Source organism: Tolumonas osonensis (assembly GCF_014202415.1).
GTDB classification, from domain to species: Bacteria; Pseudomonadota; Gammaproteobacteria; order Enterobacterales; family Aeromonadaceae; genus Tolumonas; species Tolumonas osonensis.
On record NZ_JACHGR010000008.1, the window covers coordinates 1 to 115,343 of the forward strand.

Here is a 115,343-nt window from a genome sequence, read left to right on the forward strand (position 1 = left end):
TGACGTAACTCGCTGATTCCTCAGTTCGTTGCGGCGTCTGCCGTGTCAGTGAGGGCGCATTATAGGGAGCAAAGTTTTTTAGGCAAGCGCTTTTTGTGATTTTTTTCACATTTCTTTTTACCAACAAGATGTACGCATCTACCCACAAACTTATCCACAAAAATAGGGTTCACCGCTGTTTTTATTCTTCTTTTATTGCATTACACCGATGGTAATTACCAGAAAATGTTAACTGGCTAGCGTTAAAGCAGCGTCTGCATGGCGGGGATTGTCATAAGCATCTACCATGGGGGATGACATCATCTCTATAACAACAATTTTAGTGAGTGCTATTCAATGAACATTCCACCACGTTATATATATTGTGTACTGGTTACTGCTGTACTGGCAGTGGCCGGTTATTTTATTTCTTCGGCTATTGCGATTGGTATTCTGATTGGCGGCCTGATTTCTCCTTTATTTGCTCTTTGCGGCAATGCGCCTCAACACTCTGTTTCGCCTGTATCGACTCCAACACCCGTGGCTTTTGCCAAATCATCCTCTGCCGCATCTGCAGCGGCTGCAATCTCCGAGCCTGATGAATCAGTTGTTATCAGCCGGGCAGAGTATGCAGGTGAGGTGAAAACAATTTATGTTGGCAACCTCCCCTACCGGGCTAATGAAGCTGCAATCCGGAAATTGTTTTCTGAACACGGCCTGGTGCTTTCTGTTCGTCTGGTGAAGGATCGGGATACGGGTAAACGCCGTGGTTATGGCTTTGTCGAAATGCCGGCAGCAGCAGCCGATGCGGCTATCGCTGCATTAAATGAGGCTGAATACCTGCAACGTACATTGAAAGTACGCGAAGCAAACGAGAAAAAAGAGGCTCTGAAACCGGAAGACGAAAGCGCGAATTCAGCAGAGCTCTAAGATTTGTAAAGATTGAAAGCCGTATTCGGTAAGGATGCGGCTTTTTTTATTGGCGTCCTGATCCAGCACCGTACAGAATGCCTTGCCCGCCGGATAGGTAACACTTTGGGCATCCTTACCTTTCAACAGCGTCGCTACGCGTTTAGCAATGGCAGCTCCAGAGTCCACCAGTTGTACGCCGGGCATCAACCGGTAAATTTCTTCTTTTAACAGCGGAAAATGAGTACATCCGAGCACCAGAGTATCAGGTGGTGTGGGATGAACCAGCAATGGCTGTAATGCCAGATGAATGGCTTGTTCATCCACCTCATATCCCGCCATTTTTCTTTCAGCCTGAACCACCAGCTCGGTTACTCCCAGCTTTAGTACCTGACAATGAGTCGCAAACTGGGCAATCAACTGAGAAGTATACGGACGTTGCACAGTACCCGGAGTCGCCAATAAACCAATACTGCCGTTTCTGGTTAGTGCTGCTGCAGGTTTGATGGCCGGGACCACACCCACGACAGGGATAGAAAGCTGTTCACGCAATGCGGGTAACGCAATCGTACTGGCGGTATTGCAGGCAATCACCACCAGATCGATTTGCCGTTCTGAGACCAGATGTCCAATCAGCAAACAACACCGTGCAGTAATGATGTGCTCCGGCTGCTCACCATAAGGAAAGAAGGCATTATCAAAGAGATAATCATAGCGATGACCGGGCAGAGCACTGCGGACTTCCTGGTATACAGACAGCCCCCCCATACCTGAATCAAAAAACAGTATGTTCACATTGATTCTCACCTGATAACGACGCGTGGATCATACTCCCTTCCATTGCAGACGTCATCGGGATAAAACGTTAACAGTTATAGTTGATTACTGCCTTTGGCTGTTCTAATAACTGGGCCTGTTCGGTCAGCATGCGGAATTGGTTTTGCCAGTAATCATGCTGATTAAACCAGGGGAAAGCCTGCGGAAAGGCAGGATCCTGCCAGCGCCGGTGCAGCCAGACCAGGTAGTTCAGCATGCGCAGGGTCCGTAATGGCTCAATAAAACCCAACTGCCGTTCATCGAACTCACAGTAAGTCTCGTAACCATCCAGAATCGTATAAAGCTGCTGCCGCTGTTCATTTTCATCACCGGACAGCAGCATCCAGATATCCTGCATGGCTGGCCCCATGACGCAATCATCCAGATCCAGGATTACTGGTTCATCTCGCCAGAGAATATTGCCGGCATGACAGTCGCCATGCAAAGCCAGCTGCGAGGCTGAAAAAAGCGCATGCGTCTGTAATTGCTGCTGCAGTTGTGCCAGCAGGGCATCCCAGGGTAATGCCGATGTTCCCCATGGCTGATGTTGCAACAGATAATTGATCGGGGTAGTAACGCGATTAATCGCATTAAATTCAGGACGGTGCTGCAGCGTATAATTAGAAGCGCGGGCATGCCAGCGTCCCAGCGCCTGTCCTACCATCTCCAGTTGAGCCATATTATCCAGCTCCAGCCCCCGCCCGGGACGGTACGGCCAAACCGCATAATAAAAGCCATCAACCTGATGTAACGCGTACCCGTTCTGTACCACAGGCGCGATAACCGGCACATCATGCGCCAGCAAAAACTGTGTCAGTTCGTGCTCTTCCTGCAACTGCTGCAAATTCCAGCGCTGCGAGCGGTAGAACTTCACAACATATCGCTGACGATCTTCCGCCTGAAACAGATAAACCCGGTTTTCATAGCTATTGAGCGGCGTCAGACCGGATTCGGGATATAAATTCAGGGCCGCCAGAGCCGATACAATCAACTCCGGGGTTAAGAACTGGAACTGAAATGATGCGTCTTGCATGTAAACCTTATTTGATGATGCCGCGGGCGCGCAGAATCGCCTCTTTGAAATCAGGAACTGCATCCTTCGCCAAGCCCGGGATCATTTCCGCTTCGCCACGGCTGCGCATTTTCAGTTGATAAATCAGGGTATCATCACTGATAGCATGCAAAGGCTCAGTGAATCCGGCCTCTGAGGCAACTTTCTGCAGGAATTGCAGCAGGCTCATATCCTGATCCTTCAGCCATTCATCCTGCAATAATTCCAGCAGTTCTTCGATACGGTGACATTGCATGGTACTTCTCCTGATGCAGAAAAATAGTATTTACAAGCTATGTTTGTAGCTTACCAACAACTCACCGTCCGGTATAGCTGCCGGTAACAACGACGCTGACAACCCAATCCGCGCGACCACCAGGCAAACAACCATTGCAGGCCATGATTAAATCGTCCGGTTACCCGGCACCACACAATAACCCGGCGGACATCGTTACGGCTGATTTTGACATTATCGCCATTCAGATAATCTTCCGAATTCTGGATTTTCTGCAAAGTCAGTACCGCCATGCCAAGTGCCCAGAGACAGAATTGACGCAGCCCCTGCTCTTCTGCCGGTAAGGCCAGTGTGTAATCCAGCGCATCACGCAGATGGCCTGTGGCAATGGCGACCAACTCTTTTCTGCTGCGGATGAGCGTTTGTTTATCTGCAGGCGGCCAGTGAATGCCATTTTGGGTGAGTGTTTGCGGCCACCAGCAGACGCCTCGGCGGGCATCGTCCCAGACATCTTTCAATATATTGGTCAGCTGTAAACCAAGTCCAAAGGAGACAGATAACGCACGTAACTCTTCTTTATTTGCCGACAGGGAAGGACGATAAGCAATAAATAATGCTGTCAGCATTTCGCCGACCACCCCGGCAACCGCATAACAGTAATGGTCCAGTGCCATTTGATCGGCCAGTCCTTGCGGTGAGGCCTGATGCTGATAGCGGGCCATACCCTGGCTCATGATCACGATAGCCCGCTGCAGGATCTGACGAACTTCATCAGGGAATTGCTGATAGTGCCGGATTACACTGGCTGTCTGACGGATGAGTTCTTGTTCCGCTGACGAGGTGCCGTCAGAAAGACGTGGGGATAGCTGTTCGTACAGAGCACTCGCAGGCTCCTCGCCGGAAAGGATATCGAGAAAAAGCTGAATAAATACCGCTTTCTCTTCACAGGCTAGTACCGGTTCATCTTCGATCGTATCGGCGATCCGGCATAACAAATAGGCATTGCCAACCCAGTCCGCCAGCGGAGCAGGCAGTTGTGGAATGGTCAGTGCAAAGGTACGGGAAACTTTAGCCAGTAATTCGGCTTGTAGGAGTTCGGTCATCGGATCGATTCTGAATATTTGCCGGCAGACGAAAGTTTATCACTGATTGGCGTCGTCCGCAGCAAGCCAAATCGATGAACTCTTCGTATAATCAAAACAGTTTTATTGACCGGTAACCCCTATGAAATACCGAGACTTACGTGATTTTATCGACTTGCTGGAACAACGCGGCCAGCTAAAGCGTATCCGTCAGGAAATCGATCCTTATCTGGAAATGACGGAAATTGCCGATCGGACTCTGCGTGCCCAGGGCCCGGCATTGCTGTTTGAAAATCCGAAAGGCTCTCGCCATCCTGTACTGGCGAACCTGTTTGGTACACCGCAACGGGTAGCCTGGGGAATGGGGCAGGACGATGTCAGCGCCTTGCGTGATGTCGGTGAATGGATGGCGATGCTGAAAGAGCCGGAGCCGCCGAAAGGATTGCGCGATCTGTTTGATAAACTGCCGCTGTTCAAGCAGATCCTGAATATGCCGGTGAAACGGCTGAGCAAAGCGCCCTGTCAGGAAATTATCCTGACGGGTGATGACGTGGACCTGAGTCAGCTGCCGATTCAGCATTGCTGGCCGGGCGATGTGGCGCCGTTAGTCACCTGGGGTCTGACCATCACCAAAGGTCCGTATAAAAACCGGCAAAATCTTGGCATCTACCGCCAGCAATTGCTGGCGAAGAATAAGCTGATCATGCGCTGGCTGGATCACCGTGGTGGCGCTATCGATTTTCGTGAGTGGCAGGAAGCTCATCCCGGTGAGCCATTCCCGGTCGTTGTCGCGATTGGCGCAGATCCGGCCACCATTCTGGGCGCGGTGACGCCGGTGCCGGATACCTTGTCGGAATATGCGTTTGCCGGCTTGTTACGTCAGAGCCGGACTGAAGTCGTCAAGGCACTGAGCTGTGACCTCGATGTGCCGGCCAGTGCAGAAATCGTACTGGAGGGCTATCTGATGCCTGGCGAAACAGCGCCGGAAGGCCCGTACGGTGATCACACGGGTTATTACAATGAAGTCGAGGATTTCTCCGTCTTTACCATTACCCATATGACCATGCGTAAAGATGCCATCTACCACAGCACCTATACCGGCCGTCCGCCGGATGAACCGGCCATGCTGGGTGTGGCGCTGAACGAAGTGTTTGTACCGCTGCTGCGTAAACAATTCCCGGAGATTGTCGATTTTTATCTGCCACCGGAAGGCTGTTCTTACCGGCTGGCGGTGGTCACGATTAAAAAGCGTTATCCCGGCCATGCCAAGCGGGTCATGATGGGGGTATGGAGCTTCCTGCGCCAGTTTATGTATACCAAGTTTGTGATCGTTTGTGATGAAGATGTTAACGCGCGCGACTGGAATGACGTAATATGGGCCATCACTACACGCATGGATCCGGCCAGAGATACTACGCTTATAGAGCATACACCGATTGATTATCTGGACTTTGCCTCACCCGTTGCGGGTTTGGGTTCTAAGATGGGTCTGGATGCAACCAATAAATGGCCGGGTGAAACACAGCGCGAATGGGGTACTCCCATTCATATGGATGAGGCGGTAAAACGCCGTGTTGATGAACTCTGGGATTCGCTGGGCATTCTCGACTGAATACCTGCCTATCCGCAAGAACCGTTATAACGAGGAATGTTATGCCACGCACTGTCTGTCATCTGGAAACCCTGCATGAATGCGCGGAACATATCTGGCATGTCCGTCTGATCCCGGAACAGCAGATTGCCTATAAACCGGGGCAATATCTGCAGGTAATCATGGGCGAGAAAGATAAACGTTCATTTTCAATTGCCAGCTCGCCGACCCGGGGCAATGTACTGGAACTGCAGATCGGCGCCACCCCGGGCAACCCGTATCCGGGAGAAGTGCTGGAAGCATTACGTACCAACGGCCAGATAGAGATAGAAATGCCGTTAGGAAACGCTTATCTGCGTGAACACAGTGAGCGGCCGATCCTGCTGATTGCCGGCGGCACAGGTTATAGTTATGCCCGTTCTATTCTGCAGTATCTGGTTGATCACCAAATGCCGCGCCGTACTTATCTGTATTGGGGCGTACGGAAAGCCGATCAACTGTACGAAGGTGAAGAAGTTTTAAACTGGGCCAGTGAGTTTAAAGACCTGACTTTTGTGCCGGTGGTGCAGTTCCCGGATGATGACTGGCTCGGTCGCAGCGGCTTTGTGCATGAAGCGGTGCTGAGTGATTTTCACTCGTTCGGCCAGTTTGATATTTATGTAGCCGGGCGCTTTGAAATGGCAGCAGTAGTTCGTGAGGCGTTACGTCATCGTGGCGTGGAAGATGCGCAGCTCTTCGGAGATGCATTTAATTTCATCTGATACAGAAACGGCACCGGATATATCAGGTGCCGTCTGCTCATTCCTGCACTAACGGCTGCTGATTAGTCACGTTCAGCCAGTTGCTTTTCCAGTTGCTGCAGTTTTTCTTCCAGCGCCTGCAGCTTTTCGCGGGTGCGCAACAAAACCTTGGTCTGGACATCAAATTCTTCGCGGCTGACCAGATCCAGCTTCATCAGTTGTGCCTGAATCACCTGCTTAACTTTTTTATCGACCTCTTCACCGACACTTTTCAGTCCCGGTGGCAGTGCGGCCTGAATAGTGCGCGCCATCTCTTCAATTTTGTTCGGATTAATCATGCTGTTCTCCTCATACACTGCGCGATTTTGCCGCAGGATGCGGTAACTTACCAGCTACAGGTCGGCATGTTCACGGATACATTCCAGAAATGCTTCGCCAAACCGTTCCAGCTTGCGATACCCGACGCCGTTGATCATCAACATCTCTGCATCGGTGGTTGGTTTGAACTGTGCCAGCTCCAGCAAGGTGGCGTCGTTAAACACCACATACGGCGGGATGCCCTCTTCTTCGGCCAGTTGCTTCCGCAGTTTACGCAATTCCCGGAACAAAGCGGCATCTTCGCCCTGCGCCAGTTCCAACTCGCGACGACGCAGCTTCTTCGCCGAAAGCAATTCGGTCCGCGGCACCGCCAGCTCGAGGGGCTGTTCTCCCCGTAAAACGGGGCGTGCCGCTTCGGTCAGTTGCAGTACCAGATGCCGGGTAATGTTCTGTACCAGTAATCCCTTATGGATCAGCTGGCGCAGCACCGACAACCAGTATTCATGTGATTGATCCTTGCCGAGACCATAGGTCGACAGCTTGTCGTGTCCGAGTTCGCGGATACGCTGACTTTGGGCACCGCGTAATACCTCGATCACATGTCCCATGCCGAAGCGCTGGCCGACCCGGTACACACAGGACAAGGCTTTCTGCGCATCTTCGGTGCCGTCATAGGTTTTCGGCGGATCAAGACAGATATCGCAGTTACCACAAGGCTTGGCGTGATATTCGCCGAAATAATTCAGCAACACCTGACGCCGGCAGGTCTGCGCCTCAGCAAAGGCCGACATCAGATTGAGCTTGAAGATCTCAACCTGGCGCTGTTCCGCGTTTTCGTTGTTTTCCAGCAGCCCGCGCACCCGTTCAATGTCCGCCGGATCAAACAGCAGTAAGGCTTCGGCCGGCAAGCCATCCCGCCCAGCACGGCCGGTTTCCTGATAGTAGGATTCGATATTTTTCGGGATATCGTAGTGCACCACAAAGCGCACATTGGGTTTATCGATTCCCATACCAAAGGCCACGGTCGCCACCACAATATCCAGATCATCGCGGATGAAGGCGTCCTGTACGCGGGCGCGTTCCTCGGTGGGTAATCCGGCGTGATAGCAGGCGGCGCGATAGTTCCGCACTTTCAGCAGGTCCGCGACCTCTTCGGTACGTTTACGGCTGGTGCAATAAACAATGCCGCACTGCCCGGCCTGTTTTTGCACGTAATGTAATAACTGCTCGGAAGGCTTAAATTTTTCTACCAAGGTATAGCGGATGTTCGGACGGTCAAAACTCGCCAGATGAAAAAAAGGATCAGACAGTCCCAGCCGGTTGAGAATGTCCTGCCTGGTCGCATCGTCTGCGGTAGCCGTCAGTGCGGCGATGGGAACATGCGGGAACAGCTGTTTCAGCTTGCCCAGTTCGGCATATTCCGGACGGAAATCGTGTCCCCATTGCGAAATACAATGCGCCTCATCAATCGCGATCAGCGACAGCGGGATATCTTGTAGGCGGGCAAGAAAATCCGGTAACAGAATGCGCTCCGGCGCGATATACAGCAGCTTCAGATCACCACGCCAGAGCTGGTTGTATACCTCCGGCAGTTCATCCCGCGACAGGCCGGAATGCAGACCGGCCGCAGCAACACCGTTGGCGCGCAATGCATCCACCTGATCCTTGATCAGCGCAATCAGCGGTGACACCACGATCGCCAGACCAGGGCGCACTAGTGCCGGCACCTGATAACACAGCGATTTACCGCCACCAGTCGGCATGATCGCCAGCACATCGCGTCCGGCGACCAACTGTGCAATAACGGTGTCCTGCCCCGGGCGGAATGACTGATAACCAAATACCTCCCGCAGCACGTCTAACGGCTGAGGATACGGATGTGACTGCACGGAAAAGACTTCCTGCATGGCGGACTCTGAAATCATGGTGACATTCTAATTAACAACCGCGCCCGGCGATACATCCGTGTAAACAGAATGAATAATCAGACAGTTATTCTGCATATAATTTTTGAGCCCAGGCTGCTCATTTTTTATTCAAATTTGTAACTATACGTAAAGATTTTATTTCATATAGAATTGACATGAGTCAATTTCTTGCCCGGCATTGATTGCAACCTCGTTCCATACTATGAGCAGGGAGGAGTGACCTATGAGCCAGACTACAGCGATTCGCAGTGACGAGTTACTGCGTCAGTTAGAAAACTTGCGGCATACCGCGCAGGATCCAAGCCTGTTGCTCTGGTTGCAACGGGAGCTGGAAGGTTATGGCATCAGTGATGAACTCCCCTGGTACCGGATCATGGAATGCCGCCAGCGGGGTTTGTTCATGCAACAGGGCACCGCGCATCAGCATACTTATCAGATCAATGAAAAATGCCTGTGTCAGCGGGATATGGAACAGGTACGGTTTTTACTGATTCGCGGACCACTGTCCAGTTATCTGGATAGCCATACGCCCACTCTGGAACGCTGGCCGGATAGCCTGTTACTGGAATACAGCAAGTACCTGATTCCGGAACATATTTGTTTATATGCCTGGAAAGAACCGGTTGCCTCAATACGGGAACATTTGCTGCAGGGTATCTGTAGTTTGCTGAAACAGTATGTGCCATCGATGCCTCGCGAGCTGGAAAGTCCGAACCGCTCCCTTCGCGGTTTACAACACCGTCACTGGTCGGTCTGAGTCGTCAAACCAGCAAAATGCATAATAAGTAATTAGTGAATACCTGAATTGCAGTGGCTTATTCCATGATGGAATTGCCTGTGGTATATGCTTGTTCCTCCTCTTCTTTTTCTATTATTTACTATGAAGTCGTCGACCCAAGGGATGTTGTATGCCCTGACTGCGTTTTTTATCTGGGGGGTGGCCCCGCTTTATTTCAAACATATCGGTTTTGTCCCTGCCGGTGAAATTGTGACCCACCGGATCATCTGGTCCTGTGTATTCCTCATCCTGCTGGTATGGTGGACCAAATCCGGCCGGGCCGTGCTGGCGGTGTTCCGGCATCCGCGGTATCTGGCGCTGCTGACCCTCACCGCGGTGCTGATTGCCGCCAACTGGTTACTGTTCATCTGGGCGATCAACCACGATCATATGCTGGAATCCAGTCTCGGTTATTTCATCAATCCGCTGCTGAATATTCTGCTGGGTATGCTGTTTCTGGGGGAACGGTTGCGCCAGTGGCAGTGGTTTGCGGTCGCGCTGGCGGTTTCCGGCGTGGTGCTGCAAATCGTCACCCTGGGTGTCTTCCCCTGGATTGCGTTAGCGCTGGCCGGAAGTTTTGCCGTTTATGGCCTGCTCCGGAAGAAAATGGCGGTGGATTCGCTGACCGGGCTGTTGGTTGAAACTCTCGTGCTGACCCCGGTCGCGGCCTGGTATCTGTTTCTGTATGCCGACAGCGCCACCAGCCAGCTGTCGCAGAACACCCTCGCCCTGAACCTCTGGTTAATTGCGGCCGGTATTATTACCACGGTGCCGCTGCTCTGTTTTACCGCCGGCGCCAAGCGTCTGCGCCTCTCCACAATCGGCTTTTTTCAGTATATCGGCCCCAGCCTGATGTTTATTTTTGCCATCACGCTCTACCACGAACCGATCGTCTGGCAGAAGTGGCTGACCTTCGCCCTGATCTGGTCAGCACTGGTAGTTTTCAGCTGGGATGCCCTGCGCCACACTCAGCAAAATTAAGCCCTGATCACGATCCTGATCAGGAAGTAATCAGATTTTGCGAAGCCCATCATACATTCTGTAACCGGTTGCTGTAACCGGTTACACATCTTCCTATACTCTCTTCCGACACACACCATAAGGGAACGTTGGGGAGTTTAACCATGAAGAAAATATTTCTCTGCTGTGCTGCCGGTATGTCTACCAGCATGGTTGTAAACAAAATGAAGCAAGCTGCTACTCAGAAAGGTGTAGAAGCGGAAATCATCGCTGTTGCAATGGAAGAATTCGACAGCACGCTGCCAAAATATGACTGCTGTCTGTTAGGACCGCAAATCAAATACAAGTTCGACGAATTCAAGAAAAAAGCCGAAGCAGTAGGCAAGCCGATTGCTGTGATCAACAGCATGGATTACGGCATGATGCGTGGCGACAAGATCCTCGCCGACGCACTGGCGATGATGGCTTAAAAAATAAGACGGCGTAATAAGTTGTAGCCCCTTTTTAACAACACACTGTCTCCGGGAGACAAATTATGTCCCACGCATTTTTTGATTTTATTGAAAACACCATCAGCCCAATCGCCGCGCGTGCGGGTACTCAACGTCACATTATGGCGGTTCGTGACGGTTTTATCGGTGCGATGCCATTCATGATTGTAGGTTCATTCCTGCTGGTGTTTGCATTCCCACCGTTTTCACCAGAGACCACATTTGGCTTCGGTCAGTGGTGGCTGGCGATGTCGAAAAACTATTTCAACGAGATCATGACACCATTCAACATGTCGATGGGGATCATGGCCTGTTATATCAGTGCAGGGATTGCGTATAACCTGGCACAAAGCTACAAAATTGACGCCTTCCCATGCGCCATGCTGTCGCTGATGACTTTCCTGCTGATTGCCGCGCCAATGAAAGACGGGACGCTGCCAGCGAACTTCCTGGGTGGTACCGGTATTTTCACCACCATCATCGTCGGTATCTATGTCACCGAGCTGATGCGTTTCCTGAAAGTACGCAATATCGGCATCAAACTGCCGGAACAGGTACCAGAGAAAATCCGTCAGTCTTTCAACCTGCTGATCCCGGCGTTGATCGTGATCCTGACCATCTACCCACTGAACCTGTTTATGCAACATCAGTTCGGTATGATCCTGCCTGACGCTATCATGGCGGTGTTCAAACCACTGGTTTCTGCAGCGGATTCTCTGCCTGCCATCCTGTTTGCGGTATTCCTGGCGCACATCTTGTGGTTTGCCGGTATCCACGGTGCCGCGATCGTCGGTGGTATTCTGCAACCTTTCTTCCTGGTAAACCTGGGTCTGAACCAGGCTGCGCTGGCGGCTGGCCAACCTCTGCCTCACACCTTCGTTGAACCGTTCTGGTCATTCTTCATCGTGCTGGGTGGTTCTGGTGCAACCTTAGGTCTGGTCCTGCTCTACATGCGCAGTAAATCAGCTCACCTGCGTTCCATCGGTAAACTGGGTATCGTGCCTGCCTGCTTTAACATCAACGAACCGGTGATTTTCGGTAGCCCGATCGTGATGAACCCGGTGCTGTTCTTCCCATTCGTGGTAGCTCCGATGGTGAACGCCACTATCGCCTGGTTTGCCGCTGGTTCTGGTCTGATTGGCAAGGTGATCTCACTGGTACCGTGGACTGCGCCAGCGCCAATCGGTGCAGCATGGGGTGCCGGCTGGGTAGTGAGTAACGGTTTGCTGGTTGTCGCACTGATTGTGATTGACCTGCTGATCTACCTGCCATTCTTCAAAGTGTATGAAAAACAACTGCTGGCTCAGGAAGCCGAGAACGAAGCAGAAATGCATGCACAGACCGCTTGATTAACGAATAAGAATAGGAAATTTGGCAATGAACGAAGAAGCTGAATTCAATCTGGAATCCACCGTCATGGAACTCATCATCAATGCAGGCGAAGCGCGCAGCTTCGCCATGCAGGCCCTGCGAGCTGCCAAGCAGCACAACTGGGCACAGGTTGATGTGTTACTGACGCAGGCATCACAAGCATCCAAACGCGCCCATGACGTACAGACCATGCTGATTGGGCTCGACGAAGGCACAGGTAAAATCCCGGTGAATCTGATCATGGTGCATGCTCAGGACCATATCATGACCTCCATGCTGGCGCGGGAAATGATCGAGGAACTGATCGAAATCCACAAACAGTTAAGCAAGGGAGCAAACGCATGAGCGTGTTCCCGCAAGATTTCCTGTGGGGTGCGGCTACGGCGGCCTATCAGGTAGAAGGCGCGCATGATGCGGATGGGAAAGGACTTTCCAACTGGGACGTCTATTCCCATCTGCCCGGAACCACTTACATGGGTACCAACGGTGATGTCGCCGCCGACCATTACAACCGCTTCAAGGAAGACGTGGCACTGATGGCCGAACTCGGCATGAAGAGCTACCGCTTCTCCGTTTCATGGCCTCGCATCTTCCCGACAGGGCGAGGTGAGGTGAATGAGGCTGGCGTGAAATTCTACAGCGACCTGATTGATGAGCTGCTGAAACATGGTATCGAGCCGATGCTGACCATGTATCACTGGGATCTGCCGCAAGCGCTGCAGGATGAAATCGGTGGCTGGGAATCCCGCGAAATCGTGGATGCCTTTGAAGGCTATGCCCGTTTGCTGTATGAGCGTTTCAGTGATCGCGTCAAACTGTGGGCCACCTTTAACGAAACCATCGTCTTTACCGCGTTTGGTTATCTGACCGGCATGCATCCGCCGGGAGTCAAAGATCCGAAACGCGCCATTCAGGCCTGTCACCATGTGTTTATTTCTCATGCCCGAGCGGTGGAAACCTTCCGCAAGATGGGTGTGCAGGGTCAGATCGGCTTCGTCAACGTGATGCAGCCTAACGACCCGATCAGCGATAAGCCAGAAGATGTCAAAGCCTGTGAATTTGCTGAAGGCTGCTTTACCCACTGGTTCTTTGATCCGGTGCTGAAAGGCGAATACCCAGCTGAATTGCTGGCGATGTCGCAGGCGGCATTTGGCGTACCGGCATTTGCGCCGGGCGATGCTGAACTGCTGAAGAACAACATCTGTGATTTCATTGGCCTGAACTATTACAAACGCGAAATGATTGCCGCGAACCTGGATGTTGATGGTTTCGCCATGAATACCTCCGGTCAGAAAGGCTCCGGTCAGGAACTGGGCTTTAAAGGTCTGTTCAAGATGGTGCGTAACCCGAATGGCCGTTATACCGATTGGGATTGGGAAATCTATCCGGAAGGCTTAACCGACGCCATCATGCGTATCAACAAGCGTTATGGCAAGGTACCGATCTACATCACCGAAAACGGGCTGGGTGCGAAAGACCCGATCGTGAATGGTGAAGTACTGGATCAGCCGCGTATCGATTACCTGCGCGACCATATTCAGGCAACGGCAGAAGCAATCAAGCTGGGCGCGGATGTACGGGGTTATTACCCGTGGTCATTCATTGACCTGCTGTCCTGGCTGAATGGCTACCAGAAACAGTACGGTTTTGTTTACGTGGACCATGAAAACAATCTGGCGCGTAAGAAAAAACTGAGCTTTGGCTGGTATCAGGACGTCATCCGTACCAATGGCGAAAAACTGTAACTAAACCTGCCCCTGCTGCTGCGGGGGCTTTTCCGGAGAGAACATCATGGACATGTCGACAACCGAACTGGTGGGCCTGGTGGCAGGATGTCTGACCACCGGTTCCTTTGTCCCGCAGGTGATCAAAACCCTGCAAACGAAAGATGTGTCAGGGATTTCACTGGTCATGTACATCGCCTTGTGTACCGGCATTACCCTGTGGTTGATTTATGGCATGATCAATCAGCAGGTCTCGATCATTGTCGCAAATGGCATCACTCTCATTCTGGCACTCATCGTGCTATACCTGAAAATCCGTTACCGGAATCAGCGACTCTGACCTTCTGTCGATGAGGAGCTTGCGGTAACCCGTGACGATCTTGGATAATTCCCGTTTTGGCGAATTGATCAGCGGTTCATTCAGGTAGGGTAAAACATGGCAACAATAACAGATGTCTGTCGGCTTGCAGGCGTATCCAAAGCGACAGTATCCCGCGTACTGAACAATACCGGACAGGTGAAAGAAGCTACCCGCGAACAGGTCTATAAAGCCATTCAGGAACTGAATTATCGCCCCAACAGTCTGGCACAGGCGCTGGCAACCCAGCGTTCCAATACGATTGGACTGATCCTCTCTGATTTTAACGGTAACTTCTTCGGCGATTTACTGCGTCAGGCGGCACAAAGCGTGGAACTGGCCGGGAAGCATCTGATCGTTACCGATGGTCACGATAATCCCGAACGCGAAATTGCCGCTATCAACATGCTGGTCGATCGCCGCTGCGATGCCATCGTGCTTTACAGCCGCTTCATTCCGGAAGAAAAACTGATGGAAATGATTGATGAGTTGCCCGTGCCGCTGGTCGTCATGAACCGTCAACTGCCGAAAGCGCCGGATCGCTGCATTGTATTTGCCCAGCAGGAAGCAGCCCATGCCGCTGTCACGCATCTACTGGAACTGGGGCACCGCGATATCGCCTGTATCACGGCACGGATGCGAACGCCTACCGCCAAAGCCCGTTTGCAGGGTTACCGCGATGCACTGGCCGATTACGGTATCCAATATAATCCGAACCTGGTCGCGCACGGTGAGAACCTGATCCCGAGTGGTTACACCGCTTGTCAGGAGTTGCTGCGCAATGGTTGTCATTTCAGCGCGCTGTTCTGCTGTACCGATAATATGGCGGAAGGGGCTTACCGCGCATTAAGCGAAGCCGGTTTGAAAATTCCGGATGATATTTCTGTATTCGGTTTCGATAATGAACAGATGACCGCGTTCATGACCCCGTCACTCTCCACGGTCAACATTCCGGTTGTCGACATGACCAAAATGGCCATTGAACAGGTCATCAAACTGATTAACGGCGAGAACACCTTTGCCATTCCGCTATTCCACGGTGAGCTGGTATTACGCGAATCTATCCGTCAGTACCAACCGAAAAGCAATACCCAAACTAATTGAAATTACAGCTAGGCGACAAGTGAACGCCGTCAACAACGCTGCAACTTCAAGTACGACAGGTAAAAGAGCCTCCGCAGAGGCTCTTTTGTTATCAGCGCAGCTTGTGCTGCCACTGTTTCACCAGCGCATAGATAGCCGGGATCACCAGTAACGTCAGGATCGTGGACGAGACCATGCCGCCCACCATCGGCGCGGCGATCCGGCGCATCACTTCCGAACCGGTGCCGGTGCCCCACATGATCGGCAATAAGCCACACATGATGGTGACCACGGTCATCATCTTCGGCCGTACGCGCTCCGCGGCGCCCACCACAATCGCCGTGTAGAGATCGGCGACGGTCGGCGTCTGGTTTCCGGTAAGCTGTGACAGTTTTTCCTTCCAGGCATGTTCCAGATAGATCAGCATGATCACCCCGGTTTCTGCCGCGACCCCCGCCAGCGCAATGAATCCGACTACCACGGCGACTGACCAGGCGTAATTCAGCCACCACATCAGCCAGATCCCGCCCACCAGCGCAAACGGCACGGAGAGCAGCACAATCAGGCTGTCGGTCAGATTGCGGAAGTTGAGATAGAGCAGCAGGAAGATGATCAGCAGCGTAAACGGCACCACGATCGCCAGACGTGCTTTGGCGCGTTCCATATACTCAAACTGACCGCTCCAGCTTAAGTGATAACCCGGCTCCAGTTTAACCTGCTGCGCAACCGCCGCTTTGGCATCGGCGACATAGGAACCAATATCACGGTCGCCGAGATCAACATACACATAGGCGGAGAGTTCCGCATTTTCGGTACGGATACTCGGTGGTCCCTGCTCCAGCCGCAGACTGGCCAGTTGCCCCAGCGGGATCAGCCCGCTATTGGTCGGCACCAGTACTTCACTGGCAATCGCTTGCGGCGTATCGCGCAGTTCACGCGGATAACGCAGGATCACACTATACCGTTCCCGTCCTTCCACCGTATTGGTGATGGTTTCTCCGCCCAGCGCGGTGGCAATCACGTTTTGCACCGTACTGATCGACAGACCATAGCGCGCCAGTGCATCCCGATCCGGTATCAGCGTCAGATAATAGCCGCCGGTGATGCGCTCTGCATAGGCACTGCGGGTGCCCGGCACCGACTTCACCGCCTGTTCCACCTGACGGGCAGTGCGCTCGATCCCGGCCAGATCCGGGCCGAATACCTTGACCCCGATCGGGGTACGGATCCCGGTCGAAAGCATGTCGATACGCGCCCGGATCGGCATGGTCCAGGAGTTGGCGATCCCCGGCATCTTCACGGCCTTATCCATCTCATCCACCAACTTTTCCGGTGTCATGCCCGGCCGCCATTCCGATTCCGGTTTCAGATTGACCACTGTCTCGAACATCTCCAGCGGCGCCGGATCGGTCGCGGTATTGGCCCGTCCGGCTTTACCGAACACCGATTCTACTTCCGGGAACGATTTGATGATGCGATCCTGCTGCTGCATGACTTCCGCCGCTTTGGTCACGCTCATCCCCGGCAGCGCGGCCGGCATAAACAGCAACGTACCTTCATGCAGCGTCGGCATAAACTCGCTGCCGATCTGCTTCAGCGGGATCCAGGTTACCCCCAGCATAATCAACGACAGCACAATCGTCGTTTTCTTAAAGCGCAGTACCCAGCCGATAAACGGTTTGTAGCCGGCAATCAGCACCCGGTTGATCGGGTTTTTCTGCTCCGCAATGATGTGGCCGCGGATAAACAGCAGCATCAGCACCGGCACCAGCGTGACCGACAGCAACGCTGCGGCCGCCATCGAGAAGGTTTTGGTGAATGCCAGCGGGCTGAACATGCGCCCTTCCTGCGATTCCAGAGTAAACACTGGCAGGAAGGAGACCGTAATGATCAGCAGCGAGAAAAACAGCGCCGGACCGACCTCTTTACAGGCCTCATAGATGATGTCACGCCTTGGTGTGCCGGGTTTCGCCCGCTCCAGATGCTTGTGCGCATTTTCCACCATGACTATCGCGGCATCGATCATCGCCCCGATGGCAATCGCGATACCGCCAAGACTCATGATATTCGAATTGAGCCCCAGCAGATGCATGCCGATAAAGGCCGCCAGAATACCGACCGGCAACATCAGGATCGCCACCAGCGCGCTGCGCACATGCAGCAGGAACACGATGCAGACCAGCGCCACGATGGCGCTTTCCTCCAGCAAGGTCTTCTTCAGGGTATCAATCGCGCGGTAAATCAGATCCGAGCGGTCATACACCGGCACCACTTCCGCTCCCGCAGGCAGACTGGCTTTCAGGCTTTGCAGCTTGGCTTTGACCTGTTCGATGACATTCAGCGCATTTTCACCGCTGCGCGCCACCACAATGCCGGCCGCCACCTCCCCTTCACCGTTCAGCTCCGCCAGGCCGCGTCGTTCATTCGGCGCCAGCTCGACCTGTGCCAGATCGCCGACCCGGACCGGGGTGCCGTTCACCGCTTTCACCACCAGTTGACGGATATCATCGAGATTGCGCAAATAGCCCTTAGCCCGCACCATGAACTCGGTTTCCGCCATTTCAATCACGCGGCCACCGACATCCTGATTGTTATTGCGGATAACATCCATCACCTCAAGCGGAGAAATGTTGTACGCCTGCAGTTTGCGCGGATCGAGCACCACCTGATACTGCTTCACGAAACCGCCGACACTGGCCACTTCTGCCACACCAGGCGTTGCCGAGAGCGGATAGCGCAGCGTCCAATCCTGCAGCGAACGCAGTGCCGCCAGTGACTGGTTTTTCGCCACCAGCGCATACTGGTAGACCCAACCCACGCCGGTGGCATCCGGTCCCAGGGTCGGGGTGATACCTGCCGGCAGCTTACCGGAAACACCATTGAGGTATTCCAGCACCCGCGAGCGCGCCCAGTAGAGATCGGTATGGTCTTCAAAAATCACATACACGAAAGACGAACCGAAAAAGGAGTAACCCCGCACCACTTTGGCTTTCGGCACCGACAGCAAGGCCGAAGTCAGCGGATAGGTGACCTGATCTTCCACCACCTGCGGCGCCTGGCCGGGATAGTCGGTATACACGATCACCTGCACATCCGAGAGATCCGGAATGGCATCCAGCGGGGTTTTCATCACCGCATAGATACCGCCAGCAATGGTAAGCAAGGTCAAAAGCAGCACCAGAAACAGGTTATGCAGCGACCAGCGGATCAGACCCTGTAACATGGTTACTGTCCTCCCATACTGGAGAAGGCGGCCTGCAGATTACTTTCCGAATCGATCAGGAAGTTCGCCTGCGTCACAACCTTTTCGCCCGCGCTGACACCGGCAACCGCAATCTGCCGTTCGCCTTGTCGCACTTCACCCCGCGCCAGCACCTGCACGTTACGTGGCACATATTGGCCTTCGCCTTTATCGATCAGCACCACCTGCCGCTGGCCACTGTCGATCAACGCCGATTCCGGGATCACCAGTTGCTTATCGCTTCCCACCGGTACTTGTAACCGGGCTTCCGCATACATGCCGGGTTTCAGCTTGCCCTGCTGGTTATCCAGTTCAATCCGCACCTGTACCGTCCGCGTTTCGGCATTCATGGTCGGATAGACAAAAGTGATCTTGCCCGTGAAGGTTTCTGCCGGATAGGCATTCACCTTGACCTGCACGTCCTGCTCCACTTTGACGGCCGCCAGATCCTGCTCGAACACTTCCACCAGCAGCCAGATCCGGGATAAATCCACGATCTGATACAGCGCCTCACCGGCACCGAATCTCATCCCCTGGGTAATATTCTTGCTCAGTACGATGCCATTGGTGGGCGCCGTTAACGGCAGCGTGCGTTTCACGTCACCGCCCTCCGCCAGACGACGGATCGCGCCTTCCGGAATGTCCCAGTAACGCAGTCGCGTCAGCGCCGCCGATCCCAACCCGGCATCAGCGCTGCCATTCGGTTTGAATTGACGGGCAATGCGGTATTCCTGCTGGGCCACGATCAGTTCCGGACTATACAACTCGAACAGCGGCTGTCCGGCTTTGACCATCTGCCCGGTGGCATTGACGTAGAGTTTTTCCACCCAGCCATCCAGCTTGCTGGTGACGGTGTACTGCCGGCGTTCATCCACCGCAAACATGCCGACCGCCTTGATCTGCCTGGCCAGTTGCGCCGTTTGTACCGCCACGGATGTCACGCCCAGATTCTGCCGGCGAACTGCATCAATCTTCACCAGCCCTTTCTCGGCAGGCGCATCATCGGCATACACCGGAATATAATCCATGCCCATGCTGTCCTTTTTCGGCACAGGCGAGGTGTCCGGTTGTCCCATCGGATTGCGGTAATAGAGGATTTTGCGCTCTTTCGGTTGCGCATTCACTTCATCGGCATACACCGGAATGTAATCCATGCCCATGCTGTCTTTTTTCGGCACCGGCGAGGTGTCCGGCTGCCCCATCGGGTTCCGGTAATAGAGAATTTTACGTTCTGCCGGCTGGCTTTCCGTCGTGGTGCTGGCCGACTGATGCGCAAACCAGCCATAACTGGTCGCGCCGCCCGCCAGCACACCCGCCAGCAGCAGTAAAACTGATGATATTTTCATGCCCGACTCCACACCCGGCGGTTCGCCGGGCGTTATTCAAACCCTGTCCAGTAACCCATCACGGTTACTGACTCATCGCATTACATCGTGTGCAGCGAGACGATTGTCGGTGCTTCACCTTCGTTGGTGGTGAACATCGCCATGATGGTTTGACCCGGTTGCAGCCCCTCGAGCAATGTTGCATCCGCCACTTTGAACGGCATGGTCATCGCAGGCCAGCTCAGCTCCGTCACGGCATCATGTTCCAGCGTGACTTGCTGATTTGCCGCATCTACAGCCACGATCCGGCCATTTAACGGATAACTCTGCTGTTGCTGCTGGCTCATATTCATCGCCGGCATCTGACTCATGTCATGCGACATTGTCGCTTCTGCCTGTGAGCCGGCAGCAAACAGTGCGCTCAGGGTGAACAAGGCAATACGGGCAAATGTAGTAGTAGTGGAAGTCATTCTCTTATCTCCGAAAATCAATGCATAACCAGCCAGAATGCTGGAATAAAGCTATAAGCAAATGCTGACGATAGCGTCAGTGAAACAGAGCGGTCAGCCCTGAAAGATTCAGATGATAAGAGTGAGCGGAGGCGGCGAGAGAACACCGGGAATGAAGTCACGATAGAGCGAATCTACCGTCGGAAAATGCAGTTGCGTTTGTACTGCCAGCTCCCGCACCGGAACAATCGCGGGAGGAATGCCGGTACACAGCGGCAGACAGCTGGCACATTGTGAACCATGCTGCTGCATATCATGTGGGGCGGATGTATCGTGATGCGGCTTCATGGCCACATCCGTCAGCGCCATGTCCATGTCATCATGACAGGAGACCTCCATCGCCGGTTCAGCATACCCGGTCTGTACCACGTTCAGTTCCGTTCTGGTCATCGACTGCCACGCCGCGACCGACTGGAATGGAATCCAGCCTGTCAGCACCAGCATGAGCAGTAACCCGAAACGTCGCAGCACGTCGTAAATCCTGTAAAAAATCCGGTTATTTCGCCATGAGCATAAACAACCTTACCAAGAGTCTCAAGATTGCCACTGTGGGAAGGTGATAAATATTTACACCAACTGCCGCAGCCAGCGGATCTCGTCCGGCCAGATATCCGGGTTGACCGTTTCCAGAATCAACGGAATACGGTCGAAACGCGGGTCGCGCATAATGAATTCAAATACCGCCGTCCCCAGATTACCTTCCTGCAGGCTGTGGTGACGATCCACCCGGCTGCCAAAGGTGCATTTCGCGCCGTTGAGGTGCATACCTTTCAGATAGTTAAAGCCGACGATTCGCTCAAACTCGGCAAAGGTCACACGGCAATCGGCTTCCGTACGCATATCGTAACCGGCGGCAAACGCATGGCAGGTGTCATAACAGACACCAACGCGGGATTTGTCCTCCACCTGGTCGATAATCGCCGCCAGATGTTCAAACTGCCAGCCCAGATTGGTACCTTGCCCGGCAGTATTTTCAATCACCGCCGTCACCCCCTGTGTCTGATCGAGCGCGATATTGATCGACTCGGCAACACGGCGCAGGCTCTCGGCTTCAGGGATGGCATTGAGATGACTGCCGGGATGAAAGTTCAGATAACACAAACCAAGCTGCTGGCAGCGCTGCATTTCATCAATAAAGGCCACCCGCGATTTTTCCAGCGCTTCCGGCTCCGGATGCCCCAGATTAATCAGATAGGAGTCGTGCGGCAGGATCTGTTCCGGCAGAAAACCGGCCCGTTCACAGGCCTGGCGAAAGGCAACGATGGTCTTGTCGGTCAGCGCCGGGGCATGCCACTGCCGCTGATTTTTGGTAAACAGCGCAAAGGCATTGGCACCGATTTCCACGGCCCGCTCCACCGCCAGTTCAAGTCCGCCAGCCGCGCTGACATGAGCCCCAATGTATTTCATTAATCGTTTCTGCCTTGTTTATCTTGTTATAAATCCGCCAGCAATCGCAGCAATCTCACGTATTTACGTAAAATATCGCTTACTGGATCAAACGCCGGAACCCACTGGCTGGTTATTCATCGTGACACCATATCTTATTTTGCGAAACAGTTCACAGACCATGATGCAGCCTCATGCCACAGTGTAAAAACAATGACTGATCATTTCGTTTGAGACCAGATACAGGAGCCTTCTTTCCATGAAAAAGATTTTTCTCTGCTGTGCCGCCGGCATGTCCACCAGCATGGTCGTCAATAAAATGCGCCAAGCCGCGACACAAAAAGGGATCGAGGTAGAAATCAATGCGGTTGGCATGGAAGAGTTTGAGGCCACCCTGCCTCATTATGACTGCTGTCTGCTCGGGCCTCAGATCCGCTACAAATTTGATGAATTCAAGAAAAAAGCCAGCGAACTGAACAAACCGATCGCCATCATCAACAGCATGGACTACGGCATGATGCGCGGCGACAAGATCCTGGCCGATGCCCTGGCGCTGATGGAGTAAAGAGCAGTCCTTTTTTACCACTGTTTAATCATCATCGATACCTGAGGGCGCAAGCCCTCTTTTTTGTGTGCGCATGACATCACCGACCGTCAGCAAACAAACTGATTTCTCTCAATTTTGTTCTATCATTCCCCGAATTCACACTCCGAGTACTGAAAATAAGAAGCCGGTACGGTGCATGCACTACTATTGTAAAACTTATGTTGGTATCCTCTGCACACAAGCCAGGATGCTAAATTAGTTCATGTCAACGGATCCATCACTTACTGATATCTGCCAATCGGAACACTCCGTTTGCAGGTGAGTAAGTCGTTCTGGTTTTCTCTGTCCATCAACTGGGAAAGACAATGATCACGATAAAAAAAGGATTAGATATTCCTATCAGTGGTGCGCCGGAACAAGTCATCCATGAAGCACCGGCAGTACATCATGTCGCATTGCTCGGTGAAGAGTTTCCGGGGCTGAAACCCACCATGCTGGTGAAAGTGGGCGACCTGGTGAAAAAGGGACAACCCCTTTTTGAAAACAAGAAAAATCCCGGCGTGATCTTCACCGCTCCGGCCGCTGGCCGGGTAACAGAAATCCACCGCGGCCATCAGCGCGTTTTTCAGGCACTGGTCATTGCCCAGAATCCGGAAATCGGGAGCGTCAGTTTTCCGCATTATCCGCAAGATCAGCTGGCACAGCTATCCCGGGAACAGGTACAACAGCAATTACTGGACTCCGGTCTGTGGACGGCATTGCGCACCCGTCCGTACAGCAAATCACCGGTCCCCGGTTCAGAGCCGAAAGCCATTTTTGTCACCGCCATGGATACCAACCCGCTGGCGGCCAGTGCCGAGCTGATCATCGAACAGCAAGCGGCTGCTTTCCTCAATGGTCTGACTGTCTTATCCCGTCTGACCGACGGCAAAGTTTATGTGTGCAAAGGCGAGAACTCCCTGCCCCGCTCACATATCGCTAATATCGAAGAAAAAGTATTCAGTGGCCCGCACCCGGCTGGCTTGCCAGGCACCCATATCCATTTCATTGAACCGGCCTCCGCGAAAAAGACACTCTGGCATATTAACTATCAGGATGTGATCGCCATTGGCCATCTGTTCGTGAGTGGCGAGCTCTATAACGAACGCATCATCAGTCTGGCCGGCCCCGGTGTCAGTAAACCACGCCTGCTGCGTACCCAGCAGGGTGCCTGTATCAGCGAGTTAACCCGCAATGAACTGCAGGCCGGAGAACAACGGCTTATTTCCGGCTCGGTGCTCGGCGGCCACAAGGCGGCGGAAGTACATGATTATCTGGGACGTTTCCATCTGCAGGTTTCCGTCGTGCCGGAAGGCAGAGAGAAAGCGTTCCTGGGCTGGATCATGCCGGGCCGGGAGAAATTCTCGGTGACCCGCAGTTTTCTGGGCCACCTGTCCAATATCCGGAACCTGGTCTTTACCACGGCGAAAAACGGTAGCGACCGGGCAATGGTACCGATTGGCAATTACGAGAAAATCATGCCGCTCGATATCCTGCCGACCCTGCTACTGCGTGATCTGGCCGCCGGTGATACCGACAGCGCGCAACAACTCGGGTGTCTGGAGCTGGATGAAGAAGACCTGGCTTTATGTACCTTCGTTTGCCCGGGCAAAACGGAATACGGTCCTCTGCTGCGTAAATGTCTGACCAAAATTGAACTGGAGGGCTGATTGATGGGCCTTAAGCATCTGCTCGAAAAGTTCGAGCCACATTTTTTACCCGGCGGGCGTCTTGAGCGCTGGTTCCCGCTTTATGAAGCGGCAGCCACTATTTTTTATACCCCCGGGACCGTCACCGGCAAAGCCTCGCATATCCGCGACAACGTCGATCTGAAACGCATCATGATCATGGTCTGGTTTGCCGTATTCCCAGCCATGTTCTGGGGTATGTACAACGTTGGACATCAGACCATTCTGGCACTGGGTGATCTGAGCGCAACCTCACTGGCTCAGCTCATCGACGGCAACTGGCATTACTGGCTGACCACATTGCTGGGCGGTTCCCTGCAGGCAGATGCCGGCATCTGCAGCAAGATACTGCTGGGCGCCAGTTATTTTCTGCCGATCTATATTACTGTTTTTGCTGTCGGCGGGTTCTGGGAAGTCCTGTTCTGTATTGTGCGGAAACATGAAATCAATGAAGGCTTCTTTGTCACCTCCATCCTGTTTGCGCTGATTGTACCGCCGACACTGCCACTTTGGCAGGCCGCACTGGGTATTACGTTCGGCGTGGTCGTCGCGAAAGAGCTGTTCGGCGGCACCGGCAAGAACTTTATGAACCCGGCACTGGCCGGCCGCGCGTTCCTGTTCTTTGCCTATCCGGCACAGATTTCCGGGGACAAGGTCTGGGTACCGGTTGACGGCTATTCCGGTGCCACATCGCTCAGTCAATGGGTTACCGGTGGTCAGCACGCCCTGATCAATAACGCGACGGGGCAGCCGATCCACTGGATAGATGCGTTCCTCGGCAATCTTCCCGGTTCCATTGGCGAAGTCTCAACCCTGATGATCCTGCTCGGTATGGCCGTCATCGTCTACATGGGGATCGCCTCCTGGCGCATTATCGCCGGCGTGATGATCGGCATGGTGGCTACGGCCACGCTGTTTAATGTGATCGGCTCTGATACCAATCACATGTTCTCCATGCCCTGGCACTGGCATCTGGTATTGGGTGGTTTTGCCTTCGGCATGGCCTTTATGGCGACCGATCCGGTATCCGCCTCGTTTACCGATACCGGTAAATGGTGGTATGGCGCACTGATTGGCGTCATGGTGATCCTGATCCGGGTTGTCAATCCAGCCTTCCCGGAAGGCATGATGCTGGCAATTCTGTTTGCCAACCTGTTTGCGCCATTATTCGATTATTTTGTCGCTCAAGCCAATATCAAGCGGAGGATCGCCCGTGGCCAATAAACACGACTCCATTGGCAGAACGTTTGCGGTGGTCGGCGGTCTCTGCCTGATCTGTTCTATTCTGGTCGCCGGCTCCGCTGTGGGTCTGCGTCCCTGGCAGGAAGCAGCCAAGGCCCGTGACCGCCAGTCAAATATTCTGAGCGTGGCTCAGTTGCCGCTGAAAAACATTCGCCAGACCTATCAGCAGCGTATCAACGCCCGGCTGATCGACCTCGCGACCGGCGAGTTTGCTGCCGGTGACGCCGATACCTATGACATGGTCCGGGCAGCCAAAGAGCCGGCCCGCAGCATTGCCATACCGAAAGAAAGCGATGTCGCCGGTATCCGCCGCCGGGCCAAACTGGCCCCGGTGTACTTTGTAAAAAGTGAGCAGGGGCAGACTGAAACCCTGATTCTTCCCGTCTACGGTCAGGGCTTATGGTCCACCATGTACGGTTTTATCGCATTGCAACCCGATGGCAATACCGTTAAAGGCATCACCTTTTATGATCATGGCGAAACCCCCGGTCTGGGCAGCGAGATCCAGAATCCCCGCTGGCAGGCGCTCTGGACGGGCAAGCAGTTCTTCAACGCCGATGGTCAATTCGAGCTGAAAATCATCAAAGGCGCTGCCGATCCGGCAGATCGGCATAAGGTCGATGGCCTGTCCGGTGCCACCCTGACCAGTAACGGTGTCGAGCACCTGTTTGCATACTGGATGGGACAACATGGTTACGGTCTCTTTCTGAGCAAACTGCGTAGCGGAGAATTAAAATATGAATGATCGTAAAGAAGCGAAAAAGGTGCTGCTCAGCCCATTCCTCAGTAACAACCCGATCATGCTTCAGGTTCTGGGGATCTGCTCTGCGCTGGCTGTCACCAGCAAAATGGAGACCGCATTTGTCATGGCGATCGCCGTCACGGTTGTGACGGGGTTTTCGAACCTGTTTATCTCACTGATTCGTCATGTCATCCCTAACAGTGTGCGTATCATTGTGCAGATGACCATCATCGCTTCACTGGTAATTGTGGTGGATCAGCTGCTGAAGGCGTTCTCCTACGAGTTATCCAAGCAGCTTTCCGTGTTTGTCGGCCTGATCATCACCAACTGTATCGTCATGGGACGGGCAGAAGCCTATGCGATGAAGAGCCCGCCGTTGCTGTCATTCCTGGATGGCATTGGCAATGGCATGGGCTATGGCTTCATTCTGCTGCTCGTGGGTACCATCCGTGAAATCATCGGTTCCGGCAGCTGGTTCGGCATCACGCTGTTTGAAACCGTCAATAACGGCGGATGGTACATTCCGAACGGCATGCTGCTGATGCCGCCCAGCGCCTTCTTCCTCATTGGTTTGTTTATCTGGGTGCTGCGGACATTCCGTCCGGAACAACAGGAACCGACTGAACATGGCCACAAGGAGTAAGCCATGGAACATTATCTGAGTTTGTTTGTTAAATCGATTTTCATTGAAAACCTGGCGCTGTCGTTCTTTCTGGGGATGTGTACCTTTCTGGCGGTATCCAAAAAGGTAAAAACAGCGTTGGGCCTCGGAATTGCAGTCATCGTGGTACAGTCGATTGCGGTTCCGGCCAACAATCTGGTGTTTACCTATGTACTGAAAGAGAACGCGCTGGTTCAGGGCATGGACCTCACCTTTCTGGGCTTCATCACCTATATCGGCGTTATCGCGGCGCTGGTTCAAATCCTGGAAATGTTTCTCGATCGCTATGTGCCGTCACTCTACAGTGCACTCGGCATCTTCCTGCCACTGATCACGGTGAACTGCGCCATCTTCGGTGGTGTTTCGTTCATGGTGCAGCGCGAGTATAACTTCGCCGAGTCAGTGATTTATGGTGTGGGCTCCGGTACCGGCTGGGCGCTGGCGATCGTGCTGATGGCCGCGATCCGCGAGAAAATGAAATATTCCGATGTCCCTCCCGGCTTGCGTGGTCTGGGCATTACTTTTATCACTGCCGGACTGATGGCCCTGGGCTTCATGTCTTTTTCCGGTATATCGCTGTAAGGAGCCAGTAATGCAAGAAGTGATTCTGGGCGTGGTCATGTTCACGCTGATTGTACTGGCACTGGTAGTGCTGATCCTGGCGGCCAAATCCAAACTGGTCAGTGCCGGTGATGTCACGATCAGTATCAATGATGAACCGGACAAAAGTATCACCACCGAGGCCGGTGGCAAACTGCTGGGCGCGCTGGCCGCCAATGGCATTTTCATCTCCTCTGCCTGTGGCGGTGGCGGTACCTGCGGTCAGTGCCGCTGTAAAGTGCTCTCCGGCGGTGGCGATGTACTGCCGACGGAGATGAACCACCTGAGCAAGCGCGAGGCGCGCGAAGGTGAACGTCTGGCCTGTCAGGTGACCGTGCGTCAGGATATGGCCATCGAATTGCCGGAAGAGGTCTTCGGCGTCAAAAAATGGGAATGTACCGTTATTTCCAATGACAACGTCGCCACCTTTATCAAAGAGCTGAAGCTGGCCATTCCGGCTGGGGAACATGTCCCGTTCCGCGCCGGCGGCTATATCCAGATTGAGGCAGACCCGCATCATGTCCGTTTCAGCGATTTTGATGTTCCGGAGATGTACCGAGCTGACTGGGATCGGTTCAAACTGTTCGGCCTGGAGTCCAAAGTAGATGAGCCGATTGTCCGCGCCTACTCCATGGCCAACTATCCGGAAGAGAAAGGCATCATTCTGCTGAACGTGCGTATTGCGACGCCACCGCTCAATCAGATGACGTTGCCGCCAGGGAAAATGTCCTCTTACATCTGGTCGCTGAAGCCCGGTGACAAGGTGACGATTTCCGGGCCATTCGGTGAGTTCTTCGCGAAGAAAACCAAGGCGGAAATGGTCTTTATCGGTGGCGGTGCCGGTATGGCGCCAATGCGTTCACATATTTTCGACCAGCTGAAACGTCTGGACTCCGATCGCAAGATCAGTTTTTGGTATGGCGCCCGTTCCGTGCGCGAGATGTTCTATGTCGAGGATTTTGATCAGCTGGCGGCGGCGCATCCGAACTTCACCTGGAATGTCGCGTTAAGCGATCCGCAACCCGAGGATAACTGGACCGGTTACACCGGCTTTATTCATAACGTGCTGTATGAAAACTACCTGCGTGACCACCCGGCACCAGAGGATTGCGAGTTCTATATGTGCGGCCCGCCGGTGATGAATGCCGCCGTCATCAAGATGCTGAAAGACCTGGGTGTCGAAGATGACAACATTCTGCTGGATGATTTCGGCGGTTGATGGTTTCGGCATCGCATAACGAAAAGCCAGCCTCAGGCTGGCTCTTAACAAGGAGCTGTCTATGATGATCTTCTTTGCCACTTTTTCCCTGTTTCTGGTGGTCTTTCTGATTATGGCCGTGGGTTACATTATCCAGCGCAAGCGGATCCATGGTTCATGTGGCGGATTGGATGCGATCGGCATCGAAAAAGAGTGTGATTGCCCGGAACCGTGTGAAAAACGCAAGGCACAGCAGTTGATCACCCGCATTGCTGAACCCGGCGAAAAACAGCCCTAAGCGCAACATCCATCAGCGACTGATGACGTACACGTCGAACCGGTTGCTTTTGGTTTCGATGCTCATACCGGGTTTCATCTCGTTGAGATAACCGGCATAATCCGGACGCTTGACCACCACTCGTTTACCCGCCACCGCTAACGCCGCCGGTAACAGTGCATCCGCATCCAGATCGGCCCCCACCAGCGACTGAAACACCCGCATCTCTTTTTTGACCAAGGCGGATTTCTGCCGGTGCGGAAACATTGGATCGAGATAGACCACATCCGGGGTAAACCCCAGTTGCCGCAGATTCTCCAGCGCGGAACCGGGACGCAGGAACATCCGCTCCCGCATCCAGCTACCAATCTCGCTATCCTGCTGCGCACGGTGTAGCCCGTCCGCCAGCAACGCTGCCACGACCGGATGCCGCTCCAGCATCGTGACCTGACAGCCCAGCGACGCCAGTACAAACGCATCCCGTCCCAGCCCGGCAGTGGCATCCACCACCGTCGGATTGGCACCGGCCTTCAGACCAACCGCCTTGGCGATGGACTGGCCGCGGCCACCACCGAACTTGCGCCGGTGCGCCACCGCGCCTTCAACAAAATCGACAAAAACCGGACCCAGTTTCGGTTCATCCAGTTTCCGCAGTTCCAGATGCTGTTCACCCCAGACCAGCGCAAACGGGGCATCCGCTGTCAGTGGCTGTAAACCGGCAGCCAGCTCGGCGGCCTGTGCCGTACGTTCCGGGACTTCTGCGATAACCTGAATGGGATACATACCCGCTCCTCTGGCCGAGTGATTTCATATCAACATGATGCGCGGCATTGTATAACAAAAAACGGCACCGGAGTGCCGTTCTGATCTGTGTTGCCAGAGCGCTTACTGGATGCCGGAATGACGCAACAGGGCATCAATCTGCGGTTCTCTGCCCCGGAATGCCTTGAACAGGGTCATTGGCTCGTCTGAACCACCTTTTTCCAGGATACATTGCAGGAAATCACGACCGGTCTGCGGGTTGAAGATCCCTTCCTCTTCGAAGCGGGAGAAGGCATCAGCCGACAAGACTTCCGCCCATTTATAGCTGTAGTAACCGGCCGCGTAGCCACCACCAAAAATATGGGAGAAGCTATGCTGGAAGCGGTTAAAGGCCGGCGGCACAATCACCGAAACCTGCTGGCGGACTTCATCCAGGATCTGCTGTACGCGGCCACCCCGTTGCGGGTCATATTCGAGATGCAGGCGGAAATCAAACAGCGCGAACTCCAGCTGACGCACCATCTGCATCGCGGACTGGAAATTCTTCGCGGCCAGCAGTTTATCCAGCTCGCTTTGCGGTAACGGCTCCCCGGTTTCGTAGTGACCAGAGATCACGGCCAGCGCTTCCGGCTCCCAGCACCAGTTTTCCAGGAACTGACTCGGCAGCTCCACCGCATCCCATGGTACCCCACTGATCCCGGCCACACCGGCCACATCAATTTGTGTCAGCATATGATGCAGGCCATGCCCGAATTCATGGAACAGGGTCACGACTTCATCATGGGTAAACAGCGCCGGTTTCCCCTCGACAGGACCGTTGAAATTACAGGTCAGATAGGCCACCGGATGTTGCAGTTGTCCATCCCGGCGATAACGGCGTCCCATGCAGTCGTCCATCCAGGCACCACCACGTTTCTTGGCCCGGGCATACAGGTCAAGGTAGAAGCTGCCGCGCAGTTCACCGTCCGCGTCGACGATGTCATAGAAACGGACATCCGGGTGCCAGGTTTCCACTGCCAGGTGCGGTTTGATGCGGATACCAAACAAGCGTCTGACCACCTCAAACAAGCCCTGCAGCACTTTGTTTTCCGGGAAATAAGGACGCAGCGCCTCGTTCGAAATCGAATATAAATGCTGTTTCAGTTTTTCGCTGTAATAGGCGATATCCCAGGCCGCCAGCGTTTCCACCGCATGCTCCTGCTGCGCGAAGGCCTGAAGCTCCGCCAATTCCCGCTGCGCATGCGGGCGGGAACGAGCCGCCAGATCCGTCAGAAAATCGATCACCTGCTGCGTGGAATGCGCCATTTTGGTGGCCAGCGAACGTTCGGCGTAATTCGCAAAACCCAGCAACTGGGCCAGTTCATGCCGCAGCGCCAGAATTTCTTCAATCAGCGGCGAGTTATCCCACTGACCGGCATTCGGTCCCTGATCGGAGGCGCGGGTAGTAAAGGCGATATACGCTTCTTCACGCAGGGCCCGGTTATCGGCATACATCATCAGTGGCAGGTAGGACGGGATATCCAGCGTAAACACCCAGCCTTCCAGCTCACGGCTCTGCGCCTGCTGTCGGGCCGCCGCCTTGGCCGAATCTGGCAGACCGGCCAGTTCCGCTTCATCGGTGATCTGTTTGCTCCAGGCTTGCGTGGCATCCATCACCTGATTGTTAAACTGGGACGCCAGCTCGGATAACCGGCTGACAATCTGACCGTAACGCTGTTGCTGCTCCGGTGGCAGGGCGATACCGGACAGACGGAAATCACGCAGCGTATGATTGACCTGTTGCTGCTGCGCCTGGCTCAGACGACGGAATTCGTTACTCTCCGCCAGTTGCTGATAGGCCCGGTACAGCCCTTCATGCTGACCGACAAAGGTCTGGTATTCCGACAGTAACGGCAGACAGGCTTCATAGGCAGTGCGCAGCTCGTCGCTGTTCACCACGGAGTTCATATGGCTGACAGGAGACCAGATCCGCGACAGGCGATCATCGCTCTCTTCCAGCGGGGCAATCAGGTTATCCCAGGTGAAGTTTTCCGAAATCCGCAACACATCAGCAATACGCTGTCTGGCATCGCTGATCGCCTGTTGGACGGCAGGCTGGACATGTTCTGGTTTGATCTTGCTGAACGGCGGCAAGCCATCCATGGATAACAGCGGGTTGCTCATCGGCACTTACCTCGGCATACGGCACAGAAACAAAGAGTGATTCTTATTAACATGCGGGCAGATGCTCCATTTATCAAGCCTTACTGGCCAGCATATCTTTATATGAGTTGGCAACTGACAAACATCCCTCATTTTTGACTGTTTTATGATATTCTGCCGGCATTTTTAGCTTCGCGCGGATGCACGCATGTCTATTCAAGCTTCAGTTGCAGAACGTCTGGACGCCGTTCGCCGTTCCATGCAAAAACTCGATATTCAGGCATTTATTGTCCCTCATGAGGATGAACACCTCGGGGAATATACCGCGCCGGCCGATGAACGGCTGGCCTGGATCACCGGCTTTACCGGCTCGGCCGGGGTGGCGGTGATCTTGAAGGATAATGCGGCCTTATTCGTGGATGGGCGCTATACCGTTCAGGCCCGGCAGCAGGTAGCAGAAGAACAGTTTATTTTGCTGCACCTGACGCAGGACCCATTTATTCACTGGTTGCTGCAACAGCTACCGGCTGGCAGCCGGGTCGGTATTGATGCCCGTCTGCACAGTCTGGACTGGTATCGCAAAGCCGCGCAGACACTGGCCACCGCCCAAATCAGCCTGCATCCGCTGGACGAAAATCCGATCGATCTACACTGGACCGAACGTCCGGCCCCGTCATCGGCCCCGGCCCGTCTGTTCGCCGAAGCGATTGCCGGCGAAAGCAGCCAGTCCAAACGTCAGCGCATCGCGGCACAGTTACGGGCGCAATCGGCAGATGCCCTGTTGCTGACACAGAACGAGTCCATCAACTGGCTACTGAATATCCGCGGCAGCGACATCCCGGCACTGCCGGTGGTCAACGCGTTTGCCATCCTGTACAGCAATGCCACGCTGGATCTGTTCATTGAGCCCAGCCGGCTGGACAGTCAGTTCAGCACCCATGTTGGCAATGATGTTTCCGTTTACCCGTCCTGCAAGCTGAGTGATGTGCTGCAACGTCTGGGTGAAGATGCCCTTAGCGTCTGGCTTGACAGCGCCACCACCAATGCGGCCTGTGCCCTGCAATTGCAGCAGCACGGTGCCCAGTTGCTGGATCAGCCGGACCCGACGCTGCTGGCCAAGGCCTGCAAGAACGAAACCGAAATTGCCGGCATGTGTGAAGCGCACCGTAAAGATGCGCTTGCGATGTGCCACTTCCTGGCCTGGCTGGATCAGTCTGTCGGCGATGGACTGCAAAGCGATGAAGCGCAACTGGCCGAGAAGCTGGAAAGTTTCCGTCAGCAGCAACCGGGGTATCTGGAGCCGAGTTTTGCGACCATCTCCGCGCTGGGTCCGAATGCAGCCTTGCCACACTACAATTTCCGTAACACCACGCCGCGTCCTTTCGGTCTGGATGGGATCTATCTGGTCGACTCCGGTGGTCATTATGATGAAGGGACGACCGACATTACCCGTACCGTTCAGGTGGGCGAAGTCAGCGACGAAGTCCGCCTGTTATTTACCCTGGTGATGAAAGGCCATATCGCGCTGAGCCGGGCGCCCTTTCCAAAAGGCACCTGTGGCATGCAACTGGATGTGCTGGCGCGTCTGCCATTATGGCAGGCCGGCTTCAACTATGATCACGGTACCGGACATGGTGTCGGCCATGTGCTGAGTGTGCACGAAGGGCCACAACGCATTTCGCCGAAAGGCAGCATGACACCGCTGGAACCGGGCATGGTCATTTCGAACGAGCCCGGCTATTACCGCGAAGGGGCCTTTGGCATGCGCTGTGAAAACCTGGTGGTAGTCGAACCGGCAGCACAGATCGGTGAAACCGAACGCTACACCTTCCGCAACCTCACCCTGGTGCCGTTCGATAAACGTCTGTTACTGCCGGAACTGCTGACTGCTGAGGAAAAGCAGTGGTGGAATGACTATCACCGTGACGTGTTCCTGAACCTGGCGCCTTCCCTGCAGGGGAAAGAACTGCTGTGGCTGGAACACGCCACTGCGGCGATCTGATGCTGTTACCGATGACTTCCCTTAACACGGCGCAGGCAGCCGGCCGGCAAACTGGTAGTCGGCGCCTGCGATTGTTACAATCTGATTTATTTACCGTGTTAATTAGCAAGCTAGCCACAAGGAATACCATGCTGTATTCAGCCTATTTCCGCCGTCAGCTGGAAAAATTACCGCTGCTACCCGTAGATAGCGATGCCATGCAGATCCTGCATCAGGCCAGCCAGTTTAAACAACGGATCCTGGAGCTGATTGCCCGGGCCGAGCGCCGGATTTATCTGGTCGCACTCTATCTGCAGGACGATGAAGCCGGCCGCGAAATCATGCAGGCGCTGTATGACGCCAAGCAGGCCCGTCCGCAACTGGATATCAAGGTGTTTGTCGATTTTCACCGTGCCCAGCGCGGTCTGATTGGCAAAGGCGCCCAGTCCGGCAACCATGAGATGTATCAGGAATTCGCGACCCGTTACCCGTCCTGTGATATTCCGTTTTACGGGGTACCGGTAAAACGTCGTGAATGGCTGGGCGTGCTGCATCTGAAAGGTTTTCTGTTCGATAACACCCTGCTCTATTCCGGCGCCAGTCTGAATAACGTGTATCTGCAGCAGCTGGAACGCTATCGTTTCGACCGTTACCACCAGCTCCAGAATGCCGATCTGGCTGACAGCTTTGCCCGTTTTATCCTGCGCCATTTCGTGAACGACACCGCCGTGCCGCGGCTGGATAAACCGGTCATTCCGGGTATCGGACAAATCAAAGCGGAACAGCGCCGTTTCCTCCGCCGTCTGCAGGCCGGACGTTATGAGTTTGAGGAGAGCGTGATCGGCCCTCGTCAGTTTGGCGTCACACCACTGGTGGGTCTGGGCAAGCGCGGCAATCGTCTGAACCGGACGGTGCGCGATCTGATCCGCAGTGCCGAACGCGAAATCTTTATCTGTACGCCGTATTTCAATCCGCCCCGCGTGTTATCCCGGGATATTGACGGACTGCTGAAGCGCAAAGTAAAAGTGACCATCGTCGTCGGTGATAAGACCGCGAACGACTTTTATATTCCGCCCAGCGAGCCGTTCAAAACGGTTGGCGCCCTGCCTTATCTGTATGAGATCAATCTGCGCCGCTTTGCCAGCCGTTACCAGCATTTCATCGAGAACGGGCAGCTGAATATCATGCTGTGGCAGCATGAACAGCACTCCTATCATCTGAAAGGGATTTTTGTGGATGACCAGCTAAGTCTGCTCACCGGCAGCAACCTGAATCCGCGTGCCTGGGCACTGGATCTGGAAAATGGCATGTTACTGCGTGATCCGCACCGCCTGCTGTGTGACCGCTTCCAGGCGGAAAAGGAAAATATTCTGCAACATACCCACCGCCTGACTCACTTCAGTGAACTGGAACAGTTGCAGGATTACCCGGACGCGGTGAAACGCCTGCTGACCCGGATCCAGCGTTTCAAGGCGCATATCCTGCTGAAGCAGATCCTGTAATTCTTGTGATGACATGTCGGTGCCCGGTGCCATCTGCCGGGACACCGGCCGAATTGCCCAGCCCGAAAACCCAAACATACGACCTTTTGCACAAAGCGCTCAATTAATCGCCAATTGTGACAGCTGTGTGTCCTCCGAGCCCCTCTGTTTTACCTGGCGTTTCATGTAATATCAGCCCACAGAATTTTAATAAAAAGGCACTGAATAAACGTGGAACAAAATATTCTTCTGCTGACGGATGAGAACTTGCCTTGTCTCTCGAAGTTCAATCTGTCGATGTATTCACAAATACTGGTGACCATCGTTTCACCAGAGGGCACTGTCGCCATCCCGACCGCAAAACAGTTACTGGCCATCCAGTCACAACAGCAGTGTCCTATCCGGCTCGAGCTCCATTCGTCTTCTGTAGTGAAGCAAGGGGTTTTCTGGGCCTGGAAACTGGGGGAACTGGCCGTATCCGCGCCGGATGCACAGATCACGATTCTGACCGAAGACAATACGCTGCAACTGCTGGCCGAACTCTGCGCCGAGCAGGGACAGTCCGTACAGGTATTGCAGGTTTACAACACGACAATGGAAAGTACACCAGCAAAGTCAGACATTGCACAGGCACACAATCCGGCAATAACGACCAAAGAGGAAGAGGACGATTCGTCTTCTGTTGTCACCGAGGCGGCAGGCAAAGAAGAACGTCAGCGCAGAAACGAACAGATTATCAATTCATTGATGAAAAAGGCATCGGCCATGCCTTACCAGATAGCGGAAGGAAAACCTGTTTCTGCGGTAAAAGAGCAGGAAATCGAGCTGACACTGCAGGTTCAGCGCGGTTAACCGTTCTGACCTGATGTGAACAGGCCGGCCCTTTCAGGACCGGCCTTTATTTTTATTCGGCCAGCGGCGCTGCCGTGATCTCTTTGGTTCCGGCCATCTCGGCCTTCATCAGCGCGAAATCCTGTTGCATACGCAGCGACGGCGCCCGATCCATCAGGCTGAACAGGATAATTGCCACGGTGGCCAGCAGGAAGCCCGGCACCATTTCATACAACCCGAACCAGCCACCGTTACGCCATACAATCACGGTCAGCGCACCAATCAGCATGCCAGCCAGCGCGCCGTTACGGGTCATACGCGGCCATACCAGCGATAACAGCACTACCGGTCCGAAGGCAGAGCCAAAACCAGCCCAAGCATAACCCACCAGTCCCAGCACCTTGCTGGCCGGATCAGCGGCGATCACAATCGCAATCAGCGCGACCAGCAACACCATCAAACGGCCGACCCACACCAGTTCTTTCTGGGTAGCATTCGGACGGAAGAACACCTTATAGAAATCTTCGGTCAGCGCGGAAGAGGAAACCAGCAGCTGGCAGGACAAGGTACTCATGACCGCCGCCAGAATCGCCGACAGCAGAATACCGGCAATCCATGGGTTAAACAGCAACTGTGACAGGGTAATAAACACGGTTTCATGGTTCGCCTGTACCGCGCCGGCCTGACCCGGGTTTGCGGAGAAATAGGCGATCCCGAAATAGCCGACAGCAACGGCACCAGCCAGCGTGACCACCATCCAGCTCATGCCGATACGGCGGGCATTCGGGATGGTTTGTGCGGAGCTGGCGGCCATGAACCGGGCCAGAATATGTGGCTGCCCCATATAGCCCAGACCCCATGCCATCAGCGAAATAATGCCGATCGTGGTAGTACCATGGAACAGGTCGCTGTATTTCACATCCAGCGAATTGACCACCTGAACCGCCTCATCAAAACCGCCGGCATGCATCATGACAATCACTGGCGTCAGCAACAGGGCAAAAATCATCAACGATGCCTGCACGGTATCGGTCCAGCTCACAGCCAGGAAACCACCGACAAAGACATACACGATGGTCGCGGCCGCACCAGCCCACAAGGCTACATCATAGCTCAGGCCAAATGTCTGTTCGAACAGACGGGCACCGGCCACCATGCCGGAAGCACAGTAGATGGTGAAAAAGACCAGGATGACGACCGCCGCCAGTATTCGCAGCAGCTTGCTGCGATCTTCAAAACGGTGGGTAAAATAATCCGGCAATGTTAATGCGTTCTTGGTAATTTCGGTATAAACGCGCAGCCGGCCCGCCACCACCATCCAGTTAAACCAGGCACCGATAATCAGACCAATCGCAATCCAGCTCTCAGAGATACCCGAGGCATAGACCGCACCCGGCAGCCCCAGCAATAACCAGCCACTCATGTCGGATGCACCGGCACTCATGGCCGTCACAAAACTGCCAAGACTCCGGCCACCAAGAATGTAATCGGACAGATCACGGGTGTAACGCCATCCCGCAATACCGATACCGACCATCGCCAGAATATAGATGACAAACGTAATTGTCGTCGGGTTCGTAAAGTTCACAGGCTTCCTCTCCCATGGGATTAGACAGGATACGGAATGAACAACCCCCGTATCTCGGAAAAGAGGGGGATGATAACCGATTCCGCTGCAGAGTGCGATGATATCTGCACAATCGCACCACGTTCGCCACCTGATGACTGTATTTCCCCCTTTATTGAAAAAATGAAAAAACAGCCACCCATCTGTTTTATCAGACCTAACGTAAACATCCATACGTGCTGATGATTCAACGAAAATAGCTGTGTCATACTCTGTTTATCCCCCCTCAATGCGGTAAACAAACATCATGACCAATCAATTCAGAGAAGAAGAAGATCTGCTGGGCAGCATGCCGGTGGATAACAGGCATTACTACGGGATTCATACCCTGCGCGCGCTGGACAATTTCCGGATCAGCGGTCAGCGTATCGGTGATGTGCCTGAATTCATCACCGGGATACTGCATACCAAAAAGGCGGCCGCGCTGGCTAACCGGGCCCTGGGAACACTGGATGCCGAGCACACGGACATGATTCTTGCCGCCTGCGATCTGATGCTGTCGACCGGCCGATGTTTTGATCAGTTTCCGCTCGATCTGTTTCAGGGCGGTGCCGGTACCTCGGTCAATATGAATGCCAATGAGGTGATCGCGAACCTGGCGCTGGAACTGCAGGGGCATCCGAAAGGCGCCTATCACATTCTGCATCCCAATGATCATGTCAACCGTTGCCAGTCGACCAACGATGTCTACCCGACCGCCTTCCGTGTCGCCCTGTACGAGAGCACCTTTGATTTGCTGAAAAAGCTGAAAGAACTGATTAAGGCGTTTGATGACAAGGCGACCAGTTTTAATGATGTGCTGAAAATGGGGCGCACCCAGCTGCAGGATGCAGTGCCGATGACACTGGGACAGGAATTCCATGCCTTTGCCGTGACGCTGCGCGAAGAGATCAAGAGTATTGGCCGCTGTCAGGAATTGTTGCTGGAAGTGAACCTGGGGGCAACAGCGATCGGGACCGGGATGAATACGCCGCCGGATTATTCCGCGCTGGCGATCCGCTATCTGGCCGAGATCACCGGGCACAGCTATGTGCCGGCAGAAGATCTGATTGAGGCGACCTCGGATTGCGGCGCCTATCTGATCCTGCACAGCGCTTACAAACGACTGGCAATGAAACTCTCCAAGATCTGTAATGACCTGCGGTTGCTGAGCTCCGGTCCCCGGGCGGGTCTGCATGAAATCAATCTGCCGCAGCGTCAGGCGGGTTCCTCCATCATGCCGGCCAAGGTCAATCCGGTGATTCCGGAGGTGGTCAACCAGGTCTGCTTTAAAGTAATCGGTAATGATGTCACCGTCACCATGGCTGCCGAGGCTGGCCAGTTGCAGCTGAACGTGATGGAACCAGTGATTGCCCAATGCCTGTTTGAATCACTGCATTTGCTGGGTAATGCCTGTACCTGCCTGCAGGAAAAATGTGTGGAAGGCATTACCGCGAACAAGGAACGTTGCGAGGCCTATGTCTTCAGCTCGATTGGTCTGATTACGTTCCTGACGCCGTATATCGGCCATCATGCCTGTGACGAGATCGGCAAGGAGTGCGTGGCGACCGGTAAATCCGTACGGGAAGCCGTACTGGAACGGGGTCTGCTCAGTGAAGCGCAGCTGGACAATATCTTCTCCGTCGAGAATCTGAAAAAACCACGCTACCCGGTCAAATCGCGCTAAACAGACAGCTGCGCCGGTGGCGAGCCGGCGCCGTCTGCTCACGACAGCAATTCACGGACAAAATTGGGTACGGCCAGCGCGGCCTGGTGGGTATCACCGTTGTAATAATGAAGCCCGGCGATCCCGCGCTGCTGCAGACGCTGCTCCACCATATCCGCATCCAGCCGTTTCGGATCCCGCAACTGGCTGGCGCAAGCCATCGCCCAGAAGCCGCCATACAACGTAATGGGGATCAGCACCGGTCTGACTACCCGGAACACGGCCTTTAACTCGGAAAACAGATGCCGGCAGCGCTCCGGATGAAATTGTGGTGATCCGACATGCAATGACAGCAAGCCGTGGTCGCCAATCAGCCGGGCGCACTCGGTAAAAAATTCCCGACCATAGAGAGGTTCGGCATAGCCCTGCGGGTCGGTGAGATCAAGCACAATCAGATCAAACGGCTGCTGGCATTGCGCCACATAATGCAGTCCATCCGCAATCACCAGCTCCAGCCGCGGATCATGAAATGCGCCCTGATGGACTTTTTCGAAATACTCTTCCGCGATCGCCACTACCCCGGCATCCAGCTCGCAGACCACGACTCTCTCCATACCGGGATATTTCAGCAGTTGCCGGGCCGAACCGCCGTCACCACCACCGATAATCAGGGCTGTACGGGGATCGGGATGGGTGATCGCCGGAATATGGTTCAGATTTTCATGATAGAACCACTCGTCCGCCTCGGAGGTCATCAGATACCCGTCCAGACGGAACACGCGGCCAAACGCCGCCGTCTCCATGACTTCAATATGCTGGTACTGGCTGGAAAAATCATCCAGCACCTGACCCGAGCGGAATACGAAGCCGACATCGGGGCTCAGCCATTCCGTGATGAATTGTTCCGACAGATAGTGGTTTGTCTTTTTCATCCCATCCCCCTATGCGGCTTATCCGGCAGGCAGCTATGTTAACAATCATCACGTTATAATAAATTTTTTCACCGTTCAGACCGTGTACTGAATTATATTTATCGTATTGCATTAAAGAGGAAAACTTATGAAAACGATAGCAGGCTTCTTGTTTGCCGCGTTCTTGCTCAGCGCCTGTAATACCATTCATGGGATGGGAGAGGATATCCAGCGTGGTGGCGAGAAGGTGAAAGAAGCGGCCACCGACGTACAGCAGAAACTGTAAGCCACACGCCCGGCATACCGCTGCTGCCCATCATGCGCCCGGGGCAGCAGGTCTGAGGCTATTTGTGCTGATGGAGTGAAGACACCTTCTGGCAGGAAGAACGGTAGACCTCCGGGATCTGCTCCAGCCCATCCACCGTGATATCCAGATCGCGCAGCAGCCCGTCTTTGACATCATAGATCCAGCCATGTACCGCCAGCGATTGTCCACGCCGCCAGGCATTCTGCACAATCGAGGTATAGCAAACGTTGGCGACCTGCTCCAGCACATTCAGTTCGCACATGTAATCCTGCCGTTCGTGTTCATCATCGATCTCGTCCATCTGCGGCAGATACTTGTAGTAGATATCCTTGATATTGCGCAGCCAGTTATCGATCAGGCCATATTCCTTGTTGCCCATGGCCGCAATGACGCCGCCACAGTGATAGTGACCACAAACGATGACATGTTTGACCTTGAGGACCTCAATGGCGTACTGAATCACCGACAGACAGTTGAAATCGGTATGAATCACCAGGTTGGCGACGTTACGGTGCACAAAGACATCACCTGGTAACAGTCCCAGCAGTTCATTCGCCGGCACCCGGCTGTCAGAACAGCCAATCCATAAATATTCCGGCGCCTGCTGTGACGCCAGTTTTTCAAAAAACCGGGGGTCTTCCGCCTTGATCTGCTCTGCCCACTGGCGATTCTGTTCAAACAATTGCTTCAGCAGTTTCACGCTTCTTCCTCCTTTTCCAGCCAAAAAAAAGGCCTCGCTAAAGAGACCTTTCGTGGTTCAGTCAGGCATCATGCCTCGAGCACATCCCTGAGCTTCTTCAGTGCATTCTTTTCCAGCTGACGGACACGCTCAGCCGATACGCCGTAACGATCTGCCAGTTCCTGCAGTGTCTGCTTGTTGTCCTCATCCAGCCAGCGGGCCCGGATGATTTGCTGACTACGTTCGTCCAGCCCCTGCAACGCATAGCTCAGACGGTGTTCGGCATGGTGGTCCCAGTTGTCGTTTTCATACACTGCGGCCAGATCGGACGATTTGTCCTCCAGATACTGTGCCGGTGCAAAACTGTTTTCACTGTCATCGTCATCCCAGCCATCAAAGGAGTGATCCTGACCACTCATCCGGGCTTCCATTTCGGTGACATCTTCCGGTGACACACCCAGTTCATCCGCGACCGCACGCACTTCGTCATGACTAAACCAGCCAAGGCGTTTTTTGGTCTTGCGCAGATTAAAGAATAGCTTACGTTGCGCTTTGGTGGTGGCGACTTTAACCATTCGCCAGTTGCGCAGCACATATTCGTGTATTTCGGCCTTGATCCAGTGCACAGCAAAGGAGACCAGACGCACACCGACTGATGGATCGAAACGTTTTACCGCCTTCATCAGACCGATGTTACCTTCCTGGATCAGGTCAGCCTGTGGCAATCCGTAGCCAGAATAAGTGCGCGCGATGTGTACCACAAACCGCAGGTGTGACATAACCAGCTGACGGGCAGCTTCCAGATCACCGTGGTTCTGTAACTGTTCAGCCAGTTCCCGTTCTTTTTCCGCAGTCAGCATCGGAATGCTGTTGACTGCCTGAATGTAGCCCTCCAGGCTTCCCTGGGGAACCAGAACCAAATTGCGCTGAAGATCAGTACTCATCGAATACCTCTTTTACCTTAAAATCGAATGCTTCATTCAAAGAATGCTTTGATAACACATCCCGCAAGCGTCCGGGACATTTAAAGCTGTTCCGCATCAAGTTTTGCATATCTTGTCACGCTTGTTAATAATTTTCGGGCATAAAAAAGGGGAGACTTAAAGACTCCCCGAAATCTGAGCATGTTTCCGATATACCAAGTATCAAAAATACATCATCACCAAGCCAAAGGAGAAAGATAACTTTCCCAACAGAATTAACCCTCAAATAATCAGACAACCGCAATGCGCAAAAGTTCGTAACTTTTTCGATTTTTTTTAAATTTATTGCGGCTCGATTTCGCTCAGGTGTTTGTGTACGGAAAACCAGGCCGCCCCCATGCTGAGCGACACGCCGAGCAAGATCAGCAGACCGCCATCTGCAGAGCCCAGCCCCGTCAGCCGGAAGCTGCTGTCATACAGTTCCGCCAGATAGGTCACTGCCTCTTCGCTGAGCAGCAACAGCACCTCGGACAGCCACCAGGCCAGCAGGCCGCCCACCACGCCGTACCAGAAGCCCAGATAGAGGAACGGCCGCTGGATAAAGCCATCGGTCGCGCCGACCAGCTTCATCACTTCGATTTCGGCCCGGCGGCTGAAGATATACAACCGCAGCGTGTTCGCCACGGTGAGTAACAAACCGATCACCAGAAAACCACCGAAGACATGCACCAGCTGACGCGCCAGCGCAATAATACCGTTCAGCCGGGTCACCCACTGGATATCCAGCTTCGCCTGCTGTACCGCACTCTCCTGTTTCAGGCTCTGCAGCAACTGTTCGCTCTCTTGCGGGCTACGGAAGGCCTGCCACGGTTTGACTTCCAGCACCGGTGGCAGCGGATTATCGGACAGGTAAGCCTGCGCCTCCGAGAAACCGGAGAGTGCCTTGAACTCGCTCATGCCCTGTTCCGGCGAGATATAGCGCACCGATTCGACCTGTCTGTTCTGCCGGATGCGATCCTGCAAGGCCTGTAATTCTGCTTCCGTGGTACCTTTTTGCAGATAGAGCGTGATTTGGGTGCCGCTTTGCCACTGCGCCGTCACACTCTCCGCATTTTTCAGAATCACCATCAGTGCCGCTGGCAGGGCCAGGCTGACCCCAATCACCCCGATCGTCATCAGCGACGTCAGCGGGGTATGCCAGATCTCGCGCATGGTCTGCCGCAACTGTTGCAGATGGATGTATACCCACAACGAAAAGCGACTGCCCTGCCCCGGCGATGGCTGCACATGAGAGGTTGCTTTACGCGCCATGTTCCGCTCCCGTATCTTCCACTAACCGTCCCTGCTGCAGTACCAGCTTGCGCTGACCGCTTTCCTCAATCAGTTTCTGATCATGACTGGCCACCAGCACGGCGACGCCCAGCGCATTCAGTTCACGGAACAGTTGCATGATTTCATGTGCCAGGCTGGCATCCAGGTTACCGGTCGGCTCATCCGCCAGCAGCAGTGGCGGCATATTCACGATGGCGCGGGCAATACCGACCCGCTGCTGTTCGCCACCGGACAGCATCATCGGGAAATGCTGCGCCTTCTTGTGCAGACGGACTTTGTCCAGTGCCGCCATGACCCGTTTCTGGATTTCCAGCGGCGACGCACCGGCAATCTGCAGCGGCAGGGCGACATTGTCGAACACGGAACGATCGAGCAGCAGGCGGTGATCCTGGAAAATCATCCCCACCTGACGACGGATAAACGGCACTTCGGCCTTGGTGATTTGCGACAGGTCGCGACGGTTAAACAGAATACGGCCATCGGATGGCCGTTCCTGGATACTGATGAGTTTCAGCAGGGTACTTTTGCCGGCACCGGAATGACCGGTCAGAAAGGCCATCTCACCGGCGTGCAGATGAAAACTGACCTTCTGCAGCGCCATATGACCACCACTGTACACCTTACTGACATGGTCAAACTGGATCATGGTTTAGTGTTGTTCTCCGCTGAACAGCGCCTCGATAAAATCATTCGCCTCGAACTGGCGCAGATCTTCGATCGCTTCACCGACACCGATATAACGGATCGGAATGCCGAACTGATTGGCAATGGCAAAAATCACGCCGCCTTTGGCGGTACCGTCCAGTTTGGTCAGGGCAATACCGCTCACGCCCACCGCTTCACCGAACAGTTTGGCCTGACTGATGGCGTTCTGGCCGGTGCTGGCATCCAGTGTCAGCATTACTTCATGCGGCGCGCTCTCGTCATGCTTCTTCATCACGCGGACGATTTTCTTCAGCTCTTCCATCAGATGATTCTTGTTCTGCAGACGACCGGCGGTATCGGCAATCAGAATATCAATACCGCGGGATTTGGCAGCCTGAATGGCATCGAATATCACCGACGCCGAGTCGGCACCGGTATGCTGCGCAATCACCGGGATCTGGTTGCGCTGTCCCCATACCTGCAGCTGTTCTACTGCGGCGGCACGGAAGGTATCCCCCGCCGCCAGCATCACCGATTTACCCTGTGCCTGGAACAGCTTGGCCAGTTTGCCGATGGTGGTGGTCTTGCCCACACCGTTGACGCCGACCATCAGAATGACAAACGGTGTTTTGCTGCTGTCGATTGGCAGAGGCTGGCTGACCGGCTGCAAAATAGCGGCCATTTCCTGCTTCAGCAGGTCATACAAGGCTTCGGCGTCTTTCAGCTGGTGCAGTTTGGCCTGTTTGGTCAGGCTCTGCATGATGCGCTGGGTGGTTTCCACACCCAGATCGGCGGTCAGCAACTGGGTTTCCAGTTCCTCAAACAGGTCGTCATCGAGTTTTTTGCCGCGGAACAGCGCCATGAAACCGGCACCGATCGATTCGCGGGTGCGCATCAGCCCCTTGACCAGACGGCTGAACAGTCCGGCCCGTTTTGGTTTTTCCTGTGTCTCTTCCTGATACTCCGCGATCGGCTCAGGTTCTTGCACCAGTACTTCTTCTGCTACAGATACGACCTCAGGTTCAGTCTCTTCCGCGATCACCATTTCCGCTTCGGCGACCAACGGTTCAGCCTCGGTGACTACCGGTGCGGTGACGACGGTTTCCGGCTCAATGGCCGCGGGCGCTGCAACAACCGGCGCGACTGTTTCCGTAACCACTTCCGGCGCGGCCAGTTCCGTTACGGCAGACGAGGATTCTTCCGCTGGCGGCAGCGGGGCGGATACTTCGGCTTCCGGCGTTGTTTTCGGGGTTTCTTCCGGCGTTGCTTTATCTTTTGATCCCCGGCTGAACCAGGAGAAAAGTCCTTTTGCCATTAACGATTACTCACTTGCTGCATAGACTGCTAGAATGCCGCCTTCGATAGGGATGACGGTACATAAACTGGGCGTCATACTACCACCTTTTCCTGCTTTTGATGAAGAAACCCCATGGCACGCAGCAAAACTTCCTCTTCCCGTTCCACTCCTTCTGCCGGCCGGACTGGCACCATCCGTCTGATCAGTGGCCAGTGGCGCGGACGCAAACTACCGGTACACGATGTGGAAGGGCTGCGTCCGACCACGGACCGGGTCAAGGAAACCGTGTTTAACTGGCTGGCCACCGAAGTGCGGGATAGTCGTTGTCTGGATGTTTTCGCCGGAAGTGGCAGTTTGGGATTTGAAGCACTCTCCCGTTTCGCCAGTTATGTCATGATGATAGAGCAGGAGCCAAAAGCCGCGCGACAGCTGCAGACGAATCTGAATACGCTGCAATGTACGCAGGCACAGGTGATCTGCCGGGATGCGCTGCAGGTATTACAGGCCGGGTGCCATGAACCGTTTGAACTGGTGTTTCTGGATCCGCCCTTTCGTAAAAATCTGCTGTCGCAGGTGATCCCGCTGCTGGAACAGCAGGGCTGGCTGGCAGACAGAGCCCTGATTTATCTGGAACGGGAACGGGACGGCGAGGCGCCGGCCATTCCGCCAAACTGGCAATTATTAAAAGACAAACAGGCGGGACAAGTCTGTTATCAGCTCTATTTACGGGAGAAACCATCGTCATGAAAGGATTTTTTTTGTTGCTGGCCAAACTGATCGTGATGGGGTTCTGGCTGGGCAGCGTCTATTTCACCTTTCTGCATCCGTTGGAAGGCAGAATTCACACCCTGATCCCGGTGTTTGCCGTGCTGGTGCTGATGGTGCATGCCATTCAGGCCGCCATCATGACCCTGGTCGCCAAGGATCTGATCAAGCTGAGCCCGCGGGACTACATTGAATTGCTGCTGTTCGGTTTCTTCCGCATGCTGGAGCTGCGCGGTGAAATCTATGAAGCGGCACAGAGAAAGAAAGCGGAAATCGAGGCCAAAAAGGCCAATAACGCGCACCACTGAGGAATACCGGCTCATCCGGTCCTGATAATAAAAAAGGAGGCTTTCGCCTCCTTTTGCATTTTTACTGTCCGCGACTGGCTTACGCCTCGTCTTCTTCCGGTGCGGTTTCTTCCGGTTCCGTCAGCAGCTCGTCAATCAGTTCATGTTCTGATTCAGCCAGCGCCTCTTTGGTCACCGGTGCGGCAGCCGACGGCAACTCGGTCGGGATCGCCACCAGCGTACGGGTTGCTTCGATCGCATCTTCCAGTTTGACCTGAATGGTCTGACCCAGCTCGTAATACACTTCACCGTCGAGATAGGCCCGGCCTTCGTCATGATTGCAGACGAAACGCTTGCGGTCTTTCAGGATCAGGCTGCCCGGAATAAAGCACACCGCGCCATTTTCCAGCAGACGCACCTTGATGCCACTGCGCATCACATCCATGATTTCCGCATCAAATACTTGCTGCGAAACCACTGCCGGCGCCAGGAAACGGCTATATAACCAGTCACCGATATCGCGCTCTGCCATGCGGTTGCTGCGACGCGCCAGACTCAGCGCCTCGGTCAGGGCGGCATCCGGACAGGCCGGGGCCGGCTGCTGGCTGATGATGGCCTTCAGAATGCGGTGGTTGATCATGTCACCGTATTTACGGATCGGTGACGTCCAGGTGGCATAATGACTCAGACCCAGACCAAAATGTGCGCCCGGTTCAGCCGACATCAGCGAATAGGTCTGGAAGCGACGGATACGGTTGTCCAGATAGCTGGTTGGCTGCGCATCCAGCCAGTGACGCAGTTTGCAGAACCCGTCTAGCGTGAACAGCGATTCATCGCTGAGCGGCGCCTCATGCTGCTGCAGCAACTCCTGCGCACCTTTGAACTTTTCGACATCCAGACCGGCATGAACGTTAAAAATACCGTAACCCGGCTGCTGCGCGAGGAAGTCGCCGGCGCACTGGTTCGCGGCAATCATCGCTTCTTCCACGATCTTGTTCGCACTGCGGCGGAACGAGGCATGAATGGCCACCACTTCACCGGCTTCGTTCAGTTCGAAATCGTAGTCCGGACGATCCTTGAACAGGATGGCGTGTTCTTTCCGCCACGCCTGACGCGCAGAGGTAGCCGCATGCAGCAGCGCGATCTGTTCAGCCACCACCGGCGCCGGCTCGAAGCCTTCGGCACTGCCGTTTTCCAGCAGATCAGAGACCTGATCGTAAATCAGGCGGCCCTGGGAACGGATGGTCGCGGCAAAGAAACGTGGATTTGGCTGCAAGGCACCGTCGGCGGTGATGAACATTTCACAGCACAGCGCCGGCCGCTCTTCACCTTCCAGCAGCGAGCACAGCTCGTCACTCAGGTGACGCGGGATCATCGGAATATTGCGGCCCGGCAGGTAAACGGTGAAGGCGCGTTTGGCCGCTTCTTTATCCAGCTCGCTGCCCTGCTCAAAATACGCAGTCGGATCAGCAATCGCAACCAGCAGTTTCCAGCCGTCAGCGGTGGTTTCCACATACAGGGCGTCATCCATGTCTTTGGTGGATTCGCCGTCGATGGTAACGAATGGCAGCGTGGTCAGATCCTCGCGGGTCAGCCCCTCTTCCTGTAACTGCCATTCCTGTTCGATTTCCGGAGCGGCGCGCGGTAAATCGTGCCGGCGCAGAACCACCCACCACGGTGCTTCCGGATCGTTATTATGCGTGACGTATTCGGTGATTTCGGCAAAGTGGCCATTGCCTTCTTCGCCCAGCGCATGACGCTTCAGATTGGCGATGACCCAGTCGCCTTCCTTGAACTGTTTTTCATCCAGCCCTTTTTTCGGGCGGGCCTTGATGGTCTCTTTCAGTACCGGATGGTCCGGCACCACAAACAGGCGATCCTTGATCACCTTGATGCGCGCCACAAAGCGGGTCAGGAACGGCGTGACCAGCGATTCCGGTTCTGCCTGTTCTTTGCCATTCTCGGCACGGATCACGGCAACAATACGGTCGCCGTGCATCACTCGCTTCATCTGCTGTGGTGCAATGAAGTAGCTTTCACCGCGGTGATCGGTTTCCAGAAAGCCGAAACCACGATCGGAGGCGCGAACCACCCCTTCTTTTTTCGGCAGATTATCGCGAAGCTGCTGTTTGAGCTGCGCCAGTAGCGGGTTATCTTGAAACATGTTCTTTTTAGTCCTGTCAGGAAAACCTGAAGACTATACGGTGTTCACCGGGGGAAACCAAGCAGGTTTCCCCGTCAGCTCAGACCGGCAGCTGAATTTCGGCCAGTAAACCACCATCCGGCGCGTTGCTCAGCCGCAGCTCACCACCGTGCTGATGAATCAGCGTCCGGGCAATCGCCAGCCCTAGGCCGACACTGCCATCTTCGGTATTGCGGGCGCTGTCCAGCCGGTAGAAAGGTTTGAAGACGTTGTCCAGTTGTTCTTCCGGGATCCCCGCGCCATGGTCGCGCACGCGGATCAACAGTGACTCGGCGGTCTCTTCCAGCGACACTTCGGCATCACCGGCATATTTCAGTGCGTTGTTAATCAGATTCTGCAGCACCCGCCGCAGCACATCCGGCCGGCACTGATAAACACGTTTGCCTTCGGCATGGCAGAGCACCGGCTGGCCATTGTCTTCATAATCATCACACAGGCTGTGTAGCAGACTGACCAGATCGACCGGGCGGCTGGTTTCGCCCTGGTGATCATCCCGGGCAAAACTTAAGGTGGCATGCAGCATCCCCTCCATCTGGCTCAGCGTCTGCAGCATGCGGTCGCGATCATCCCCTTCCGGCAGAAATTCGCAGCGCAGCCGCAGACTGGTTAACGGCGTGCGCAGATCGTGGGAGATGGCGGCCAGCATCTGGGTCCGGTCCTGCACAAATCGGTTGAGCCGCAATTGCATACGATTAAATGCGGCCAGCGTTTCCGCCACTTCCAGCGGCCCGGTCTCATTCAGCGGTGGAATGGCGTCCCCCCGTCCAAACTGTTCGGCTTGCCGGGCCAGCAGTTTCAGCGGCCGCGTGGTCCGGCGCAACAACACGAATAGCACGGCACCGATCAGCAATGCCACCAGCAACAGGCTCAGCAGCGAACTGGGTGACCAGGTCGGCGGCTCCCGATCGGCCAGCGAGCTGAAGTTCAGCCAGCGACCATCGACCAGTTCAATCGCACCGTACATGCGGACATCCCGCTGCCATAAGGGTGGTGGCATGTTATTCCGCGACCGCCCCTGCTTGTCCGGGCTTTGCTGGTGCATTTGCTGGAACATGGTGGGTGGCGGCAGATTGCTGACCCGCTCGGCACTAATCTGAATACTGAGATTATTCGGATAATCCAGCAGATGCCGGAAAATGGTTTCATACTGCGCATTGTGTTCACTGGGTGAGAGCGGTACATCCTGAATACGCATCATCAGCGTTTCGCTGCGGCTGGCACGCAGAATTTCCTCATGCAGCTGGACCGGCGAACTACTCAGCAGACGTACCACCGAGGACAGCCGGATCATGGCATTGCGGCTGTTCACCAGCCCGAGCGCCTCGTCCCGCTCATGGCGGTAAATCTGCAGCCCCAGCACCTGGGCCAGAATCAGTCCGGCCAGGGCCAGTAATAAAATCTGCGCGGTAATACTCTGCGGCAACCAGCGCCGCCAGAACGAAAGCGGTTCAGCTGTCATGCCGGACCTCGGCGCTGAACATATAGCCACCGCCCCAGACGGTTTTGATCAGTTCGGGTTTTTTCGGATCAATTTCGAGCTTGCGCCGCAACCGGCTGACCAGGGTATCAATCGCGCGGTCAAACGCCTGCGCTTCCCGGCCTCTGGCCAGATCGAGCAACTGGTCCCGGCTCAGCACCCGTTTGGGACGTTCCAGAAACACCTTCAGCAGATCGAACTCCGCTGTGGAGAGACTGATGGAAACGCCGTGCTCATCCACCAGTTCGCGCCGCGCCAGATCCAGTTGCCAGTGATCGAAATGCAGCCGTTCCGGCAGTTCCTCCTGCGTCTCCGGCATCAGATTGGCGCGTCGTAACACCGCCCGGATGCGGGCCAGCAGTTCCCGCGGATTAAACGGTTTCGCCAGATAATCATCCGCGCCCATTTCCAGGCCGATGATCCGGTCCATCTCTTCGCCCATCGCGGTCAGCATCACTACCGGTAACGAAGACTTGGCCCGTAGATCGCGGCACAACGTCAGACCATCCTCACCCGGCAGCATCAGATCGAGCACCAGCAGGGTGAAATGGCCATTTTCCAGCAGACGTTTCATCTCCTTGCCATCACGGGCACAGGTCACCCTGAAGCCATGCTGCTCCAGAAAACGTTTCAGCAAATCACGGATATCAGCGTGGTCATCAACCACCAGAATATGAGGCAAAGTCTGGTTCATGCAGGGTTCCCCGGTAGCGCGTACTGTCAGTATATAAAGTTGCGTAAGGAATGTATGACAAATTATGTCAGCGGGCTAATCTGGCAAAGTCTGTTACAAAAAAGCCGGTTTCTGGCACAGCATTGCAACATTTATGGTCTGTAATGATAGTGCAAAAGCAATTTGATGCGAGAGAGGAGAAATATCATGTTCACACGCAAACAAGCTCTGCTGACCCTGGCCCTGATGAGCAGTTTACCTCTGGCCGGCTGGGCAGCGACAGAAGCAGCCAGCGCTGCGGCTCCGACTACGCCGGTGGTACAGCCTTGTCCGTTCGGTGGCCCGGATGGCGCTGGTCCTGGCATGATGCGTCAGGGCAAGATGATGGGCCGGGATGGTGGCCGTCACGGCATGATGCGGATGCACGATACCGAACAACTGCAGGCCCGGTTGGATGACATCAAGGATCCGACCGTAAAAGCCAAATTTATCGACATGATGAAAGCCCATGTGGCTTATGAAGAAGCCCAGCTGAATGCCACCAAAGCTTTCCTGGATAAACAGAAATAAGCTGTAAACCGTTTTCTGCGCCTCTATTTTTCTGCTCTTTCCGTCAAATCAGGTGACCCGTATGACCCTGCCGGAAAGAGCAGTTTTTTTACCGCCATTCTTAACTGCTGCACCACCGCTTTCTGCCCCGTCAACCGATGATGTGTGGCCAGCCAGCTCCAGCTTTTCCCCTGCCAGAAACGTTGTATAAGCAAGGCCGCCTGTTCAGCAGGCATGTGCTTTAACGTCCCGGCATACACCTGCAACGCCCTGCTGATTGCCGGCCAGCAATGATCCGGCGAACGATGATGATCGGTAAAAGCCAGCAGATCGTTTTTTTCCTGCTCCGTTAACGGCAGAATCGGCTGTGGCTGCAACAGCGACAGAATCATGTCGGCAGGCAGATCCTGCAGCGAATGGGCCAGCCACACCGGCAATTGCTGCAAAAACAGTTGCTGCCATTCCCGAAGCTGAGCCTGTAATTCAGGCCGCAACGCAGTCAGCAGGACCGCGGCATGACAACCGGTCGCCACATCCTTGCTGAGCCCCAGCCGTACCGCCTGCCAGCCCTGCCGGCACCAGAACTGCAGCAGCTCCGGCGTCGCTGCAAACGAACAGCCGAGAAAATCGGCGTGCGCACGATAGTGTTCCGTCAGCGCGGCGATGAACTGGCTGCCTAAACCCTGTTGCTGACACAGCGGATGCACCGCGATGCGCATCACCCGCAGATAGCGGTACGCTGCGGCCTCCCGGTAACCGCAGTGCGCCAGCAACGTCTGCGGTAATAGCTGTCCACGCGGTCGCCGCCGCCCGGCCCAGATCTGTTCTGCCAGTGCCGCAGCGATCGGCCCTTCGCGCATCAGCAAGGCGACACCGTAAATGGCTGCCTCATCGCGCCACAGCCAGATCTCGATATCCGGACAATCCAGCAGCAACCGCAAATCGGTCGGCGAGGTCTGATAATGCGCCAGCACAAGCAAACCGAATATCTGACGCAATAACGCTTCATCCTGCAGTAGTTGAGCGGAGGTGATGGCCTGCAAGTACCCGCCGGGAACCCTTGCCGGCGGCGCACAGGCATCGGCATCCAGCAATAAAATGCGCGCCAGCAATGTCTCCAGCGGATCCTGTTCCGCCCAGCGCAGCGGCTTTTTTAACGTGTACTGTTGCCACGACGGCCACTGCCGGGCCAGCCAGCGGCACATCCGCAGTTCAAAGCCGTGACCAGAGCCTTCATAGCCGTGAATGGTGGTGGCATACACCACACGCTGATAGTGCTGCTGCAACCGGCGCAGTAATGCCGCCGGAATGGCCGCCGCCTCGTCAATCAGCAGTAAATCACCCGCCACCGGTTGTTCCAGCAGTGCTTCCGGGCTGAAAAAACACAGATGCTCATGCTGACCGGCAAACTGCATCAGGGTGCGTACCGACTGCTGCGAGGGCGCGGTCACGATGATGCGCTTTCCCTGCGCCAACAGGCGTCGTGCCGCCAGGCCCAAGGCCGCTGATTTGCCGCGGCCGCGGTCGGCCATGATCACCAGCGGATAGCGGCGGGGTGCCAGGGCACAGTCCTGGACCGCTTCACAGATCCGGTGTTGTTCCGCGCCCAGACAACCCGACGCATCCGGCAGCATCTGCCAGTCAGTCTGTGGTAAGTCCGGTAACGGGAAGGCGGGCATAGCGCCCGGCAGCGCCCAGTGCCAGACGGCCTCATCCTGCAGCAACAGCCGCTGCAGGCGCTGCAGAAAATGCGGATAACAGCGGTTCATCTCTTCCGGCTGCGACACATAGCGCCGGTAATCCGGATCGGGGAATTGCGTCCAGTCCGCCAGCGGCGGCATCAGCAGCACCAGTAATCCGCCCGCGCGGACCGTGCCTCCCACGGCGCCCAGCAGATCCGGCGACAGCCCGGAAAAGGCGTTCAGCACCACCAGCGGGTACTCCTGTCCCAGCCACGGCATCGTCTGCTGCATGGCTTGCGGAGTCACCATCTCCGGACCGGCCCCCAGCCACAGGCCGTCACGTATCCATAATGCCGCAGCATTCTGCTGACACGCCGCCTCGCTGCCGGTCAGCAATAACAACCGGCGCTCGCCGCGACGCAGTAAACGGGCGCCATGTTCCGCCAACAGATGAGCCATAAGATGTCCTGAGCCTGTGTATGAAGGGTGCTGTTCCGGGATTGTAGCCGGTTTTACCGGCGGTATCCGATCCACGAGGGATGACACTGCAGCGAAACCGGTAGAAATCCCCTACAATAGACAGCAGCATAATGAATGAGGACAGATTGTGGCAAAAATTGCGGTTTTTCTGGATCGGGACGGTGTCATCAACCAGGACACAGGCTATGTATCCTGCATCGATGACTTTCATTTTATTGACGGTGCGATTGAAGCGCTGCAGCTCCTGAAGAAGAAAGGTTACAGCCTGGTTGTCGTAACGAATCAGTCAGGGATTGCCCGCGGTTACTACAGCGAAGAGCAGTTCATGCAACTGACCGAATGGATGGACTGGTCGCTGGCCGATCGCGATGTCGATCTCGATGGTATCTACTATTGTCCACATCACCCGACAGCCGGCGAGGCGCCGTACCGCCAGGAGTGTAACTGCCGTAAACCGGCACCGGGGATGCTACTGGATGCCGCCCGCGAGCTGGATATCGATCTGGCCGCTTCCTACATGGTCGGCGATAAAGCGGCCGATATGCAGGCCGCCCGCGCAGCCGGGGTCGGTCACAAAATTCTGGTCCGGACCGGGAAAGCGGTCACCGCCGAAGCCCAGGCGCTGGCCGACGAGGTGCAAGACTCCCTGCTGACCTTCGCGAAATCCGCACCGGCCGTCAATTAACACGTCCGGTAACAGCACCCTTTTTCAGACGCCGGAAACGACTTGAGCTTGCCGAAGCAAGCTCAATCGCCTGATACACTTATCCCGCTGCTTTCTACAGCTTATGCTCCCGCCGTTGTCCTGGCTGGGTATGCTCTGCAACGACACATCGCTCCAGATGGAGCCAATATAGGCATTTTTTCGCAATTTGCAAACCGGCTTGTATATAGAGTGATCTGCCTCACACAAGCCACGGGTAACCGTCCGGCTAACACAATATCCGATCGCAATTGACGAACGGAAACAGAGTGAATAGTCTTGATGCACAACACTGCGGTGTTGTCACTCCACTCTGATACGGAACCCATTATGAAAAAAGTTTTTGTGTTGTTAGCTGGTCTGTTAATCGCGCCTTTCTTACAGGCTGCCCCGCAATTTAAAGAAAACGTCAACTACGAGGTGATTCGTCAGACGAATACCCCGAAACCGGAAGTAATGGAATTCTTCTCTTATTATTGCCCGCACTGCTATCAGTTTGAGCCCATCATGGCTGAGCTGAAAAAACAGCTGCCTGAGGATGTGGCATTCAAACGTACCCCTGTGGCCTTCCTGGGTAAAGAGATGGGGCCCGAACTGCAACGCGCTTATGCAGTGGCTGATCTGCTGAAAGTGGAAGATAAAGTGACACCGGTTCTCTTCAACCGCATCCAGGCAGAACGTAACCCGCCGCAAAACCGTGCTGATGTCCGTGCGCTGTTCGAACAGGCCGGCGTGGATGGCAAGGACTTTGACGGTGCCATCGACAGTTTCGCTGTCACCGGCATGGTCGCCCAGTATGATCGCAACACCGGCAGCATGAATATCCGCGGTGTCCCGGCGACAGTGGTGAACGGTAAATATCTGGTGAAAACCGAAGGTATCAAGAGCACCGAAGAGTATATCGCGCTGGTCAAATTCCTGCTGGCGAAGAAAGACTAAGCCCGGTTCTGACCCGGATAGCAATAAGCCTCCCTTGCGGAGGCTTATTTTTGGGTTACTGCCGGGAAATCAGGCCCGGATCAGATGCACCACCGGATTTTCCGAAAACAGATAGCGATCATCCACCAGATCGTCATCGATGGTGGTAGCCTGAAACAGCATCTGTTTGGTGTTTTCCAGATGTTGCCACATCGCCAGCTTGGCGGCTTTCGGATCCTTGCGCATCAGCGCTTTCAGGATCTGCTCGTGGTCTTCACACCAGCTCTCCATCGCCCGATCATCAATATGTTCGTGTAACTTGCGCCAGTACGGGTTCTGTTCGCGATGCTGCCAGAGCTTCTCCACCAGGGTAACCAGCACCGAATTCTGGGTAGCCTTGGCAACCTGAATATGGAACTCCTTGTCCCACTGCGAATCGCGGGCGCGATCTTCTTTCTGTGCCGTTTCCTGAATCGCCTGCAACGCCAGAATGTCCTGCTTGGTCACCTGCGTGGCCGCAAATTCGGCAATATTGCTTTCCAGCAATTGCCGGGCCTGCAGCAGCTCAAACGGCCCCGCAGTCAGAAATTCGTCATCATCCGCCGATTCGGGCAAGGCCTGCTGATACCGGACTTCGGTACCAACCACATGAATACCGGAACCTTTGCGGACATCGACCAGACCTTCCACTTCCAGCATGATGATGGCTTCGCGCACGACGGTGCGGCTGACATTCATCTCTTCCGCAATTAGCCGCTCGGCGGGCAAACGGTCTCCGACCGCATATTCGTGGTCTGCAATTCGCTTTTTCAGTTCTGCAGCAACTTTCTGATAGAGCCGTTTTGACTCATACAAATCCATAACCACCTCATTTACTGCCAGTCTATATGGCAAATCATGCCTTGTATGATACAAGGCATGATTTGTTATACCAATTTTAGATCATCCAGACAACGGTTTCCCGAATTCTGAATACCGCTTTCGATCGCAGATCAGTGCATACCAAACAGACCGGGTAAAAACAGACTCAGTGACGGTATGTAAGTGACCGCCAGCAGGGTGACCAGCAGAGCGGCAAAGAATGGCAGCATCGGTTTGATCAGCGCCTGCAGTCTTACACCAGACACGGAGCAGCCGACAAACAGTGCGCTGCCTACTGGCGGGGTACACAGACCGATACAGAGGTTGAATACCATCATGATCCCGAAATGTACCGGATCCATGCCCAGATTGGTCGCAATCGGCAGGAAGATCGGGGTAAAAATCAGCACCGCTGGCGTCATATCCATGAACACCCCGACAATCAACAAAATAATGTTAATAATCAGCAGAATAACGATCGGATTCTCAGATACACTCATCAGTGCATCACTGATCGTGTACGGGATGTCCGCATTGGTCATTGCCCAGGACATGCCAACGGAAATCCCAATCAGCAACAGCACGATAGACGTGGTGATCACCGAGTCCAGGATGATTTTCGGCAGGTCTTTGAATTTGACTTCCCGGTAGATCAGTACCGACAGCACAAAGGTATACACCACGGCAATCGCGGAAGCTTCTGTCGCCGTGAAGATGCCGCCCAGAATACCGCCCATGACCACGACCACCAGCAGCAGGCTTGGGAACGCATCCCAGAATGCCTTCAGTGCAATCGCCAGCGTCGGACGTTCAGCCACCGGATAACCACGACGTTTGGCAATGATAGCCCCCACCACCATGATACTCAGCCCCATCAGGATGCCCGGGACATAACCGGCCATAAACAGGGTGGCCACCGAGATCCCGCCGGCGGTCAGTGCATAAATGATCAGGACATTCGACGGCGGAATCAGCAGACCAGTGATACAGGAAGTCACGTTAATCGCAGCAGAATATGCCGGATCATAACCGGCTTTTTTCTGCATCGGTGACATGGTACCGCCCACCGCAGCCGCCGCAGCCACCGCCGAACCGGAGATAGAACCAAACATCATGTTCGCCATGACATTGACATGGCCCAGTGAGCCGGGCATGCGGCCAACCAGAACCTGAGAAAATCGGATCAATCTTTGCGCTATCCCGCCGCAGTTCATCAGCACACCGGCAAAGATAAAGAAGGGGATCGCCAGCAGTGAGAAGCTGTCCAGCCCGGTTGCCACTTTCTGTCCGATAACGGCCAGCGTCGTTTCCAGCGGCAGCATCATGCAACCAGCCGCCAGCGTCGCCAGTCCGATAGAAAAAGAGATCGGTACGCCCATGAAAACCAGCGCAAAAAAAGAGCCGAACATGACTATAGAGAGTGTCCAGTCCATCATGCTTTCTCCTCAGAAACGTTAATGGCTGCCGCCGGAAGGGTAAAAAAATCGAGCACTGCTTCCAATATGAACAGCAGGCTGTAATAACTCATGATCAGACCACTTAGCGGCAAGACGCCGTAGACATAGGCCATTGGAAGCTGCATGGCCGGAGAAACCTGACCAGTGCTGTATACCTTGGCCACCAGTACGCCACCGCCCCAGACCAGCGCGCCGGCAGTAAACACCAGCACACAGACATTGATAAATATCTGATTAATCAGTTTCTTTTTACCAGTCAGATTCATCGTGAACAGATCAATACTCAGATGACTTTGAGCACCAACACCATATGCGGCGCCCAGCAGCCCGACCCAGATCATGCTGAAACGGGCAATCTCGTCAGTCATAGTGCTGGGCGCACCCAGGACATAGCGGCTGAAGACCTGCCAGACCACACAGATGACCAGTCCGATCATTACCAGAATGGAAAAGGTGGCAATAAAACGATCGATTGGTGTTTTGAATTTTTGTAACCGCATTACATTTCTCCCTGGCGGAACCGCTTTCACCGTTCCGCCAATGCAAGGTATTTCTGTTACTTACTGATCTGAAACAGCTTCAATTTTCTTCAGCCATTCAGCCCGTTGCGGGTCATTTTTGAAATCGTCATACAGTGGTGTCAGCACATTGCGGAAGGCCTCTTTATCGACCTGAATGAAGGTGGCACCGTTTTCCTGCGCTTTTTTGCGGGAGGCAGCGACTTCATCCGCCCATAGCTTCTGCTCATACTCTTCAGAGTGTTTCGCTGCGGTCGTAATAATGTTGCGCTGTTCATCAGAGAGCGCATCCCAGACCTTGGTCGAGACTACCAAGTAGTCCGGTACGGCTGTGTGCTGATCTTCTGCATAGAACTTGGCCACTTCGACATGACGGGTCTGCACATACGAAGGTTCGTTGTTTTCTGCGCCATCAATCACGCCCTGTTGCAGCGCGGTATACACCTCACCAAACGGGATCGGCGCCGGCGCCGCGCCCAGCAGTTCGATCAGCTTGATGGTGGTTGGCGTCGCAACAACACGGATTTTCAGGCCCTTCATATCCGCCGGGGTATGGATGGCTTTATTGGCATAGAAGCTGCGGGTACCGGCCACATACGATGCCAGGGAGATAAACCCTTTGTCCCGGGTTTCCTGCATCATTTCCTGACCCACCTGGCCATACAGCACGTTGGTGAAATGTTTATCGTTTTTAAACAGATACGGCAGACTGAAGATCGAATAAGCCGGTGCGAAAGGCTCCATTTCACTGGCACTGGCCTTGGTCATGTCCAGTGCGCCATTCTGCAGCATTTCCAGCGTTTCGCGCGGACCGCCCATCTGACCGCCCGGGTAGATACGCAGCTTCATTTTGCCTTCGGACGCAGTGTCGATTTCCTTGGCCATTTCTGCCAGTGCCTTGTGCACGACATGCGAGTTATCCAGGTTATGCGCCAGTTTCAGGGTGACGCGTTCAACCGCCAGGGAGGAGAATGAGACCATCGCCATCGGTGCTGCCAGTAACAGACTTGCTGCCAGTGTTTTCAGTTTTAATGTCATTGTGAACAAACCTCTGCAGTTGGGGGGATTGATATCACCTTGTTGTTATTAACAAGGCGTTTAAATGTCATACATGTCACTGATGCAACTTTAATTGGTACGACATCTTTTTTAGTTGAGTGCCATCACAGTTTTCAGGTTGTCCTGACAACAAGCGCCTTTTTCTATAAAAAAGGTGATGAAAATCACACCGCGAATCGCATAAAAAGCACTCACATCTGATTTTTATCCTCAAAAAGAACCCTGTTTATCCGGAAAAATGAGCCCTTTTCCCCCATCCGCATAAAATCTGTGAGCCACCATACAAAAACCAAGGGTAGTTGCTGGACAGGATGTCGTTATTCTGAATAATTGGTATAACACATTTGTTCTGGCTCATACGTTAATTCTGACGCATCAGCCCGCAATACCGTACCGGAGTGGAATATGAGTTCGTTTTTAACTGAAGATTTCTTGCTGGATACTGATTTTGCACGCCAGCTGTACCATGATTTCGCGGCTGACCAGCCGATTTACGATTTCCACTGCCATTTACCGCCGCAGCTGATTGCCGAGAATTATCAGTTTAAGAACCTGTATGACATCTGGTTGAAAGGCGATCATTACAAATGGCGCGCGATGCGTTCTAACGGGGCTGATGAGCGTTTCTGTACTGGCGACGCCAGCGATTACGAGAAATATCAGGCCTATGCGGCGACCGTGCCGCACACCATCGGCAACCCGCTGTATCACTGGACCCACCTTGAACTGCGCCGTCCGTTCGGACTAACCAACGTGCAGCTCTCCCCGACCACCGAGAAACAGGTGTGGGATTTCTGTAACGACAAACTGGCACAGCCGGAATTCTCGGCGCGCGGCATCATGCAACAGATGAACGTGAAGCTGGTCGCTACCACCGATGATCCGATTGATGACCTGTCACACCACGCCAAAATCGCCGCCGATAGCAACTTCAACATCGTGGTGACTCCGGGCTGGCGTCCGGACAAGGCGTTCAACATTGATGCGCCCTGGTTTGCCGATTACATGACGGCGCTGGAAAAAGCCGCTGATGTCTCCATTACAACCTTTGATGACCTGACCAAAGCGCTGGGCAAACGTCTGGATCATTTCGCTGCTCATGGCTGTAAAATTTCCGACCATGCGCTGGATGTGGTGATGTTCGGTGAAGCCTCGGATGCCGAACTGACGGCGATGCTGCAGGCCCGTCGTCAGGGCAAAGAATTGACCCTCGAACAGGTCGCGGCCTTCAAAACCGCAGTACTGCTGTTCCTGGCGAAAGAGTACAAACAGCGTGGCTGGGTGCAGCAGTATCACATCGGCGCACTGCGCAACAACAACAGCCGTCGTTTGCTGGAACTGGGTCCGGACACCGGCTTTGACTCCATCAATGACGGTCTGGTCGCCGCGCCGCTGTCCCGTTTACTGGATGCGCAGGACCGCAACAACCAGCTGCCGAAAACCATTCTGTATTGCCTGAACCCTCGTGATAACGAAGTGCTGGCGACCATGCTGGGTAACTTCCAGGGTGATAACACCCCAGGAAAAATGCAGTTCGGTTCAGGTTGGTGGTTCAACGATCAGAAAGACGGCATGGAACGCCAGATGATGCAGCTGGCGCAACTCGGTTTGCTGAGCCGCTTCATCGGCATGCTGACCGACAGCCGCAGCTTCCTTTCCTATACCCGTCACGAATATTTCCGCCGTGTGCTGTGCCGTATGCTCGGCCGCTGGGTGGCGGACGGTGAAGCACCTGCAGATATCAAACTGCTGGGCTCAATGGTGGAAAACATCTGTTTCCACAATGCGAAAAACTACTTCGGTATCGAACTGAAATAACTGAACCAGACAGAGAAAACGGGAGCATCCCTCCCGTTTTGAGGAGACACAAATGCACGCTTTAAACCGTCAGCAATTTCCCGGTGCTGCCTATCCGGAAAAAATCATTCAGTTCGGCGAAGGTAACTTTCTGCGCGCCTTTGTGGACTGGCAGATCGATCAACTGAACGAATACACCAGCCTGAACGCCGGGGTGGCGATCATCCGCCCGATAGATACCGCCTTCCCGCCCAGCCTGAGCACGCAGGACGGCCTCTACACTACCGTGATCCGCGGTCTGAACGAACAGGGCGAAGCGGTACGTCATACCCGCCTGATCCGCTCCGTCACCCGCGAGCTGAACTGTTATCAGCAGTTTGACGAGGTGCTGGCCCTGGCGCGCAATCCGGATATCCGTTTCGTGTTCTCGAACACGACCGAAGCGGGTATCACGTATGTCGCGGACGATCAGCTCACCGATGCACCACCCGCCAGCTTTCCGGCAAAACTGACCCGCCTGCTGTTTGAACGTTTTCAGCAGTTCAACGGTGCCGCCGACAAGGGCTGGATCATCCTGCCTTGCGAGCTGATCGACTATAACGGTGACGCGCTGAAAGAACTGGTGCTGAAATATGCCGTGCAGTGGCAACTGCCGCTGGCCTTCACCAACTGGCTGGGTCAGGCCAACACCTTCTGCTCGACCCTGGTCGACCGGATCGTCACCGGCTTCCCGCGCGATGAACATGCATCATTGCAGGAAGAGTTCGGCTATCAGGATCAGTTCGTCGATACCGCCGAATATTTCTATCTGTTTGTTATTCAAGGTCCGCAATGGCTGCGGGAAGCGCTGTGTCTGGATCAGCTGCCGGCCGACAAGCAGATGAACATCCGCATCGTCGAAGACATCAAGCCGTACAAGGAACGCAAAGTGGCGATCCTCAATGGCGCCCATACCGCGATGGTACCGGTGGCGTTCCTGAGCGGTCTGAACACCGTCGGTGAAAGCATGGATGACGCCCAGCTGAGCCAGTTCGTCGAAAAGGCGATTTTTGAAGAGATCGTGCCGACGCTGGATCTGCCACGGGATGAACTGGAGTCCTTCGCCCGCGATGTGCTGGCGCGCTTCCGCAATCCGTTCATCAAGCACCAGTTGCTGTCGATCGCGCTGAACGGCATGACCAAATACAAGACCCGCATCCTGCCACAACTGCTGACCTATCAGGATCGCAAAGGCTGCCTGCCGGTTCGCCTGACCTTTGCGCTGGCGGCGCTGCTGGCGTTCTACCACGGTAAACGCGGTGACGAGAGCTATCCGCTGCAGGATGATGCGCACTGGCTGGAGCACTTCTCGGCACTGTGGACCGCCGTGGATGACGGCCGCATCACGATGGCGGAACTGGTGAAACAGACCCTGAGTCTGGAAAGTCACTGGGGCGAAGATCTCACCCGGGTTAAAGGCCTGGTGGAAGCGGTCTGTGCCCATCTGACCCGGATCCACACCCAGGGCATGCGTACTGCACTGACTATTTGCTGTTGAGGTCTCACCATGCAGGAAGTAATAAAGATACACGCCACCGACAATGTGGCCGTGGCACTGGCTGACCTGACCGAAGGTCAGCAGATTGACATAGAGAATACCCTGATCACGCTGCGTGGCCCAATCAGCCGGGGTCATAAGCTGGCACTGCGCGATCTGCCAGCAGGCAGTCCGATCATCAAGTACGGTCTGCCGATTGGTCACGCGAAAGAAGATATCGCCCAGGGCATGCACGTGCATAACCACAATATCGCCACCAACCTGAGCGATCTGGACAGCTATCAGTATCAGCCGGATTTTGTCGAGGTGCCGCAGCAACCGGCCGATCGTGACGTCATGCTCTATCGCCGCAAGCATGGTCAGGTCGGCATCCGCAACGAGTTATGGATCTTACCGACCGTGGGCTGCGTCAATGCCATGGCGAAACAGATGCTCAAGCAGATCGAACAGGACTGTGATTTGTCCACGATTGATGGTATCCACCTGTTCAGTCATCAGTATGGCTGTTCCCAGCTGGGTCAGGATCACCAGAATACCCGTACCATTTTGCAGAATATGGTCCGACACCCCAACGCCGGCGGAGTGCTGGTGGTTGGCCTGGGCTGTGAGAACAACCAAATCGCCGCGTTTAAAGAGACCCTAGGCGAATTTGATGCCGAACGGGTACGCTTCATGGTCTGCCAGCAGCATGACGATGAAGTCGGCACCGGCGTGGCGCATCTGAAAGAGCTGCTGGCGGTGATGCAAGACGACCAGCGCACCCCCGGCAAGCTGAGCGAACTGAAGTTCGGACTGGAATGCGGCGGTTCGGATGGTTTTTCCGGCATTACCGCCAATCCGCTGCTGGGCCAGTTCTCCGATTATGTCATCGCCCATGGTGGTACCAGCGTACTGACCGAGGTTCCGGAGATGTTCGGCGCGGAACGTATTCTGATGTCACGCTGCCGCGATGAAGACACCTTCGGTAAAACCGTGGCCATGGTGAACGATTTCAAACAGTATTTCATCGATCACAACCAGCCGATTTATGAGAATCCGTCACCGGGCAACAAGGCGGGCGGGATCTCCACACTGGAGGAAAAATCGCTGGGCTGCACCCAGAAAGCCGGTCAGAGTCAGGTCATCGATGTGCTGAAATATGGTGAACGGTTAACCCGGCCGGGTCTGAACCTGTTGAACGCACCAGGCAATGACGCGGTAGCTACCAGCGCACTGGCCGCCGCCGGATGCCATATGGTATTGTTCAGTACCGGGCGCGGGACGCCCTACGGCGGATTCGTTCCGACAGTCAAACTGGCGACCAACAGCGATCTGGCCCGACGCAAACCACACTGGATTGATTTCAATGCCGGTCAGTTGCTGGAAGGTCACACCATGAGCCAACTGCTCAATCAGTTTATTGACCTGATTGCCGATGTCGCCAATGGCAAAGCCACCTGTAATGAACAGAACGATTTCCGGGAACTGGCTATATTCAAAAGCGGCGTGACTCTTTGATGACATTCCTGCACCACATAGCGGAACTCTTTGCAGCAAACCCACTGGCACAGTCAGTGGGTTTAATTGCATTTGCGGTCGGCATTTCGGCTTTTATTCAGAAAAACGATCAGCGGTTGCGTACCCTGCTGACGCTGTATTGTGTGGTGATCGGTTGCCACTTCTTTCTGCTCAGCGCGCCGACGGCTGCCTATGCCGCCTGGCTGAGCGGATTACGCAGTTTTGTCTCCACCCGCACCCGCCATGTGGCGGTGATGGCATTCTTTCTGCTGATCGTCTGGGTGCTGGGCATACCGAATATCACGCAGCCGATCCAGTGGCTGACCATCATCGGTACCACGCTGGGCACCTGGGCGCTCTACCGCGAACAGGGTATCCGCATGCGCCTGCTGATGCTGATGGGAACGGTCTGCTGGGTTACGCATAACTTCGTGATTGGCTCGATTGGCGGCGCCATGATCGAAGGCAGCTTCCTGTTTGTGAACAGCCATACGATCTTCCGGTTGTGGCAGCAGCGCGCGGCACCGCTCTCCGGGGAAAGTTAAACCGCGCCGTATGATGCAACGCGGCTGACAGCGCCACGGCTGTCGTTTTAGATCCGCTTCGCAGAACATAAACCGGTTATCACGGATAATGTTTTGCTAATCGGCAAACATTCAGCCGCAGAACGAGAGCACGGAAATCACATCATGAATACGCCAAAGATATTAGTCAGCGCCTGCCTGTTAGGTTGTCCGGCACGCTATGATGGTCAGAGTAAACCGGTGAATCATCCGCTACTGCAACGCTGGCATGCCAATGGCTGGCTGGTACCGTACTGTCCGGAGCAGGCCGGCGGACTGCCGACACCGCGTCCGGCCGCCGAAATCCAGCAGGATGGGCGCGTCATGACCGGCGAAGGCAAGGATGTCACCAGCGCATTTCTGAAAGGGGCCGAACAGGCACTGGCCCTGTGCCAGCAGCAGAAAATCAAATATGCCCTGCTGAAAGAGAGCAGCCCGTCCTGCGGCAGCCACGACATTTATGACGGCCAGTTCCGCGGCCGGAAGATTCAGGGAGAAGGCATCACCGCCCATCTGCTGAAAGCACACGGTATCCGCATCTTCTCCGAGCAGCAGATTGACGAGCTGTTTACGACCCTGAGTTAAACCGGGTCACGCCCTGCCCCGCACTCCACTGTGCCGGGGCCGGATGTTCTATTCTGCGCCGATCGCGTCGATAATATCGATCAGCTCCGTGTCGTACTGACGCCACCACGGCAACCAGTATGGCGGCGCCGATAACTGTACCGGTGCGCCGATCTGCGGCATCAGCAGCGGCACCTGCTGCGCGTGGGCCAGCGCGGTGATCCGCTCGAACGGCTCGAACCAGTCATGCAACGCCAGATCAAACGTACCGTTATGGATCGGCAGCATATACTGCCCTTTCAAATCCAGATGAGCCCGCAGCGATTGCTCCGGCAGCATGTGCACATCCGGCCAGCTATGATCATAGGCGCCGGTTTCAATACAGGTGACATCAAACGGGCCGTAAGCCTCGCCAATCTGCTTAAAGCCATCGAAATAGCCGGTATCGCCGCTGAAAAACAGGCTGAATTCCGGTGATCGGATCACCCAGGAACACCACAGCGAGCGGTCGGTATCCAGCAAACCGCGTCCGGAGAAGTGGCGCGCCGGGGTGGCGACCAGTTGCGTGTTGCCGATCTGTACCGACTGCCACCAGTCCAATTCGGTAATGGCGCTCGCCGCAACGCCCCATTGCCGCAATTTTTTGCCGACGCCAAGCGGCACATAAAACTGCTCACAGCGGGAACGCAGCGTGCGGATACTCATCTTGTCCAGATGGTCATAGTGGTTATGCGAAATGATGATGCCTTTCAGCGCCGGCAGTTGTTCCGGCGAGAGCGGCGGGGCGTGAAAGCGCTTCGGACCAGCCCACTGGAGTGGTGACGCCCGTTTGGAAAACACCGGATCGGTCAGCCAGAACTCGCTGCCGAGTTTTAGCAATAATGTGGAGTGTCCCAGCCGGTATAGCGTATCCGCCGGCGCAGCCAGCAATTGCAATGTGGTGAGCGAATGGACCGGCAACGGTCTGACCGGCGCCGGCACCGCCGGACGGGCAAACAGGTAACGCCCCAGCAGACGGAGCAATCCGGTCGCGGTCATGGGTTGCGGCAGATGATGATTACGAAAGCGTTTTTGATGAAAAATACTGCCGGACGACGTCACACGCTGACGGAGCCCATTATTGATTTCTTCCGGCAATTCCGCTGCCACATCTGATGAATGCGCCATGACATCCTCCTGATCCCGATCCGCTGCTGAGGCTGTATTCACAGACTAAAGGCGGTTTATGACAGTATGACGACGTTTTTGTGCCAGCCGGATGAAGAAAAATGTGCGCTTCCGCTCAAGGATTAAGCAATCAACTCATTGATGCTTTACGAAAAATAAATAACCCCGTATGATACGCGCCAAGAACGGAGAGATGGCAGAGTGGTTAAATGCACCGGTCTTGAAAACCGGCAAGGGTTTGTAGCCCTTCTAGGGTTCGAATCCCTATCTCTCCGCCAGATACTACGGAAAAGCCCGCTGAATAAGCGGGCTTTTTTGTTTTTGCGTTTTCCCGGCCTCTGGTTCTGTCGGGGGAAATACTAATCACCAATCAGCACATTCCCTGAACCGCTGATAATGACGCCGCCATGTGACGTTGCAGCACCAAGCAAAGCAGCCGGTTTCCCGTTGATAAATACAGTCGAACTTCCTGTTACTATTGTGGCGCCACAACTTGTTGCATCACCCACTCTTGCTGCGGGTAACCCATTAATGAATACATCACCAGAACCGGATGATATGGTATTTACGGAGTGCCCTTTCTGCGGGCAAGCATGAGAATCACTGACTCTGGCGGCTAATGGCATCGGTTGTCCTCAATGAATGAATTGACTTATTTTAGCCTCCATTGAGGCCGCTCATTAACCGTAGATATTACAGGTTAAACAGCACCGGCTAACGTACTGGAAATTACAGTAATAAACCGTGCGATAATGGGTGTGGAACCAATGAGGCTAGTATTAAGCTTGGGGGGAAGTTACAACGAAGCCAATATGCAACTGCCTCACTGCAGATCGGGCCATTTCAGAACAAGATCTGATGATGAGCAGAATAGGAGCTTTATTCTGCTCACAAAATGATGCAAATAGCAGATGAATTCGACTCAAGAGTGATTTTTATGAGCTTCCGCTCGCTTTTTTCAGCGTCATGTAACAACTCTGCTATCGAGATAGAAGAAAAGCATATTGAGGCACAGCCTGACTAGCTAGTCTCTCTTAATATCTCTAACCCTCTGCTCAACCTGATAGGCAATAGCGTTGATTTGCCCTAGCTCCAGAGCCCCGGCAAAAAATTTAGGGAACACTTTCGGTAAGGCCGAGGCATTCAGAATATACGGATCAATAGCACGCTGTTTCAGTTCCACGAACCATCCCGGCAATACCAGAATGCCTGCAACAGGAATATCCATACCTGTTGCGCTTTGAAGCCACTTTCTGACTGACAGAACGTTTCGCCTAACCTGCTCGATTGGTTCTTTTTCCGTGTGAGTCGGAAAGATAAGCGAGTCATTCTCAACAACCACTTTGAATTGTTTGGAACCCTCAATGATATGCTTTGAGCGGCCTTTGGTCTCAACAACAAAAACACCGTTAGGACCAACAACCAAGTGGTCGATATTGTAGTTTTCGAACGGAATATCATGATACAGCCGGTAGGGATGATTGACGGGGCGAATCAAATTCTCTAATTCCTGGCCAACGGCCATTTCACAGGAATAGCCCAGCCTGTTTTGCTCTAATGATTTCACTAACTTCAATATATTCCGGATTTTAAATACAAAAGTAATGAAGCCAATGGTTCCTGTGATTATCCATGCAGTGAGAGATAATTTGATGTTAAAAAAGTACGCCTGAATTAATAGGAGTAAAGGCAACATCAATCCAATCATTAAGATTTCTGTAATTTGGCCAAATAACTCAAGTTTCAAGTCATGGATACTTTCCTGAAGCGTGTACCCATAAGGTCGTAACAAATTGGCAGTGAGAGGGCTAACCCGGTTTTTACGCTGTTGTTTTTTAATAAAAGAGATAATTCCGATAGCTACAGCCACAGGAAAAAACGAAAGTGTTAACGCTATCAACATCGCATACAGGCTATCAAACATAAAATATTTTCCCTAAGTCCCTTTACCCCGGTAATGGCGATGAAGCAAATCACCCCCAATCTTCCAGCTGCTGAAAATCCTTGATCCGATCCCGCTGCAGTGACATGGCTTCAAACACATCCTCGTAGTTCTCATGATACGGCTGAATGCTGGGCAGTGCGAAGGCGGCCTGGGTGAAAAACTCGGCTTTATGGTCATCCCATGCCTGTTGCCACCAGTGCAGGATCAGTTCCTTCGAGTTGGAGAGCCTTATCCGACTCGGCAGTCGGTCGGATTTCTGCGCATTGATGATGGTTCTGGCCGGCAGCAGGTTCCATAAATCATTGTTTGGCCAGCGGGCGAACGGAAAAGCGTGGTCGATCGCGTAATCCTTTGTCCGCAGCGCTTTCCCGCTCCAGCAACAGCTCACCGGTTCTTGCGCCAGCAGGCTATTGACCCGGTTTCTGACTCTTGTCGTCGTTCTTTCCGGATCGTCCCACGTTAAGGCGTTCAGGTAATCGAGTTTTGAGTATTGCCGTTCCCTGTTTTTCCCATACCCCGCCATCAGCGCTGCCCATTCGTTGATCAGCGCCGGTTCGATCCAGACACTGTACCGGGTCAGCGCATCCCAGATATGTTTGGGCACATAGAAGTTGCCGAATGATTTCAGAAAATCGAAATCCAGGATCAATCCGTCCGTGGCGGGTTGGCGCGGAGCAATATCCACGTTGAAAACCGCATCTGATGACGCTCCCGGCAAAGTGGTGTATCTCGCTGGCATTTCCCGGATGCTACGGGCGGTATCCACATGAAAAACCGGCTCATACGTTCCCGGCAAGGTGGTGTATTTTGCCGGCATCTCCTTGATGGTGCGGGCGATATCTTTCAGTGTCTGACTGACGGCGGAGGCGATCGCTGCTTGCGGGTAATGGGCGCCGATGTAGAAATCATTATTGGCGAACGAGGTCAGTTGTGACCAGCCCGCGGATTTAATGAAGCCAAGCCCTTTGGTGTTACTGCTGCTCTGCTGCATGTCGTACTGATCAACCAGCGGCTTATACAGTTTCAGCCAGTACAGGGCGACCAGACCCAGCGGCAGGCAAACCTGCTGCTCGGTTTGTTCCATGACCGCACCGGGATGTCCGTCGGCTATTCGCAGGAGCGTTCTTAATAACGCCAGCTTGTAGGTGGAGGATTTGCTGTCATTCACCACGATATTGCGGATGAGCGGGAAGGCGCCGGTGCCATCGTCCGGCAGTGTCAGCAGAACGGTTTCCCAACTGACGTCACTCCGGCCAAGCTGGTCAGCCTGCCGGTTTTGGGTCAGCAACTGGCAGGTCAGGCCAAACTGACTGGCATACTGCGCCAGTTCGGACGCGGAGACCGGATGCATTGTTCGTTCATCCCGGCATTCACCATGCCGCAATGAAATGACCATTTTTCCGTTGGGTTTGAGCAGGGAGCTTAATTTGCGAAAGGTGCGTTCCCGGCTGGATGGCGCGATATGCATCCAGACAGCACTGAGCAGAATCAGGTCAAATTTCACCTGCAATGCGAACACCTGATTCAATTCCGGCAGCGCGTCGCACAGCCAGTGAATGTTGTGGTTTTCCGGGTTGGCCTTCGCGGCTTCCAGTAATGTCTCTGCGGGCTCCACCGCGACAACACTCAATCCCTTTGCCGACAAGTACCGGGCATCACGGCCGGAACCGGCGCCGACATCCAGCGCCATGCCCTGCGCAGGGATATGGCTCAGCCAGTCTTTATGCACCGACTCGAAATGCACCTGGTCATATTGGGCAATCAGCGAATGGGCATTGTCCGTGTAAAACTGAATGTTTTTATCGTTCACCCTCGTTCCCTGAAAGCATGAGACAAAGACAGACTCGTTATTTTCCCATCATACACCTGCTGTGTTATTGCAGAAGAGGATTTCCACTCGTCATCTATGCTTAACTCATACCTCAGGCCAGTGAGAAGGCAGACGTTATGGACAATCCTACTTTCGACTATAAGGCTCGCTGGAGCCGTGCGGCAGCCTTGATGGAACGGGACGGCGTCGATGCGCTGTTTCTGATGAAACCCGCCAACCTCGCCTATTTTACCGGTGATGGCCGGCCGTGTGCGCTGGCGCTGCTCACGCGGACACAGCGTTGCGTCGTGGCCGTGCCGGCGTGTGATGTCGCGAGTGTTCAGCGTGCCTCGGCGGCAACCGAGATTCGAGCCTTTCAAAGCGAGGCCGAGATGTTTCACGGTTTTCGCGATGTGCTGCAGGAGCTCGGTCTCACGCAGGCAACCATCGCAATTGAGAAGAACTTCTTCGACGCGGCACTCTATGACGTCTTTGTCGCCCATATTCTGCCGCAGGCCAAGGTCGTCCCGGCAACGCCTATTATCTCCCAGCTACGCATGATTAAGGATCCGGAGGAAATCGCGTGTCTGAAGGCGGCCGCACGGGTCGCGGATGCCGGTATGAGTGCGGCGGCGCGTGCGCTGCGACCCGGTGTCAGCGAGGCCGAGATTGCCGGTGAAGCGGAACTGGCGATGCGCAAGGCCGGGGCTGAGGGCTGGGCGTCAGTGACCTATGTAGCGTCAGGCTGGCGCTCCGCCATGGCCCATGGACCGGCCACGGCGAAGATCATCGCCGCCGGGGAAGTGGTTCAGGTGCATCTTGCGCCCATGGTGCAAGGTTACGCGGCGGATCTGTGCCGAACCTTTCTCATCGAACCGGTGCCGGTGGATGCGGCGAGCGCGCTGCATGCCTATATTGACGCGCAGGAACGGGGCATTGCCGCCGCCATATCCGGTGCGGTATTGCTGGGCATTGACGGCGCGATGGCCACGTCACTGGAACAGGCCGGATATGCCGGCAAATTCCTGCGGCCGGTGTTCCACGGGGTCGGCATCGAACACGAAGAAGCGCCCATTCCTGGCGGTCATGCCGTGATCCATGGCGAGCAGAAGGTCGAACATGTGATGGTGGGCATGGTCCTCGGTATTGGTAACTGCGGCATCTATCGCGAGACCTTCGGGGTACGGGCGGAAGACACGATCTGGGTCAGCGAAAGCGGGCCAGTGGCGCTCACCCGCTTTCCCAAATACCTGACTGTGCCTGGTAGCGTTGAAGCGAGGTGACAACATGCAGGTGCGGAATCTGTTTGTTGATGCGTTGCCTCCGGCCATGGAAGAGCGTTTTGAGCAGTTGCTGGCTGATAAGAATCTCGTCATCGAACGGATTATCAGCCCGGTCACCTATACGCCGCACGCGTACCGGCAGATCCAGGATGAATGGGTGGTACTGCTGCAGGGGCACGCCGTGCTGAATGTGGCAGGGGAAACGGTGGAGCTTGGCGCCGGCGATTATCTGTTTTTGCCGGCCGGCCTGCCGCATACGGTGCAGCAGGTGTCAGCCGGCGCGCTCTGGCTGGCGGTTCATCTGTGGCCGGAATAACGCCGCCGGTCAGCCATAATTCTTGTGCTTGAAGCGGATCCAGCCGTCCGGTTGTTTTTGTTCCGGATCATGATGCGTCTGACGCAGCACCCCGCCCTGTTCGTTCCAGAAATAACGGCCGCGGATCAGCAGCTCACTGCCGGTTTTCAGCCCTTCGACGCGCGGCGCGATCTGCAGGTTGTGCTCGATCAGCAGCGGCTTGCGGTTGGTCAGGCGCACCACAAAGCGCTGATAGCTGACGACGTCCCGCTGTTCGTCCGGCAGGATTTCGGTGACCCAGCCCACCACCACCAGCAACTGGTCCTGCGCCTTATTCTGCAGTGCCCGCTCCAGAATAGCCTGCGCGGTCGGCCGGCTGGCGGAGGTCATGGCATCCACCTCCACCTCTTTGGCCATCAGCCAGTGTTCCCGGATATGTGGCCATTCCATCACGCCGAATGTCGCCAGCCCCAGCACGGCCACCAGTAAATAATGTCCTTTTTTCACGAAACAACAGACCTCTCGCTTTACGGAATAAGTTGTTGGAATTGTCGATCCAGTTCGGCCGGTTTCTGCAAACCGAGCGATTGCGCCAGCAGACGGCCTTCGCGATCCAGCAGATAGGCCGACGGGGTGCCCTGCAGCTGATAGCGCTCACTGCTGATGTTGAGCTGATCGCGCAGTTGCGGGTAGGTCAGCCCCATCTGTTTTTGTACCGCGCGGATCCGTTCTGCACTGGCATCGGTATTGATGCCGACGACCACCAGATCCCGCGGATAACGCCGAGACAGCGCCTGCAGATGCGGCATTTCCGCAAAGCAGCCGCCACAGCTGTCAGACCAGAACACCAGATACACGTATTTCCCCTGCCACGCTTTCAGGCTGGCAGGCTGATCTTCCAGCGTCAGGGCAGCCAGTTCCGGCGCCGGGGCACCGGTTTTCAGCTGCGCTTCTTCCTGACATCCGGCCAGCAACGCGGCCAGCAACAGTACCCTAGACAGCAACCATGTCATCGGTCGTATTCTCCACCAGTTTGCCGTGCTGCAGCCGGATCACCCGGTCTGCCACTTTTCCCAGTTCCGGGTTATGCGTCACCATCACGATGGTGCGCCCTTCCGCATGCAGCTGGCGCAGCAAAGCCAGTACCAGCTGTTCGTTCTGCTCATCCAGATTACCGGTAGGTTCATCGGCGAAGAGGATTTCCGGGGAATTGACCAGCGCCCGGGCAATGCAGACACGCTGCTGTTCGCCGCCGGACAGCTGACTCGGCAGATGGTCGAAGCGGTGGGCCAGCCCGACCTGGGTCAGCACCTGCTGCGCCGCGGCCAGATCCACCACACTGTGATAATGCTGCGCCAGCATCACGTTCTCCAGCGCACTGAGATACGGGATCAGATGGAATTGCTGGAACACCAGCCCCATCTTGTCGGCGCGAAACAGCCGACGCTGGTCTTCATCAAACGCGCTGACATCTTCGTTATCCAGCAGCAGTTGGCCGCTGCTCAGGGTATCCATGCAGGTGAGGATGTTCATCAGCGTGGTTTTACCCGAGCCGGAGGCGCCCATGATGGCGACGAATTCGCCCTGCCGGATGCGGATATCGATCTTGTCGAGGGCCGCCACATTGCCGAAATGCCGGGACAGTTGCCTGGTTTCAATCACTAAATTCACATTATTCTCCTTTCAGGATACGCGCCGGTTCCAGCGCCAGCGCCCGCCGCACCGGCACCACCGCCGCAAAGCCGGCCACCGACAGACTCAGCAGGAAGGTGAGCGGAATCACCGGCCAGCGCATGCTGATGGACGCCGAAAACACGGTCTGGCCCAGTACCTGTGCCAGCAGCCAGCCAGCCAGCAGCCCGGCCACGGCGGCGATACTGGTGACCAGCAAAGTTTCGGTAACGATCTGAACGACAATCGCCTTGCGGGAGGCACCGAGCGCTTTCTGCAGGGCAAACTCCCGGCTCCGCTCGCCGATCAGCGCCATCAGCGTGGTGTTGACGCAGAGGGTCGACAGCAACAGGATCACCACCGACACCATGCCCATCAGCCCCTGGATCTTGAACAGCACCGCGCCTTCGTTGGCCGAGACCTTGCGGATCGGGCGCACCTCCAGATCCGGATAGGCCGCTGTCATCCGGGCCGCCAGTTGTTCCACCTGACCATTACGGTTATCCAGACTCATCAGCCCGTGGCTGATCTCGCCCGGCCGGTTGAGCCACTGCTGCGCCAGTGACAGATTGACAATCAGGTAGTAGTCGGTGGCATCACCCGCTTCGACAATGCCTTTGATGGTCAGGGTATGCCGCCGCCCGTCCTGAATCAGGGTGATGGTATCGCCGGGTTTGAGCTCCAGCCGTTCGGCCAGTTTCTTACCCATCATGGCGTTGCGCTCGTCAAAACCGACACTGACCCGCTCGCCACTGATCTGCCAGTAGGGCGACAGGGCTGCCAGCGCCTCGAAATTGCTGCCCATCAGCACCACGGTTTCCTGCTCAGTGCGGGCCATGCCATACAGAAAACCGCCCATCGCCTGTACGGCTGTAGCCGGCGGCAGCGAGGCAGCCTGCAGCCAGGTCTGCTCGGCAACTGCATGTCCCTGTTTCGGCCCGACATACAGATTGGCGCCGAAAGTACGCAGTTCACGGCTCATCTTGGCGTCAATATCGAGATACAGCGCCGCCATGGCACAGATAATCATCGCGCCGACCAGCAGCGCCATAAACATCACCAGCATCCGGGACCGCCGTACCCACAGCGCACGGCGGATCAGCACCCAGAACAGGGAAGAGAGGGAGGAATTAGCGGCCATACAGTACCTCCACCGGATACAGCCGGGCTATCTGCCGGGCCGGGAACCAGGTACCGATCAGCGCGATGAGCACCGACAGCAGCACCACCACCGGCACCACCAGCCAGGCAAAACTGAGGGGATTACCAAACAGCGTCATGCCGATCAGCCAGGCACAGCCCCAGCCGGCGACACAGCCGGCCAGGCCGCCGATCAGGCCACTCAGCGCCGCTTCGGCGTAGAACAGCAGACCGATCTGCCAGAGTTCGGCGCCGAGCGCCTTCATCAGACCGATTTCCCGGGCCCGCTCCAGCAGATTACTGGTCATCAGCGAGGCAATGCCCATCGCTGACGCTACCAGTGCCACCAGCGTCACCACCGCCAGCAGCAGCTGAATCTTTTCAATCACTACCCCTTCCGAGGCTGCGACCTGCCAGATCGGCCGTACGGCACTGCCGGAAATCGCGTCTTCCAGCTGATGCGCAATGGAAGAGACATAGGCGGTGCAGTACCACAGATCATATTCCTGCGCCGTCAACGCATCGAGATCCTGCCGGGCCTTGCGGGAAAGCGCGTTCTCCGGCACCGTCAGCGCGGAAACCCGGACGCGCTGGATCTTGCCGGGCAGATCCAGTAACTGCTGGGCATAGCGCAGTGGCATCAGCAGGCGCTGATCCTCGGCGCCACCGCTGCGCAGGATCCCGCTGATGGTGAAGGTCAGACGCTGTGATCCGGCCTGCAAGGTGATCGGCTGATCCACCTGCAGCCCGAGCTGATCCGCCAGAGCCTGTCCGGCCAGCACTTGCGGCTGGGTATCGTCCGGCCAGGCCCCGCTCACCTGCCAGTACGGGCTCAGGATCTTCTGTCCGGTGCGGTAATCCTCTTCATCCGGCACCACAATCGCGTGATCGAAGAAGGTGCCTTCAATCTCGATCTCGTGCTGACCGAAACGGACCAGCCCGTTCAGCTCCGGCGCAAAGCCGACGATATTGTTGCGCCAGAAAATATCCTTGATATTGGGCAGCTCTTTCTCGTCCAGAAAGTCCTGTCCGGCCAGCGGATTATGCCCGGCGTCGCCGAACAGCTCCGGCAGCACGCTCTGACTGGCCGGTTCCACCAGAATATTAGCACCATAGGTTTTCAGCTCGCGCGCCATCTTGTCGCCGATATCGATGGAGACCGCCAGCAGCGCCGACACCAGGGTAGCGGCCAGAAAGATGGTAAACACTGCCAGCAGGCGACGCCGGTGCTGACGGCGCCACGATTGCAGGATCAGACGCAATAACATCAGTGATGCTCCTGTTGTTCCACGGCGGCGCTAAAGTAGGCCGTGCCGTTTTCCAGCTCCTGCCGGCTGATCAGCAGTTCCTGTTTTTCGCCGTCACCGGCCAGTTGCCATGCTTCCAGCGGCACCGGATTACAGCCACCGGGCTTGCCGATCGACGGAATAAAGATATGCACGCCGCAGGCAACGCAGATGATCTGGTTACCTTCCTGGATGTAGCCCTGATCGCCACAGAGCAGACAGGCATCAAAGGCGACGCCGAATTTCAGCTGTTGCGGATAGCGGTTGATCACGATGAAACGCACCACCTTGCCGTCAGGGGCGACCCACGCAAAGCGGTGCAGATTGCCGTCGCGTATCGCAGAGACCGGAATATGCACCTTGCCATCGGCGGCGATATGCACTTCGGTGGCAGCCGACAGCTGCGGCGGCCGCGAGGCCACCAGATGCCAGTACAGTCCCGGCTGCAGCGTCAGCACTACCAGCAGGAGATGGGCCAGATGCCAGCGCCGGGCCAGCAGATACTGCGCACTGGCCTTGCGCTGCGGATTGCCGGCCTCCGCCGTCTGCAACGCAGCTTTCAGCGGACGCAGCCACTGCCACAGCCCGACAGCGCCCAGCGCAGCCAGACCGGTTAGCGCGGCAAAGGGTAGCAGCGTCTGCAGACTGGTGACTCGGGCGATGTAACTGAGCAGCACGGTCTGCAGCGGCAGCACACCCAGCTTGATCAGGCTGAGCAGCAGCTCACCGGATAACGGCAGGGCGTAAAGGAGGAACAGCAGCCACAGCAGCGCTCGGCGCCATTGCGGCAACTGATTGATCAGACGGGCCGAACTCAGCGCCAGCAGCGCCGTCATCAGGACGCCGGCCAGCACCGCGCCGGCATTCAGCAGCAGCGCCGAGTTGATCACCGCCGTGGCGGTAAAGTTCTGAATATTCGGATCGCGGATGAACAGCAGCCCGCTCATCAACGCGAAGGCAAAAGTAAAGCCGGTCCGGCCCCAACGGCCGGCCGGCAGTACCAGCAGAAACAGGAGTGGCAGCAGCAGACGGTAGCCGTGCAGTGCCAGTAACGGCAGTTGTCCGCCCGGATACAACTGCCCGACGAGCCCGCCCGCCAGCAGCCCGACGACCATCGCCGGGATCTGTCCCTGCCGGCTGGCCGGCGGTGGAGCCAGCGCCAGCCAGAGCGCCGGCAGCAGACCGGCCAGTAATACGGCAAAAAAGAAATAACTCATGATATCTCAGATAATTACGTCAGACTGCTGCCAGCCGATTACGACTTATAAGCCGGTGTATTTGAAGGTGTAGCTGACATCAAACGGTTTCCACCAGCGGCCAACGCCGGTTTCCTTGTCGGTATGACGGTGCATGCCTGCCTTTGCCGGCGGATCGATGCGGTAGGTCACCTTGTAGTTACCAACGCCCATCATCTTGATATTGGCGCCGTAATGCGGACCGTCACCGGCGACCATCGGCATGAAGGTACCCTGCTGGGATTTGCCGGTATCGGTGTTGGTCAGGGTGTAATTGATGGTCAGGTAAGGGATCCACTCCCCGGCACCAAAGCCATTCTTGTTGCCTTCGACCGCGTGAATATCGGCTTCCAGATGAACATCCGACTGCGCGGCCGGCAAGCCCATGCCCCGCGGTTCCATGTCGATCGGCTGCAGGTAAACCGCGGCGATCTCCATTTCATTGATGATGATCGGTTCCCCGGCCGGGTATTCCTGGAAGGCCAGGGCCGCCGGTGCCGCCATCAGACCCGAGAGCAGCGTTGCAGTACAGAATGGGTTGAACTTCATGGTTATCTTTCCTTAGTGAGAGTGGAATTGCCTTGTTGTTTGATGCGCCACAGCGCGAACAGCGCCGCCAGCACTAATATCAACTGTGGAATCAGGGTTTCGGCATAGGGATAAATGCCCAGCCAGGAAACCTGCGGAATGAACGCGAACAGGGTCGGCTGGAAAATCTTGCCTTCGATCAGCTCTAGCACCCCTTTGCCGGCGAAGACAAACGCCATCAGATACATGAAACTGCCGGTAAACAGGAAGAAGGGTTTCAGCGGCAGTTTCACCACGCTGTAACGCATCAGGAAAAAGATAATCGTCAGCGCCACGGCGCCCACGCCCATGCCGGCGAACACCAGACCGGCCGTTGCCGGCGTTTTCGCCTCGGCCAGCAGTGCATAGTAAAAGAGCACGGTCTCCGCCCCTTCACGGTATACCGCCAGGAAGCTGGTAAACCACAGCCCCCACAGCGAACCACGGGACAGCGACAGATTCAGTTTGCCTTCCAGATAGGCTTTCCAGCGATGCGCCTCCACCTTGGCCAGCAGCCAGTAACTCATGCCGAACAGGATGACGACGGCAATCAGCATGGTGACCCCTTCCAGGATCTCCCGGCTGGCACCGGAGCCGGTAAACAGCCACTGGAACAGCACCGCCGTGACCAGGCTGGCGGCCAGCGCGATCCAGACCGACTGGCGGATCAGCGGCAACTTGTCCTGATGACCGTTTTTGATCAGATAGGCGACAATCGCGGCCACAATCAGCAAGGCTTCCAGCCCTTCGCGCAACAGGATCAGCAGACTGGAAATGAACAGCCCCCAGCCGGTGCCGCTATCCTGCTGCAGACGTTCCACCGCGGTCTGCAGATCCTGTGCCAGCCCCAGCTGCTGCTGTTGCAGCGCCGCCAGCGGACTGCCGGATTTCATCAGACTGACCATGCGGGTGAAGTAGCCTTCCAGCTGCGCCTTGAAGTTGCTGTCCGCCGCACCGATCCGGTTTTCCATCCCACTGGCTTCAAACAGATCAAAATAGCTGTCCTGCACACTCAGCATCGCACCTTGGGCGTCACCCTGCTGATACTGGCCGATGGCAGCGGTAATAGCCTGATTGATCTGTTCCCTGACGGCGGCCCAGTCCTGATTCTGGTTCTCTGCCGTCGCCTCCGACTGTGTGCCGGCCGACGGTTCCTGCGGCTGCACGGCATCGGCCGGCACCGGCAGTGACGCCAGCTGGTCACTTAGATCCTGCAGCAGCACCGTCACCTGATAGCTGATGTCGTTCAGCTTGTCCGGCTGGCGCGTCAACGCGATCAGATTGCTGAATTGCGCATTGATATCAGCAGCAGCTTTCGCCGACACCTGCAGACGCAACTGCGTTTCCAGTTCATTATTTTTGAAACCGTCGTACTGGGCTTTCTGCACCAGCTGACTGGCCTCGGTATAGCGTTGCTGCTGATATGCCGTGATGGCCTGCGCCAGCAGATCTTCCGTCAGCCGGAACTGCTGCGGCCAGTAGCCATCGCTCGTCTGGGCCAGCGTATCGTGAGTACTTTCCGCCGTGAGCTGATGACCGCCTTCCAGCACCGGCAGCACACTGTCCAGATCCTGTTTCAGTTCCGCAATCGCCGCCGTCACCGCATCCTGCGGTTGCTGCGCCGTCATCTGCTGGCGGATGGCACCGAACTTCGCTTCCATCTGATAGCTGCGTTTTGCAGAGAGATTGATGCGGATCGGCCCTTCCAGATTTTCGAATACCTCGAAGTAGGCCAGCTGGACACTCTGCCGCGCCGCCTGCACCTCGCCCTGCCGGTACTGCTGTTCTGCCTGCGTCAGACGCTGCTGAATCTCGTGTACCCATGCCTGATAGTCCGGCGTGGCACTGACGGCAGCGCTGCACCAGAGATAAAAAACAACAAAACTGAAGATGATTTTTTTCATGATAATGCGAATTACTATCAATATTATTCTCAATAATATCGTCAGACCGCCGCAAATCACAACGAATAATTTTAAAATGACCGCAAAAAATGACCGCAGACAGCGTCGGAGGAAGGAATAAACGAACACGAACGAAGCCGGATTAACCCTGAAATAAGCAAGGATTAACATTCCGGCGATGAGGCGCTTGCCCCGCTCCGGGGCGGACGTTAGGCTTGCCTGACTGCACGTGCTGAGCAGGATTTCAGTGCGCTATGTCAGGAAATAAAAAATGTCAGGAGAGACAAAATGAAACGCTACTTACCCCGTCTGATGTTCATCGCCACGGCCATGGTTTACTGGCCATCAATGGCTCTGGCTGCCGATGCTGATCCGGTGCCGCTGGACTGCGATCCATCCTCAGATTGCCAACCTATCGACCCTTGTGCAATGGCGCCGGAAAGATGTCAGGAACCGACTATTCCGACCACCCCACCGCCACCATTGCCTGATTCATCCGAAGATCAATAATCTCTGGCCGTCAGCACGATGCGGCCCGGATCCAGGAATAAAAAAGCCGGTCTGAGGACCGGCTGAACATGACGCACACATCTTGGGGTGAACGGAAATCAGTGCATCTCGGCTGTTAGCTTCCCTTTGCCGGCGGCATTGGTTTGTACCGGATTGCCCATCCGTTTGGCATACATCGCAGTCAGGATCGGCACCAGAATCGAGGTCACGATAACGCAGGTAGCAACCAGAGCCGTAGCCGCCGGTGCAATCTTGGCAAACGCCGGATTCATCTGCGCGATAATGACCGGATTCGCCACCGCCGCACCCGCGGTAGAGGACGCCGCCAGACCCGCCGTACCGTTACCGCCACCGATTAAGCGGTCAGCAATAATCAGCGGAATCCCGGTGACCACAATCACCAGCAGACCCATCACAATACCTAACAGACCGGTATCCAGAATCACGCCCAGATTGATGGTGTTGCCCAGCGCGAAGCCGAAGAACGGGATCAGAGTCTGGGTGGCACGGCTGAAGAATTCACGCAGGTCGTGATCCAGGTTACCCAGCGCAAAACCCACCAGGAATGGCAGCACCGCGCCGACAAAATGATGGGGCTGGAAAGAAGCCAGACCGGCGGAACCCAGGATCACCATGGTCATCAGCGGGCCGGATTCAACCGACATCAGCACGAACGCGCCGGACTCTTCTTTTGAACCATACTGGTTCATCAGGCTGGCATACAGACCGCCATTGGTCATGTCCATCGCCGAAACCAGCGCCAGTGTGGACAGGCCGGCCAGCATACCCACTTCAATGCCGTATTCCGGCAGTAATTGCGCCGCGATCAGCGCCACCACCCAGGCCACCGCGATTTTGGTCACCACCAGAGTGCCGGATTTACGCAGGACCGTACCGGTGGCCCGTAAATCAATGGACGCGCCGATACAGAAGAACCATACGGACAGAATGGGCAGCGTGCCGGTGATGATGCCTTTAGTGAATGACCCGAAATATTCGGCCGTACCTGGCGCCGCAGTGTGCAGAATCGCACCCAGCAGCAGTGGAACTAACATCAATCCGCCAGGAACGCGGTCTATCGTTGCTTTGATCTTCATATCTGAAATTCTCCGTCGGATGCTGCCAGAGCAGACATCACGTTGCAGTCAGCACCGGCACAAGACGTGTCGGTACCGCGGAAATTCTCACGATCAACGGCAGGTTATTCGCGAAAACCACCAGCTTCGCCGGCATGGACACAGGCCCAATTCAGCCACGTATTAACTAAAAATGTTTACAGCCAGGTCGACTGTGCCAGCCAGTTCTTGTGGATCTTGAACACGGCTTTACGCACTTTCGCCGGCGCGCCGACGCTGCACAGCGGACGGTGCAGTTCGCCCGGATAGAACACCACAAAATCACCGGTTTTCATGTTCACCTGGTTTTCGGCATGGGCATCCTCGGTGAAATAGAGATCCGGTTTCTCCGGCGCGTAGTTTGCCGGATCGGCCAGCAGCGGACCGACCGCCATCCCTTCGACGCCATCCAGTACCAGCTGGATATCGAGATACTGCTGATGAAATTCGTTGCGTAATTCGGCTTCAGGACGGGTGTCATTGGTCGACAGCATATAGAACAGCTGATCGCCTTCCAGCTCGTAACGGCCATCCGGCTGTGCCTGCAGGGCCTCCAGACTCAGTTCCGGACGGCTCAGCAGATGCTGCAGGGCTGCCGGCAGCATCGCCTGTGACAGAAATTTCGCATTACCAAAGATCATTTACACACTCCTGTTCTCAGTGAATGTGCGCACTTTACCGGTGTCAAAGAATTTATGAAATGATGTAGCTCACAAAATGAAACGCTGTTTTGTTTTTATTAATAACCGTACGGCATTGGCGATAGACAAATGACAACGCCACCGGCAAAAACGGATTCAATCAGCGAAATGAAGGGGAGGACGCGGCCTGCCGGACAGCGGCAGGCGCAGGGAACACGGCTCAGGCTGCCGGGAACGGATAGCGGGGCAGGCCCAGTTGCAGCGAGATATTGGCTGCCGCCTGATGCAGAATCGAGACGTAATGCATCAGCTGATTATCATCAAAACGGATGGTCGGGAACGAGATACTCAGGCCCGCGATCACGTGGCCGAAACGGTCATACACCGGCACGGCGACACAACGCAGCCCCTCTTCCTGCTCTTCCCGATCCTCGCTGAACCCATGTTCGCGCACCTGTGCCAGTTCGGCCAGCAGCGCATCGACATTCGCCAGCGTATGCGGGGTTTTCACTTCAAATGTCACCGGCTCCAGGATTTCACGCACTTCACGCTCATCCTGCCAGGCCAGCAGCACCTTGCCGATCGCGGTGCTGTACAGCGGGTTACGGCGGCCCACACGCGAGTACATGCGCAGGTTGTACTGCGAATCAATCTTGTGCAGATAGACAATGCTTTCGTCTTCCATGGCACCCAGATGGATGGTTTCCCGGGTCTCTTTGGAGAGGATCCGCATCTGCTGATCCGCAATCCGGATCAAATCGACATGCTGCAGCGCCTTCGCCCCGAGGTCGAACAGTTTCAGGGTCAGTGAGTACTTGTCGTTTTCCCCTTCCTGGCGGACATAGCCCAGCGATTTCATGGTCTGCAGAAAACGGTAGACCGTACTCTTCGACATCATGACGCGCTGCGACAGCTCGGTGACCCCGATTTCATGTTCATCGCCCAGCGCCTGCAAAATACCGAATACCTTGAGTACCGACGACACAGAATCCTGTTGTTTGGAAAAATCGTTCACTGCCACCTCTGCCATGAATAATAAAAACTGCTGCCGCCACATCTTATGCAAAGCCGGATGCTGGCGCAAATCAGCAACTGGGGAACGGAGCCTGATTTTTCATCATTGTTCACAATTCCTGCAACTGCATGTTACAAAATTTTTGAACCATACCCCACAAAAATAAAACCATGTTTTATTTTGTTTGACACCGCAGTTTGATTAGCTAAGCTAAGTATGTTTTTTAAACACAACGTGAGAGATACCCATGGATACTCTGAACATCGCCATCATTGGTGAATGTATGGTGGAATTACAACGTCAGGATAATGATATCCGGCAGGGGTTTGGTGGCGACACCCTCAATACTGCAGTCTATCTGGCCCGTCAGCTGCCGGCCGGCGCTGGCAAAGTGCATTATGTCACCGCACTGGGGACCGATAACTTCAGTCAGAGCATGATCGATGCCTGGCAGCAGGAAGGCGTGGATACCTCGCTGGTACAGCGTATGGGCAACAAAATGCCGGGGCTGTATTTCATTGATACCGACAGCCACGGCGAACGCAGTTTTTCTTACTGGCGCAGCGACGCAGCCGCCAAATACTGGCTTGAAACCGAGCAAACTGATGCTGTCCTGGCACAGCTGATGAAGATGGATGTGATTTACCTGAGCGGCATCAGTTTGGCGATTTTGAGCCCGGCCAGCCGTCAGCGCCTGTTCGATTTTCTGGCGACCTTCCGCGCCCAGGACAACCGTCGTGTGGTGTTTGACAACAACTACCGCCCTCGCCTGTGGCAGAGCCGGGAAGAGACCCAGCAGTGCTACCAGCAGATGCTGGCTCTGACCGACATCGCCTTCCTGACCCTGGATGATGAAGATGCCCTGTGGGGTGAACGTCCGCTGGCCGAGGTCATCGACCGGACCCAGTCGCTGGGTGTCAGTGAAATCGTCATCAAACGCGGTTCGCAGCCTTGTGTGATTGTCAGCAAGAACGGCGTACAGGAAGAAGTCGCCGCGCAGAAGATCAGCAATGTGGTGGACACCACCGCGGCCGGTGACTCTTTCGGCGCTGGTTATCTGGCCCGTCGTCTGCAACAAGGCAGCACCACCGAATCAGCCATGCAGGGCCACCGTCTGGCTGGCACCGTGATCCAGTACCGCGGCGCCATTATCCCTGCTGACGTTATGCCGTCATCATCCCTTTAATTTTCTCAGGAGAAGTCATGTCTACATTAGTTGAACGTCTGCAAGCACTGAAAATCATTCCGGTTATTGCCATTAAGAATGCGGACGATGCAGTTGAACTGGGCCGTGTCCTGGTTGAAAACGGCATGCCAAGCGCCGAAATTACCTTCCGTACCCCGGCTGCAGCCGAAGCCATCCGCCGCATGCGTGCCGCCTTCCCGGAGATGCTGATCGGTGCCGGTACCGTGCTGACCACCGCACAGGTGGATGAAGCCATCAATGCAGGTGTGGATTTCATCGTCAGCCCAGGCTTTAACCCGACCACCGTGCGTTACTGCCAGCAACGCGGCGTGGCGATTGTGCCGGGCGTGAACAACCCGAGCCTGGTGGAACAGGCGATGGAAATGGGTCTGAGCATGCTGAAATTCTTCCCGGCGGAACCGTCCGGCGGCGTGAACATGCTGAAAGCCATGTCTGCGGTCTATCCGGTGAAATTCATGCCGACCGGCGGTGTGACTCCGGAAAACGTGAAAACCTATCTGGGTCTGAAAACCGTGGTCGCCTGTGGCGGCACCTGGATGGTTCCGGCTGATCTGATTGATAACAAAGAGTGGGACAAAATCGGTCAGCTGGCCAAGGAAGCGATGGCGGCCCTGGCATAACCGACCCCGCTTTTTCGTCAGTCATCACGGCCATCCCGTTCCCGCGGGGTGGCCGTTTGTTTTTGTCTTTCCGATGGTGCTCCGGTGACGCTTTTTACGCAGCCTGCGTCATCTCACAATTTTAATGAAACGCTGTTTTATTTTTATTGATTGATCGTTTTGATCTATCTATTATCTCTTCATGCCGTACGCAGCGGCACTCTGAGAGGCTATCTCACCAGGACGGGCAGTGACTCCAGCCTGATAGATAGTCTCTTCATTCAGGGTCATACCTATTGAAGAGGTCTCATTATGCAAGTGCGTCACAATATCCATCCGGACCACGCCAAACAATTCGATACCGCCGGGTTACGCAAGGAATTCCTGATTGAGAAGCTGTTTCTCGCGGACGATATCAGCCTGACCTACAGCCACATCGACCGCATCATCGTCGGTGGCGTAATGCCGGTGGCACAGACCGTGGTGTTAAGCCCGGAACTGGGCAAGCAGGTGGGCGTGTCTTACCTGCTGGAGCGCCGTGAACTGGGTCTGATCAACGTCGGCGGAGCGGGTGTGGTCACCGTTGCCGGTCAGGCTTACGCAATCGGCAATCAGGAAGCGCTGTACATCGGCATGGGCAATCCGGACGTGAGTTTTGCCAGCGTGGACGCCGCGCAGCCGGCCAAGTTTTACCTGAACTGCGCCCCGGCGCATACCACTTATCCGACCCGCAAGGTGACCCAGGCCGAAGCCAAACCGGTGACGCTGGGCGACAACGCGACCGGTAACCGCCGCACCATCAACAAATATCTGGTGCCGGACGTGCTGCCAACCTGCCAGCTGGTGATGGGCCTGACCCGCCTGGAAGAAGGCAACATGTGGAATTCCATGCCGTGCCATACCCATGAGCGCCGCATGGAGGTCTATTTCTACTTCGATATGACCGAAAACGACACCGTGTTCCATTTCATGGGTGAACCGCAGGAAACCCGTCATCTGCTGGTGCATAACGAGCAGGCCGTATTGTCACCAAGCTGGTCGATCCACTGTGGCGTCGGCACCCGTCGCTATACCTTCATCTGGGGTATGGTCGGTGAAAACCAGGTGTTTGATGACATGGACCATATCGCGATCCGCGATTTGCGCTAACCCTAATTCCCGGTCGCCCGGACTGACGCTGTGGCCACCAAAACTGTTTTTTCCGTATTGCCGGCCGACGCCTTAGCCAACGCCAACCATAACGGGCAGTACGGACTGTTAAGTGGAGAAACATCATGATCCTGAATGCATTCGATCTGAGTGGCAAAGTGGCCATCGTCACCGGTTGTGACACCGGTTTAGGTCAGGGTATGGCGGTGGGTCTGGCGCAGGCCGGCTGTGATATCGTCGGTATCAACATCGTCGAACCGGTGGATACCATTGCCAAAGTCGAAGCGCTGGGACGCAAGTTCCTCAGCCTGAAAGCGGATGTCAGCAAGATTGACGAACTGCCGCAGTTGATCGATCAGGCGGTCACCACCTTTGGTCACGTCGATATTCTGGTGAATAACGCCGGCATCATCCGCCGTGAAGACGCGATCAAGTTCAGCGAAAAGGACTGGGACGATGTCATGAACATCAACGTGAAGAGCGTGTTCTTCATGTCGCAGACCGTGGCGAAACAGTTCATTGCGCAGGGTACCGGCGGCAAGATCATCAACATCGCCTCCATGCTCTCCTATCAGGGCGGTATCCGCGTGCCTTCCTATACCGCCTCCAAAAGCGGCGTGATGGGCATCACCCGGCTGATGGCCAACGAATGGGCGAAAGAAGGCATCAATGTCAACGCGATTGCTCCGGGCTACATGGCGACCAACAACACCGCGCCCCTGCGTGCCGATGAGAAGCGCAGCAACGAGATCCTGGAGCGTATTCCGGCCAGCCGCTGGGGCACCCCGGAAGATCTGATGGGCCCGATCGTGTTCCTCGCCTCCCCTGCGTCGGATTACATCAACGGCTATACCATCGCCGTCGATGGTGGCTGGTTGGCCCGTTAAGGCAAAAGTGTCTTACCGGTAACAGAAAAGCAGACGGATCTTGCCGTACCCAACTTTCGGTCTTGCTTCTCTGTTACCGGTATTACTACCATGCTGTTTTCGGATCATCACAGGGAGACAGCATGCGCAAGTTACGGGTAGGTATAGTCGGCTTAGGTGGTATCGCGCAGAAGGTCTATCTGCCGATCTTATCCCAGGCGAAACACTGGGAACTGGTGGGCGCCTACACGCCGAATCAGCAAAAAAACTGCCTGCTCTGTCAGCAATACCGCATCGTCTCGTTCTATTCGCTGGATGAACTGGCCGCCAACTGCGATGTCGCCTTCGTGCACAGCGCCACCGCCGCGCATTACGAAATTGCTGACCACCTGCTGCGCAAAGGGCTGCACGTCTATATCGACAAACCACTGGCCGAGACCCTCGATCAGGCCGAAGCACTGGTGGAACTGGCCAACCAGCAACAGCGCACGCTGATGGTCGGATTCAACCGCCGCTTTGCGCCGTTCTATCAGACCATCAAGACCCAGATGCCCTGCGCCTCATCCGTCCGTTTTGAAAAACACCGCATCCACGGCATCGGCAATTCGCTGCGCTTCACCATGTTCGATGACTATCTTCATCTGCTGGATACTGTGCTCTGGCTGTGTGATGGCGATCTGTCACTGCTGGCCAGTCAGGTCAATGCCACCGTACTGGATGAGCTGGTGTTCGCCGGCCATGTCTTCCGCCATGACAACAAACTGATCACCACCGCCATGCACCGCGACGCCGGTACTCAGGCCGAAACGCTGGAGGTGATCACCCACGGCGCGGTCATGCGCGTGCGCGATCTGAACCGGCTGGAAGAGGAACGGGATGGCAAGATCCATGTCACCACCGCCGGCAGCTGGCAGACCATTCTGGAACTGCGCGGCTTTGTACCGATGGTGGAACACTATCTGGAATGCGTCGCCAATCAGACGACACCACTGGTGACCGGTGAACAGGCGCTGATGGCGCAGCGCTGGCTGGAAAAGTTATTGGCGGAATAAAAGAAAACGAAGGAAAAAAATGAGCGCCTAGCGCTCATTTAACAACTGATCTTTTTTCTCCCAGACACCGCTCAGCCACTGCTGGAAACCGCGCTTGAACGGTTTGTCTTTCATGTAATCGCCGCGCTGCACCTCGGTCACCGGGATCTCTTCAATCCAGACCTGAATGCGGGTCAGACGGCCGGTCAGCATGTCATGGAACGGGCGCGCCTCGTTATCCGGATAGGCCAGCGTCACGTTGACAATCTTCTCGAACTGTTCACCCAGCACATTGATCGCCATCGCCAGACCGGCCGGTTTCGGCGTCAGCAGGTGCTGATACGGCGATTTGGTCTCTTCGCGTTTTGCCGGGGTAAAGCGGCTGCCTTCGACGAAGTTGATCACCGTGGTCGGAATGGTGCGGAACTTGGCACAGGCTTCGCGTGCGGTGGTGACATCCTTGCCGCGCAACGCCGGATTTTTCAGCAGCTGCTGGCGGGTATAGCGGCGCATGAACGGCATATCCAGCCCCCAGCAGGCCAGTCCGACAAACGGCACATACAGCAGGTCCTGTTTCAGGAAAAACTTCGGCACCGGCAGACGGTTACGGAAAATATCACCGATCAGCACGATATCCGCCCAGCTCTGATGATTACAGATCACCATATGCCAGCCGTGACGGTTCAGGTTGGTGGAATCATGTACTTCCCACTCCACCCGGTTCACCAGCCGCAGCATCAGCGCATTGCCGCACAGCCAGCCATACATCACATAGTTACAGCCGCGGGTCAACACATGCCGGATCGCCGCGACCGGCACCAGCAATTTCAGCAGGGCCATAACGCCAATCAGCAAAGAAACCAGCGCAGTATTCAGGATCACCATGGAAACACTGAACACCATCAGGATAAATCCGGGAAGGAACGACAGCATAATGAGTAAAAATCAGTCCGCAGGGTTAAAGTCTTCCGGCCGCAAGGCCGTTCAAAAGCGCGCATTATCGCTGCAAGATCGCAGCAGGTGAAGTCAGAAATCGACTTTTTGATGATTTCCCTCTGTGGCCATCCCTATCCTCAACCGTTCTTTTTTACCTGATCATCTCCGTTTGAACCGATTACGTGCAAATACCACTGCATCTGCGCATAATGAATATTCGTCTTGATCGCTCAGAGATAAGGAGAACGCATTATGTTCGCATTATATCTGGCATCCGTGGTGGGCTTCGCGGTTTTAGCCCAATGGTTAGCCTGGAGTTTGCGGGTTCCCGCTATTTTACTATTGCTGATCACGGGTTTATCTCTCGGTGCCTGGCCGGCAGCACCATCGCCGGATTTGTTGCTAGGTGATTTACTGTTTCCCATTATTTCTCTGTCTGTGGCGGTTATTCTGTTTGAAGGGGCACTGACGCTGAAACTGAAGGACCTGAAAGGGATCGGACATGTAGTTCGTAATCTTTGTTCCATCGGCGTTTTAGCCACATTTTCGGTAATAGCACTGGCCAGTTATCTGATCATGGATCTGGACTGGCGGGTGGCCACCTTACTGGGAGCCGTCCTGACGGTAACGGGACCTACAGTGATCGCCCCCATGCTCAGCATCATCCGTCCGAAAAAAGAAATTGACCGGATACTGCGTTGGGAGGGAATTGTGATTGACCCTATCGGCGCCCTGTTTGCAGTACTGGTATTCGAAGGCGTGACGTTGAGCCAGCACAGTGATCTCCTCAGCCATACCCTGCTTGCTTTAGGTAAGACCTTACTGGTGGGCTGTTCACTGGGCGTTGCCATGGGGTGGTTCACCACCCACCTGATCCGTCGGAAATGGCTACCACATGAACTGCATAAATTTGGTGTACTGGCGATCGTATTGCTGACCATGACCCTTTCCAACCATCTGAGCGAAGAGTCCGGTCTGCTGGCAGTCACCATTCTTGGAATCTGGATGGCCAATCAGGACGATCTGGAAATCGATGCGATTCTGGAGTTCAAAGAAGACTTATCGATGATCCTGATCTCCGCCCTGTTTATCCTGCTGGCGGCCCGGCTCAATCTCGGCGATCTCTGGCAATTGGGTCCGATGGTGTTATTACTGATGATTGTGGTGCAGTTTATTGCGCGTCCATTCTGTATCTTTCTCTCAACCATCCGCTCCGGTTTATCATTCAAGGAAAAACTGCTGCTGAGCTGGATCGCCCCGCGTGGGATTGTTGCTGCCGCAGTCAGTTCGGTGTTTGCTCTCAGCCTGGAAGAAAACCGGGTCACTGATGCGGACAAGCTGGTACCACTGGTTTTTTCTGTCATCATTTCAACCGTCGTCCTGCAAAGCCTGACCAGCAGCTGGATTACCCGGCAATTAGAACTACGGCGCCCCAATCCCGAAACCATTCTGATCATAGGTGCAAATACGCTGGCAAGAGCCATTGGCAAGGCTCTGAATGAACTGAAAATACCAGTTTATCTGTCTGATCCGGCCTGGGAGAACTATAAGCTGGCGCGTGTTGCCGGATTGCCCTGTTATTACGGCAGCCCGCACTCAGAACAGGCTGAACGGTATATCCCCCAGCATGAAATCAGATATGTCCTGGCGTTATCTCCCAACCGGCAGTTGAATGCCTTAGGTATTCAGCACTTTGCTCATCTTTATGGAGAGGAACAGGTCTATTCACTGCCACCCAGTGACATGGAACAGAAGAAGAACCGCGACAGTGCCACATTCCGTTCGCGGCAGGTGCTGTTTGGTAAAGAGGTGACCTATTCTCGCCTGCGCAACATTATCGAGAATGGGGGAAAAGTAAAAGCCACCCGACTGGCAGAAGCCTTTTCATGGCAAGATTTTCTGCAAACCAATCATGATGCCATTCCGTTATTTGTGCTGAGTGACAAAGGGCTGGAATGTATCATCACAGCGGATAATCCGGTTCAGCCAACAGCAGGACAGACTGTGTTGTCGCTCTCACCGGCGAAAGAAGCTGTGCGTAATGAGAATAATATTGGCCAGACCAGAGGAGATTCTACATCATGACCATGCAGATGGACCGGATCCTTGAGACCCTGAACCGGGTGATTCTGGGAAAAGAAGCGGAGATCCGGCTGGCGGTGTGCTGTCTGCTGGCGAAGGGGCATCTGCTGATCGAGGATCTGCCCGGCATGGGGAAAACCACGCTGGCGCAGGCGCTGGCCACCGTGATGGGGCTGGACTATCAGCGGGTGCAGTTTACCTCCGATATGCTGCCGGCAGATCTGCTGGGCGTCACGGTGTTTGAACAGCAGAAAGAATTTGTCTTCCATCCCGGCCCGGTGTTTACCCAGGTGCTGCTGGCGGACGAGATCAACCGCGGCAGTCCGCGCACGCAAAGTGCCCTGCTGGAAGCCATGGCTGAACGCCAGGTCAGTATCGACCGGGAAACCCGCGCATTGCCGGTGCCGTTCTTCGTCATTGCCACGCAGAATCCGCAGGATCAGGCCGGTACCTATCCGTTACCGGAATCGCAGCTCGACCGGTTTCTGATGCGGATCGAACTGGGTTATCCCGATCAGGCCACCGAAAAACAGATGCTGCTGCAATCCACGGTAGCGCCGGTGACACCATTGCTGGACAGTCAGCAGTTGCAGTTGATGCAGTATCAGGTGGCCCAGGTGAACGTGGCCGATGCCGCGCTGGATTATCTGCTGCGGCTGGTGCATGAGAGCCGTTATGGCGGTGTCGCCCCGCATGCCCTGTCGCCGCGCGCCAGTCAGGCCCTGCTCAGTGCCGCCCGCGCCTGGGCCTGGATGGCCGGCCGCAATTACCTGCTGCCGGATGATATCCAGGCGGTCTTTGCCCCAGTGGCCGAACACCGGTTACGTAATGCCAGCGGCAGCATGATGGGCAACCGCAACAGCTTCAGCCGCGCCCTGCTGGAACGGGTGGATCCGGTACAATGAGCCTGTGGCAGCGATACCGGCGACACTGGCAACAGTACCGGGCCGACTGGCTGGATAAACGGATCCCGCCGGCCAGTCAGCTGCGTCTTGACCGGCATAACCTGTTTATCTTTCCCAGCCGCACCGGCTGGATTTATCTGGCGCTATGTGTGGCCATCTTTCTGCTCGGCTCCAACTATGAAAATAACCTGGTGCTGGCGCTGGCTTACCTGCTGTTCAGCCTGTTTGTGGTTTCCATCCCTTACTGTCACGCCAACCTGAGCGGCCTGCATCTGGAGGCCGTGACCCCGCAGGCTGTCTGCGCCGGCGAGCCGCTTCGCTTTCAGCTCCGACTGCACAGTGGCGCGCAGACCCGCCATGATCTGCAACTCACCGCCACCGGTGCCGTAGGGGAACATCTGCCGGCACTGACCGATCGCGACCAGCTCGGCGTCAGCTTTATCACCGGCCAGCGGGGCTGGTTACGTCCCGGCCGGCTGCGCCTGTCCAGCCAGTGGCCACTGGGGTTACTGGAGTGCTGGACCTTGCTGGATCTGCAGCAAATCGGACTGGTTTATCCGCAGCCGATGCTATGTGATATCCAGCTGCAGGCCGATGACCACGCCGGCGCCGGGACAACCAACGCCACCGCTGCGCGGCAGCACGGCGGCATGGACGAAATGCAGGGGCTCCGCCCCTACCGCCCGGGCGAGTCACTGAATCAGATCGCCTGGAAACAGGTCGCCCGTGGCCGGGGACTGGTCAGCAAGGAGTTTATGACGCCGGTTCCGGCCGAATGCTGGCTGGAGCTGCAGAAAACCCCGGGCGTGACGCTGGAGGAGCGGCTTTCCCGGCTCTGCTATCAGGTGCAGCAGCTGGCACAACAGCAGGTACAGTACGGCCTGCTGCTCGGTCCCCGCCGGATTGCACCGGGCAGCGGGGAAGCGCATCAAACCGCCTGTCTGACGGCACTGGCCTTGTATGAAAACAGCTGAACATCTTTTTCTCATTCCGGGGCGGCAAACCCTGAACTGGCTCAGTTTCAGTTATTTGCTGACCGTGCTGCCGCTGTACAGCGAACTGCATCCTGCCATTTACGGCTGCGCCCTGTTCATCGTCGGCTGGCGTTATGCCATTGCGCATGAGCGGCTGAAACCACCGGCGCCGCTGTTCAAGAATCTGCTGGCGCTGGCCGGCATCGCCTTTATCGCCTATTACTGGCGCAGCAACGGCCTGTTACCCGCCATGTTCAACCTGCTGGTGTTGGGCTGTACCCTGAAGTTTCTCGAATTCAGCAGCCGGCGACATCTCAGTCTGCATGTGTTATCGCTCTATTTCCTGATCGCGCTAGCCTTTATCTATCATCAGGGGGTTGGTATCACCCTGTATCTACTGCTGGTGATCGGGATCAACAGCATCGCGCTGCTGTCGGTGTATCAGGGCAATGGTTACCGGGCGCAATGGCAGCTGGGCGTCCGGCTGTTGCTGCAGAGCCTGCCGCTGATGGCGCTGCTGTTCCTGCTGGTGCCGCACGCCGGGCCGCTTTGGCGGCTGCCGGATATCAAGAGTGCCACCACCGGTCTGAATGACGAAGTAACGCCCGGCGATATCGCGCAGCTCTCCCGCTCCAGCGCGCTCGCCTTTCGCGCCAGTTTTGACGGCGCAGTGCCCCCGCCGCCGGCGCGTTACTGGCGGGCACTGGTGCATGAAGAGTTTGATGGCAAAACGTGGCGGGTGCATCCCGCACTGCAGCAGTGGCAGCAACAGCAGGCCCATCCGTTCACCGCGTCCGCTCCGCTGAAAAACCGGATCCGCTGGACCGGACCGGCCACCCGCTACCGGATTATCGCCGAACCCACCCAGCAGCACTGGCTGTACAGTCTGGATTTCTCCCGGCCGGAAACTGAAGACGTCTGGCTGACACCGGCCATGACGCTGTATGCCGCGCAGCCATTACAGCAAAAACGGCAGGTGCCGCTGACCTATTTTCCACAAACCGCGCCGCAAACCGCGTTAACGGAGCAGCAGCGACACATCAACCTGCAACTGCCGGCAGATCTCAACCCGCAGACCCATCTGCTGGCAACCGAGCTGCGCCTGCAATACCGCGACGACCGGGCCTTTGCCCAGGCGGCGATGCGCTATTTTGCCGGCAACGGCTTCCGTTACACGCTGGAGCCACCGGTGCTGTCGGGCAGCAATCAGATCGACGACTTCCTGTTTGGCAGTCGCCGCGGGTTCTGCGCGCATTTTGCCAGCAGCTTTACGTTCCTGCTGCGGGCAGCCGGTATTCCGGCGCGCATGGTGACCGGTTATCTGGGCGGGGAATATCACGAACAGGGCAACTATCTGAGTCTGTATCAGTTCGATGCCCATGCCTGGAGCGAGGTCTGGCTGGAGGGTCGCTGGCAGCGGTTCGACCCGACGCTGATGGTGGCGCCGGATCGCGCCAGCCGCAGTATTGATGACCTGTTACCGGCGGAAGAAACCCGCCTGCGCGATCCGTTCCGTCTGGCCAGTTACCGTCATCTGCTGTTGCTGGCCGAACTGCATGCGTTTCTGGCCGATATGGATTACCGCTGGACTTCCTGGGTGCTGAACTACAACAACCAGTCGCAGCAGAAACTGCTGCAGGATTTGTTCGGCAGCACGCTGTGGGGACGGCTGCTGGCCATGAGCGGTGGTTTGATTATGATGATCGGGCTGGCGCTCGGCATCAGCTGGCTGGGCAAAACACGCCAGCGGCGCGATCCGCTAGTGCACGCTTACCAGCAGGCCTGCCGCCAGCTGGAAAAACAGGGCATCCGCCGTGAACCGGGGGAAACGCCGCTGACGTTCGCGCAGCGCCTGCGGCAAGGCGCGCATCCGGCCAGTGCCATCCTGCAGCAAATCACGGAAATCTATCTGGCGGCCCGCTATGCCGGGGCGGACCAGGCGGCGGCTTGCCGCCAGATCCGGAAGTTGTGCCGCAAGCTGAGGTGATCAGATGGCGGCCATGATTTTTTCACGGAAGATGAAGAACACCGCCCCCAGCATGCACAGTGCCGCCCAGAGGTAGTCCAGCTTGATCTCTTCTTTCAGGTAAAACACCGAGAACGGCACGAAAATGCCCAGCGCGATCACTTCCTGCATGATCTTGAGCTGGCCGACACTCAGCGCGGTATGGCCGATGCGGTTCGCCGGCACCTGCAGCATGTATTCAAACAGCGCAATGCCCCAGCTCACGATGGCCGCGATGATCCACGGCTTGCTGCTCATGTCTTTCAGATGACCATACCAGGCGAAGGTCATAAATACGTTACTGCACATCAGTAACAGCATACTGGTTAAAACGGGATTCACGTCACACTCCGGTAGTTACAACGCCGCGGTTATAACGCCATTGCGCGGAAAAAGAAAGTGGCGAAAGAATAATCCTTTTCCAGCCATCACCAACTCATCACAAATCTGAAACCAAACCGTCATCCGTCTTAATTAACGTTTTATTTACATCTATATAATGGAGTCTCCACCATGAAGCGAATGACTTACCTGGCCGTCATGCTGACCGCCGGTTATTTCATGACTGGTTGCAACAGCGACAACGACAACACCACCAGCAGCGAAATCACCCAGCCAAAACACGTTCTGTTCTTTCTCGGTGATGGCATGGGGCTGACCACTCTGACCGCCTCCCGTATTTATTCTGTCGGCGAAGATGGCACCACCACGATTGATACCCTGCCGGAAACCGCCTTCATCAAAACCTATTCCAACGACTCACAGGTCACTGACTCGGCGCCTTCCATGGCCGCCTATATGACCGGGGTGAAAAGCAACAACGGTGTCATTTCCATGGATGCGGAAGCCACGCCGGAAGACGATTGCAGCAACAGCAAAGGCAGTGCCGTCACCACCCTGCTGGAACTGGCCAAAGCCAAAAGCTGGGGCACCGGTGTCGTCACCAGCACCCGCGTCACCCATGCCACGCCAGCTGCTACCTACGCGCATATCTGTAACCGCGATCTGGAAAATGACATTGCGGTACAACTGGTACCGGGTGGTGCCGGCTTCAACAGCAAACTGGCTGACGGCCTGGATGTTGTTCTGGGTGGCGGACGTAAACAGTTCTTCTCTGCCGCGAATCTGAGTGGCGGACGCAGTGACGGACGCGACCTGATCACGGAACTGAAAGCCAAGGGCTACACCTATGCCGGCACCAAAGCCGACATGACTGCGGCGGATAACAGCAAGAAGCTGATTGGCCTGTTTAACAACAGCCACCTTTCCTACGATCTGGATCGTCAGCAGGACAGCAGCTCTGTCGAGCCATCGCTGACCGAGATGACCGAAAAAGCCATCGATGTGCTCAGCCACAACAAAAAAGGCTTCTTCCTGATGGTGGAAGGTGGCCGCATCGACCACGCACTGCATGACACCAATGCCAAACGCGCCCTGCAGGATACTGTCGCCTTTGATCAGGCGATTGCAGCCGCGATCACCAAGATGAAAACCATCGATCCGGAACTGAAAAACACGCTGATTGTGGTCACCGCCGATCATGACCACACCCTGGTACTGAACGGTTACGCACAGCGTACCGGCAAAACCACCGATGGCCAGCCAGGTGTACTGGGGCTGGTGAAAAACTACTCGGGTGAGACGGCAGGCGAAGCCAGTGTCGATGCCGATGGCATGCCGTACTCCATCATTGGTTTCGGCAATGGCTCCAACCGGGTGAACGGTGCCCGCAATACCGTTGAAGCACTGACCGATGACACCGTTTCCGCCGACGATTACCGTCAGGAAGTGGTGGTCGAAGTCGGAAAACCGGGTAGCGAAACGCATGGCGGCACCGATGTCTTCCTCGGCGCAATGGGCATGGGTGCGGAGGATTTCCACGGTGTGATTGAAAACACCGCCGTGTTCGGCAAAGTGAAAACCATCGCGGGTCTGTAATTGGATATTCTGGAGAACATCATGTTAAAACCCTTATTACTGAGCAGCGTGGTTGCCTCTGCCTTATATGCACCGCTGTCATTCGCCGCGCCGGCCAAGAATGTCATTTTCTTCCTGGGTGACGGCATGGGCCCGACCACACTGACCGCGGCCCGCATCTACAAATACGGTGAAGCCGGCAATCTGCAGATGCAGGCGCTGCCGCGTACCGCCCGGATCAAGACCTATTCCAATGACGCCCAGACCACCGACTCTGCACCGTCCATGGCGGCATATATGACCGGCGTGAAGATGAACAACGAAGTCATCTCCATGAGCGCCGACACCATCGCCGTGGCACCGGGCAAGGACAGTAACGGCAACAAGACCGTGAATAACTGCACCGCGGATAACGGCACCGCCGCCACCACCCTGCTGGAGCTGGCCAAGGCACAGGGCAAAGGCACCGGCTCGGTGACCACCACCGAACTGACCCACGCCACCCCGGCGGCCACCTTCGCCCACATCTGCCACCGCGATACGCAGTATGACATCGCCGCGCAGGCCGTTCCCGGCGGTGCCGGTTTTAACAGTGCACTCGGTGACGGCGTGGATGTGCTGATGGGTGGCGGCGCCAACCACTGGACGCCGTATTCCGCCACCAACACCAAGGGCCGCACCGATGGCCGCGATCTGACCGCGGAACTGCAGACGCACGGTTATCGCTATGTCACGGATAAAACCGCTCTGCAGAGCGTAGATAGCAGCACCACCAAATTGCTGGGCCTGTTCAGCAAAACCTCGCATCTGGCGTATGAGCTGGATCGCGTCGCAGACAGCAGCAATCAACAGCCATCTCTGGCGGAGATGACCGCGAAAGCGATCGATATCCTGTCGAAAAATGACAAGGGTTATTTCCTGATGGTGGAAGGCGGTCGTATCGATCATGCGCTGCATGGCACCAATGCCAAACGCGCACTGGAAGATGCTGTAGCACTGGATGAGGCAGTCAAAACCGCGCTGGCGAAAGTCGATCTGACGGATACATTGATCGTGGTCACCGCCGACCATGACCACACCATGACCATGAATGGTTACTCTGCGAAAGGGAACCCGATCCTGGGTCTGGTGGCGGATAAAGACGGCAATCCGGCGACCGATGTCGATGGTCGTCCGTATACCACGCTGGTGTTCGGTAACGGCAGCAACCGCCCGGCAACCCGTCCTGATCTGACCAGCGAACAGGTGCAGGCGGATGATTATCTGCAGGAAGCGGGCATCCGTCTCTCTTCCGAAACCCACGGTGGTGGCGACGTGATGCTGTTTGCCGATGGCGCCGGTGCCAACAGCTTCAAAGGCACGATGGAAAACACTGCGGTCTTCTCACTGGTCAAAGCAGCCGCAGGTTATTAATCCGCGGTAACAGAATAACGCAGGGGCAGGACAGTACCGGACACGGTGTTGTCCCTCGCCCCCTGAGCAAGGAAACATTATGCGTCACATCTTTATTCTTCTGGGGTTAATGAGCGCCCCCATGCTGAGCAATGCCAGTGAATTGCCACCGGTAGATGCCGTCATCCACTACACCACCACCGAAACCACGGAAGAAGGTGTGGTCAAAACGCTGAGCTATCAGGACCGCTGGATCCGTGATGGCCAGACTATCTGGAGTGAGCGGCTGATCCCGGCCGGCGTGCGCGCCGAAGCAGAACACAACGAGCACAATGAAATGCAGGCGCCGCATGATCATTTCAACTATCAGACCTCGGCCCAATGGCTGACCCGGAACGCCGATGGCTCGCTGACGCTGAACTATGTCGACCCGGTGCACAAGGCGATTGTCTATTACCCGCCAGGCGAATACGGACAGGCCAGTTTTGTACCGGACTGGACCCTGCATGCCCATATCTTTAAACCGGCTGCGCTGCAGAAGATGACCCGGCTGAACAAGCCCGCTCCCGCCGGTGCGACCTGGTATCAGCAGGAAACCAAGGACACCGAACTGACGCTGTTGTGGTCAGACACGCTGCAGATCCCGCTGTCGCTGGAGAAGAAAGCCAAAAACGGCTTCCACCAGTACCGGATGCAGATTGAACCCGTCCAACAAGCGGCAGCCTCCCGCCCCTGGCTGGCCCTGGCCAAATATGAGAAAAAAGAGGTCAGTGATTTCCTGGACTGAGTACCAGAAAAACGCCTAACCCGATAAACAGCATGCCCCCAGCCGCCGCTGACCGAACAGATCCAGATCCTGGAACATGCCTTAAAGGTAAAACTGTTTGAATGCTCCCGGCGCGGGGCACAGTTAACGCCGATTGGTAAAGCCATCCTGCCCGAAGCGCATAAGCTGCGGGACTATCTGGAACGGCTGGAAATCAAAGATGAGCATGAAATAAAAGTACGCCCGCTCAACCCGACCTATTTCGATATTCTGATGGCCAATTGCCATGACAGCGGCTTCACGCCGCGCATCTTGCACGAAGCCAGAAGCGTGGCTTCTCAGGTCGGTTTGGTGGGCTGTAATCAGGGCATCGCGCTGGTGCCGCTGGCACTGCAGAAAATGGCGCCGGAAAACGTCGTGATCCGGCCACTCAAAGGAAATATCAATGTCACCACCATCTCTGTCGCCTGGAATAGCCACAGAAACCACCCTGCCGTGGCGTCGGTGATCCAATGGATAGAGGCTCATCATCTGCCTGCGCCGGGTTAATGTTCAGATCTGCTGATTGCGCAGCCGCTGGAACAGCCGATCCATCGCCCGGTAGCCCAATGCCTCGATCAGATGCTGCCGCTGGATTTGTGGCTCGCCGGCAATGTCGGCAATGGTGCGCGAGACTTTCAGCAGCTTGTGCCACGCCCGCAGCGACAGCCCCAGCTTGTGGATCGCGTTTTCCAGAAACTGCGCATCCTCGCTCAGCAGTACACAGTCGCGCTCGATCTCACGGCTTTGCAGCAGCGCATTGAGTTTGCCGCTGCGCGCCAGTTGCCGTTCCCGGGTTTGGATCACCCGCGTCCGGATCTGCGCACTGCTTTCGCCCCGTTCGGCTTTCTGGCTCAGGCTGCCTTTCGGCAACAGCGGGATCTCGACGGTTAAATCAAACCGATCCAGAAACGGCCCGGAGAGTTTACCGAGATAACGCAGCACCTGTTCCGGACTGGCCCGCTGCTGATCATCCAAATGCCCGCACGGGCTCGGGTTCATTGCCGCAATCAGTTGAAATCGCGACGGAAACTCCATCTGCCGGGCGGCCCGGGAAATGGTGATCATCCCGGTCTCCAGCGGTTCACGCAGCGAATCCAGCGTTCGGCGTTCAAATTCGGTGAGTTCGTCGAGAAACAGAATGCCATTATGGGCCAGCGAGATTTCGCCGGGACGCGGTTTACTGCCGCCACCCACCAGCGCCACGGAAGAGGCACTGTGATGCGGCGCCCGGTACGGCCGCAGTTTCCAGTTCATCCGGCCAGGATTCAGCCCGCCAATGGAGTGCAGCGCGGCGGTTTGCTGCGCCTCCTCATCGTTCATTTCCGGCAGGATGCCGGGCAGACGGCTGGCCAGCATGCTCTTGCCGGTCCCCGGCGGTCCCATGAACAGCAGATGATGTTGCCCGCTGGCGGCAATTTCCAGGGCGCGTTTACCGGTCTGCTGACCAATCACATCCTGCAAATCGGCCAGCGGCGTCAGATCCGGTTCGTCCGCGACACGCTCAGCAAACACCAGCCCCTGCTGCCCGGCCAGCCAGCCGCAGACTTCCAGCAGGGAAGCACACAGATAGGCACGATATTGACTGATCAGGCTGGCCTCGGCGCCATTCGCCTGCGGCACCACCAGCGTGCGCCCGGCCCGTCCGGCTGCCAGTACCGCCGGCAACACCCCCAGTACCGGGCGGACATCGCCGGTCAATGCCAGCTCACCTAAGAACTCGTATTCCGCCAGTAACGAATCCGGGATCTGTGCCGAGGCAGCGAGAATACCCAGCGCAATCGCCAGATCGAACCGCCCGCCCTCCTTCGGCAGATCGGCCGGCGCCAGGTTGACGGTGATGCGTTTGGCCGGAAATTCAAAATTGCCATTGATCAGCGCACTGCGCACCCGATCGCGGGACTCTTTTACCGAGGCTTCCGGCAAGCCGACGATATTAAACGCCGGCAAACCATTACTGAGATGAACTTCGACAGAGACCAGCGGGGCATCAATCCCCAGACTGGCCCGGCTGTAAACAACGGCAAGTGACATGCAAAACTCCAGATGAAATTTTGCACTGACACTACCCAACGGCTGCCACGAAAAACAGCCGTCAGAAGTGGCGGGAATAGCGCGGGTCAGACCAGAATGACCTGACGTCTTATTACATCACTTTTCTATGACTTAAATCTGGAACAGCAACCAATCAAGAAATGACCCAATATCATCGAATATTGGCCATCAGGCCAATATCTGGTTCAATGCCACGTCTCCATAATAACTTACCTCATCGATAGGAAATAAACTGGAGACAAAGATGCAACTCAGAAAAATGGCCTATGTATTTATGGCATTAACAACCAATCTAACCGCAGCAAACTCATTTGCCGCAGAATCAGTTAAACCGATGACTGATAAAAATTATTCAGTTGTGCAACTACAAGAAATTCGCAATGCGACAGTGAAAATTACTTATGCCGATACGACCTTTTTAATTGATCCCATGCTTTCCAAGAAAGGAACGTATCCCGGATTTGAAAACACTTATCGTAGTGAATTAAGAAATCCGTTAGTTGATCTGCCAATGTCAGAAGACGATGTTCTTAAAGGTGTTGATGCGGTGATTGTTACACATACGCACTTAGATCATTGGGACGATGCGGCGCAGAAACTAATTCCTAAAAATATGCCCTTATTTGCTCAGAATCAGTCTGATGCCGATATCATTCGTAAGCAGGGATTTAAGGATGTTCGCATCCTTGGTACTCATACTGAATTTAGTGGTGTTACCCTCAGTAAGATTGGTGGTCAGCATGGCACAAATAAAATGTACGCTGAGCCGATGGTTGCTAAAAGGCTAGGTGAAGCTATGGGTGTTGTCTTTAAGGCTCCTCACCATAAAACTTTATATCTGGCTGGTGATACCATTTGGCGTCCTGAAGTAGATCAAGCGCTGAATCAATTTAAGCCTGAAATTATAGTTCTAAATGCTGGATACGCACGACTAACAGGATTTGATGACTCTATCATCATGGGAAAAGCTGATGTCCTGAAAGCATCAAAACTGATGCCGAACTCAAAAATTGTTGCTGTTCATATGGATGCAATCAACCACATGAGCCTAACACGCAAAGAACTGAAGCAATTCGTTCATGCTAATAACATCGACAATCATGTCGATATCCCTAAAGATGGTGAAAGCCTGAAGTTTTAACCTAAAAGCCACCTTCGCGGTGGCTTTTGACTGTGATAAGTTTTCTATAATTGTTCAAACCGTAGCTATAGTGCCAACAGTGATTGGATAAATTGAATGTCAGCAATTCGCGTCGTCATTTTAGCCTTTGAAGGGGTAAGCCTCTTTCAGCTTTCCATTCCTGCAATGGCTTTTGGTGTTGTCTATAAACCAGCAGATTTCCCAATCTATGATGTTCAATATTGCTCACAATATCCGGGGCTGCTCTGTAGTGATCAAGGAATTGTCATTGAAGTTAACCATGGGCTTAATGCCATGGATGATGCTGATGTGATTATTATTCCTGCTTGGCCTGATCCCAATATTACAGCCCCAAAAGAGATTATCGATGCATTAAAAAAAGCGCATACAAAAGGGATATTAATTGTTGGGTTATGCCTTGGCGCATTTGTACTCGGAGACGCCGGATTACTTGATGGCCGAGAAGCAACAACGCATTGGATGGCACGTGATATTTTTGCGCAACGTTTTCCTTTGTCTCATTTTCGCCCAGATGTACTTTATGTCGACGATGGGAACATCATTACATCTGCCGGAACTGTCGCGGCAATAGATTGTTGTTTACATTTGGTCAGGCAACGACACGGAGCTGCAGTGTCGAACCGCATAGCCAGATTATTGGTCACACCTCCACACCGGAGTGGTGGGCAAGTGCAGTACATCGAACATCCGATCCCACAGATACCAACCGGAGATCGTCTCGTCAACGTCTTAGAATGGGCTCGGCAACATTTATCTGAGAATTTATCACTAGACTCGTTAGCAGAAGTGGCAAATATGAGTCGCAGAACATTTACTAGACGCTTTAAGGAAACGACCGGAATAACCGTGACACAGTGGCTGAATGCTGAGCGAGTTATGAGAGCGCAGACATTGCTAGAAACAACGGGAATGTCGATAGAAAAAATCGCATATGAGGTGGGGTTTGGGACACCTCTGTCATTTCGTCAGCAATTTAATCATCAGCTAGGAATGCCGCCGTCTGAATATCGGCGTACCTTTTCTCAACAAGTTTTGTAAATCGATAAAACCTGTATGACAAAAACACCGTGATGCGGCGCACGGTACCAGCTTGGAGGAACCAACGGCTGCCATGAAAAACAGCCGTCAGAAGTGGCGGGAAACATGGCAAACCCCGGCTTTCATACCGGGGTTTAGTGTCAACGCTCAGCTACAGTCCGAGATCGCAGCAGATTCCATCAGATAAAGACATTCAATGTCAGTATCGACAGTAAGCCCATGATCGACATGACGGTCGACATCAGGGACCAAGAGAGGAAAGTTTCTTTGGTGGTCAGGCCGAAAAATTCTTTGATCATCCAGAAACTGGCATCGTTGACGTGAGAGAAGATACAAGAGCCAGCACCGGTTGCTAGTGTCACTAACGCTAAATTGGTTCCCGTATGAGTTGCCAGCATTGGAATGACCAAACCGGCGGTTGAGATTGCAGCAACCGTGGCGGAGCCCAGACAGATACGCAGTAATGCTGCAACACTCCAAGCCATCACGAGTGGATTGATATCAACACCCGCAAACATCTGGGCAATATAATCACCCACGCCAGAGTTGATCAGTACTTGCTTGAATGCACCACCACCACCGATGATGAGCAGCAAACCTGCGATACCGGCAATTGCACTACCACAAGAATCCATCAGCTGTTTTACGTCTTTTTCGAGTTTGATACCCATGGTGTATAACGCAAACAGGAAGGAGACCAGCATGGCAATTGTTGCATTCCCCAGGAATTTGATGACAACCAGCAGAAAGCTGTTCTCCACAGCCTGATCCAGATGCATCATTTGAATCATAGTGGCAATCGCCATCAAACCAACAGGCAGCATTGCCGTCAGGAAACTGATACCAAAACCTGGCATTTCTTCATCAGTGAACGATTTCTGAGTGCCTAATGATGAAATACTGCCTGCTTTGGTGAATGCATCCGGAATCATCTTTTTACAAACTTTATTCAGGATTGGACCACTGATCAGGAAGGTTGGAATACCAGTCAGCAGACCATAGATCAGCACTTTACCGATATCCGCACCATACTCACCGGCAATCACTGTTGGGCCAGGATGTGGAGGTAAGAACCCGTGCGCTACAATCAAGCCGGATGTCATCGGAACGCACATATACATCGGAGAGATTTTTGCTTCTTTAGAAATTGCAAAGATGATCGGAATTAACAAAATCAAACCGACTTCGAAGAACAGCGCGATCCCAACGATGAAAGAAGAAAACACAACCGCCCACTCCAGTCGTTTTTCTCCGAAAAAGTCTAATAAGGTTAATGCAATGCGTTGTGCTGCACCCGCGTCGGCTAATAAGCGACCAAGCATTACCCCAAAACCAAAGATAAGTGCGATATGACCAAGTGTTCCGCCTAACCCTGACTCAATCGTTTTCACTATTTTTTCGGATTCCATTCCGGTTGCAAGTGCGACCCCAATAGAAACCAGGATTAAGCTGATAAACGTATTTAGTTTTACTTTTATGGTTAGAAATAAAAGTAATGCGATGCCTATGGCAACGATGACTAATGGCATATGTACCTCTCAGATATATTTATAAATGTGTTGTGTGTTTTTTCAGGGTCTCGCGAAAAGACCCTGGGATTTTTAAAATCATTTATTACCTGGAATATGAGATAGAAAATGCCTGCTGATCGCTTCTACGTCATAAATGCATCCACGCCATGTTCCTCCACTGGCTGCTTGTAATAGCGCCCATAAACGGGTGTCTTCGGGTAAATCTGGATCAGGCGCTAACTCAGGGTGAGATGTGCGACTCTGTAATTCTTTCGCGCCATCTTCAGGGGTTAAAAGATGGTTTTCGTCAGAGCCAAGGAAGTTGACCGAGCCCTCTAATTTCACGCAATCGACGACTATTTCGACGATGTCACCATCGCGTAATTTGCCGATTGGGCCGTCGGCCAATGCCTCCGGACCGACGTGACCAATACAGGCGCCGGTTGATACACCAGAAAAACGGGCATCGGTGATCAGGGAGACATGTTTGCCGTAAGACAAATGCTTCAGAGCACTGGTCACCTGATAAGTTTCTTCCATCCCGGTACCGGAAGGACCGGTGCCAATGATGACCAGAATATCGCCGGCTTTGACTTTCTCATGTTTGATGTCAAAAACAGCTGCTTTTTCAGAGGTGAAGACTTTAATCTTACCCTGATGACGATAGACACCATCTGCACCAATCACGCTTGGATCAATCGCGGTAGATTTAATCACCGAACCTTCAGGGGCAATATTTCCGACCGGGAACGTAATGGTGGACGTCAGCCCTTTATCTCGCGCGAGAGACTGGCTCATGATGACGGAGTCCGGATCGATATGGTCACGTTCACGCAAAATCGACCTGAACTTCTGACGTCGTTCCGATTTCTCCCACCAGTCGAGATTTTCTTTGACCGTCTGGCCGGTCACGGTCAATGCATCTTCATGCAACAGACCGAGTTTACGCAGATGCAACATCACTTCCGGAACGCCACCTGCCATAAAGGCACGAACCGTTGGGTGGTTAATCGGGCCGTTCGGGATCACGCTGACCAAGCGTGGTACTTCTTTATTGATTCGGGTCCAGTCATCCACGGTTGGGATCCGGCATCCGGCCTGATGCGCAATGGCTGGAATATGCAACAGCAGATTCGTTGAGCCACCAAAGGCGGCATGCACAATCATCGCATTCTCAATCGCTTTATTGGTGAGAATATCTTTGGTGGTGATGCCCTTAGATTGCAATAGCAGCGCCGCTTTCGCAGAAGCTTTGGCTATATCTACCCATACGGCTTCACCAGAAGGTGCCAATGCGGAGTGAGGTAATGCCAGGCCCAAACCTTCGGCAACAACCTGCGAGGTACCAGCTGTGCCCAGAAACTGGCAGCCGCCACCGGATGAAGCACAAGCAGAACAGCCTAAACGGCAGGCATCATTCAAAGAGAGTTCGCCATTGGCAAAGCGAGTGCCGATGGTTTGGACTTTCCCGTTATCTTCACCATCGATAGCCGGGAGTGTTGAACCGCCAGGGATCAGGACGGTGGATTTATTATGCTGTGAGGCCAACGCCATCATGGTTGCTGGCAGCCCTTTATCGCAACTGGCAACACCAATCACTGCTTTGCAGGTTGGCAGAGAACGGATCAGTCGACGCATGACCATGGCCGCATCATTGCGGTATGGCAGTGAATCAAACATCCCGGTAGTGCCTTGCGTGCGGCCATCACATGGATCAGACACATAAACGGCATAAGGCACGCCTTGCTGACCAGTAATTTCATCCGCTGCCGCCTTCAATTGAATGTCCAGCTCGTAGTGGCCCTGATGCAGCGCTAACGCTGTTGGTTTCCCGTCCGGATTGCGCATTCCACCCAATGTGCTGAGCAACAGAACTTCCGTACCAAGCAGCTTCTCTGGCTGCCATCCCATTCCGGCATTCATCGTCATGCCGAAAATATCGCCACTCGGCAGATTCATCAGCATGTCTGGGGTCAGTGGTAAAGCGCCGTCCGGACCAGCGGCCTGAGTTTTTACCTGATAAATAGATTCATCAGAGGGATTATAAAGATTATCCAAATTCATCGATGACTCTCCGCTTTATTTCAGAATGCCGTGAGATAATAAAAATTGTTTCAATTTTGACTTCATTTCATCCGTCGGTTGCTGGGTTGGAGGAAGACAATAGGTATTAATTGGCAGACCTTTGAGTTTCATGGCCTCTTTGATTAAGGCAATAAATGGCGTATCCAAACCATAAACGCTCGGCATTTGAATCAGTTTTTTATGCATTTCAGCCGCTGTTTTTAAATCACCCTGTTGAAATGCCTGATAAATACCTACTGATAATTCAGGTGCGAAATTAATGCTTGCAGTAATAGAACCATCACCACCTAGCAGTAAAGTACTCAATAAATGATCGTCATAACCGCAGAGCACTGAAAAATCCGGCCTCACTTCTTTTACGATATTAATCATATTTCTGATATGAGTGACACTGTCGATTGTGTCTTTAATACCAACAATGTTGTTGTGTTTGAGTGCCAGATTTTTTACGAACTCTGGGGTTAGATCCTGACCAGTTAGTAACGGGAAGTTATATAGCAAGACTGGAAGATCAGTCGCAGAGGCAATGCTCTGGAAATAATGTAGCAGATTTTTTTCTGTAACCTTCCAATAGAAAGGATTAATCACAACAACAGCATCTGCACCTGATTTTTCGGCATGCTTTGTTAACTCAACAGCTTCTCTTGTATTTGTAGAGCCAACACCAATTAATACCGGAACACGATGGGCAGTCACCTCAATGGCCGCTTCGGCTAATTTCATTCGCTCAACATGATTCATTTGCGAGAATTCGCCACCACTTCCCAAATAGAACAACCCGTTAACACCTGAGGTTATCAGATAGTCTGCAATTGCTTTAGTCGCTGTATAATCTATATTCCCTGTATTATCAAAAGCGGATGAAACAGGGGGAATCACACCAGAAAATTTTTTAATACTCATACTAATCTGCCTTTTCAAATAAACGGCTTACGATAGCCAAGACCATAAGATATTGTTTTTGCACTATTCAGCAAGCAATCAAGATATTTCGCCCGATGTTTTACAGAGAAGGTTTCTGTGGTTCCGGAAATGGAAATCGCATAACTAACTCTGCCGTAGATATCAAACACAGGCGCACCTAAACAAATCACACCATCTTTAGATTCTTCATTATCAATTGCCCATCCTTGCATCTTTGTTTTTAAAAGCTCGGATTTAAAGGTTGGAATGTCTGTAATTGTTTTATCCGTGTATCTATTCATGTATATATTATTGACATAATGATCTATTTCATCATCCCTCATCCATGCCAATAATGCTTTTCCTAGAGCTGTTGCATGTAATGTTAATTTCTTTCCTATCCAACTTTCCTGGGTTGGCACAGATGATGGGCATTCAATTTTGTCCAGATATATAGCGTGGTGATTTTCAATAACGCCCAGATGACAAATCAGTCCGGCCTGAATTGAAAGCTCTTGCATTGGCCTTCTTGTTATTTCAAATAAATTCTTTTTATGAAATGATTGACAACCCAATTCGTATATCTTTAATCCAAGGACATATTTATTTCGGTCATTTTTAACAAGCAAACCACAATCAATCATTATCTCCAGGAGAACTAAAGCACTGCTTTTTGGTAATTCTATTTTTGCAACAATTTCACTGAATGTTGCAGAACCAACACGTCCAATATAAGTCAGTATTTTGTCTGCCCGAATCAGCGAGGTGCCACCTTTAGTTCCCATTCATTCAACTCCTGTTAATTAACCAGAGTAGATGCTTCTATTTAAATCTACTCAGTAAAAATAAAAAATACTTTGTACAGCATGCTGAACCAAAATGTTGAGATACCATCCACAAAGTGATTCTTTTGAATTTTCATTTGTTAGTATGAATAAAAGAAAACAGCCATGAATAGCCAGTTAATGTAATCGCTTTTTTCGCTGATTTTTGTTTTTATGTATTTTTGTGATCTGCTTCAAATAAATGCGAGATTTGTATTTCTTGTTCAAAAGTTAATTTTTTATTTTTAAGGAGAAACATATGAACAATATCCCGAAAACCTCTCATGCTGCAGTATTAAAACAGCCACGAGAAATCAAAGTCGAATCTTTCAATATTCCTGAGATTGGCCCGGATGAGATGCTGGTGCGAGTCGAAGGATGTGGGATTTGTGGTACAGACGTTCATGAATATAACCGGGATCCATTTAACCTGGCACCAGTGGTATTGGGGCACGAAGGTACCGGGCGAATCGTCAAACTTGGCTCGAATATCAAGGCCGACTCTTCCGGCGTAGCCGTAAAAGAAGGGGATGCGATCGTTACCAGCGTTTTACTCTGTGGGCATTGCGAACCCTGCCGCACGCAACCGGCGAGAAATAATCTGTGTGAAAATCTGGGTCTTTACGGGCTGATGCCTGACGATGATAAGTATCGCCTGAATGGCTGGTTTTCCGAATATATCGTGATCCGACCAAACAGTTCATTCTTCGTTGTGAATGACATGAATCTAGAACAACGCCTGCTGATTGAACCGGCAGCAGTTGTAGTTCATTCGCTGGAAAGAGCGAAATCGACCGGTCTCTTAAAGTTCAACAGTAAAGTCCTTGTTCAGGGATGTGGCCCGATTGGTCTGTTACAGATTGCGGTGTTGCGAACCATGGGCATTGAAAACATTATTGCCTTAGACAGTAACGTCAAGCGTCTGGAATTTGCAAAATCAATGGGCGCGAATACCACGATGAATGTTGCTGATTATCCAAAACTGGATGATCTCGTGGCAGCGATTAAAGACATGACTGCTGGTGTAGGGGTTGATTTTGCGTTCCAGTGCACTGGTGTGCCACAAGCGGCTGCCAACGTCTGGAAATTTATCAAACGGGGTGGTGGGTTATGTGAAGTGGGCTTTTTCATCAACAACGGTGAATGCAGTATTAATCCTCATTTCGATATTTGTAATAAAGAGATTGTTGTGACTGGTTCATGGGCTTACAGCCTGCAGGATTATCCGGTCACGATGGATTTTATCCGTCGTGCAATCGGTATTGGTTTGCCTCTGGAAACTCTGGTGACACACCAGTTTCCGTTGGATCAGCTGGATGAAGCAATGCAGGTGAATATCCGGCAGGAAGGGATCAAAATTGCTTATGTTGCCAACTAGGCAACTAACCGGCTTCCTTTTAGCTTCCAGATGTAACGATAAGACCCGGCGAGAAAAGCCGGGTTTTTTAAGGGGAACCGGAATACAGTTACGCTCCCGGTATCGCATCACATTTTATCCTCTTGATTTCCAGCGCAGCTGCACAGAAGATGGACGGGTTAAATCAGTAACGAGGTCAGTTATGCTTGCTCTATTACGTTCGCTGTTCCGGGAAATGATGCCGGGCCATAACGGTATGGATACCGCAGACAATGCCGCGATTCAGCTGGCGACGGCTTCCTTGCTGTGTGAGGTATCCCGGGCGGATAATCATCTCGATGCCAGGGAAGAAAAAGCCAAAATTCATCTGCTGACTCACCTGCTGGATATTGATGATACGGCCGCGCAGGCCCTGCTGAACCAGGCCCGGCACAAAAGCGAAAACGCGGTCTCGCTATTTGATTTCACCAACAAATTACGGGCATTGGAGCAGGCGGAGCGCTTTGAACTGATCAAGGCGATGTGGCAGGTCGCCTACGCCGATGGCCATCTGGACCCGCAGGAAGAGGCGGTGATCCGTCAGGTGGCGGATCTGATTTATCTGGATCACCCGGAGTTCATCCGCGCCAAGCTGACGGTATTGCAGACGACTTAATCGCCGCTCAGCAGGTAATTCGCGGTATCCTCGTCGGTCACCAGACCGGCCAGCCAGCCTCCCTGCAACACGGCCTTGATCGCCTGATGTTTTTCCCGGCCACCGGCAAACGCGATGATATTCCGCTGCGTATGCGGTTGCAGCAGCATGCTGGTCAGACGCTCATTGAGCTCGCACTCAATCCGGGATCCATCTTCGGCAATGAAATGTCCCAGCACTTCCGCAATCACATGTTCCCGTTTCAGTAGCTGTAATTGCTCGTCGGAGATAAACCCGTCCTGACGTAACGGGCACACCTCATTCACCTGGCCGATACCGATAAAGGCGACGTCGGCCTGTTCGGCCCGCTCAATCACAGCCTGATAGATACGGTGACTGCGCCACAGCACACCGTCTTCCCGGCTGTCCGCAAACATCGGCGCCGGCAAGATGAAATATTTCCCCTGGGTTTTTTCCGCCATCCGCAGCGGCACATCGTAGCGGGTACATGAGCCATCCGAGGCTATGGCACCAATCAGCGAGACACAGGTATGCTGCGGCCGTTCCATGTCCGGCAAGGCATCGATGGCCGCCCGCAAGAGCCGTCCCGACCCTACCGCCACCGTCAGCGCCGTTTCCGAACGCAGATAATGCAGCATCGTCTCGGCACCGGACACCGCGATCAGACGGCCAATCGACACCTCGTCCAGCCCGGCCGAAGGCACAACATGACACTCGCGCAGACCAAAGCGTTTTTGCAGCGCCGTGGCCAGATCCATGCAATCCGCGATCGGGTGCGAAATGCTGACACCAACGATCTGCTGCTCCGAAGCCAGCGCTACCAGGCGCTGCGCGGCCTGGCGTGACACCCCCAGAATATCCGCGATCTCGTTTTGTGTCTTGCCGGCCACGTAATACAGCCAGGCCGCCCGGGCCGCCTGATCCAGCTTGCGATCATGTTTGCTCATCGTCTTCCCCGCCCTCGTTCTTTTGACCGGATTTTACCCCGAAGCAGAGCGGGAATTCAGTTTATTTCAAAAAATGTGATCAAAAGACCAGTTAATGGGCAAATATTCAAATAATCTACACTCAATTCGAGCAAAAGCCCTCGATAAGAGCAAATAATCAAAATCACAACAGCAAGGAGTTCAACATGGATAACCAACAACAACGTGTATGGATGCATATCGGTGCCGGCTCTTTCCATCGTGCCCATCAGGCCTGGTATCTGCACCGTCTGCTGATGCAGGGTGATACCCGCTGGTCCATCGCGCTGGGCAATATCCGCAATGATGCCAATGCACTGCTGACCGCATTAGAAAAACAGAACGGTGAATACATTCTGGAAACCGTGTCACCGGCCGGTGAGCGGAAATACGAGCGCGTCACTTCCATCAAGAAAGTGCTGCCATGGGATGAACAGCTGTCTGCGCTGGTCGCTCAGGGCGCCGCGACGGAAACCGGCGTAATCAGCTTTACCGTGACCGAAGGTGGTTACTATCTGGATACCGAACACAAACTGGATCCGAAAAATCCGGATATCCAGGCCGATCTGCTGGGTGAAGCCCGCACCATTTACGGCACCCTGGATCGCATTCTGCGCCAGCGTATCAAGCAGAAATCCGGTCCGGTGACTCTGCTGAACTGCGATAACCTGCGCCACAACGGCGAACGCTTCCGCAACGGTTTCCTGGCCTTCCTGGCACTGAAAGGCGACATGGCGATGCTGGATTGGGTGAAAAATTTCACCTCCTCGCCAAACACCATGGTGGACCGTATCACGCCGCGTCCGACCGCCGACATTGCGCCGCGCGTTGAGGAAAAAACCGGCTTCAAGGATCTGGCGCCGCTGATGGGCGAATCCTTCATTCAGTGGGTGATCGAAGATGATTTCATTGCCGGCCGTCCGGCGCTGGAAGAGGTCGGCGTGGAAATGGTGAAATCCGTGCTGCCGTGGGAAGAAGCCAAAATCCGTATTCTGAATGCCAGCCACAGCTGCATCGCCTGGGCCGGCACCCTGATCGGTCTGAGCTACATTCATGAAAGTACCCAGACCCAATCCATCTGTGAAATGGCCTGGGAATATGTCACGCAGGATGTCATCCCGTCGCTGACCCCAAGTCCGCTGGATCTGGACGCCTATCGCGACGTGGTGCTCGACCGTTTCCGCAACCCCTACATCCTGGACACCAACCAGCGTGTAGCCGCTGACGGCTTATCCAAGATCCCGGGCATGATCGCGCCGACCCTGATCGAATGCTACAACCGCGGCCAGATCCCACGTGCTACTGCAGTATTGCCGGCACTGTTCTTCCTGTTCATGGAACGCTGGCATGAAGGCGACCTGCCTTACACCTATCAGGACGGCATTCTGGATGCGAACGCAATGCATGCCCGCTTCAGCGCCGCCGATCCGCTGGCCGAATTTGCCCGGGATGAAGCCCTGTTTGGTCCGCTGGCCGGCAAGCCGAATTTCGAGCAATTACTGCGTGATACCGTGCAGAGCCTGCGCACCTGGATCACGCTGCAAACCAATGAAACTGTTGTCAGTCAGTAAGGAAGAAACGTCATGTATCTGGGTCTTGATGCAGGAACATCCGAAATTAAAGGCGTGGTGATTGACGAGAAGGGGAACCTGCTGGCAAGTGCAGGTGAACCCCTCACCGTTCAGCGCCCACATCCACACTGGTCGGAACAGGATCCGGCACAGTGGTGGCAGGCCACGCAACAGGTGATCTCCCGTCTGCGGCAGAAAACCGGTGAACGCTGGCCACTGATTAAAGCCATCGGCTTATCCGGACAGATGCACGGTGCCGTGCTGTTAAGCCGGGATGGCAAGGTACTGCGCCCGGCCATTCTCTGGAATGATACCCGCAGCGCCGAAGAGTGCCGTCTGCTCACCGAACAGGCCAGAATGCTGCACGACATCGCCGGGAATCTGGCCATGCCCGGCTTCACCGCACCGAAACTGCTCTGGGTTGCCCGCAATGAGCCGGAAATCTTCGCTCAGGTCGATACCGTCCTGCTGCCGAAAGATTATCTGCGCTGGATGATAAGCGGCGAGAAGATCAGTGACATGTCCGATGCCGCCGGCACCTTATGGCTGGATGTGGCAAAACGCGACTGGTCTGACGATCTGCTGGCGGCCTGTGGCCTGACCCGCGACAACATGCCGCGGCTGGCCGAAGGCAGTGAACCCGCTGGAACACTGAAAGCGGAAATTGCCCGTGAATGGGGTCTGAAAGATAACGTCGTGATTGCTGGCGGTGGTGGTGACAATGCCGCCAGTGCCGTGGGTATCGGCGCCGTCAACTCAGGGGACGCCTTTGTCTCTCTGGGTACCTCCGGGGTGTTGTTTGCGGTGAATGATCGCTACCGTCCCAACCCGAAATCGGCGGTACACGCCTTCTGTCACGCCCTGCCGCAGCGCTGGCATCAGATGAGCGTGATGCTGACCGCCGCCAGTGCCCTGCGCTGGTTATGTCAGCTCCTCAATACCAACGAGACGACCCTGCTGGCGGAAGTGGCCACGCTCAGCCAGTCCGAACAGCAGCAGTCACCGCTGTTCCTGCCTTACCTGTCCGGTGAGAGAACGCCGCACAATGATCCGCAGGCCTGCGGGGTGTTTCATGGTCTGACACATGCCACCAACCGTGCCATGCTGGGTTATGCCGTACTCGAGGGCGTGACCTTCGGTATTGCCGATGGTCTGGCCGTGCTGGAAGAGGCCGGTACCACACTGGAAGAGTGTTCACTGATCGGTGGCGGCTCGCGCAGTCCGTGGTGGGCGCAGCTGATTGCCGACACGCTGAATCTGCCCATCGTGACCCACATCGGCGGGGAAGCCGGTGGCGCCCTGGGTGCCGCCCGCCTCGGCTGGCTGGCGACCGGTGGCCCTGAAGCCGAGGTCTGTAAAAAACCCGACATTCTGCATCGTTACATCCCCGATGCTGTCCGTCATCAGCAACTGATGCCTCGTCTGAAACATTTCCGTCTGTTGTATCAGCAGCAGGTTGCAGCGAGAACACAGTTGTAGGCAACAACCGTAGTCCCCGCCCGGGAAGGGCGGGTTTACAGCAGTTTATCCAACACACTTACATCTGACGCCATGGCGTGAGAGGAGCTTTGCTATGCAATCACAAAGTAGTCATTGGTTTGGTCTGCCCAAAATGCTGTTCTGGGGCTATATCGCCATCGCCATCTTTATGAGTGGTGATGGTTTTGAAATGGCGTTCTTATCGAAACATATTACCGATCTCGGATTTACGCCGGCACAGTCTGCCCTGGTATTCACCGTGTACGGCTTTGCCGCCGCGCTGGCCGCCTGGAGCTCAGGGGTCGTCGCGGAAATCATTACCCCGCAGAAAGCGATGAAAATCGGTTTTGTCATGTGGGTCATCATGCACGCGCTGTTCATGACGCTGGGTCTGGGATTAAAAAGCTATCCCTTGATGCTGCTGTTCTACGGTATCCGTGGTCTGGCCTATCCGCTGTTTATCTACTCTTTCGTCATGCTGATCGTGCAGACCGTACCGAAACAGCAGGTATCTTCTGCCATGGGCTGGTTCTGGGCGATGTACTCCATCGGCATCGGTTGTGTCGGTAGCTATCTGCCCAGCTTCACGATCCCGGCGATAGGCGAACGCGGTACCCTGTGGTTTGCGATTGCCTGGGTCATGATGGGCGGTCTGATTGCCATGTTCTGCCTGCGTCATGTCGGCGGAGAAAGTGAAAAAGCCAACCTCTCGACCAAAGAGAAGATCACCGAACTGACCCGGGCCGTGACCATTCTGTACACCAACAAGAATATTTTCCTGGCCTGCCTGATCCGCATCATCAACACCATCTCCCTGTTCGGTTTCGCGGTGATCATGCCGATGCTGTTCGTGGGCCGTCTGGGCTTCACGATGCCGGAATGGCTGCAGATCTGGGCCATCTTCTTCTTCGTCACCATCTTTACCAACATAATGTGGGGCGTGCTGGGCGAGTATATCGGCTGGATGCGTCAGGTGCGCTGGTTCGGCTGTATCGGCTGTGCCATCGCCAGTCTGATGTTCTACTACCTGCCGGTGACCTATGGTCATAACTTCTGGGTTGCCGCTATTCCGGCCGTCGTGTTCGGCATCACCGTCGCCGCCTTCGTACCGATGACCGCCGTGTTCCCGGCACTGGAACCACACCACAAAGGCGCCGCGATCTCCATCTATAACCTTTCTGCCGGTCTGAGTAACTTCGTGGCCCCGGCCATTGCCTCTGTGGCGCTGCCGTTCGTGGATATTGAAGGTGTCGTCTGGATTTAC

The 115,343-nt window shown here is 54.7% G+C and carries 107 protein-coding genes, 1 tRNA gene and 1 pseudogene (1 of these 109 running past the window's edge); 58 read left to right on the top strand and 51 right to left on the bottom strand.

Annotation, left to right across the window (positions count from 1 at the left end; all coding sequences use genetic code 11):
- Window positions 1-336 precede the first annotated feature (336 nt).
- Window positions 337-909, top strand: a complete 573-nt coding sequence (locus tag HNR75_RS11585; protein ID WP_188027147.1) for an RNA recognition motif domain-containing protein — start codon at window positions 337-339, stop codon at window positions 907-909.
- Here HNR75_RS11585 and murI read toward each other — a convergent pair.
- From murI to HNR75_RS11605, 4 genes are all read right to left on the bottom strand, one after another.
- Window positions 895-1,683: a glutamate racemase gene (gene murI, locus HNR75_RS11590; RefSeq protein WP_343043277.1), complete on the bottom strand. Its 789-nt coding sequence runs from the start codon at window positions 1,681-1,683 to the stop codon at window positions 895-897. The two genes, HNR75_RS11585 and murI, sit on opposite strands and share 15 nt — an antisense overlap.
- 70 nt (window positions 1,684-1,753) lie before the next feature.
- Window positions 1,754-2,737, bottom strand: a complete 984-nt coding sequence (locus HNR75_RS11595; protein WP_188027148.1) for a serine/threonine protein kinase — start codon at window positions 2,735-2,737, stop codon at window positions 1,754-1,756.
- A 7-nt stretch (window positions 2,738-2,744) separates the two neighbouring features.
- Window positions 2,745-3,011 carry a YihD family protein gene (locus tag HNR75_RS11600; protein WP_188027149.1) on the bottom strand — a complete coding sequence of 89 codons (267 nt, stop codon included), beginning with the start codon at window positions 3,009-3,011 and terminating at the stop codon, window positions 2,745-2,747.
- A 50-nt stretch (window positions 3,012-3,061) separates the two neighbouring features.
- The gene (locus tag HNR75_RS11605) at window positions 3,062-4,093 is read right to left on the bottom strand and encodes a phytoene/squalene synthase family protein (RefSeq protein ID WP_188027150.1); all 1,032 of its coding nucleotides are present in this window, start codon (window positions 4,091-4,093) and stop codon (window positions 3,062-3,064) included.
- A 121-nt stretch (window positions 4,094-4,214) separates the two neighbouring features.
- On the opposite strand from HNR75_RS11605, the gene ubiD reads away from it, so the two are divergent.
- A complete protein-coding gene (ubiD, locus tag HNR75_RS11610) occupies window positions 4,215-5,684 on the top strand; it encodes a 4-hydroxy-3-polyprenylbenzoate decarboxylase (RefSeq protein ID WP_188027151.1) in 1,470 nt (489 codons plus the stop codon).
- Window positions 5,685-5,725: 41 nt separating this feature from the next.
- The gene (gene fre, locus HNR75_RS11615; RefSeq protein WP_188027152.1) at window positions 5,726-6,424 is read left to right on the top strand and encodes an NAD(P)H-flavin reductase; all 699 of its coding nucleotides are present in this window, start codon (window positions 5,726-5,728) and stop codon (window positions 6,422-6,424) included.
- A 62-nt stretch (window positions 6,425-6,486) separates the two neighbouring features.
- Here the strand turns inward: fre and ubiK are convergent, their stop codons facing one another.
- Both ubiK and recQ read right to left on the bottom strand, forming a co-directional pair.
- On the bottom strand, window positions 6,487-6,741 hold the full coding sequence (gene ubiK, locus HNR75_RS11620) for a ubiquinone biosynthesis accessory factor UbiK (RefSeq protein ID WP_188027153.1): 255 nt from the start codon (window positions 6,739-6,741) through the stop codon (window positions 6,487-6,489).
- A gap of 54 nt (window positions 6,742-6,795) precedes the next feature.
- Window positions 6,796-8,628 carry a DNA helicase RecQ gene (recQ, locus tag HNR75_RS11625; RefSeq protein ID WP_188027345.1) on the bottom strand — a complete coding sequence of 611 codons (1,833 nt, stop codon included), beginning with the start codon at window positions 8,626-8,628 and terminating at the stop codon, window positions 6,796-6,798.
- A 244-nt stretch (window positions 8,629-8,872) separates the two neighbouring features.
- On the opposite strand from recQ, the gene HNR75_RS11630 reads away from it, so the two are divergent.
- The 8 genes from HNR75_RS11630 to HNR75_RS11665 all read left to right on the top strand — a co-directional run bounded on the left by HNR75_RS11630 (window position 8,873) and on the right by HNR75_RS11665 (window position 15,435).
- Window positions 8,873-9,406 carry an AbiTii domain-containing protein gene (locus HNR75_RS11630; protein WP_188027154.1) on the top strand — a complete coding sequence of 178 codons (534 nt, stop codon included), beginning with the start codon at window positions 8,873-8,875 and terminating at the stop codon, window positions 9,404-9,406.
- Window positions 9,407-9,529: 123 nt separating this feature from the next.
- Entirely contained in the window at window positions 9,530-10,408 is an 879-nt protein-coding gene (gene rarD / locus HNR75_RS11635) for an EamA family transporter RarD (protein WP_188027155.1), read from the top strand.
- Window positions 10,409-10,551: 143 nt separating this feature from the next.
- Window positions 10,552-10,857, top strand: coding sequence for a PTS sugar transporter subunit IIB (locus HNR75_RS11640; protein ID WP_188027156.1), 306 nt, complete (start codon window positions 10,552-10,554; stop codon window positions 10,855-10,857).
- Window positions 10,858-10,922: 65 nt separating this feature from the next.
- Window positions 10,923-12,227 (top strand): PTS sugar transporter subunit IIC, encoded by a 1,305-nt coding sequence (locus HNR75_RS11645; protein WP_188027157.1) that lies wholly within the window; start codon window positions 10,923-10,925, stop codon window positions 12,225-12,227.
- A gap of 28 nt (window positions 12,228-12,255) precedes the next feature.
- Window positions 12,256-12,594: a PTS lactose/cellobiose transporter subunit IIA gene (locus HNR75_RS11650; RefSeq protein ID WP_188027158.1), complete on the top strand. Its 339-nt coding sequence runs from the start codon at window positions 12,256-12,258 to the stop codon at window positions 12,592-12,594.
- On the top strand, window positions 12,591-13,994 hold the full coding sequence (locus HNR75_RS11655) for a GH1 family beta-glucosidase (RefSeq protein ID WP_188027159.1): 1,404 nt from the start codon (window positions 12,591-12,593) through the stop codon (window positions 13,992-13,994). Before HNR75_RS11650 ends, HNR75_RS11655 begins: the two co-directional genes overlap by 4 nt.
- Before the next feature lie 46 nt (window positions 13,995-14,040).
- Window positions 14,041-14,313, top strand: a complete 273-nt coding sequence (locus tag HNR75_RS11660) for a SemiSWEET transporter (RefSeq protein WP_188027160.1) — start codon at window positions 14,041-14,043, stop codon at window positions 14,311-14,313.
- A gap of 96 nt (window positions 14,314-14,409) precedes the next feature.
- A complete protein-coding gene (locus HNR75_RS11665; protein WP_188027161.1) occupies window positions 14,410-15,435 on the top strand; it encodes a LacI family DNA-binding transcriptional regulator in 1,026 nt (341 codons plus the stop codon).
- 91 nt (window positions 15,436-15,526) lie between these two features.
- Here the strand turns inward: HNR75_RS11665 and HNR75_RS11670 are convergent, their stop codons facing one another.
- The 5 genes from HNR75_RS11670 to nfo form a co-directional block, all read right to left on the bottom strand.
- Window positions 15,527-18,637, bottom strand: a complete 3,111-nt coding sequence (locus HNR75_RS11670; RefSeq protein ID WP_188027162.1) for an efflux RND transporter permease subunit — start codon at window positions 18,635-18,637, stop codon at window positions 15,527-15,529.
- Window positions 18,638-18,639: 2 nt separating this feature from the next.
- A complete protein-coding gene (locus HNR75_RS11675) occupies window positions 18,640-20,001 on the bottom strand; it encodes an efflux RND transporter periplasmic adaptor subunit (RefSeq protein ID WP_188027163.1) in 1,362 nt (453 codons plus the stop codon).
- An 80-nt stretch (window positions 20,002-20,081) separates the two neighbouring features.
- Entirely contained in the window at window positions 20,082-20,450 is a 369-nt protein-coding gene (locus HNR75_RS11680; RefSeq protein ID WP_188027164.1) for a copper-binding protein, read from the bottom strand.
- A 108-nt stretch (window positions 20,451-20,558) separates the two neighbouring features.
- Window positions 20,559-20,960: a hypothetical protein gene (locus HNR75_RS11685; RefSeq protein ID WP_188027165.1), complete on the bottom strand. Its 402-nt coding sequence runs from the start codon at window positions 20,958-20,960 to the stop codon at window positions 20,559-20,561.
- Window positions 20,961-21,056: 96 nt separating this feature from the next.
- Window positions 21,057-21,896 (bottom strand): deoxyribonuclease IV, encoded by an 840-nt coding sequence (gene nfo / locus HNR75_RS11690; RefSeq protein ID WP_188027166.1) that lies wholly within the window; start codon window positions 21,894-21,896, stop codon window positions 21,057-21,059.
- 238 nt (window positions 21,897-22,134) lie between these two features.
- On the opposite strand from nfo, the gene HNR75_RS11695 reads away from it, so the two are divergent.
- From HNR75_RS11695 to nqrM, 8 genes are all read left to right on the top strand, one after another.
- On the top strand, window positions 22,135-22,440 hold the full coding sequence (locus HNR75_RS11695) for a PTS sugar transporter subunit IIB (RefSeq protein WP_188027167.1): 306 nt from the start codon (window positions 22,135-22,137) through the stop codon (window positions 22,438-22,440).
- Between the two features lie 347 nt (window positions 22,441-22,787).
- Window positions 22,788-24,131, top strand: a complete 1,344-nt coding sequence (locus HNR75_RS11700; RefSeq protein WP_188027168.1) for a Na(+)-translocating NADH-quinone reductase subunit A — start codon at window positions 22,788-22,790, stop codon at window positions 24,129-24,131.
- 3 nt (window positions 24,132-24,134) lie between these two features.
- Entirely contained in the window at window positions 24,135-25,373 is a 1,239-nt protein-coding gene (locus HNR75_RS11705) for an NADH:ubiquinone reductase (Na(+)-transporting) subunit B (protein WP_188027169.1), read from the top strand.
- A complete protein-coding gene (locus tag HNR75_RS11710; RefSeq protein ID WP_188027170.1) occupies window positions 25,363-26,136 on the top strand; it encodes a Na(+)-translocating NADH-quinone reductase subunit C in 774 nt (257 codons plus the stop codon). Before HNR75_RS11705 ends, HNR75_RS11710 begins: the two co-directional genes overlap by 11 nt.
- The gene (locus HNR75_RS11715) at window positions 26,129-26,776 is read left to right on the top strand and encodes an NADH:ubiquinone reductase (Na(+)-transporting) subunit D (protein ID WP_188027171.1); all 648 of its coding nucleotides are present in this window, start codon (window positions 26,129-26,131) and stop codon (window positions 26,774-26,776) included. The genes HNR75_RS11710 and HNR75_RS11715 overlap by 8 nt, the downstream gene beginning before the upstream one ends.
- Before the next feature lie 3 nt (window positions 26,777-26,779).
- A complete protein-coding gene (gene nqrE / locus HNR75_RS11720; protein ID WP_188027172.1) occupies window positions 26,780-27,376 on the top strand; it encodes an NADH:ubiquinone reductase (Na(+)-transporting) subunit E in 597 nt (198 codons plus the stop codon).
- 10 nt (window positions 27,377-27,386) lie between these two features.
- Window positions 27,387-28,613: an NADH:ubiquinone reductase (Na(+)-transporting) subunit F gene (gene nqrF, locus HNR75_RS11725; RefSeq protein WP_188027173.1), complete on the top strand. Its 1,227-nt coding sequence runs from the start codon at window positions 27,387-27,389 to the stop codon at window positions 28,611-28,613.
- A 61-nt stretch (window positions 28,614-28,674) separates the two neighbouring features.
- Window positions 28,675-28,890, top strand: coding sequence for a (Na+)-NQR maturation NqrM (nqrM, locus tag HNR75_RS11730; protein ID WP_188027174.1), 216 nt, complete (start codon window positions 28,675-28,677; stop codon window positions 28,888-28,890).
- 12 nt (window positions 28,891-28,902) lie between these two features.
- Here the strand turns inward: nqrM and HNR75_RS11735 are convergent, their stop codons facing one another.
- Complete coding sequence (locus tag HNR75_RS11735) at window positions 28,903-29,652, bottom strand: class I SAM-dependent methyltransferase (protein WP_188027175.1); 750 nt, start codon at window positions 29,650-29,652, stop codon at window positions 28,903-28,905.
- Window positions 29,653-29,754: 102 nt separating this feature from the next.
- Window positions 29,755-31,794, bottom strand: coding sequence for an oligopeptidase A (gene prlC, locus HNR75_RS11740; protein ID WP_188027176.1), 2,040 nt, complete (start codon window positions 31,792-31,794; stop codon window positions 29,755-29,757).
- Between the two features lie 187 nt (window positions 31,795-31,981).
- On the opposite strand from prlC, the gene HNR75_RS11745 reads away from it, so the two are divergent.
- The 3 genes from HNR75_RS11745 (at window position 31,982) to HNR75_RS11755 (ending at window position 36,087) form a co-directional block, all read left to right on the top strand.
- Window positions 31,982-33,775 carry an aminopeptidase P family protein gene (locus tag HNR75_RS11745; RefSeq protein WP_188027177.1) on the top strand — a complete coding sequence of 598 codons (1,794 nt, stop codon included), beginning with the start codon at window positions 31,982-31,984 and terminating at the stop codon, window positions 33,773-33,775.
- A 128-nt stretch (window positions 33,776-33,903) separates the two neighbouring features.
- Entirely contained in the window at window positions 33,904-35,256 is a 1,353-nt protein-coding gene (gene pssA, locus HNR75_RS11750; protein ID WP_188027178.1) for a CDP-diacylglycerol--serine O-phosphatidyltransferase, read from the top strand.
- Between the two features lie 210 nt (window positions 35,257-35,466).
- On the top strand, window positions 35,467-36,087 hold the full coding sequence (locus HNR75_RS11755; protein ID WP_188027179.1) for a hypothetical protein: 621 nt from the start codon (window positions 35,467-35,469) through the stop codon (window positions 36,085-36,087).
- A 52-nt stretch (window positions 36,088-36,139) separates the two neighbouring features.
- Here the strand turns inward: HNR75_RS11755 and putP are convergent, their stop codons facing one another.
- Window positions 36,140-37,654 (bottom strand): sodium/proline symporter PutP, encoded by a 1,515-nt coding sequence (gene putP, locus HNR75_RS11760; RefSeq protein ID WP_188027180.1) that lies wholly within the window; start codon window positions 37,652-37,654, stop codon window positions 36,140-36,142.
- 286 nt (window positions 37,655-37,940) lie between these two features.
- Here putP and aspA point away from each other — a divergent pair, with 286 nt between their 5' ends.
- A complete protein-coding gene (aspA, locus tag HNR75_RS11765) occupies window positions 37,941-39,359 on the top strand; it encodes an aspartate ammonia-lyase (protein ID WP_188027181.1) in 1,419 nt (472 codons plus the stop codon).
- Between the two features lie 38 nt (window positions 39,360-39,397).
- On the opposite strand, the gene speE is transcribed toward aspA, so the two are convergent.
- Complete coding sequence (gene speE / locus HNR75_RS11770) at window positions 39,398-40,270, bottom strand: polyamine aminopropyltransferase (RefSeq protein WP_188027182.1); 873 nt, start codon at window positions 40,268-40,270, stop codon at window positions 39,398-39,400.
- Between the two features lie 127 nt (window positions 40,271-40,397).
- On the opposite strand from speE, the gene HNR75_RS11775 reads away from it, so the two are divergent.
- On the top strand, window positions 40,398-40,535 hold the full coding sequence (locus HNR75_RS11775; protein WP_188027183.1) for an entericidin A/B family lipoprotein: 138 nt from the start codon (window positions 40,398-40,400) through the stop codon (window positions 40,533-40,535).
- A gap of 58 nt (window positions 40,536-40,593) precedes the next feature.
- Here the strand turns inward: HNR75_RS11775 and can are convergent, their stop codons facing one another.
- The 5 genes and pseudogenes from can to ftsY all read right to left on the bottom strand — a co-directional run.
- Window positions 40,594-41,256: a carbonate dehydratase gene (gene can / locus HNR75_RS11780; protein ID WP_188027184.1), complete on the bottom strand. Its 663-nt coding sequence runs from the start codon at window positions 41,254-41,256 to the stop codon at window positions 40,594-40,596.
- A gap of 68 nt (window positions 41,257-41,324) precedes the next feature.
- Window positions 41,325-42,179 carry an RNA polymerase sigma factor RpoH gene (gene rpoH, locus HNR75_RS11785; RefSeq protein ID WP_188027185.1) on the bottom strand — a complete coding sequence of 285 codons (855 nt, stop codon included), beginning with the start codon at window positions 42,177-42,179 and terminating at the stop codon, window positions 41,325-41,327.
- 321 nt (window positions 42,180-42,500) lie between these two features.
- Window positions 42,501-43,469, bottom strand: coding sequence for a permease-like cell division protein FtsX (gene ftsX / locus HNR75_RS11790; RefSeq protein ID WP_188027186.1), 969 nt, complete (start codon window positions 43,467-43,469; stop codon window positions 42,501-42,503).
- Window positions 43,459-44,136, bottom strand: a complete 678-nt coding sequence (gene ftsE, locus HNR75_RS11795) for a cell division ATP-binding protein FtsE (protein WP_188027187.1) — start codon at window positions 44,134-44,136, stop codon at window positions 43,459-43,461. The genes ftsX and ftsE overlap by 11 nt, the downstream gene beginning before the upstream one ends.
- A 3-nt stretch (window positions 44,137-44,139) precedes the next feature.
- Window positions 44,140-45,084 (bottom strand): annotated as a pseudogene (ftsY, locus tag HNR75_RS11800) (signal recognition particle-docking protein FtsY); the annotation flags it as partial.
- Window positions 45,085-45,564: 480 nt separating this feature from the next.
- Here ftsY and rsmD point away from each other — a divergent pair.
- On the top strand, window positions 45,565-46,179 hold the full coding sequence (gene rsmD, locus HNR75_RS11805; RefSeq protein ID WP_188027189.1) for a 16S rRNA (guanine(966)-N(2))-methyltransferase RsmD: 615 nt from the start codon (window positions 45,565-45,567) through the stop codon (window positions 46,177-46,179).
- Complete coding sequence (locus HNR75_RS11810) at window positions 46,176-46,505, top strand: DUF1145 domain-containing protein (RefSeq protein ID WP_188027190.1); 330 nt, start codon at window positions 46,176-46,178, stop codon at window positions 46,503-46,505. Before rsmD ends, HNR75_RS11810 begins: the two co-directional genes overlap by 4 nt.
- Before the next feature lie 79 nt (window positions 46,506-46,584).
- Here the strand turns inward: HNR75_RS11810 and HNR75_RS11815 are convergent, their stop codons facing one another.
- The 3 genes from HNR75_RS11815 to HNR75_RS11825 all read right to left on the bottom strand — a co-directional run bounded on the left by HNR75_RS11815 (window position 46,585) and on the right by HNR75_RS11825 (window position 50,858).
- A complete protein-coding gene (locus HNR75_RS11815; RefSeq protein WP_188027191.1) occupies window positions 46,585-48,648 on the bottom strand; it encodes an exoribonuclease II in 2,064 nt (687 codons plus the stop codon).
- Between the two features lie 79 nt (window positions 48,649-48,727).
- Window positions 48,728-50,146 carry an ATP-binding protein gene (locus HNR75_RS11820; RefSeq protein ID WP_188027192.1) on the bottom strand — a complete coding sequence of 473 codons (1,419 nt, stop codon included), beginning with the start codon at window positions 50,144-50,146 and terminating at the stop codon, window positions 48,728-48,730.
- Window positions 50,136-50,858, bottom strand: coding sequence for a response regulator (locus HNR75_RS11825; protein ID WP_188027193.1), 723 nt, complete (start codon window positions 50,856-50,858; stop codon window positions 50,136-50,138). Before HNR75_RS11825 ends, HNR75_RS11820 begins: the two co-directional genes overlap by 11 nt.
- A gap of 186 nt (window positions 50,859-51,044) precedes the next feature.
- Between HNR75_RS11825 and HNR75_RS11830 the strand changes: the two genes are divergently transcribed.
- The gene (locus HNR75_RS11830) at window positions 51,045-51,407 is read left to right on the top strand and encodes a hypothetical protein (RefSeq protein WP_188027194.1); all 363 of its coding nucleotides are present in this window, start codon (window positions 51,045-51,047) and stop codon (window positions 51,405-51,407) included.
- 23 nt (window positions 51,408-51,430) lie between these two features.
- On the opposite strand, the gene HNR75_RS11835 is transcribed toward HNR75_RS11830, so the two are convergent.
- Window positions 51,431-53,527: a tRNA(Met) cytidine acetyltransferase TmcA gene (locus HNR75_RS11835; RefSeq protein ID WP_188027195.1), complete on the bottom strand. Its 2,097-nt coding sequence runs from the start codon at window positions 53,525-53,527 to the stop codon at window positions 51,431-51,433.
- A gap of 148 nt (window positions 53,528-53,675) precedes the next feature.
- On the opposite strand from HNR75_RS11835, the gene gmhB reads away from it, so the two are divergent.
- Both gmhB and HNR75_RS11845 read left to right on the top strand, forming a co-directional pair.
- On the top strand, window positions 53,676-54,233 hold the full coding sequence (gene gmhB / locus HNR75_RS11840; RefSeq protein WP_188027196.1) for a D-glycero-beta-D-manno-heptose 1,7-bisphosphate 7-phosphatase: 558 nt from the start codon (window positions 53,676-53,678) through the stop codon (window positions 54,231-54,233).
- Window positions 54,234-54,581: 348 nt separating this feature from the next.
- Complete coding sequence (locus HNR75_RS11845) at window positions 54,582-55,190, top strand: thiol:disulfide interchange protein DsbA/DsbL (RefSeq protein ID WP_188027197.1); 609 nt, start codon at window positions 54,582-54,584, stop codon at window positions 55,188-55,190.
- A 69-nt stretch (window positions 55,191-55,259) separates the two neighbouring features.
- Here the strand turns inward: HNR75_RS11845 and exuR are convergent, their stop codons facing one another.
- From exuR to HNR75_RS11865, 4 genes are all read right to left on the bottom strand, one after another.
- Entirely contained in the window at window positions 55,260-56,030 is a 771-nt protein-coding gene (exuR, locus tag HNR75_RS11850; RefSeq protein WP_188027198.1) for a transcriptional regulator ExuR, read from the bottom strand.
- Window positions 56,031-56,161: 131 nt separating this feature from the next.
- Window positions 56,162-57,466 (bottom strand): TRAP transporter large permease, encoded by a 1,305-nt coding sequence (locus HNR75_RS11855; protein ID WP_343043279.1) that lies wholly within the window; start codon window positions 57,464-57,466, stop codon window positions 56,162-56,164.
- The gene (locus tag HNR75_RS11860; RefSeq protein ID WP_188027199.1) at window positions 57,463-57,987 is read right to left on the bottom strand and encodes a TRAP transporter small permease; all 525 of its coding nucleotides are present in this window, start codon (window positions 57,985-57,987) and stop codon (window positions 57,463-57,465) included. The genes HNR75_RS11855 and HNR75_RS11860 overlap by 4 nt, the downstream gene beginning before the upstream one ends.
- A 60-nt stretch (window positions 57,988-58,047) precedes the next feature.
- Window positions 58,048-59,043 (bottom strand): TRAP transporter substrate-binding protein, encoded by a 996-nt coding sequence (locus tag HNR75_RS11865; protein ID WP_188027200.1) that lies wholly within the window; start codon window positions 59,041-59,043, stop codon window positions 58,048-58,050.
- Window positions 59,044-59,469: 426 nt separating this feature from the next.
- Here HNR75_RS11865 and uxaC point away from each other — a divergent pair, with 426 nt between their 5' ends.
- From uxaC to HNR75_RS11890, 5 genes are all read left to right on the top strand, one after another.
- Window positions 59,470-60,882 carry a glucuronate isomerase gene (uxaC, locus tag HNR75_RS11870; protein ID WP_188027201.1) on the top strand — a complete coding sequence of 471 codons (1,413 nt, stop codon included), beginning with the start codon at window positions 59,470-59,472 and terminating at the stop codon, window positions 60,880-60,882.
- A 52-nt stretch (window positions 60,883-60,934) separates the two neighbouring features.
- Window positions 60,935-62,398: a tagaturonate reductase gene (locus HNR75_RS11875; RefSeq protein WP_188027202.1), complete on the top strand. Its 1,464-nt coding sequence runs from the start codon at window positions 60,935-60,937 to the stop codon at window positions 62,396-62,398.
- Window positions 62,399-62,407: 9 nt separating this feature from the next.
- Window positions 62,408-63,895 carry a UxaA family hydrolase gene (locus HNR75_RS11880; protein WP_188027203.1) on the top strand — a complete coding sequence of 496 codons (1,488 nt, stop codon included), beginning with the start codon at window positions 62,408-62,410 and terminating at the stop codon, window positions 63,893-63,895.
- A complete protein-coding gene (locus HNR75_RS11885) occupies window positions 63,895-64,440 on the top strand; it encodes a YgjV family protein (RefSeq protein ID WP_188027347.1) in 546 nt (181 codons plus the stop codon). Before HNR75_RS11880 ends, HNR75_RS11885 begins: the two co-directional genes overlap by 1 nt.
- A 144-nt stretch (window positions 64,441-64,584) precedes the next feature.
- A complete protein-coding gene (locus HNR75_RS11890; protein ID WP_188027204.1) occupies window positions 64,585-65,043 on the top strand; it encodes a 2-thiouracil desulfurase family protein in 459 nt (152 codons plus the stop codon).
- A 48-nt stretch (window positions 65,044-65,091) separates the two neighbouring features.
- Here HNR75_RS11890 and HNR75_RS11895 read toward each other — a convergent pair whose 3' ends face one another.
- Window positions 65,092-66,189: an MBL fold metallo-hydrolase gene (locus HNR75_RS11895; RefSeq protein ID WP_188027205.1), complete on the bottom strand. Its 1,098-nt coding sequence runs from the start codon at window positions 66,187-66,189 to the stop codon at window positions 65,092-65,094.
- A gap of 187 nt (window positions 66,190-66,376) precedes the next feature.
- Here HNR75_RS11895 and HNR75_RS11900 point away from each other — a divergent pair.
- Window positions 66,377-66,467 (top strand) — tRNA-Ser (locus tag HNR75_RS11900).
- A gap of 81 nt (window positions 66,468-66,548) precedes the next feature.
- On the opposite strand, the gene HNR75_RS11905 is transcribed toward HNR75_RS11900, so the two are convergent.
- The 3 genes from HNR75_RS11905 to HNR75_RS11915 all read right to left on the bottom strand — a co-directional run bounded on the left by HNR75_RS11905 (window position 66,549) and on the right by HNR75_RS11915 (window position 69,944).
- Window positions 66,549-66,815, bottom strand: coding sequence for a PAAR domain-containing protein (locus tag HNR75_RS11905; RefSeq protein WP_188027206.1), 267 nt, complete (start codon window positions 66,813-66,815; stop codon window positions 66,549-66,551).
- Between the two features lie 398 nt (window positions 66,816-67,213).
- Window positions 67,214-68,113 carry a nuclease-related domain-containing protein gene (locus HNR75_RS11910; RefSeq protein ID WP_188027207.1) on the bottom strand — a complete coding sequence of 300 codons (900 nt, stop codon included), beginning with the start codon at window positions 68,111-68,113 and terminating at the stop codon, window positions 67,214-67,216.
- Window positions 68,114-68,162: 49 nt separating this feature from the next.
- Window positions 68,163-69,944 carry a methyltransferase domain-containing protein gene (locus HNR75_RS11915; protein WP_188027208.1) on the bottom strand — a complete coding sequence of 594 codons (1,782 nt, stop codon included), beginning with the start codon at window positions 69,942-69,944 and terminating at the stop codon, window positions 68,163-68,165.
- Window positions 69,945-70,081: 137 nt separating this feature from the next.
- On the opposite strand from HNR75_RS11915, the gene HNR75_RS11920 reads away from it, so the two are divergent.
- Complete coding sequence (locus tag HNR75_RS11920; RefSeq protein WP_188027209.1) at window positions 70,082-71,227, top strand: M24 family metallopeptidase; 1,146 nt, start codon at window positions 70,082-70,084, stop codon at window positions 71,225-71,227.
- 4 nt (window positions 71,228-71,231) lie between these two features.
- Complete coding sequence (locus HNR75_RS11925; protein ID WP_188027210.1) at window positions 71,232-71,543, top strand: cupin domain-containing protein; 312 nt, start codon at window positions 71,232-71,234, stop codon at window positions 71,541-71,543.
- A gap of 9 nt (window positions 71,544-71,552) precedes the next feature.
- Here the strand turns inward: HNR75_RS11925 and HNR75_RS11930 are convergent, their stop codons facing one another.
- From HNR75_RS11930 to HNR75_RS11965, 8 genes are read right to left on the bottom strand one after another with little or no spacing between them, the layout of a single operon-like run.
- Complete coding sequence (locus HNR75_RS11930) at window positions 71,553-72,029, bottom strand: DUF3465 domain-containing protein (RefSeq protein ID WP_188027211.1); 477 nt, start codon at window positions 72,027-72,029, stop codon at window positions 71,553-71,555.
- A 20-nt stretch (window positions 72,030-72,049) separates the two neighbouring features.
- Window positions 72,050-72,535, bottom strand: a complete 486-nt coding sequence (locus tag HNR75_RS11935; RefSeq protein WP_188027212.1) for a TlpA family protein disulfide reductase — start codon at window positions 72,533-72,535, stop codon at window positions 72,050-72,052.
- Window positions 72,516-73,193: an ATP-binding cassette domain-containing protein gene (locus HNR75_RS11940; protein ID WP_188027213.1), complete on the bottom strand. Its 678-nt coding sequence runs from the start codon at window positions 73,191-73,193 to the stop codon at window positions 72,516-72,518. The genes HNR75_RS11935 and HNR75_RS11940 overlap by 20 nt, the downstream gene beginning before the upstream one ends.
- Before the next feature lies 1 nt (window position 73,194).
- On the bottom strand, window positions 73,195-74,334 hold the full coding sequence (locus tag HNR75_RS11945) for an ABC transporter permease (protein WP_188027214.1): 1,140 nt from the start codon (window positions 74,332-74,334) through the stop codon (window positions 73,195-73,197).
- Window positions 74,324-75,601: an ABC transporter permease gene (locus HNR75_RS11950; protein WP_188027215.1), complete on the bottom strand. Its 1,278-nt coding sequence runs from the start codon at window positions 75,599-75,601 to the stop codon at window positions 74,324-74,326. Before HNR75_RS11950 ends, HNR75_RS11945 begins: the two co-directional genes overlap by 11 nt.
- Complete coding sequence (locus HNR75_RS11955) at window positions 75,601-76,836, bottom strand: Fe-S-containing protein (protein ID WP_188027216.1); 1,236 nt, start codon at window positions 76,834-76,836, stop codon at window positions 75,601-75,603. The genes HNR75_RS11950 and HNR75_RS11955 overlap by 1 nt, the downstream gene beginning before the upstream one ends.
- A 45-nt stretch (window positions 76,837-76,881) precedes the next feature.
- The gene (locus tag HNR75_RS11960) at window positions 76,882-77,403 is read right to left on the bottom strand and encodes an iron transporter (protein WP_188027217.1); all 522 of its coding nucleotides are present in this window, start codon (window positions 77,401-77,403) and stop codon (window positions 76,882-76,884) included.
- Between the two features lie 2 nt (window positions 77,404-77,405).
- Window positions 77,406-79,325 (bottom strand): FTR1 family protein, encoded by a 1,920-nt coding sequence (locus HNR75_RS11965; protein WP_188027218.1) that lies wholly within the window; start codon window positions 79,323-79,325, stop codon window positions 77,406-77,408.
- Window positions 79,326-79,613: 288 nt separating this feature from the next.
- Between HNR75_RS11965 and HNR75_RS11970 the strand changes: the two genes are divergently transcribed.
- The gene (locus tag HNR75_RS11970) at window positions 79,614-79,835 is read left to right on the top strand and encodes a hypothetical protein (protein WP_188027219.1); all 222 of its coding nucleotides are present in this window, start codon (window positions 79,614-79,616) and stop codon (window positions 79,833-79,835) included.
- Window positions 79,836-79,933: 98 nt separating this feature from the next.
- Here HNR75_RS11970 and kdgT read toward each other — a convergent pair whose 3' ends face one another.
- From kdgT to kdgR, 3 genes are all read right to left on the bottom strand, one after another.
- Window positions 79,934-80,932, bottom strand: a complete 999-nt coding sequence (kdgT, locus tag HNR75_RS11975; RefSeq protein WP_188027220.1) for a 2-keto-3-deoxygluconate transporter — start codon at window positions 80,930-80,932, stop codon at window positions 79,934-79,936.
- Between the two features lie 176 nt (window positions 80,933-81,108).
- Complete coding sequence (locus HNR75_RS11980) at window positions 81,109-81,591, bottom strand: NanQ anomerase/TabA/YiaL family protein (RefSeq protein ID WP_188027221.1); 483 nt, start codon at window positions 81,589-81,591, stop codon at window positions 81,109-81,111.
- A 220-nt stretch (window positions 81,592-81,811) separates the two neighbouring features.
- The gene (kdgR, locus tag HNR75_RS11985; RefSeq protein ID WP_188027222.1) at window positions 81,812-82,621 is read right to left on the bottom strand and encodes a DNA-binding transcriptional regulator KdgR; all 810 of its coding nucleotides are present in this window, start codon (window positions 82,619-82,621) and stop codon (window positions 81,812-81,814) included.
- A gap of 232 nt (window positions 82,622-82,853) precedes the next feature.
- On the opposite strand from kdgR, the gene kdgK reads away from it, so the two are divergent.
- From kdgK to HNR75_RS12010, 5 genes are all read left to right on the top strand, one after another.
- Window positions 82,854-83,792 carry a 2-dehydro-3-deoxygluconokinase gene (gene kdgK, locus HNR75_RS11990; protein WP_188027223.1) on the top strand — a complete coding sequence of 313 codons (939 nt, stop codon included), beginning with the start codon at window positions 82,854-82,856 and terminating at the stop codon, window positions 83,790-83,792.
- A gap of 17 nt (window positions 83,793-83,809) precedes the next feature.
- On the top strand, window positions 83,810-84,433 hold the full coding sequence (locus tag HNR75_RS11995; protein WP_188027224.1) for a bifunctional 4-hydroxy-2-oxoglutarate aldolase/2-dehydro-3-deoxy-phosphogluconate aldolase: 624 nt from the start codon (window positions 83,810-83,812) through the stop codon (window positions 84,431-84,433).
- Between the two features lie 291 nt (window positions 84,434-84,724).
- Entirely contained in the window at window positions 84,725-85,561 is an 837-nt protein-coding gene (gene kduI, locus HNR75_RS12000; RefSeq protein WP_188027225.1) for a 5-dehydro-4-deoxy-D-glucuronate isomerase, read from the top strand.
- Window positions 85,562-85,686: 125 nt separating this feature from the next.
- Window positions 85,687-86,448: a 2-dehydro-3-deoxy-D-gluconate 5-dehydrogenase KduD gene (kduD, locus tag HNR75_RS12005; protein ID WP_188027226.1), complete on the top strand. Its 762-nt coding sequence runs from the start codon at window positions 85,687-85,689 to the stop codon at window positions 86,446-86,448.
- Between the two features lie 122 nt (window positions 86,449-86,570).
- Complete coding sequence (locus HNR75_RS12010; RefSeq protein ID WP_188027227.1) at window positions 86,571-87,479, top strand: Gfo/Idh/MocA family protein; 909 nt, start codon at window positions 86,571-86,573, stop codon at window positions 87,477-87,479.
- Between the two features lie 27 nt (window positions 87,480-87,506).
- Here HNR75_RS12010 and HNR75_RS12015 read toward each other — a convergent pair whose 3' ends face one another.
- Window positions 87,507-88,391: an acyltransferase gene (locus HNR75_RS12015; protein ID WP_188027228.1), complete on the bottom strand. Its 885-nt coding sequence runs from the start codon at window positions 88,389-88,391 to the stop codon at window positions 87,507-87,509.
- Between the two features lie 255 nt (window positions 88,392-88,646).
- Here HNR75_RS12015 and HNR75_RS12020 point away from each other — a divergent pair, with 255 nt between their 5' ends.
- From HNR75_RS12020 to HNR75_RS12035, 4 genes are read left to right on the top strand one after another with little or no spacing between them, the layout of a single operon-like run.
- On the top strand, window positions 88,647-90,479 hold the full coding sequence (locus HNR75_RS12020) for a cation:proton antiporter (RefSeq protein ID WP_188027229.1): 1,833 nt from the start codon (window positions 88,647-88,649) through the stop codon (window positions 90,477-90,479).
- Window positions 90,476-91,381, top strand: a complete 906-nt coding sequence (locus HNR75_RS12025; protein WP_188027230.1) for an AAA family ATPase — start codon at window positions 90,476-90,478, stop codon at window positions 91,379-91,381. Before HNR75_RS12020 ends, HNR75_RS12025 begins: the two co-directional genes overlap by 4 nt.
- Window positions 91,378-92,355, top strand: a complete 978-nt coding sequence (locus HNR75_RS12030) for a DUF58 domain-containing protein (RefSeq protein ID WP_188027231.1) — start codon at window positions 91,378-91,380, stop codon at window positions 92,353-92,355. Before HNR75_RS12025 ends, HNR75_RS12030 begins: the two co-directional genes overlap by 4 nt.
- Window positions 92,342-94,342 carry a transglutaminase TgpA family protein gene (locus tag HNR75_RS12035; RefSeq protein ID WP_188027232.1) on the top strand — a complete coding sequence of 667 codons (2,001 nt, stop codon included), beginning with the start codon at window positions 92,342-92,344 and terminating at the stop codon, window positions 94,340-94,342. Before HNR75_RS12030 ends, HNR75_RS12035 begins: the two co-directional genes overlap by 14 nt.
- On the opposite strand, the gene HNR75_RS12040 is transcribed toward HNR75_RS12035, so the two are convergent.
- Window positions 94,343-94,702 carry a DMT family protein gene (locus HNR75_RS12040; protein WP_015880093.1) on the bottom strand — a complete coding sequence of 120 codons (360 nt, stop codon included), beginning with the start codon at window positions 94,700-94,702 and terminating at the stop codon, window positions 94,343-94,345.
- Between the two features lie 171 nt (window positions 94,703-94,873).
- Here HNR75_RS12040 and HNR75_RS12045 point away from each other — a divergent pair, with 171 nt between their 5' ends.
- From HNR75_RS12045 to HNR75_RS12060, 4 genes are all read left to right on the top strand, one after another.
- Window positions 94,874-96,298 (top strand): alkaline phosphatase, encoded by a 1,425-nt coding sequence (locus HNR75_RS12045; protein ID WP_188027233.1) that lies wholly within the window; start codon window positions 94,874-94,876, stop codon window positions 96,296-96,298.
- Window positions 96,299-96,319: 21 nt separating this feature from the next.
- On the top strand, window positions 96,320-97,690 hold the full coding sequence (locus HNR75_RS12050; protein ID WP_188027234.1) for an alkaline phosphatase: 1,371 nt from the start codon (window positions 96,320-96,322) through the stop codon (window positions 97,688-97,690).
- 79 nt (window positions 97,691-97,769) lie between these two features.
- On the top strand, window positions 97,770-98,456 hold the full coding sequence (locus HNR75_RS12055; RefSeq protein WP_188027235.1) for a hypothetical protein: 687 nt from the start codon (window positions 97,770-97,772) through the stop codon (window positions 98,454-98,456).
- A 48-nt stretch (window positions 98,457-98,504) separates the two neighbouring features.
- Window positions 98,505-98,984 carry a LysR family substrate-binding domain-containing protein gene (locus HNR75_RS12060; protein ID WP_188027348.1) on the top strand — a complete coding sequence of 160 codons (480 nt, stop codon included), beginning with the start codon at window positions 98,505-98,507 and terminating at the stop codon, window positions 98,982-98,984.
- A 3-nt stretch (window positions 98,985-98,987) separates the two neighbouring features.
- Here the strand turns inward: HNR75_RS12060 and HNR75_RS12065 are convergent, their stop codons facing one another.
- Window positions 98,988-100,508: a YifB family Mg chelatase-like AAA ATPase gene (locus tag HNR75_RS12065; protein ID WP_188027236.1), complete on the bottom strand. Its 1,521-nt coding sequence runs from the start codon at window positions 100,506-100,508 to the stop codon at window positions 98,988-98,990.
- Between the two features lie 265 nt (window positions 100,509-100,773).
- On the opposite strand from HNR75_RS12065, the gene HNR75_RS12070 reads away from it, so the two are divergent.
- Together HNR75_RS12070 and HNR75_RS12075 are read left to right on the top strand one after the other, a co-directional pair.
- Window positions 100,774-101,670 (top strand): MBL fold metallo-hydrolase, encoded by an 897-nt coding sequence (locus HNR75_RS12070; RefSeq protein ID WP_188027237.1) that lies wholly within the window; start codon window positions 100,774-100,776, stop codon window positions 101,668-101,670.
- A 96-nt stretch (window positions 101,671-101,766) separates the two neighbouring features.
- Window positions 101,767-102,729: a GlxA family transcriptional regulator gene (locus HNR75_RS12075; RefSeq protein ID WP_188027238.1), complete on the top strand. Its 963-nt coding sequence runs from the start codon at window positions 101,767-101,769 to the stop codon at window positions 102,727-102,729.
- 179 nt (window positions 102,730-102,908) lie between these two features.
- Here HNR75_RS12075 and HNR75_RS12080 read toward each other — a convergent pair whose 3' ends face one another.
- The 4 genes from HNR75_RS12080 to HNR75_RS12095 form a co-directional block, all read right to left on the bottom strand.
- On the bottom strand, window positions 102,909-104,258 hold the full coding sequence (locus tag HNR75_RS12080) for a gluconate:H+ symporter (protein ID WP_188027239.1): 1,350 nt from the start codon (window positions 104,256-104,258) through the stop codon (window positions 102,909-102,911).
- 78 nt (window positions 104,259-104,336) lie between these two features.
- Entirely contained in the window at window positions 104,337-106,304 is a 1,968-nt protein-coding gene (locus HNR75_RS12085; protein WP_188027240.1) for a YjhG/YagF family D-xylonate dehydratase, read from the bottom strand.
- A 15-nt stretch (window positions 106,305-106,319) separates the two neighbouring features.
- Window positions 106,320-107,228, bottom strand: coding sequence for a dihydrodipicolinate synthase family protein (locus HNR75_RS12090; RefSeq protein ID WP_188027241.1), 909 nt, complete (start codon window positions 107,226-107,228; stop codon window positions 106,320-106,322).
- 14 nt (window positions 107,229-107,242) lie between these two features.
- Window positions 107,243-108,013, bottom strand: coding sequence for an IclR family transcriptional regulator (locus HNR75_RS12095; protein WP_188027242.1), 771 nt, complete (start codon window positions 108,011-108,013; stop codon window positions 107,243-107,245).
- Between the two features lie 298 nt (window positions 108,014-108,311).
- Here HNR75_RS12095 and HNR75_RS12100 point away from each other — a divergent pair, with 298 nt between their 5' ends.
- Window positions 108,312-109,430 carry a zinc-dependent alcohol dehydrogenase gene (locus HNR75_RS12100; RefSeq protein ID WP_188027243.1) on the top strand — a complete coding sequence of 373 codons (1,119 nt, stop codon included), beginning with the start codon at window positions 108,312-108,314 and terminating at the stop codon, window positions 109,428-109,430.
- A 181-nt stretch (window positions 109,431-109,611) separates the two neighbouring features.
- Window positions 109,612-110,064: a tellurite resistance TerB family protein gene (locus HNR75_RS12105; RefSeq protein ID WP_188027244.1), complete on the top strand. Its 453-nt coding sequence runs from the start codon at window positions 109,612-109,614 to the stop codon at window positions 110,062-110,064.
- On the opposite strand, the gene HNR75_RS12110 is transcribed toward HNR75_RS12105, so the two are convergent.
- Window positions 110,061-111,011, bottom strand: a complete 951-nt coding sequence (locus HNR75_RS12110) for a sugar-binding transcriptional regulator (protein ID WP_188027245.1) — start codon at window positions 111,009-111,011, stop codon at window positions 110,061-110,063. The two genes, HNR75_RS12105 and HNR75_RS12110, sit on opposite strands and share 4 nt — an antisense overlap.
- A 185-nt stretch (window positions 111,012-111,196) precedes the next feature.
- Here HNR75_RS12110 and dalD point away from each other — a divergent pair, with 185 nt between their 5' ends.
- From dalD to HNR75_RS12125, 3 genes are all read left to right on the top strand, one after another.
- Window positions 111,197-112,600, top strand: coding sequence for a D-arabinitol 4-dehydrogenase (dalD, locus tag HNR75_RS12115; protein WP_188027246.1), 1,404 nt, complete (start codon window positions 111,197-111,199; stop codon window positions 112,598-112,600).
- A gap of 12 nt (window positions 112,601-112,612) precedes the next feature.
- On the top strand, window positions 112,613-114,079 hold the full coding sequence (xylB, locus tag HNR75_RS12120) for a xylulokinase (RefSeq protein WP_188027247.1): 1,467 nt from the start codon (window positions 112,613-112,615) through the stop codon (window positions 114,077-114,079).
- 94 nt (window positions 114,080-114,173) lie between these two features.
- Window positions 114,174-115,343: the 5' portion of an MFS transporter gene (locus tag HNR75_RS12125; protein WP_188027248.1), read on the top strand. It continues 123 nt past the right edge of the window; 1,170 of the gene's 1,293 nt are visible here — the first part of the coding sequence; it begins with the start codon at window positions 114,174-114,176; the stop codon falls past the right edge of the window.

What these genes read in the sequence shown, in the direction of transcription:
- HNR75_RS11820 (WP_188027192.1), bottom strand. Translation starts at nt 50,146, where the DNA reads ATGACAGCTGAACCGCTTTCGTTCTGGCGGCGCTGGTTGCCGCAGAGT.
- rsmD (WP_188027189.1), top strand. Translation starts at nt 45,565, where the DNA reads ATGGCACGCAGCAAAACTTCCTCTTCCCGTTCCACTCCTTCTGCCGGC.
- nqrE (WP_188027172.1), top strand. Translation starts at nt 26,780, where the DNA reads ATGGAACATTATCTGAGTTTGTTTGTTAAATCGATTTTCATTGAAAAC.
- HNR75_RS11945 (WP_188027214.1), bottom strand. Translation starts at nt 74,334, where the DNA reads ATGGCCGCTAATTCCTCCCTCTCTTCCCTGTTCTGGGTGCTGATCCGC.
- HNR75_RS12065 (WP_188027236.1), bottom strand. Translation starts at nt 100,508, where the DNA reads ATGTCACTTGCCGTTGTTTACAGCCGGGCCAGTCTGGGGATTGATGCC.
- HNR75_RS11980 (WP_188027221.1), bottom strand. Translation starts at nt 81,591, where the DNA reads ATGATCTTTGGTAATGCGAAATTTCTGTCACAGGCGATGCTGCCGGCA.
- HNR75_RS12075 (WP_188027238.1), top strand. Translation starts at nt 101,767, where the DNA reads ATGTCAGCAATTCGCGTCGTCATTTTAGCCTTTGAAGGGGTAAGCCTC.
- HNR75_RS11890 (WP_188027204.1), top strand. Translation starts at nt 64,585, where the DNA reads ATGAATACGCCAAAGATATTAGTCAGCGCCTGCCTGTTAGGTTGTCCG.
- HNR75_RS11595 (WP_188027148.1), bottom strand. Translation starts at nt 2,737, where the DNA reads ATGCAAGACGCATCATTTCAGTTCCAGTTCTTAACCCCGGAGTTGATT.
- HNR75_RS11645 (WP_188027157.1), top strand. Translation starts at nt 10,923, where the DNA reads ATGTCCCACGCATTTTTTGATTTTATTGAAAACACCATCAGCCCAATC.
- ftsX (WP_188027186.1), bottom strand. Translation starts at nt 43,469, where the DNA reads ATGGCGCGTAAAGCAACCTCTCATGTGCAGCCATCGCCGGGGCAGGGC.
- HNR75_RS12010 (WP_188027227.1), top strand. Translation starts at nt 86,571, where the DNA reads ATGCGCAAGTTACGGGTAGGTATAGTCGGCTTAGGTGGTATCGCGCAG.
- HNR75_RS11775 (WP_188027183.1), top strand. Translation starts at nt 40,398, where the DNA reads ATGAAAACGATAGCAGGCTTCTTGTTTGCCGCGTTCTTGCTCAGCGCC.
- HNR75_RS11875 (WP_188027202.1), top strand. Translation starts at nt 60,935, where the DNA reads ATGCACGCTTTAAACCGTCAGCAATTTCCCGGTGCTGCCTATCCGGAA.
- HNR75_RS11735 (WP_188027175.1), bottom strand. Translation starts at nt 29,652, where the DNA reads ATGTATCCCATTCAGGTTATCGCAGAAGTCCCGGAACGTACGGCACAG.
- HNR75_RS11880 (WP_188027203.1), top strand. Translation starts at nt 62,408, where the DNA reads ATGCAGGAAGTAATAAAGATACACGCCACCGACAATGTGGCCGTGGCA.
- HNR75_RS12030 (WP_188027231.1), top strand. Translation starts at nt 91,378, where the DNA reads ATGAGCCTGTGGCAGCGATACCGGCGACACTGGCAACAGTACCGGGCC.
- HNR75_RS11600 (WP_188027149.1), bottom strand. Translation starts at nt 3,011, where the DNA reads ATGCAATGTCACCGTATCGAAGAACTGCTGGAATTATTGCAGGATGAA.
- aspA (WP_188027181.1), top strand. Translation starts at nt 37,941, where the DNA reads ATGACCAATCAATTCAGAGAAGAAGAAGATCTGCTGGGCAGCATGCCG.
- HNR75_RS12095 (WP_188027242.1), bottom strand. Translation starts at nt 108,013, where the DNA reads ATGGGAACTAAAGGTGGCACCTCGCTGATTCGGGCAGACAAAATACTG.
- kduI (WP_188027225.1), top strand. Translation starts at nt 84,725, where the DNA reads ATGCAAGTGCGTCACAATATCCATCCGGACCACGCCAAACAATTCGAT.
- nqrF (WP_188027173.1), top strand. Translation starts at nt 27,387, where the DNA reads ATGCAAGAAGTGATTCTGGGCGTGGTCATGTTCACGCTGATTGTACTG.
- HNR75_RS11605 (WP_188027150.1), bottom strand. Translation starts at nt 4,093, where the DNA reads ATGACCGAACTCCTACAAGCCGAATTACTGGCTAAAGTTTCCCGTACC.
- HNR75_RS11715 (WP_188027171.1), top strand. Translation starts at nt 26,129, where the DNA reads ATGAATGATCGTAAAGAAGCGAAAAAGGTGCTGCTCAGCCCATTCCTC.
- HNR75_RS11830 (WP_188027194.1), top strand. Translation starts at nt 51,045, where the DNA reads ATGTTCACACGCAAACAAGCTCTGCTGACCCTGGCCCTGATGAGCAGT.
- HNR75_RS11630 (WP_188027154.1), top strand. Translation starts at nt 8,873, where the DNA reads ATGAGCCAGACTACAGCGATTCGCAGTGACGAGTTACTGCGTCAGTTA.
- rarD (WP_188027155.1), top strand. Translation starts at nt 9,530, where the DNA reads ATGAAGTCGTCGACCCAAGGGATGTTGTATGCCCTGACTGCGTTTTTT.
- HNR75_RS12090 (WP_188027241.1), bottom strand. Translation starts at nt 107,228, where the DNA reads ATGAGTATTAAAAAATTTTCTGGTGTGATTCCCCCTGTTTCATCCGCT.
- HNR75_RS11885 (WP_188027347.1), top strand. Translation starts at nt 63,895, where the DNA reads ATGACATTCCTGCACCACATAGCGGAACTCTTTGCAGCAAACCCACTG.
- HNR75_RS12070 (WP_188027237.1), top strand. Translation starts at nt 100,774, where the DNA reads ATGCAACTCAGAAAAATGGCCTATGTATTTATGGCATTAACAACCAAT.
- kdgT (WP_188027220.1), bottom strand. Translation starts at nt 80,932, where the DNA reads ATGAAGATCAAAGCAACGATAGACCGCGTTCCTGGCGGATTGATGTTA.
- pssA (WP_188027178.1), top strand. Translation starts at nt 33,904, where the DNA reads ATGCTGTATTCAGCCTATTTCCGCCGTCAGCTGGAAAAATTACCGCTG.
- HNR75_RS11920 (WP_188027209.1), top strand. Translation starts at nt 70,082, where the DNA reads ATGGACAATCCTACTTTCGACTATAAGGCTCGCTGGAGCCGTGCGGCA.
- fre (WP_188027152.1), top strand. Translation starts at nt 5,726, where the DNA reads ATGCCACGCACTGTCTGTCATCTGGAAACCCTGCATGAATGCGCGGAA.
- kdgR (WP_188027222.1), bottom strand. Translation starts at nt 82,621, where the DNA reads ATGGCAGAGGTGGCAGTGAACGATTTTTCCAAACAACAGGATTCTGTG.
- HNR75_RS11965 (WP_188027218.1), bottom strand. Translation starts at nt 79,325, where the DNA reads ATGAAAAAAATCATCTTCAGTTTTGTTGTTTTTTATCTCTGGTGCAGC.
- HNR75_RS12085 (WP_188027240.1), bottom strand. Translation starts at nt 106,304, where the DNA reads ATGAATTTGGATAATCTTTATAATCCCTCTGATGAATCTATTTATCAG.
- HNR75_RS11860 (WP_188027199.1), bottom strand. Translation starts at nt 57,987, where the DNA reads ATGCGGTTACAAAAATTCAAAACACCAATCGATCGTTTTATTGCCACC.
- HNR75_RS11905 (WP_188027206.1), bottom strand. Translation starts at nt 66,815, where the DNA reads ATGCCATTAGCCGCCAGAGTCAGTGATTCTCATGCTTGCCCGCAGAAA.
- kduD (WP_188027226.1), top strand. Translation starts at nt 85,687, where the DNA reads ATGATCCTGAATGCATTCGATCTGAGTGGCAAAGTGGCCATCGTCACC.
- ubiD (WP_188027151.1), top strand. Translation starts at nt 4,215, where the DNA reads ATGAAATACCGAGACTTACGTGATTTTATCGACTTGCTGGAACAACGC.
- HNR75_RS11695 (WP_188027167.1), top strand. Translation starts at nt 22,135, where the DNA reads ATGAAAAAGATTTTTCTCTGCTGTGCCGCCGGCATGTCCACCAGCATG.
- kdgK (WP_188027223.1), top strand. Translation starts at nt 82,854, where the DNA reads ATGGATACTCTGAACATCGCCATCATTGGTGAATGTATGGTGGAATTA.
- HNR75_RS12100 (WP_188027243.1), top strand. Translation starts at nt 108,312, where the DNA reads ATGAACAATATCCCGAAAACCTCTCATGCTGCAGTATTAAAACAGCCA.
- uxaC (WP_188027201.1), top strand. Translation starts at nt 59,470, where the DNA reads ATGAGTTCGTTTTTAACTGAAGATTTCTTGCTGGATACTGATTTTGCA.
- HNR75_RS12050 (WP_188027234.1), top strand. Translation starts at nt 96,320, where the DNA reads ATGTTAAAACCCTTATTACTGAGCAGCGTGGTTGCCTCTGCCTTATAT.
- HNR75_RS12045 (WP_188027233.1), top strand. Translation starts at nt 94,874, where the DNA reads ATGAAGCGAATGACTTACCTGGCCGTCATGCTGACCGCCGGTTATTTC.
- HNR75_RS11950 (WP_188027215.1), bottom strand. Translation starts at nt 75,601, where the DNA reads ATGTTATTGCGTCTGATCCTGCAATCGTGGCGCCGTCAGCACCGGCGT.
- HNR75_RS11845 (WP_188027197.1), top strand. Translation starts at nt 54,582, where the DNA reads ATGAAAAAAGTTTTTGTGTTGTTAGCTGGTCTGTTAATCGCGCCTTTC.
- rpoH (WP_188027185.1), bottom strand. Translation starts at nt 42,179, where the DNA reads ATGAGTACTGATCTTCAGCGCAATTTGGTTCTGGTTCCCCAGGGAAGC.
- HNR75_RS12015 (WP_188027228.1), bottom strand. Translation starts at nt 88,391, where the DNA reads ATGCTGTCGTTCCTTCCCGGATTTATCCTGATGGTGTTCAGTGTTTCC.
- speE (WP_188027182.1), bottom strand. Translation starts at nt 40,270, where the DNA reads ATGAAAAAGACAAACCACTATCTGTCGGAACAATTCATCACGGAATGG.
- recQ (WP_188027345.1), bottom strand. Translation starts at nt 8,628, where the DNA reads ATGCAGGAAGTCTTTTCCGTGCAGTCACATCCGTATCCTCAGCCGTTA.
- HNR75_RS11700 (WP_188027168.1), top strand. Translation starts at nt 22,788, where the DNA reads ATGATCACGATAAAAAAAGGATTAGATATTCCTATCAGTGGTGCGCCG.
- HNR75_RS11970 (WP_188027219.1), top strand. Translation starts at nt 79,614, where the DNA reads ATGAAACGCTACTTACCCCGTCTGATGTTCATCGCCACGGCCATGGTT.
- HNR75_RS11955 (WP_188027216.1), bottom strand. Translation starts at nt 76,836, where the DNA reads ATGAGTTATTTCTTTTTTGCCGTATTACTGGCCGGTCTGCTGCCGGCG.
- nfo (WP_188027166.1), bottom strand. Translation starts at nt 21,896, where the DNA reads ATGAAATACATTGGGGCTCATGTCAGCGCGGCTGGCGGACTTGAACTG.
- HNR75_RS12055 (WP_188027235.1), top strand. Translation starts at nt 97,770, where the DNA reads ATGCGTCACATCTTTATTCTTCTGGGGTTAATGAGCGCCCCCATGCTG.
- HNR75_RS11960 (WP_188027217.1), bottom strand. Translation starts at nt 77,403, where the DNA reads ATGAAGTTCAACCCATTCTGTACTGCAACGCTGCTCTCGGGTCTGATG.
- dalD (WP_188027246.1), top strand. Translation starts at nt 111,197, where the DNA reads ATGGATAACCAACAACAACGTGTATGGATGCATATCGGTGCCGGCTCT.
- HNR75_RS11680 (WP_188027164.1), bottom strand. Translation starts at nt 20,450, where the DNA reads ATGACTTCCACTACTACTACATTTGCCCGTATTGCCTTGTTCACCCTG.
- HNR75_RS11815 (WP_188027191.1), bottom strand. Translation starts at nt 48,648, where the DNA reads ATGTTTCAAGATAACCCGCTACTGGCGCAGCTCAAACAGCAGCTTCGC.
- HNR75_RS11995 (WP_188027224.1), top strand. Translation starts at nt 83,810, where the DNA reads ATGTCTACATTAGTTGAACGTCTGCAAGCACTGAAAATCATTCCGGTT.
- HNR75_RS11925 (WP_188027210.1), top strand. Translation starts at nt 71,232, where the DNA reads ATGCAGGTGCGGAATCTGTTTGTTGATGCGTTGCCTCCGGCCATGGAA.
- HNR75_RS12110 (WP_188027245.1), bottom strand. Translation starts at nt 111,011, where the DNA reads ATGAGCAAACATGATCGCAAGCTGGATCAGGCGGCCCGGGCGGCCTGG.
- HNR75_RS11810 (WP_188027190.1), top strand. Translation starts at nt 46,176, where the DNA reads ATGAAAGGATTTTTTTTGTTGCTGGCCAAACTGATCGTGATGGGGTTC.
- HNR75_RS11895 (WP_188027205.1), bottom strand. Translation starts at nt 66,189, where the DNA reads ATGGCGCATTCATCAGATGTGGCAGCGGAATTGCCGGAAGAAATCAAT.
- prlC (WP_188027176.1), bottom strand. Translation starts at nt 31,794, where the DNA reads ATGAGCAACCCGCTGTTATCCATGGATGGCTTGCCGCCGTTCAGCAAG.
- nqrM (WP_188027174.1), top strand. Translation starts at nt 28,675, where the DNA reads ATGATGATCTTCTTTGCCACTTTTTCCCTGTTTCTGGTGGTCTTTCTG.
- HNR75_RS11675 (WP_188027163.1), bottom strand. Translation starts at nt 20,001, where the DNA reads ATGAAAATATCATCAGTTTTACTGCTGCTGGCGGGTGTGCTGGCGGGC.
- xylB (WP_188027247.1), top strand. Translation starts at nt 112,613, where the DNA reads ATGTATCTGGGTCTTGATGCAGGAACATCCGAAATTAAAGGCGTGGTG.
- ubiK (WP_188027153.1), bottom strand. Translation starts at nt 6,741, where the DNA reads ATGATTAATCCGAACAAAATTGAAGAGATGGCGCGCACTATTCAGGCC.
- HNR75_RS11745 (WP_188027177.1), top strand. Translation starts at nt 31,982, where the DNA reads ATGTCTATTCAAGCTTCAGTTGCAGAACGTCTGGACGCCGTTCGCCGT.
- HNR75_RS12020 (WP_188027229.1), top strand. Translation starts at nt 88,647, where the DNA reads ATGTTCGCATTATATCTGGCATCCGTGGTGGGCTTCGCGGTTTTAGCC.
- HNR75_RS11935 (WP_188027212.1), bottom strand. Translation starts at nt 72,535, where the DNA reads ATGACATGGTTGCTGTCTAGGGTACTGTTGCTGGCCGCGTTGCTGGCC.
- HNR75_RS12035 (WP_188027232.1), top strand. Translation starts at nt 92,342, where the DNA reads ATGAAAACAGCTGAACATCTTTTTCTCATTCCGGGGCGGCAAACCCTG.
- HNR75_RS11825 (WP_188027193.1), bottom strand. Translation starts at nt 50,858, where the DNA reads ATGAACCAGACTTTGCCTCATATTCTGGTGGTTGATGACCACGCTGAT.
- HNR75_RS11655 (WP_188027159.1), top strand. Translation starts at nt 12,591, where the DNA reads ATGAGCGTGTTCCCGCAAGATTTCCTGTGGGGTGCGGCTACGGCGGCC.
- HNR75_RS11865 (WP_188027200.1), bottom strand. Translation starts at nt 59,043, where the DNA reads ATGACATTAAAACTGAAAACACTGGCAGCAAGTCTGTTACTGGCAGCA.
- HNR75_RS12080 (WP_188027239.1), bottom strand. Translation starts at nt 104,258, where the DNA reads ATGCCATTAGTCATCGTTGCCATAGGCATCGCATTACTTTTATTTCTA.
- HNR75_RS11670 (WP_188027162.1), bottom strand. Translation starts at nt 18,637, where the DNA reads ATGTTACAGGGTCTGATCCGCTGGTCGCTGCATAACCTGTTTCTGGTG.
- HNR75_RS11665 (WP_188027161.1), top strand. Translation starts at nt 14,410, where the DNA reads ATGGCAACAATAACAGATGTCTGTCGGCTTGCAGGCGTATCCAAAGCG.
- HNR75_RS11705 (WP_188027169.1), top strand. Translation starts at nt 24,135, where the DNA reads ATGGGCCTTAAGCATCTGCTCGAAAAGTTCGAGCCACATTTTTTACCC.
- HNR75_RS11585 (WP_188027147.1), top strand. Translation starts at nt 337, where the DNA reads ATGAACATTCCACCACGTTATATATATTGTGTACTGGTTACTGCTGTA.
- exuR (WP_188027198.1), bottom strand. Translation starts at nt 56,030, where the DNA reads ATGGATTTGTATGAGTCAAAACGGCTCTATCAGAAAGTTGCTGCAGAA.
- HNR75_RS11640 (WP_188027156.1), top strand. Translation starts at nt 10,552, where the DNA reads ATGAAGAAAATATTTCTCTGCTGTGCTGCCGGTATGTCTACCAGCATG.
- HNR75_RS12105 (WP_188027244.1), top strand. Translation starts at nt 109,612, where the DNA reads ATGCTTGCTCTATTACGTTCGCTGTTCCGGGAAATGATGCCGGGCCAT.
- HNR75_RS11650 (WP_188027158.1), top strand. Translation starts at nt 12,256, where the DNA reads ATGAACGAAGAAGCTGAATTCAATCTGGAATCCACCGTCATGGAACTC.
- HNR75_RS11910 (WP_188027207.1), bottom strand. Translation starts at nt 68,113, where the DNA reads ATGTTTGATAGCCTGTATGCGATGTTGATAGCGTTAACACTTTCGTTT.
- HNR75_RS11835 (WP_188027195.1), bottom strand. Translation starts at nt 53,527, where the DNA reads ATGGCTCATCTGTTGGCGGAACATGGCGCCCGTTTACTGCGTCGCGGC.
- HNR75_RS11660 (WP_188027160.1), top strand. Translation starts at nt 14,041, where the DNA reads ATGGACATGTCGACAACCGAACTGGTGGGCCTGGTGGCAGGATGTCTG.
- HNR75_RS11855 (WP_343043279.1), bottom strand. Translation starts at nt 57,466, where the DNA reads ATGATGGACTGGACACTCTCTATAGTCATGTTCGGCTCTTTTTTTGCG.
- HNR75_RS12025 (WP_188027230.1), top strand. Translation starts at nt 90,476, where the DNA reads ATGACCATGCAGATGGACCGGATCCTTGAGACCCTGAACCGGGTGATT.
- ftsE (WP_188027187.1), bottom strand. Translation starts at nt 44,136, where the DNA reads ATGATCCAGTTTGACCATGTCAGTAAGGTGTACAGTGGTGGTCATATG.